Origin of the sequence: Yeosuana marina (genome assembly GCF_011762485.1) — a bacterium.
Taxonomy (GTDB): domain Bacteria; phylum Bacteroidota; class Bacteroidia; order Flavobacteriales; family Flavobacteriaceae; genus Yeosuana; species Yeosuana marina.
Map to the genome: position 1 here is coordinate 9,075 of NZ_JAAKGI010000037.1, position 115,343 is coordinate 124,417.

The 115,343-nt window shown below is 35.4% G+C and carries 121 protein-coding genes and 1 tRNA gene (1 of these 122 only partly in view); 62 read left to right on the top strand and 60 right to left on the bottom strand.

What is annotated here, in order from left to right; translation table 11 throughout:
- The 12 genes from G5V56_RS15690 to G5V56_RS15745 form a co-directional block, all read left to right on the top strand.
- On the top strand, positions 1–1,747 hold a 1,747-nt coding region (locus tag G5V56_RS15690; protein WP_166967282.1), incomplete at its 5' end, for a ParB/RepB/Spo0J family partition protein.
- A gap of 261 nt (positions 1,748–2,008) precedes the next feature.
- Complete coding sequence (locus G5V56_RS15695) at positions 2,009–2,170, top strand: hypothetical protein (protein WP_166966830.1); 162 nt, start codon at positions 2,009–2,011, stop codon at positions 2,168–2,170.
- 17 nt (positions 2,171–2,187) lie between these two features.
- The gene (locus tag G5V56_RS15700) at positions 2,188–3,024 is read left to right on the top strand and encodes a DUF932 domain-containing protein (protein WP_166966832.1); all 837 of its coding nucleotides are present in this window, start codon (positions 2,188–2,190) and stop codon (positions 3,022–3,024) included.
- Between the two features lie 780 nt (positions 3,025–3,804).
- On the top strand, positions 3,805–4,149 hold the full coding sequence (locus G5V56_RS15705; RefSeq protein ID WP_166966834.1) for a single-stranded DNA-binding protein: 345 nt from the start codon (positions 3,805–3,807) through the stop codon (positions 4,147–4,149).
- Positions 4,150–4,269: 120 nt separating this feature from the next.
- Positions 4,270–4,653: a DUF6876 family protein gene (locus G5V56_RS15710; protein WP_166966836.1), complete on the top strand. Its 384-nt coding sequence runs from the start codon at positions 4,270–4,272 to the stop codon at positions 4,651–4,653.
- Between the two features lie 11 nt (positions 4,654–4,664).
- Positions 4,665–4,862 (top strand): hypothetical protein, encoded by a 198-nt coding sequence (locus G5V56_RS15715; RefSeq protein WP_166966838.1) that lies wholly within the window; start codon positions 4,665–4,667, stop codon positions 4,860–4,862.
- 441 nt (positions 4,863–5,303) lie between these two features.
- Positions 5,304–5,684: a BfmA/BtgA family mobilization protein gene (locus G5V56_RS15720; protein WP_206285916.1), complete on the top strand. Its 381-nt coding sequence runs from the start codon at positions 5,304–5,306 to the stop codon at positions 5,682–5,684.
- An 11-nt stretch (positions 5,685–5,695) separates the two neighbouring features.
- On the top strand, positions 5,696–6,727 hold the full coding sequence (gene mobB, locus G5V56_RS15725) for a MobB family relaxase (RefSeq protein WP_166966842.1): 1,032 nt from the start codon (positions 5,696–5,698) through the stop codon (positions 6,725–6,727).
- Positions 6,728–6,732: 5 nt separating this feature from the next.
- Positions 6,733–8,316 (top strand): type IV secretory system conjugative DNA transfer family protein, encoded by a 1,584-nt coding sequence (locus G5V56_RS15730; RefSeq protein ID WP_166966844.1) that lies wholly within the window; start codon positions 6,733–6,735, stop codon positions 8,314–8,316.
- A 115-nt stretch (positions 8,317–8,431) separates the two neighbouring features.
- Complete coding sequence (locus tag G5V56_RS15735) at positions 8,432–9,208, top strand: hypothetical protein (RefSeq protein WP_166966846.1); 777 nt, start codon at positions 8,432–8,434, stop codon at positions 9,206–9,208.
- Positions 9,209–9,226: 18 nt separating this feature from the next.
- Entirely contained in the window at positions 9,227–10,441 is a 1,215-nt protein-coding gene (locus G5V56_RS15740) for a hypothetical protein (RefSeq protein ID WP_166966848.1), read from the top strand.
- Between the two features lie 131 nt (positions 10,442–10,572).
- Positions 10,573–11,940 (top strand): RNA-binding domain-containing protein, encoded by a 1,368-nt coding sequence (locus G5V56_RS15745; RefSeq protein WP_166966850.1) that lies wholly within the window; start codon positions 10,573–10,575, stop codon positions 11,938–11,940.
- Between the two features lie 15 nt (positions 11,941–11,955).
- Here G5V56_RS15745 and G5V56_RS15750 read toward each other — a convergent pair whose 3' ends face one another.
- The 8 genes from G5V56_RS15750 to G5V56_RS15785 form a co-directional block, all read right to left on the bottom strand.
- On the bottom strand, positions 11,956–12,255 hold the full coding sequence (locus G5V56_RS15750) for a basic helix-loop-helix domain-containing protein (RefSeq protein WP_240911350.1): 300 nt from the start codon (positions 12,253–12,255) through the stop codon (positions 11,956–11,958).
- Between the two features lie 70 nt (positions 12,256–12,325).
- The gene (locus tag G5V56_RS15755) at positions 12,326–13,156 is read right to left on the bottom strand and encodes a DUF4138 domain-containing protein (RefSeq protein ID WP_166966854.1); all 831 of its coding nucleotides are present in this window, start codon (positions 13,154–13,156) and stop codon (positions 12,326–12,328) included.
- 31 nt (positions 13,157–13,187) lie between these two features.
- Positions 13,188–14,117 carry a conjugative transposon protein TraM gene (gene traM / locus G5V56_RS15760; RefSeq protein WP_166966856.1) on the bottom strand — a complete coding sequence of 310 codons (930 nt, stop codon included), beginning with the start codon at positions 14,115–14,117 and terminating at the stop codon, positions 13,188–13,190.
- A gap of 30 nt (positions 14,118–14,147) precedes the next feature.
- Positions 14,148–14,762 (bottom strand): conjugal transfer protein TraK, encoded by a 615-nt coding sequence (locus G5V56_RS15765; RefSeq protein ID WP_166966858.1) that lies wholly within the window; start codon positions 14,760–14,762, stop codon positions 14,148–14,150.
- A 19-nt stretch (positions 14,763–14,781) separates the two neighbouring features.
- Entirely contained in the window at positions 14,782–15,624 is an 843-nt protein-coding gene (locus G5V56_RS15770) for a hypothetical protein (RefSeq protein ID WP_166966860.1), read from the bottom strand.
- Positions 15,625–15,626: 2 nt separating this feature from the next.
- A complete protein-coding gene (locus G5V56_RS15775) occupies positions 15,627–16,157 on the bottom strand; it encodes a conjugal transfer protein (RefSeq protein WP_206285919.1) in 531 nt (176 codons plus the stop codon).
- Between the two features lie 106 nt (positions 16,158–16,263).
- A complete protein-coding gene (locus G5V56_RS15780; RefSeq protein ID WP_166966862.1) occupies positions 16,264–18,666 on the bottom strand; it encodes a TraG family conjugative transposon ATPase in 2,403 nt (800 codons plus the stop codon).
- A 307-nt stretch (positions 18,667–18,973) separates the two neighbouring features.
- On the bottom strand, positions 18,974–19,261 hold the full coding sequence (locus tag G5V56_RS15785; protein WP_073243663.1) for a hypothetical protein: 288 nt from the start codon (positions 19,259–19,261) through the stop codon (positions 18,974–18,976).
- A 189-nt stretch (positions 19,262–19,450) separates the two neighbouring features.
- Here G5V56_RS15785 and G5V56_RS15790 point away from each other — a divergent pair, with 189 nt between their 5' ends.
- A complete protein-coding gene (locus G5V56_RS15790; RefSeq protein ID WP_166966864.1) occupies positions 19,451–20,083 on the top strand; it encodes an N-acetylmuramoyl-L-alanine amidase family protein in 633 nt (210 codons plus the stop codon).
- 104 nt (positions 20,084–20,187) lie between these two features.
- Here G5V56_RS15790 and G5V56_RS15795 read toward each other — a convergent pair whose 3' ends face one another.
- The 6 genes from G5V56_RS15795 to G5V56_RS15820 form a co-directional block, all read right to left on the bottom strand.
- Positions 20,188–20,850: an ATPase gene (locus G5V56_RS15795; protein WP_166966866.1), complete on the bottom strand. Its 663-nt coding sequence runs from the start codon at positions 20,848–20,850 to the stop codon at positions 20,188–20,190.
- Entirely contained in the window at positions 20,834–21,586 is a 753-nt protein-coding gene (locus G5V56_RS15800) for a hypothetical protein (RefSeq protein WP_166966868.1), read from the bottom strand. Before G5V56_RS15800 ends, G5V56_RS15795 begins: the two co-directional genes overlap by 17 nt.
- Positions 21,587–21,589: 3 nt before the next feature.
- A complete protein-coding gene (locus G5V56_RS15805) occupies positions 21,590–21,874 on the bottom strand; it encodes a helix-turn-helix domain-containing protein (protein ID WP_166966870.1) in 285 nt (94 codons plus the stop codon).
- A gap of 303 nt (positions 21,875–22,177) precedes the next feature.
- The gene (locus tag G5V56_RS15810) at positions 22,178–23,014 is read right to left on the bottom strand and encodes an RteC domain-containing protein (protein WP_166966872.1); all 837 of its coding nucleotides are present in this window, start codon (positions 23,012–23,014) and stop codon (positions 22,178–22,180) included.
- A gap of 790 nt (positions 23,015–23,804) precedes the next feature.
- A complete protein-coding gene (locus tag G5V56_RS15815) occupies positions 23,805–24,263 on the bottom strand; it encodes a hypothetical protein (RefSeq protein ID WP_166966874.1) in 459 nt (152 codons plus the stop codon).
- A 43-nt stretch (positions 24,264–24,306) separates the two neighbouring features.
- Complete coding sequence (locus G5V56_RS15820; RefSeq protein ID WP_240911354.1) at positions 24,307–24,699, bottom strand: doxx family protein; 393 nt, start codon at positions 24,697–24,699, stop codon at positions 24,307–24,309.
- A 237-nt stretch (positions 24,700–24,936) separates the two neighbouring features.
- Here G5V56_RS15820 and G5V56_RS15825 point away from each other — a divergent pair, with 237 nt between their 5' ends.
- The 5 genes from G5V56_RS15825 to G5V56_RS15845 all read left to right on the top strand — a co-directional run bounded on the left by G5V56_RS15825 (position 24,937) and on the right by G5V56_RS15845 (position 29,864).
- A complete protein-coding gene (locus G5V56_RS15825) occupies positions 24,937–26,217 on the top strand; it encodes a sensor histidine kinase (protein WP_240911356.1) in 1,281 nt (426 codons plus the stop codon).
- Positions 26,198–26,902, top strand: coding sequence for a response regulator transcription factor (locus tag G5V56_RS15830; RefSeq protein ID WP_166966878.1), 705 nt, complete (start codon positions 26,198–26,200; stop codon positions 26,900–26,902). Before G5V56_RS15825 ends, G5V56_RS15830 begins: the two co-directional genes overlap by 20 nt.
- A gap of 220 nt (positions 26,903–27,122) precedes the next feature.
- Positions 27,123–27,365, top strand: coding sequence for a hypothetical protein (locus G5V56_RS15835; protein WP_166966880.1), 243 nt, complete (start codon positions 27,123–27,125; stop codon positions 27,363–27,365).
- A gap of 145 nt (positions 27,366–27,510) precedes the next feature.
- Entirely contained in the window at positions 27,511–29,196 is a 1,686-nt protein-coding gene (locus tag G5V56_RS15840; protein WP_166966882.1) for a tetratricopeptide repeat-containing sensor histidine kinase, read from the top strand.
- A gap of 2 nt (positions 29,197–29,198) precedes the next feature.
- Complete coding sequence (locus G5V56_RS15845; protein ID WP_166966884.1) at positions 29,199–29,864, top strand: response regulator transcription factor; 666 nt, start codon at positions 29,199–29,201, stop codon at positions 29,862–29,864.
- Positions 29,865–30,103: 239 nt separating this feature from the next.
- On the opposite strand, the gene G5V56_RS15850 is transcribed toward G5V56_RS15845, so the two are convergent.
- From G5V56_RS15850 to G5V56_RS15870, 5 genes are all read right to left on the bottom strand, one after another.
- On the bottom strand, positions 30,104–31,183 hold the full coding sequence (locus G5V56_RS15850) for a glycoside hydrolase family 53 protein (protein WP_166966886.1): 1,080 nt from the start codon (positions 31,181–31,183) through the stop codon (positions 30,104–30,106).
- Positions 31,184–31,265: 82 nt separating this feature from the next.
- Complete coding sequence (locus G5V56_RS15855; RefSeq protein WP_166966888.1) at positions 31,266–31,544, bottom strand: hypothetical protein; 279 nt, start codon at positions 31,542–31,544, stop codon at positions 31,266–31,268.
- A gap of 62 nt (positions 31,545–31,606) precedes the next feature.
- Positions 31,607–32,008, bottom strand: a complete 402-nt coding sequence (locus G5V56_RS15860; RefSeq protein WP_166966814.1) for a DUF6090 family protein — start codon at positions 32,006–32,008, stop codon at positions 31,607–31,609.
- A 105-nt stretch (positions 32,009–32,113) separates the two neighbouring features.
- A complete protein-coding gene (locus tag G5V56_RS15865) occupies positions 32,114–32,596 on the bottom strand; it encodes a YybH family protein (protein ID WP_166966890.1) in 483 nt (160 codons plus the stop codon).
- A 171-nt stretch (positions 32,597–32,767) separates the two neighbouring features.
- A complete protein-coding gene (locus G5V56_RS15870; protein WP_166966892.1) occupies positions 32,768–33,235 on the bottom strand; it encodes a DUF423 domain-containing protein in 468 nt (155 codons plus the stop codon).
- A 377-nt stretch (positions 33,236–33,612) separates the two neighbouring features.
- On the opposite strand from G5V56_RS15870, the gene G5V56_RS15875 reads away from it, so the two are divergent.
- The 6 genes from G5V56_RS15875 (at position 33,613) to G5V56_RS15900 (ending at position 42,345) form a co-directional block, all read left to right on the top strand.
- A complete protein-coding gene (locus G5V56_RS15875) occupies positions 33,613–33,756 on the top strand; it encodes a DUF5679 domain-containing protein (protein WP_166966893.1) in 144 nt (47 codons plus the stop codon).
- Between the two features lie 315 nt (positions 33,757–34,071).
- On the top strand, positions 34,072–37,734 hold the full coding sequence (locus G5V56_RS15880; protein WP_166966895.1) for a GEVED domain-containing protein: 3,663 nt from the start codon (positions 34,072–34,074) through the stop codon (positions 37,732–37,734).
- A gap of 287 nt (positions 37,735–38,021) precedes the next feature.
- Positions 38,022–39,029, top strand: a complete 1,008-nt coding sequence (locus tag G5V56_RS15885; protein ID WP_166966897.1) for a LacI family DNA-binding transcriptional regulator — start codon at positions 38,022–38,024, stop codon at positions 39,027–39,029.
- A gap of 318 nt (positions 39,030–39,347) precedes the next feature.
- Complete coding sequence (locus tag G5V56_RS15890; protein ID WP_166966899.1) at positions 39,348–39,500, top strand: hypothetical protein; 153 nt, start codon at positions 39,348–39,350, stop codon at positions 39,498–39,500.
- A gap of 160 nt (positions 39,501–39,660) precedes the next feature.
- Positions 39,661–41,655 (top strand): tetratricopeptide repeat-containing sensor histidine kinase, encoded by a 1,995-nt coding sequence (locus G5V56_RS15895; RefSeq protein WP_166966901.1) that lies wholly within the window; start codon positions 39,661–39,663, stop codon positions 41,653–41,655.
- A 12-nt stretch (positions 41,656–41,667) separates the two neighbouring features.
- The gene (locus G5V56_RS15900) at positions 41,668–42,345 is read left to right on the top strand and encodes a helix-turn-helix domain-containing protein (RefSeq protein WP_166966902.1); all 678 of its coding nucleotides are present in this window, start codon (positions 41,668–41,670) and stop codon (positions 42,343–42,345) included.
- A gap of 203 nt (positions 42,346–42,548) precedes the next feature.
- Here G5V56_RS15900 and G5V56_RS15905 read toward each other — a convergent pair whose 3' ends face one another.
- Positions 42,549–43,052, bottom strand: a complete 504-nt coding sequence (locus G5V56_RS15905) for a DUF456 domain-containing protein (RefSeq protein WP_166966904.1) — start codon at positions 43,050–43,052, stop codon at positions 42,549–42,551.
- A 130-nt stretch (positions 43,053–43,182) separates the two neighbouring features.
- Here G5V56_RS15905 and G5V56_RS15910 point away from each other — a divergent pair, with 130 nt between their 5' ends.
- The 4 genes from G5V56_RS15910 (at position 43,183) to G5V56_RS15925 (ending at position 46,872) form a co-directional block, all read left to right on the top strand.
- Positions 43,183–43,542, top strand: coding sequence for a BlaI/MecI/CopY family transcriptional regulator (locus G5V56_RS15910; protein WP_166966906.1), 360 nt, complete (start codon positions 43,183–43,185; stop codon positions 43,540–43,542).
- Positions 43,543–43,568: 26 nt separating this feature from the next.
- The gene (locus G5V56_RS15915; protein ID WP_240911358.1) at positions 43,569–45,173 is read left to right on the top strand and encodes a M56 family metallopeptidase; all 1,605 of its coding nucleotides are present in this window, start codon (positions 43,569–43,571) and stop codon (positions 45,171–45,173) included.
- Positions 45,170–46,315, top strand: a complete 1,146-nt coding sequence (locus G5V56_RS15920) for a tetratricopeptide repeat protein (RefSeq protein ID WP_166966910.1) — start codon at positions 45,170–45,172, stop codon at positions 46,313–46,315. The genes G5V56_RS15915 and G5V56_RS15920 overlap by 4 nt, the downstream gene beginning before the upstream one ends.
- 80 nt (positions 46,316–46,395) lie before the next feature.
- Positions 46,396–46,872: a hypothetical protein gene (locus G5V56_RS15925; RefSeq protein ID WP_166966912.1), complete on the top strand. Its 477-nt coding sequence runs from the start codon at positions 46,396–46,398 to the stop codon at positions 46,870–46,872.
- Position 46,873: 1 nt separating this feature from the next.
- Here G5V56_RS15925 and G5V56_RS15930 read toward each other — a convergent pair whose 3' ends face one another.
- Positions 46,874–47,998 carry a glycosyltransferase gene (locus tag G5V56_RS15930; RefSeq protein WP_166966914.1) on the bottom strand — a complete coding sequence of 375 codons (1,125 nt, stop codon included), beginning with the start codon at positions 47,996–47,998 and terminating at the stop codon, positions 46,874–46,876.
- Between the two features lie 2 nt (positions 47,999–48,000).
- A complete protein-coding gene (locus tag G5V56_RS15935) occupies positions 48,001–48,969 on the bottom strand; it encodes a lysylphosphatidylglycerol synthase domain-containing protein (protein ID WP_166966916.1) in 969 nt (322 codons plus the stop codon).
- A 27-nt stretch (positions 48,970–48,996) separates the two neighbouring features.
- Between G5V56_RS15935 and G5V56_RS15940 the strand changes: the two genes are divergently transcribed.
- The 10 genes from G5V56_RS15940 (at position 48,997) to G5V56_RS15985 (ending at position 55,231) form a co-directional block, all read left to right on the top strand.
- Positions 48,997–49,638, top strand: coding sequence for a cell envelope biogenesis protein OmpA (locus tag G5V56_RS15940; RefSeq protein ID WP_166966918.1), 642 nt, complete (start codon positions 48,997–48,999; stop codon positions 49,636–49,638).
- Entirely contained in the window at positions 49,638–50,192 is a 555-nt protein-coding gene (gene ruvC / locus G5V56_RS15945; protein ID WP_166966920.1) for a crossover junction endodeoxyribonuclease RuvC, read from the top strand. The genes G5V56_RS15940 and ruvC overlap by 1 nt, the downstream gene beginning before the upstream one ends.
- Entirely contained in the window at positions 50,192–51,337 is a 1,146-nt protein-coding gene (hemW, locus tag G5V56_RS15950) for a radical SAM family heme chaperone HemW (RefSeq protein WP_166966922.1), read from the top strand. The genes ruvC and hemW overlap by 1 nt, the downstream gene beginning before the upstream one ends.
- A 24-nt stretch (positions 51,338–51,361) precedes the next feature.
- A complete protein-coding gene (locus tag G5V56_RS15955; RefSeq protein WP_166966924.1) occupies positions 51,362–51,658 on the top strand; it encodes a GIY-YIG nuclease family protein in 297 nt (98 codons plus the stop codon).
- Positions 51,659–51,684: 26 nt separating this feature from the next.
- Positions 51,685–52,434, top strand: coding sequence for a cyclase family protein (locus G5V56_RS15960; protein WP_166966926.1), 750 nt, complete (start codon positions 51,685–51,687; stop codon positions 52,432–52,434).
- The gene (locus tag G5V56_RS15965; RefSeq protein WP_166966929.1) at positions 52,434–52,787 is read left to right on the top strand and encodes a DUF4260 domain-containing protein; all 354 of its coding nucleotides are present in this window, start codon (positions 52,434–52,436) and stop codon (positions 52,785–52,787) included. Before G5V56_RS15960 ends, G5V56_RS15965 begins: the two co-directional genes overlap by 1 nt.
- The gene (locus tag G5V56_RS15970; protein ID WP_166966930.1) at positions 52,784–53,185 is read left to right on the top strand and encodes a GNAT family N-acetyltransferase; all 402 of its coding nucleotides are present in this window, start codon (positions 52,784–52,786) and stop codon (positions 53,183–53,185) included. The genes G5V56_RS15965 and G5V56_RS15970 overlap by 4 nt, the downstream gene beginning before the upstream one ends.
- Positions 53,182–53,544: an MmcQ/YjbR family DNA-binding protein gene (locus tag G5V56_RS15975; RefSeq protein WP_166966932.1), complete on the top strand. Its 363-nt coding sequence runs from the start codon at positions 53,182–53,184 to the stop codon at positions 53,542–53,544. Before G5V56_RS15970 ends, G5V56_RS15975 begins: the two co-directional genes overlap by 4 nt.
- A 162-nt stretch (positions 53,545–53,706) precedes the next feature.
- Positions 53,707–54,534, top strand: a complete 828-nt coding sequence (locus tag G5V56_RS15980; protein WP_166966934.1) for a hypothetical protein — start codon at positions 53,707–53,709, stop codon at positions 54,532–54,534.
- Between the two features lie 118 nt (positions 54,535–54,652).
- Positions 54,653–55,231: a PhnA domain-containing protein gene (locus G5V56_RS15985; RefSeq protein WP_166966936.1), complete on the top strand. Its 579-nt coding sequence runs from the start codon at positions 54,653–54,655 to the stop codon at positions 55,229–55,231.
- Here G5V56_RS15985 and G5V56_RS15990 read toward each other — a convergent pair whose 3' ends face one another.
- A complete protein-coding gene (locus G5V56_RS15990; protein ID WP_166966938.1) occupies positions 55,232–55,381 on the bottom strand; it encodes a hypothetical protein in 150 nt (49 codons plus the stop codon).
- A 1-nt stretch (position 55,382) separates the two neighbouring features.
- Positions 55,383–56,228: an AraC family transcriptional regulator gene (locus tag G5V56_RS15995; protein WP_166966940.1), complete on the bottom strand. Its 846-nt coding sequence runs from the start codon at positions 56,226–56,228 to the stop codon at positions 55,383–55,385.
- 121 nt (positions 56,229–56,349) lie between these two features.
- Between G5V56_RS15995 and G5V56_RS16000 the strand changes: the two genes are divergently transcribed.
- From G5V56_RS16000 to G5V56_RS16020, 5 genes are read left to right on the top strand one after another with little or no spacing between them, the layout of a single operon-like run.
- Positions 56,350–57,267: a dihydrodipicolinate synthase family protein gene (locus tag G5V56_RS16000; RefSeq protein ID WP_166966942.1), complete on the top strand. Its 918-nt coding sequence runs from the start codon at positions 56,350–56,352 to the stop codon at positions 57,265–57,267.
- Between the two features lies 1 nt (position 57,268).
- Positions 57,269–58,849, top strand: a complete 1,581-nt coding sequence (locus G5V56_RS16005; RefSeq protein WP_166966944.1) for an aldehyde dehydrogenase (NADP(+)) — start codon at positions 57,269–57,271, stop codon at positions 58,847–58,849.
- Between the two features lie 3 nt (positions 58,850–58,852).
- Entirely contained in the window at positions 58,853–59,863 is a 1,011-nt protein-coding gene (locus tag G5V56_RS16010) for a 4-hydroxyproline epimerase (RefSeq protein ID WP_166966945.1), read from the top strand.
- A 1-nt stretch (position 59,864) separates the two neighbouring features.
- Positions 59,865–61,112, top strand: a complete 1,248-nt coding sequence (locus G5V56_RS16015; protein ID WP_166966947.1) for an NAD(P)/FAD-dependent oxidoreductase — start codon at positions 59,865–59,867, stop codon at positions 61,110–61,112.
- 13 nt (positions 61,113–61,125) lie between these two features.
- Positions 61,126–62,346, top strand: a complete 1,221-nt coding sequence (locus G5V56_RS16020; RefSeq protein WP_166966949.1) for a M24 family metallopeptidase — start codon at positions 61,126–61,128, stop codon at positions 62,344–62,346.
- 56 nt (positions 62,347–62,402) lie between these two features.
- Here G5V56_RS16020 and G5V56_RS16025 read toward each other — a convergent pair whose 3' ends face one another.
- Positions 62,403–63,380: a Gfo/Idh/MocA family protein gene (locus G5V56_RS16025; protein WP_166966951.1), complete on the bottom strand. Its 978-nt coding sequence runs from the start codon at positions 63,378–63,380 to the stop codon at positions 62,403–62,405.
- A 7-nt stretch (positions 63,381–63,387) separates the two neighbouring features.
- Positions 63,388–63,822 carry a YybH family protein gene (locus G5V56_RS16030; RefSeq protein WP_166966953.1) on the bottom strand — a complete coding sequence of 145 codons (435 nt, stop codon included), beginning with the start codon at positions 63,820–63,822 and terminating at the stop codon, positions 63,388–63,390.
- Positions 63,823–64,057: 235 nt separating this feature from the next.
- On the opposite strand from G5V56_RS16030, the gene G5V56_RS16035 reads away from it, so the two are divergent.
- Positions 64,058–64,336 carry a hypothetical protein gene (locus G5V56_RS16035; protein WP_166966955.1) on the top strand — a complete coding sequence of 93 codons (279 nt, stop codon included), beginning with the start codon at positions 64,058–64,060 and terminating at the stop codon, positions 64,334–64,336.
- Positions 64,337–64,343: 7 nt separating this feature from the next.
- Here G5V56_RS16035 and G5V56_RS16040 read toward each other — a convergent pair whose 3' ends face one another.
- The 3 genes from G5V56_RS16040 to G5V56_RS16050 all read right to left on the bottom strand — a co-directional run bounded on the left by G5V56_RS16040 (position 64,344) and on the right by G5V56_RS16050 (position 67,940).
- Positions 64,344–65,444 (bottom strand): DUF4407 domain-containing protein, encoded by a 1,101-nt coding sequence (locus G5V56_RS16040; RefSeq protein WP_166966957.1) that lies wholly within the window; start codon positions 65,442–65,444, stop codon positions 64,344–64,346.
- Positions 65,445–65,517: 73 nt separating this feature from the next.
- Entirely contained in the window at positions 65,518–66,378 is an 861-nt protein-coding gene (locus G5V56_RS16045) for a DMT family transporter (protein ID WP_166966959.1), read from the bottom strand.
- Positions 66,379–66,551: 173 nt separating this feature from the next.
- Positions 66,552–67,940, bottom strand: coding sequence for a dipeptidase (locus G5V56_RS16050; protein ID WP_166966961.1), 1,389 nt, complete (start codon positions 67,938–67,940; stop codon positions 66,552–66,554).
- 171 nt (positions 67,941–68,111) lie between these two features.
- Here G5V56_RS16050 and G5V56_RS16055 point away from each other — a divergent pair.
- From G5V56_RS16055 to G5V56_RS16100, 10 genes are all read left to right on the top strand, one after another.
- Positions 68,112–68,193 (top strand) — tRNA-Leu (locus tag G5V56_RS16055).
- 393 nt (positions 68,194–68,586) lie between these two features.
- Positions 68,587–70,374, top strand: coding sequence for a ParB/RepB/Spo0J family partition protein (locus G5V56_RS16060; RefSeq protein WP_166966963.1), 1,788 nt, complete (start codon positions 68,587–68,589; stop codon positions 70,372–70,374).
- 259 nt (positions 70,375–70,633) lie between these two features.
- A complete protein-coding gene (locus G5V56_RS16065; RefSeq protein WP_166966965.1) occupies positions 70,634–70,795 on the top strand; it encodes a hypothetical protein in 162 nt (53 codons plus the stop codon).
- Positions 70,796–70,811: 16 nt separating this feature from the next.
- Entirely contained in the window at positions 70,812–71,648 is an 837-nt protein-coding gene (locus tag G5V56_RS16070; RefSeq protein ID WP_166966967.1) for a DUF932 domain-containing protein, read from the top strand.
- Between the two features lie 998 nt (positions 71,649–72,646).
- Positions 72,647–72,991, top strand: coding sequence for a single-stranded DNA-binding protein (locus G5V56_RS16075; protein ID WP_166966969.1), 345 nt, complete (start codon positions 72,647–72,649; stop codon positions 72,989–72,991).
- Positions 72,992–73,067: 76 nt separating this feature from the next.
- Positions 73,068–73,448 (top strand): DUF6876 family protein, encoded by a 381-nt coding sequence (locus tag G5V56_RS16080; RefSeq protein WP_166966971.1) that lies wholly within the window; start codon positions 73,068–73,070, stop codon positions 73,446–73,448.
- Between the two features lie 11 nt (positions 73,449–73,459).
- Positions 73,460–73,657, top strand: coding sequence for a hypothetical protein (locus G5V56_RS16085; RefSeq protein ID WP_166966973.1), 198 nt, complete (start codon positions 73,460–73,462; stop codon positions 73,655–73,657).
- Between the two features lie 442 nt (positions 73,658–74,099).
- Entirely contained in the window at positions 74,100–74,480 is a 381-nt protein-coding gene (locus G5V56_RS16090; protein ID WP_166966974.1) for a BfmA/BtgA family mobilization protein, read from the top strand.
- Positions 74,481–74,491: 11 nt separating this feature from the next.
- The gene (gene mobB / locus G5V56_RS16095; RefSeq protein WP_166966976.1) at positions 74,492–75,523 is read left to right on the top strand and encodes a MobB family relaxase; all 1,032 of its coding nucleotides are present in this window, start codon (positions 74,492–74,494) and stop codon (positions 75,521–75,523) included.
- Positions 75,524–75,525: 2 nt separating this feature from the next.
- The gene (locus G5V56_RS16100; RefSeq protein WP_166966978.1) at positions 75,526–77,106 is read left to right on the top strand and encodes a type IV secretory system conjugative DNA transfer family protein; all 1,581 of its coding nucleotides are present in this window, start codon (positions 75,526–75,528) and stop codon (positions 77,104–77,106) included.
- Between the two features lie 19 nt (positions 77,107–77,125).
- Here the strand turns inward: G5V56_RS16100 and G5V56_RS16105 are convergent, their stop codons facing one another.
- Positions 77,126–77,647: an ImmA/IrrE family metallo-endopeptidase gene (locus G5V56_RS16105; protein WP_166966980.1), complete on the bottom strand. Its 522-nt coding sequence runs from the start codon at positions 77,645–77,647 to the stop codon at positions 77,126–77,128.
- A gap of 2 nt (positions 77,648–77,649) precedes the next feature.
- Entirely contained in the window at positions 77,650–78,009 is a 360-nt protein-coding gene (locus G5V56_RS16110) for a helix-turn-helix domain-containing protein (protein ID WP_166966982.1), read from the bottom strand.
- A gap of 122 nt (positions 78,010–78,131) precedes the next feature.
- Between G5V56_RS16110 and G5V56_RS16115 the strand changes: the two genes are divergently transcribed.
- The 6 genes from G5V56_RS16115 (at position 78,132) to G5V56_RS16140 (ending at position 83,777) form a co-directional block, all read left to right on the top strand.
- The gene (locus G5V56_RS16115; RefSeq protein ID WP_166966984.1) at positions 78,132–78,305 is read left to right on the top strand and encodes a hypothetical protein; all 174 of its coding nucleotides are present in this window, start codon (positions 78,132–78,134) and stop codon (positions 78,303–78,305) included.
- A 172-nt stretch (positions 78,306–78,477) separates the two neighbouring features.
- Positions 78,478–78,723, top strand: coding sequence for a lecithin retinol acyltransferase family protein (locus tag G5V56_RS18985; protein WP_206285917.1), 246 nt, complete (start codon positions 78,478–78,480; stop codon positions 78,721–78,723).
- Entirely contained in the window at positions 78,716–79,543 is an 828-nt protein-coding gene (locus tag G5V56_RS16125; protein ID WP_166966988.1) for an SMODS-associated NUDIX domain-containing protein, read from the top strand. Before G5V56_RS18985 ends, G5V56_RS16125 begins: the two co-directional genes overlap by 8 nt.
- Entirely contained in the window at positions 79,544–81,178 is a 1,635-nt protein-coding gene (locus tag G5V56_RS16130) for a nucleotidyltransferase domain-containing protein (RefSeq protein WP_166966990.1), read from the top strand.
- A gap of 149 nt (positions 81,179–81,327) precedes the next feature.
- On the top strand, positions 81,328–82,698 hold the full coding sequence (locus tag G5V56_RS16135) for an RNA-binding domain-containing protein (RefSeq protein WP_166966992.1): 1,371 nt from the start codon (positions 81,328–81,330) through the stop codon (positions 82,696–82,698).
- Between the two features lie 8 nt (positions 82,699–82,706).
- Complete coding sequence (locus G5V56_RS16140; protein ID WP_166966994.1) at positions 82,707–83,777, top strand: DUF4238 domain-containing protein; 1,071 nt, start codon at positions 82,707–82,709, stop codon at positions 83,775–83,777.
- A gap of 66 nt (positions 83,778–83,843) precedes the next feature.
- On the opposite strand, the gene G5V56_RS16145 is transcribed toward G5V56_RS16140, so the two are convergent.
- The 8 genes from G5V56_RS16145 to G5V56_RS16180 form a co-directional block, all read right to left on the bottom strand.
- Complete coding sequence (locus G5V56_RS16145; RefSeq protein WP_166966996.1) at positions 83,844–85,040, bottom strand: IS256 family transposase; 1,197 nt, start codon at positions 85,038–85,040, stop codon at positions 83,844–83,846.
- Between the two features lie 85 nt (positions 85,041–85,125).
- A complete protein-coding gene (locus tag G5V56_RS16150) occupies positions 85,126–85,497 on the bottom strand; it encodes a hypothetical protein (protein WP_166966998.1) in 372 nt (123 codons plus the stop codon).
- Between the two features lie 7 nt (positions 85,498–85,504).
- Complete coding sequence (locus G5V56_RS16155; RefSeq protein WP_166966999.1) at positions 85,505–86,341, bottom strand: DUF4138 domain-containing protein; 837 nt, start codon at positions 86,339–86,341, stop codon at positions 85,505–85,507.
- A gap of 30 nt (positions 86,342–86,371) precedes the next feature.
- Positions 86,372–87,301: a conjugative transposon protein TraM gene (gene traM, locus G5V56_RS16160; protein ID WP_166967001.1), complete on the bottom strand. Its 930-nt coding sequence runs from the start codon at positions 87,299–87,301 to the stop codon at positions 86,372–86,374.
- A gap of 33 nt (positions 87,302–87,334) precedes the next feature.
- Positions 87,335–87,949, bottom strand: coding sequence for a conjugal transfer protein TraK (locus G5V56_RS16165; protein WP_166967003.1), 615 nt, complete (start codon positions 87,947–87,949; stop codon positions 87,335–87,337).
- Positions 87,950–87,961: 12 nt separating this feature from the next.
- A complete protein-coding gene (locus tag G5V56_RS16170; protein ID WP_166967005.1) occupies positions 87,962–88,804 on the bottom strand; it encodes a hypothetical protein in 843 nt (280 codons plus the stop codon).
- Between the two features lie 2 nt (positions 88,805–88,806).
- Positions 88,807–89,388 carry a conjugal transfer protein gene (locus G5V56_RS16175; RefSeq protein WP_166967007.1) on the bottom strand — a complete coding sequence of 194 codons (582 nt, stop codon included), beginning with the start codon at positions 89,386–89,388 and terminating at the stop codon, positions 88,807–88,809.
- A gap of 4 nt (positions 89,389–89,392) precedes the next feature.
- Positions 89,393–91,795 carry a TraG family conjugative transposon ATPase gene (locus tag G5V56_RS16180; protein ID WP_166967009.1) on the bottom strand — a complete coding sequence of 801 codons (2,403 nt, stop codon included), beginning with the start codon at positions 91,793–91,795 and terminating at the stop codon, positions 89,393–89,395.
- Positions 91,796–91,797: 2 nt separating this feature from the next.
- On the opposite strand from G5V56_RS16180, the gene G5V56_RS19170 reads away from it, so the two are divergent.
- Positions 91,798–92,049 carry a hypothetical protein gene (locus tag G5V56_RS19170; protein WP_166967011.1) on the top strand — a complete coding sequence of 84 codons (252 nt, stop codon included), beginning with the start codon at positions 91,798–91,800 and terminating at the stop codon, positions 92,047–92,049.
- 19 nt (positions 92,050–92,068) lie between these two features.
- Here G5V56_RS19170 and G5V56_RS16190 read toward each other — a convergent pair whose 3' ends face one another.
- Positions 92,069–92,356, bottom strand: a complete 288-nt coding sequence (locus tag G5V56_RS16190; RefSeq protein ID WP_166967013.1) for a hypothetical protein — start codon at positions 92,354–92,356, stop codon at positions 92,069–92,071.
- A gap of 189 nt (positions 92,357–92,545) precedes the next feature.
- On the opposite strand from G5V56_RS16190, the gene G5V56_RS16195 reads away from it, so the two are divergent.
- Positions 92,546–93,187 carry an N-acetylmuramoyl-L-alanine amidase family protein gene (locus G5V56_RS16195; protein WP_166967015.1) on the top strand — a complete coding sequence of 214 codons (642 nt, stop codon included), beginning with the start codon at positions 92,546–92,548 and terminating at the stop codon, positions 93,185–93,187.
- A 96-nt stretch (positions 93,188–93,283) separates the two neighbouring features.
- Here the strand turns inward: G5V56_RS16195 and G5V56_RS16200 are convergent, their stop codons facing one another.
- From G5V56_RS16200 to G5V56_RS16290, 20 genes are all read right to left on the bottom strand, one after another.
- Positions 93,284–93,946, bottom strand: coding sequence for a P-loop NTPase family protein (locus G5V56_RS16200; RefSeq protein WP_166967017.1), 663 nt, complete (start codon positions 93,944–93,946; stop codon positions 93,284–93,286).
- Positions 93,930–94,682, bottom strand: a complete 753-nt coding sequence (locus G5V56_RS16205; protein ID WP_166967019.1) for a hypothetical protein — start codon at positions 94,680–94,682, stop codon at positions 93,930–93,932. Before G5V56_RS16205 ends, G5V56_RS16200 begins: the two co-directional genes overlap by 17 nt.
- Positions 94,683–94,685: 3 nt before the next feature.
- Positions 94,686–94,970 carry a helix-turn-helix domain-containing protein gene (locus tag G5V56_RS16210; protein ID WP_166967021.1) on the bottom strand — a complete coding sequence of 95 codons (285 nt, stop codon included), beginning with the start codon at positions 94,968–94,970 and terminating at the stop codon, positions 94,686–94,688.
- A gap of 299 nt (positions 94,971–95,269) precedes the next feature.
- Complete coding sequence (locus G5V56_RS16215; protein ID WP_166967023.1) at positions 95,270–96,106, bottom strand: RteC domain-containing protein; 837 nt, start codon at positions 96,104–96,106, stop codon at positions 95,270–95,272.
- Positions 96,107–96,377: 271 nt separating this feature from the next.
- Positions 96,378–97,295 (bottom strand): helix-turn-helix domain-containing protein, encoded by a 918-nt coding sequence (locus tag G5V56_RS16220; protein ID WP_166967025.1) that lies wholly within the window; start codon positions 97,293–97,295, stop codon positions 96,378–96,380.
- A 5-nt stretch (positions 97,296–97,300) separates the two neighbouring features.
- Positions 97,301–97,789: an asparaginase domain-containing protein gene (locus G5V56_RS16225; protein ID WP_166967027.1), complete on the bottom strand. Its 489-nt coding sequence runs from the start codon at positions 97,787–97,789 to the stop codon at positions 97,301–97,303.
- An 80-nt stretch (positions 97,790–97,869) separates the two neighbouring features.
- Positions 97,870–99,840, bottom strand: a complete 1,971-nt coding sequence (locus G5V56_RS16230) for a heavy metal translocating P-type ATPase (protein WP_166967029.1) — start codon at positions 99,838–99,840, stop codon at positions 97,870–97,872.
- Positions 99,841–99,874: 34 nt separating this feature from the next.
- Positions 99,875–100,666 (bottom strand): cation transporter, encoded by a 792-nt coding sequence (locus G5V56_RS16235; protein WP_179367681.1) that lies wholly within the window; start codon positions 100,664–100,666, stop codon positions 99,875–99,877.
- 26 nt (positions 100,667–100,692) lie between these two features.
- Positions 100,693–101,115 carry a Fur family transcriptional regulator gene (locus G5V56_RS16240; protein WP_166967033.1) on the bottom strand — a complete coding sequence of 141 codons (423 nt, stop codon included), beginning with the start codon at positions 101,113–101,115 and terminating at the stop codon, positions 100,693–100,695.
- Positions 101,116–101,135: 20 nt separating this feature from the next.
- Positions 101,136–102,329, bottom strand: coding sequence for an efflux RND transporter periplasmic adaptor subunit (locus G5V56_RS16245; RefSeq protein ID WP_166967035.1), 1,194 nt, complete (start codon positions 102,327–102,329; stop codon positions 101,136–101,138).
- Between the two features lie 4 nt (positions 102,330–102,333).
- Complete coding sequence (locus tag G5V56_RS16250; RefSeq protein ID WP_166967037.1) at positions 102,334–106,677, bottom strand: CusA/CzcA family heavy metal efflux RND transporter; 4,344 nt, start codon at positions 106,675–106,677, stop codon at positions 102,334–102,336.
- Between the two features lie 128 nt (positions 106,678–106,805).
- Entirely contained in the window at positions 106,806–107,114 is a 309-nt protein-coding gene (locus G5V56_RS19175; RefSeq protein ID WP_317166442.1) for a DUF6660 family protein, read from the bottom strand.
- 77 nt (positions 107,115–107,191) lie between these two features.
- Complete coding sequence (locus tag G5V56_RS16255) at positions 107,192–107,440, bottom strand: (2Fe-2S) ferredoxin domain-containing protein (protein WP_166967039.1); 249 nt, start codon at positions 107,438–107,440, stop codon at positions 107,192–107,194.
- 7 nt (positions 107,441–107,447) lie between these two features.
- Entirely contained in the window at positions 107,448–109,178 is a 1,731-nt protein-coding gene (locus tag G5V56_RS16260; RefSeq protein ID WP_166967041.1) for an efflux RND transporter periplasmic adaptor subunit, read from the bottom strand.
- Positions 109,179–109,182: 4 nt separating this feature from the next.
- The gene (locus tag G5V56_RS16265) at positions 109,183–109,674 is read right to left on the bottom strand and encodes a DUF305 domain-containing protein (protein WP_141876706.1); all 492 of its coding nucleotides are present in this window, start codon (positions 109,672–109,674) and stop codon (positions 109,183–109,185) included.
- A 24-nt stretch (positions 109,675–109,698) separates the two neighbouring features.
- Positions 109,699–112,200, bottom strand: coding sequence for a heavy metal translocating P-type ATPase (locus G5V56_RS16270; RefSeq protein ID WP_166967043.1), 2,502 nt, complete (start codon positions 112,198–112,200; stop codon positions 109,699–109,701).
- A gap of 82 nt (positions 112,201–112,282) precedes the next feature.
- On the bottom strand, positions 112,283–112,732 hold the full coding sequence (locus G5V56_RS16275; protein WP_166967045.1) for a heme-binding domain-containing protein: 450 nt from the start codon (positions 112,730–112,732) through the stop codon (positions 112,283–112,285).
- Positions 112,733–113,320, bottom strand: coding sequence for a DUF3347 domain-containing protein (locus tag G5V56_RS16280; RefSeq protein ID WP_166967047.1), 588 nt, complete (start codon positions 113,318–113,320; stop codon positions 112,733–112,735).
- Positions 113,321–113,395: 75 nt separating this feature from the next.
- Positions 113,396–113,716 (bottom strand): four-helix bundle copper-binding protein, encoded by a 321-nt coding sequence (locus tag G5V56_RS16285; RefSeq protein ID WP_166967049.1) that lies wholly within the window; start codon positions 113,714–113,716, stop codon positions 113,396–113,398.
- Positions 113,717–113,751: 35 nt separating this feature from the next.
- Positions 113,752–115,343, bottom strand: partial view of a multicopper oxidase domain-containing protein gene (locus G5V56_RS16290; protein WP_166967051.1) — the 3' portion only. It continues 838 nt past the right edge of the window; only the last 1,592 of its 2,430 coding nucleotides appear in the window; the start codon falls outside the window, past its right edge; it ends in the stop codon at positions 113,752–113,754.

Consider the following 115,343-nt stretch of genomic DNA (forward strand, 5'->3'; position numbering starts at 1 on the left):
AAAAGTAACTGCCAAAAAAGAAGTGAATGGAAAGAAATCATCCGTGCTTCAAATTCAGAACTTACAATTGGGCAACATCAAGGCTGACCCAGAACAACCAAGAAAAACTTTCAACGAAGATGCGTTACAGCAACTTTCTGAGAGTATCGAAGAGCACGGTGTATTGCAGCCAATTACGGTAAGGCAATTAAATGGCCATTACATCATTGTGATGGGCGAACGCCGATATCGTGCAAGCAAGCTGGCAGGAAAAAAGACCATACCCTGTATCGTTAGGCCTTATGAGAACAATGATGTTCTGGAAGTTCAGATTATCGAAAATCTACAACGACAGGATGTTGAGCCTACCGAAGAAGCTGAGGCCATTGCTTACCTAAGCGAGAAATATACGCCCACAGAAATTGCGAAACGATTAGGAAGAACCGACAACTTTGTAAGACAGCGTTTAAAATTAGCAGGTCTAATAGATGGCTTTAAGCACTTCGTCCGCAATGGCGAAATGACCATTTCGTTAGGTGTTGGTGTCGCACTTTTTGCACCAGAAGAACAACAAATGATGTTGGAAACGATGGGCGAAGATTTTAACACACATCAGATAAACAGGATGATTAAAGACCAGACCTACGACTTGGAAAAAGCATCTTTTGATGTAAAGGATAAGAAGTTGGTACCGAAAGCAGGGTCTTGTTTTGAGTGTCCATTCAATGCGGCAAATCAAGGAAATCTGTTTGGCGAGGGTAAAATGGTCTGCACAAAATCAACTTGTTTCGAGACAAAGAAAAGCAAGTCGTTCTTAAACTTGATTGAAAAATCCAAGAAAGAGAATATCCTACTGATTCCTGAAATACGACAGTATTGGGCAGATGACGAAAACAATCAGCTCATTATTTCACAGTTGGGAAAAAGTGGCTTGAAGGTCTATCTGCTGGATGATGTAGAAATAATCGAAGAACCTACCAAGCCGACAATAGAGGCCATCAAAATAGAATATCAACATTACGATTATTCCGAAGATGAACTGAAGGCAGAATTGGAAGAAGCGATACAGAATTACGAAGACGAATTGAAAAATTACAATTCAGCAACTGATAATGGATTTGTAAACGGTACCGTGTTCCATCCGGACACGTACCAACACAAAACTGTCTTCGTCAAGATAATCGAGAAATCAAAAGATGAGTCAACTGAGTATTCAGCGCCATTGGCCAATAGGAAAATGGCAGATTGTACACCTGAGGAACAAATCGTTAAAATCAAAGAAAGGGAAATCCGCAAGAAGCACATTGAGAACAACAAACAGTTCGAGGAAGTGGTTCAAATGATTCGTGAGACTAAATACATTAATACCAAAAAGACACTTTCAACAGACGAAATGGTGGCATTCTCAATATCACTTTTTGAGAACAATGTGGACTATATGAGCCAACAGAAACACTTTTCAAAATTGTTAGGCGATACGTCCAAGATGACCAAAGTTGAAATAGTAGAGAATTTCAAGAAGAAGTTCAAAAAGGAAATATTTCACAAGCTGATACGGTATATACTCACGAAGCAAGTGCATTTCGGCGAAAGCAATCACGTTAATAATTTAACGAACATTTCATTCTACAATGCGATGCAGGGATATTACAAATCCAAGATTGCCAGCATTGAGAAGGAATATGTTGAAAAACGAGACAAGCGTGAGGCACGTTTGAAAGAGCGCATCACAGTTCTTGAAAAGAAAATTCAGGAACTCAGCGATTAGCTTTTGTTGTTTGAAGAAGGGTCGGCATTCGTGCTGGCCCTTTTTCTTTTTTATGATAGTTCCTAAAAAAACGCATTTAACAGGAAGGGGTTATCAATCAATAATTAGCGCAAAGGTAAACTCGTAAAATACACCCATCAAAAGACTACGGCATAAAGCCATCGATGCACCCTACGCTTATTTATTCCGTTTCCTTTTGAGCTGAGATTTTAGCTTCCGTTTGGGTACTGCTCGAATATTGTTTAATCAAAATATATCATTATGAAACGAATATCTGAAAAACCTAAAATTTCGCCACAAGAGGCTGAAATACATTATCAGTCAAGTAAAGAAAATTACACCATTGAAAGTGCAGAAAGCCATTTGGCTTATTACAGAGAAAAGCATCCGATGTACTACTCTCTGCTATTACAAAATGTTTAACCTAAAATTCAAAAGCTATGTATTTACAAAATTTGCAACAGGATGAAATCTTTGTTCCATCAGAAATGAAATCCTTAAAAAGTCTGACACAGATGGAATCCCGAAGAGGGCTTGAAAACATCATAATTTCCAATGGGAAAATTGTCAATGTAGTATCGAACAGCTATGGCCACATTCCAAATCAACTTTTCTTCAAGAAAGCCGAAGAAATGCTGACCGATGCACAACTGAACTTCCACAAGCGCACCATCAACAAAAACGATAGGTCATTTATTACCGACTTTATAATCGACGACAAAAGCCAGTTTACCGTCAAGAACCATAAGGATTTGATATTGCCGATGCTTCGCTTCAAGAACTCGTATGATGGTAGTGAAAAGACCTCTGGCCACTTCGGTTTCTACAGAAAAGTATGTTCCAATGGCTTGCACGTTTCACAAGCGGAAATTGAGTTTTCCATTAAGCACAGCAAGAACAATACACACCTCATAATGCCGAGGTTGAGCAATCTGTTCGATAAATTTCTGGATAATGAGTTCTACACCATTACCAAGAAATTCGATAAGATGAAGGAATTTAAAATTATCGACACACAAGAGTTTGTGAAAGCCATTCTGGACAAAACGAAGTTGTTTAGATACGAGTGTAGCGATAAGAATAGTGACCCTTCAAAAAAGTCTCGTGAGGTCATTGAGATTTTGAACTATGAAGCCTTGTTACTCAATGAAGAACCGAATCTATGGTTAGGCTACAATGCCTTCAATTCAGTATTGCACAATACATTGAAAAAGAGTTTTGGTCAACAAGAACGGTTGGATAAAAAGCTGTTTGATGAAGTCTATGCTATGGCATAAATTAAATAAAGGTTTGTCCAGTACCATAAACTGGATTTTCTACTGTTGCAAATCCCTGCCATCAATACCGCTCAGCACATTCCCCTACATACGACGCCTGCCTGCTGAAAAAAGCAGGCAACCACTTCATTTTGGGAAAAGAGCTTCACTACAAACATCTTGGACACAATCCCCAATTTCAGCTTTCCATTCCGTTAATCCTTCCCGATGCTCTGGGAAGGTAAACTTGTCCTGAGCGCAGTCGAAGGGCTACATTCCAGAGCCAAAATTGTGAATTAAGTCCGCTATCTCAACGGAAAGCATCACTTCGGTTTTATTAACAGGATTTTCGGTGCGGTCTTCTTGAGCCCTCACTCGAAAATCCTTAAAAACCAAACCGCTGTCTTACACATTTTAAGGGGTTTATAATGGATAAAGCCTTTTTTGTTTTTCGGGTCGTCGAAAAACAGGCACGACATAACCAATTCTAAATTAAACCCAGCCACTTATTTCGCTTAACTGTCGGTACGCTCAAATCGTAACCGGTTTTAAAAGAATTGCTAATGCCCTTATGGAACTTGTCAAGACTATACAAGTTTTAGTGAAAAATAAGGTTTCTACTTCCTTGAAAATCCAAGGATTTTACTACGTCGCAAACACACCTGATTTATTTCCTAAAAGTCTTGACAAAACCCACTCTATCCATTGTGCGGTGCACGAAAGAAATCAAACAAACACCCCTTAAAATTTAATTACAGTTGAATTGAAAAGGGAATTATTAATCTTTTAAATTTTTTAGTTATGAGTACTATTAGAAATCACGTACAGTTGATTGGAAACGTTGGTCAAGAGCCAACCATTACGAACCTTGAAAGCGGTAAGAAAGTAGCCCGCTTCTCACTCGCCACGAACGAGTATTACAAAGACAGTAAAGGCGAAAAGCAAACAGATACGAATTGGCATACAATTGTAGCCTGGGGCAAAACTGCTGAAATTGTAGAAAAGTATGTTGCCAAAGGAAAAGAAGTTGGAATATCGGGAAAACTAAAAACTCGAAGCTACACAACTGATGATAATGAACAACGCTATGTTACCGAAGTGGTAGCCGATGAAATCCTATTACTTGGAAGTAAAAACGACAAGTAGGACTTAAAATTAAAGAGGGCGTTCCTCTGGAAAGTTGCGCCCTCTTTTTCATTATCCATTAATAAAATTAAGATAACAATGAAATCGAAGATTTACGATTTCCATTAAAAAATAGAAACGATGAGTAAAGCACAAGTTAATGAAATCAAAGAAGGATTACAACATTTTCACGGAACTGAAATGTTCTACCAAATCCCATTATTAAGAACACGATTTACAGACGGGTTGAAATACCTTTCGGAAGTTGCCGAATGTTTTTGGCTCATAACGGATGCTTCCGTAATTGCAAAAAGTCTGATGAACCGAAGCGAATTTATCACTATCGACTTTAAGAGATTGTCCGAAGAAAAACAAGATTTTACAGGCTACGAAGCCGAAATAATTTACAGCGATGGCAACGACAATATTTTGGAAAAACACGGCTATCGTGTCACCGATTTTCCTCTCGATGAACTGCGTTTGTATTTTGTAAATGATACGCTGATGCTTCCAAGTGAATATTAAATTCTAAAGCTATGGTATATCTAAATTTTACAGACTTGAGCGAAGAAGCTCAAAACCGACTTTTGGAAACTTCCAAAGAAGATGTGAAACGAAAATTTGGGGATAGCATTCGCAAATACGTAAAAGAAAATTATGGCTGTTTTGAAACGATAATTGAGGAAGAGGCAATGCGGAATTTATATTCTTATACCTACGTTTTCAATATATAGTTTTCAGCATATATGAAACAAGCACCTCTGAATGAGAGGTGTTTTTGTGTTTAATTAATCCTATATCAAGAAAAAATTACTATCTTTATTTCGCTGAATTTCAGCATTCAAATTAAAGTAAGGTTATCCACTTTTCGACTTTCGCCGATAGCCTTACACATCGAAAAATAATATATCGGAAAATCATTTTCCCTGAAAATGGCAATCGGCTTTTTAGCCGGATTGTATGGATTTTTGTCACGCTTGCGCGTGACGAAAAGGAATAGCAAGAGGGTAACGGGCTGCGCCGCGTTACATATTCCATTTTCGTTTTAATCCGTTGATTTTTAATTAGTTAAAATCAAAAAGGATTTAAAAATTCCAGCAATTTGCGTCAAATGGTCTTGAAACACCAGTAAATAGGGATGGATTTACGTCAAATCTTTAAAAAAAGCGAAAGAAATGGATTCATTCATCACTATCAGATTCAAACGAAAAACTGCCAAACGATTTCAGGAATTTTCCAAAATGCACTTTAAAACACACACCGAAGCGATGGAAAACATCCTTGATTTTTTCCTCTATAACGAGATTTCCCCAAGGGAAAAGTTAGGACCAACCGGACGTACTATCGAGGCTAAATTGCTCAAAAGAATCAACGCCGTAATCGCCATAATGCGTGATGTAGAAAAGACCCAAACCAAGCCAACGGTCGCAATGTTGCAATCCCTTTTTGTGATGGACGAACCCAACAAAAAACCATTGATAGTTGAAAAGAAATATGCCGAAGAAAAGAAAGAAGTGCGCTTTCGCGAAAGGCGAAACATTAAGAACGAACTATAATTTTTCCAGCTATGTACATCACAATAACATCCCAAAAGATGGGCGGTAATTTTTCCAAAAGTTCGGCAGATTTTGTTGGGTATTTAGAGAAAGAAAATCAAGGTCTGGAACAGCAAGATATGGAACATTTTTTCAATCAATATGGCGATGAGATTTCTGCTGAGGAAGTCATTAAGGAAATCGATGGGAATACTGCAAAATTGGAAAAACACGAACCAAGATTCTACTCAATAACTGTCAGTCCATCAAAATATGAATTGCGAAAACTTCAGAACAGTAGCGAAGATTTAAAGAAATATACTCGTGAGCTGATGAAAGATTATGTGGCTTCATTCAATAGGGAAATCAAAGGGCGACCGGTTAACATCGATGATATAAAGTACTATGCAAAAATAGAGCATCAACGCACCTTCAAGGGAACAGATTTTCAGGTAAAAGAGAACCAACCGTACGCCATCAAAATTCTTCAGCTCAAAACCGAAATCCGAAACGTTCAGGAAGGACGAAATGAAGGAAATATTAAAAGGATGGAAAAGGAAATCGCAAAATTGGAACGCCAAGCACCACATCAGCAAAACGGAAAACGGATTGTCCAGGGAATGCAAAAAGATGGTAACCAAAGCCACATCCATATTATCGTGAGCCGTAAGGATGCGTCCAACAGATTCAGTTTATCGCCCGGAAGCAAATACAAAGCATCTGATGTAAAGTTGAATGGGGAAACCGTAAAACGGGGATTTGACCGTGATACATTTTTCGAGAATGCAGAAAAAACATTTGATAAGACTTTTGGCTATAAACGAAACTTTGCCGAGACCTACAAAGCCCGAAAGGATTTTGTAAAGAATCCCAATCTCTATTTCGCTGCCTTGATGAAACTGCCGGCTAACAAAAAAGCACTGGCTTTCAAAATTATAGCAAAGACCGGATTGCCGATAGTGCCAAATATTCCAGTTAGTCAAACACAGATTGCACTTCGAATTCTTAAACGGTTGAGACGTGGTGCTGAGATTGCGATTAAATCAAGTTCTATAGGAATCTAACAATTATGCGGATAGATGACCTCATAACGACACTTTCAATTATTGGCGTGACCAGTATTGTTTTCTATGCGATGTTTCGGGTAAGTAGGTATGCATTCATCGTTAATTTTCTCGTGCTTGGTGCGATGGTGTTCTGTTTGAATGGGGAAAACCGACTGATTCTGATTTCTCTCTATCTGGTTTGCCCTCTCATATTAATTAACATAGGAATGTACGTGTTCCTGCATAAAACGGACAAGCCAATAAATGGCGATAGCAAATATCAGGTCAGCTTTGCCACCACTAAGGGAAATTTCAAATTGGATAACATCAAACGAGGTGCATCCATCATTGGTTCTGCCGGAAGTGGCAAGACCGAAAGTGTTGTCTATGGATTTTTGAAACACTTCCGGAAAGAAAGCTTTTGCGGAATTATCCACGACTACAAGGATTTTGAACTGACCGAAATGGCGTATCCGCTTTTTAAGGATAGGGATATCCCATTTAAGGTCATTTCCTTTGATAAAATCATCCATAGGGTAAATCCTATCGCGCCACGTTACTTAGAGAACGAGGAAAGCGTAAACGAAGTGTCAAGGGTATTGATAGAAAACCTTTTGGAACAACGAGAAAGCGGAACAACCGGAACGACAAAATTCTTCAACGATGCTGCGGAAGGACTGATTGGTGGATTGATTTGGAAACTGAAAACCACCTATCCACAATTCTGTACACTTCCCCATTTGATTGCCATTTACCAATATCTGGACACGGATAGCTTAATCCAATTCTTAGAAACCAATACTACATCAAGAGCAATGGCAGATGCTTTTATAAGTGGAAAGGATTCCGACAGACAGACAGCAGGCGTAAAAAGCACTCTGGCAAATGCGTTGAAACGAATTAGTACACAACGCATTTTTATGGCATTGTCCGCAGACGAAGTGCCTTTGAATATCAATAACGAAGAAAGTCCTGCTGTAATTTCAATAGTCAATAACCCGAAATTTGAAACTTCATATTCGCCAGTTATTGCGACCATTATTCATACCATTACCAAACAAATGAGTGTGCGAAATTCAAAACCTTCATTTTTGTTGATGGAAGAAGCACCAACAATTCGTTTATTGAATATGCATAGAATTCCTGCAACTTTGAGAAGCTACGATATAGCAACTATTTATGTAATGCAGGATAAAATTCAGAACGATATGATGTATGGTGACAAGGCGAGTAAAGCGATTTTAAGCAATCTTTCTTATCAGTTTTTTGGTAAAGTCAATGACCCAGACACCGCCAAATATTATGAACGTTTTTTTGAAATAATCAAAGACCCAACCAAAAGTATTAGTCGTGGACATAATCTTGATTTCGATACACGTATTACGACTGGAGAGAAAGAAATCCCAAAAATTAGAGCAGATGTGTTCTTTAGATTAAAGCAGGGAGAGTTTATAACCTATGCGGATGGGAAGGATAAGAAGGTACAGTTTAAATTGGCTAATATTCAACGAGAGTTGCCAAAGGAATCGAAGCATTTTTCTCAGGAAGATTTAGAGGCTAATTTTGAACGAGTTTATGATGAGGCGAAGTCGATATTTGAAACATAAATGTAATCAAAAAAATAATTATGCTTTATTCCATAACAGAAAGTGTTTTTAAAATCTTAAAGGCCTTTAAATTTTATGTAAATTGTACCACTTAATTAAAACATCTGAGATTATAATGCGCATAGACATTGCAGGAAAAGTTCGTGAAAAGAAATTAGCCAGTAATAAGGCTTTATTGCCATTGTTTGAAGCCCTTGTTAATTCTATACACGCTATTGAAGAACTCAAGTCAGAAAGCCCAGGTCTCATAGAAATAGAAGCTGAAAGGTTGCCTCAAGAGAATTTAGGAAGTGAAATAAATGATTCTGATTTTGAAAAGAAAAACCCAATTATTGCCTTTAAAATAACAGATAATGGTATCGGCTTTAATCCTGAAAACTGGGATTCTTTCAATTTGGCTCATTCAAGTTATAAATATAATAAAGGTGGAAAAGGCATAGGACGAATAACTTGGTTAAGAGCTTTTACTAGCGTAGAAATAGATAGTGTTTATCGTCAGAACGGTCATTTCAATCGTCGCCAATTTGAATTTAAAATCAGCAAAGATGGAGTAGAAAACCCGCGAAATTTTAAAGTAGAATCTTCAAATCCTCAAAGACGTACTTCCGTTTATCTCAAAAATTTAAACGAACGTTTTCAACAGTGGACTAATAGCGATTTAGAAGATATTGCAATTAAAATAATTGAACATTGCTTTAGTTTTTTTAGGGAATCTAATTGTCCAAGAATAATTCTTAAGGACAACAATGATGAAATCGTTGTAAATGATTATTTCAAGAATTACACTCGCAATTCTCTTGACAAAAAAAGTGCAAAAATAAAAGGTCAGAAATTCGACTTTGAGGTGGTTAAAATGTATACTTCTAAGCCTGATAATAAAATCCATTATTGAGCTCATCGTCGAGAAGTAATGAATGATAAGTTAACAGACTTTATACCTGAATTAAAGCAGCCTTTGACAGATGACGAAGGAGAAAAGTTTTCATTAGCAGTGTATGTTTCTAGTGATTATTTGGATGATAAAGTTAATGAAGAGCGGACAGAAATATCATTTTCTAAGGCGGATGAATTTTTCCCTGATGAAATAGAAAAAATAGAGGTAAGTGAAAAAGCCGTAGCTATTGTTCGAGAAATATATCAAAAATATATAAGTGTTATAGAACAAGACCGACTTGAAAATATTAGAAAATTTGTAAGTAGGCATCCACGCTATAGGTATTCAGAGAAATATAAACTTAAAGAGTTGAAAAAGATTTCTTCAAATCTAGGTGGTAAAAAATTAGAGATAGAACTTTTTAAACTTCAAAATGAGCTTGAGAGAGACGTAAAACGTGAAGCAAACAAAATGTTAGAGTCGATTAAGGAAATTGACCATAAGGCTGCATTTGATAAAACTCATACAGATTTGTACAACAAAATTGTTGAAGTTGGGAACTCTAAACTTGCCGAATATGTTGTGCACAGATCTTATATTCTGAAACATTTAAACAAGCATTTAAAAAAATCTAAAAATGACAAATATTCTAAAGAGGAAATTATACACAATCTTATTTTTCCTGTAAAGAAAACATCTGATGAAATTCAATTAGAAGAACACAATTTATGGGTAATTGATGAAAGACTAGCTTTTCACGATTATTTGGCATCTGACATACCCTTTACTAGTAACAAAAGAACAGAATCTACTTCATTAAAAAGACCCGATCTTGTCGTATTTAATAAAGCACATTTACTTAATGAAAGTGACAACTATTCTTCAATTGTAATTGTTGAATTTAAAAAACCAATGAGAGACGATTATAGTGAAATTGATAATCCAATAACACAAGTACTTAATTATGTTATTGAAATTCAAGAAAACAACGCTTTAGACGCTAATGGTCGCCCCATAAGTGTACGCAAAGGGACACCTTATTATGCCTATATAATTTCAGATCTAACATCAAAATTAAGAACTCTGGCAAAAAAAGCTGGTTTTACTGCTCATCCAGACAATCAAGGTTTTTTCTCTTACAATAGTAATTTTGAGCTTTATACCGAAATAATAAGTTTTGATAAAATGGTTAAGGATTCAAAAAAGAGAAATCAAATTTTGTTTGATAAACTTAACTTGCCAACTCAATAATATTTAGTTTCCATCAATTCTAAACGCTATCTATACCAAACATAAAATATCTGACAAACCATCATTGTCAACTATATCTATTCCAACAATCTTAATATCATTATATTTACTGTTCTATTTTATTTGAATTAATGACCGAAACAAACCGTATAGAATATAAACGAGAGCTTACCGATGGACTTGAAAAAGAGGTCATTGCGTTTCTGAACTACCGGGAGGGTGGTGTTTTATATATTGGTGTTGATAAAGAAGGGAACACTTATGGTTTGGTAGATGCTGATAGCGACCAGTTAAAAATTAAGGACAGACTAAAGAACAATATCCGTCCTTCAGCACTCGGTTTGTTTGATATTGTGAGTGAGGAAAGGGACAGGAAGAACATTCTAAAAATCATTGTAGCCAGCGGTCCAGAAAAACCATATCATCTCAAAAAATATGGGATGAGCGAAAAGGGTTGTTTTATTCGTTTAGGTTCGGCCGCTGAGCCTATGCCACAAAAAATGATAGACGAGCTCTTTGCCAAACGAACTCGAAATTCCATCAGTAAAATTAAAGCAGGTCGGCAAGATTTAAGCTTTAGCCAGTTAAAAATCTACTATGAGGAAGCTGGCTACACTCTTGGTATTGCCTTTGCGAAAAACATGGAACTGCTTACCGAGGATGGTGCATTCAATTATGCCGGCTATCTATTGGCCGACAAGAACAATACCTCTATAAAAGTTGCCAAATATTCAGGAAAGACCCGTACTGACTTAATAGAAAGCAACGAATATGGCCACGAATGTTTAGTAAAGGCTACTAAACAAGTGATAGATAAAATTGCAGTCGAGAACAGAACTGCTACCAAAATCACAGCCAAAGAGCGACAACAAGTCAATCTTTGGCATCCCATCGCTTTGCGTGAGGCAATAATCAATGCCTTTGTGCATAATGACTACACTAATGAGATTACACCAAAGTTTGAAATCTTTACGGATAGAATTGAAATCACATCGGCAGGTGGTTTACCTGAAGGATTAAGCAAACAAGAGTTTTTCGAAGGCTTTTCAGTCCCACGAAATAAGGAACTGATGCGTATTTTCAAGGATTTAGAACTGGTAGAACAATTAGGTTCTGGCATCCCTCGTATTTTGGAACACTATGGGAAAGAGAGCTTTAGTTTTTCAGATAACTTTCTCAGAATGACATTTATGGCCAAAGAAACTGCTCTTGAAGAAGGTGGTCAAATAAGTAGTGTAATGGGTGGTCTAAAAGGTGGTCAAATAGGTGGTCAAATCGAAAAAACCATAGATGCTATTTCCGAATTAACCCTTAGACAAAAGCAAGTACTGAAATTGATTGCCAAAGATAACCGCATAAGTCGTTCAGGAATAGCAGAAGTCCTACATATAAATGAATCTGCAATTCAGAAGCATCTAAACAACTTAAAGGATGCTGGATATATTGAGCGTCAAGGCGGAACAAGAGGGTATTGGGAAATCAACCTTGACAAAAATTAAAACAAAGCTTCTTTTTTAAAAAGGCCCTTTTTCCCTCGGATCTTTGCTCGTTACCTTCCATTGGTTATTTTCTTTGACTAGCTTAAAGACACCTGACTTTCCATCAAAAGAGGTTTTATATTTTACCCAGGCAATTTCACCTTCAATAGCTTCATCCAAAATCTCTACTTTAATTTCCTTATCAGAATCTGGTATCATATTTTGAACTGTGATTAAACTGGCATATCCATCTGATGTTGTATGCTTTTTTAAAGCTGATTCATCTTTTGAGAAGAAACTTTCAGCAACAATTTGAGCTGTTTCGGTGTGGGACATATTATTATTCCCGGCACAGGAAATAAATAGAAGTACAAGTGAGCAAATAAGTAATCTTTTCATAATATTATTAATTTGGGTTATTGATATATCTATGTGATATATTCAGTTTTATATTTCGTTCGCCATCTTTCTCGTTCAATTCTAAAATTGCCCTACGGTCATTGGACAATGAAAATTTGGGCATTACATAAACAAACCGCACCATTTTTCCTTCTGCAATTTTTGAAGGTAGATAGTGTTTGTAAATAGGTTCTTGATATAAACTCTGTAAAGATTTCTTTTTCCCTTTTTGTCGGGTCTCGATTGAGAGGTTCAAAAAATTCAAATCGTAATCCAACGTAGAATTATTCTCAATCTGGATAACAAAGTAGAGTTCTTCTTTATCAAAAACAACATTCTCAACATTCAAGACAATGCCTTGCATTCGCTTCTTAATCCGACCAATACGTTGGTTTCTGTTAAGAAGATAGGAGCAGAATTTTTGATAATAGTAGGTTCTGTTATCTATATTTTTTTCAGAAGTTACAACCTGAATCGAATCGGTTACAATTGGCTTTTCATTCCCAATACTATTTGATAATGGGATAAAATAATTGAGCTTTGACAGATGCTTCTTATATCTTACAATATACGAAAAAATTGCACCATTCCTGTTGACTACCAGTAGATTACTTTCTTTGCCAGGTTTAGCCTGAAGCAGCCCGAAATATTGTTCTTTTTCACGATTATAGCTGAAAACAAAATTATCCGAACCGGTTATGCCCTGTCTAATAGGTTCTGGGAAAAATAACGCAACATTTTTAGTATCGTTTGCATAAATTGTATCTAGTACTGTGTCTGTTTGAGCTTTCACGAAAGCTGAAATAACAAGAGCTAAGATGATGATATATTTTTTCATAAGAGTGGGTTTTAAATGCCCATTATGGGCCTCATAATTTTGGTTTTAGAATTAATTTGTAGTTGTTAAGCACAGTTACCTTAACGTTTCGATTACGACGTCTAAATACCTGTGTGATTCCGCCCACCTGTGGAACAGTCGGAATATTGATATCACCTATAACATCATCCAAAACTTCTGTGGTGGCTTCTGCCCGAAAATTATTTTGCACATATATACCTTCGCTACCATCTAACAAATCAAAAGCTTTAAGTTTGGTCGGATGATGCTTAATGTTCTCAATTTCGATTAAGGCACGATTGGGTTGAAAACTTATAAATCCGAAGACTGGTGTATTCTTTGGCATCAGCTTACCATTTATAGTTGCTGATTTGGTAAGGCGCATTCGCAATCTAGTGTTCGCTTTAACAATCTGGTCGCCATCCACGACTACATAAATCGTTTCATCTGTACTGCCAATAATTGAAACTTCATTGGGTTTTGGTGAGGCAGCAAAGAATAATTGATGTTCTAGCCCTAATTCTTTGGCTTGAATTTTTTGCTCTCGTATAATTTCGGTTGAATCGATTTGTTGTGAGCTCTTTTGAGCAACTTTCTTTTGCTCTAAGTTGCGATACTTCTTTTCAGAGTATTGAATTTTACCTGCATTGTATATACTATCCACAATGCGTTTTTTTTCGAGCTCTGGCAAATCAGGATTGTAAAGACCTGTGGAATCCAAAAGTTTTTCATCGTAGATACTGGGTGCGTTATTCTCGCGCACTTCCTTTAAGTCATTGATGGCATCAAGCTTGGAATCGTATTCTTTTTGATTTTCTTCTAAGTCTGGAACTAAGGTCTGTTCAAGGTTTTCATTTTCACTTTCGTCATCGCCCATAATCATTACAGAATAGGAAATCAGGAAAATGAAAATCACAGCCAGTACAGCTGCAAAGACAATTTTATTCTTTTCTACTTTCATAATAGTGGTTTTTAAATGCCGATTATCGGCTTAACTTTCATCGTTTAATTTTTTTAAGGTGTTTTCGAAATAGTTTGTAATCAACAAACCGTGCGGATTATTTGGAAAGTTCCTATCAACGGGAATTAGGTTTCCACTAGAAACCAGTTCATAAGTGTCTATTATTGAACCTCTATTTATTTCAAAGACGGTAACCGTTCTAAAGGTGTATGTTCCGTTTTGTTCCCCTATTTGTGAATCTATGCTCAGTACTTTCTGAACGAGCGAATATTGCAATAATCGATTGTAGACGCCATCAGCTTTTTTCTGGCGATATAGATTGTCCACAGAACTATTTCCTAGCCAAAGCGCCTTTTCAAGATTCCGTTCATAATTACTGGCGTCGATATTATAGAAGTAGTTGTGGAATAGGTCCAAATGTGCTAATGCCTCTACATTGAAATTTTCTTTTTGAGTAACGAGCTTCAGCGGAATAATACTACCATCGGTATTGATAGCAAAGGCACTATTAAGGGAATCTTTGTTCGTCTTAAATGCCACCCATAGTGAAAAGGTGCTGGATAGCATTGCAAAAATGACAACTGCCAACACGATAAATCTGTTCAACTTTAAGACATTATATATGTTCTTATATGGTGTTTTCATAATTATATTTTTATCTGCCTTAGGAAGTAAATAATCTTAGGGTAAATGACGTGGCGCGCTTATATAATTTGAATTTTAGAAAAACGATAAAACCAACCGACCCAAGCTGAACCACAGGTGCAAAAAAGCCTTGACCTACATCAGTTCCGAATAGGTTGACCCAGAAATTGGTGTTGATTTCAGTATAGATGGCATTGATAAACACGTTGACCAGAAAAAACGCTGGCACGAGCATATAAACGGCGGCGTACAACTTAAAGAAGGTATAGGCGAGCGAACGGAATTTTTCAAAAACCGCAAGGCTAATGACCAATGGAAAGAAAGCCTGCATTATCCCCAAAAGGAAAAAACGCTCTGCCAAGAATAGCGGATAGATGAACAAATCCAATATCCAGAGTATGGTACTTAGGATAAAGGCCAATATTTTGAAACCGTAAAGTGGCGTTACCAACGCCTCATACAAAAGCGTCATTGCGGAACTTGCGGCATCAAATAGGCTTACATCTTCCTCTAATGGAATATCCTGCATTTGCAATGGAAGTAACGCAGGTGCCGTGCCCCTATATTGTCCCTCGATGGCTACCAATATCCCATCAAAGAATCCTAACACCTGCGTTGAAAATATGACCAATAGGACAATGGCAAAATTCTTGGCCAGTTCGCCCGGACTCAATCCCCAAGTGTAGCCGTCCTTGTCTGCAATACCTTCGTTGTATTTTTTAAGGATGTTGACCAAAAAGAATAGGACAGCGAGCGTTTTCATTCCGGCAATAGTGTATTGCGAAAAGTCGCTGGCCTGTATGGTCTGGAAAACCGTATCAATGTATTCCAACCCAATCCCTAAAATGATGGTCGCGGTCATTTTTAATATTCTGTTTCTCGATTATTGACTTTATCCTGCATTTTTCTGAAAGAAATAATATCACGGTAACGTTTCGTTTTTGTAGTGATATTGGAAACCATTTGTTTGGATTCCAGTTCTTTTGCTTTCAGGATTTCGGCACGTTCAGCATCGCTCATTTTTAGGTAATCGCTTGAGAGGACTTCGTCTATAAAGTCCACCGTGTCCAATGAATTTTGGACAATGGTTTCGAACGAGGCCACAACCCTGTCAATTTCCTCAGGTTTGATATAGGGCGAATTCAGAATATCCTGAAGGTCATTCTGCATTACATTGATAAGGCGCTGATTGTTCTGTGCGATTTCCTCAACCGCTCTAAGTTGTTGGACAACGCTCGATACTTTCTCAATAGCTTCTTTGGCATCTTTCAAGAATTTGACGGACTTAATCATTTCTGCCGTCTGCTTACCAGATTCCAATAGCTGTTTTACCAAGCTGATAAAGTTGGTGTTGTCATAAACCGGCATTCCTTGAGCGGAAGCATCTTTCGGCATTAAAAGGGCAACCCCTAAGATTAGCCCGAATGACAATGTTTTAATTTTTGTTTTACTCATCGCTAAAAATTTGTTTTGGTATTCGTGAATCTTCGATTTCATAATTTTATGTTTTAGATGTGAATTGAATGATTGCTTTTTGCATATCCTGAAGCTCGTTGTAGAGCTTCATTATTTCCTCATTTTCTTGTCCATCCGTTAGGTAAGCTGCATACACTTCCTTCGGAACTTCAAGACGGAAGATGTTGCTTTCTTTGCCAATCTTGATGAACATTTCGGTGTATTTGCGTAGTCCTGAAAGGTTGTTTTTAATGGATTTTAATTGGTTAAGGTCGTGACTGGATAGGTTGAGCCTTTTGACCAATTCATCATAGCCCTTTTCATTGTTCAAGCTGTAGATGACCTGTGTGTTTTCAAGTATACTTGCGGAAGTCGAATTATTGGGAAGCTGATTGATGGACTGAAGAATAATCCCAATCGCACCATTCTGTTTACGGATGGCTTGGTAGTAGAATTCCACACTTTCCAGTACGTTATCAAACTTCAGTTGCTTTGCAAACTCGTCAAATAGGATAATGCCTTTTTCGGCACGATTTCGCCAAATGGTACGCTGGATAGCTGACTTTATTAGTTTGAGCATTACGGATAGGATTTCCTTGTTGTCTTTCACTTCGTCCAATTCAAAAACAATCAATCGTTTATCCTCGATTTTATAGGTCTGGTCTTCACTCACTTCAAATAAAAAGCTATATAGACCATCGCCGACGTATTCGGACATTACGTGCAAAAAGCTCGTGACATTGAAGTAGTCGGGATGGATTTTAAGAGTATCGAGAATAGTTTTCCGATTTCTTTCTATAAAACTGTAAAAACCGTCCAAAGAGTGGTTTTCTAAGGTGCTGTCATAATAATGGCGCAATATCTTTTTAACCGAAACCGATTGTGCTTTGGTCACTTTCAAATCCGAAGCGAACAATTCAAACAAGAATACTGATAGGTCTTCCAAACGTTCAGGTGTCAGGTCGTTTACATCGCTTATGTAGAATGGATTGATACCAAGATTTTTTCCGCTTTCGTAGCGTAGTACCGTGTATTTTTCTGGGTAGAGTTTGGCAAACTTGGTGTAGGATCCACCGAGATCAATAATGACCAGGCGGACACCACTCTCAAAATATTGGCGCAGAATGTTATTGGCCAAAAAGGATTTTCCTTCGCCTGTGGGAGCGAAAATGGCAAAGTTACGTGCCTTGATGCGCTTCTTGCACTCGTCCCAGACATCCTTTAGAACAGGAATGTTGTGTTCACGGTCGTTAAAGATGATTCCTGTAGTATCGGATTTATAGTTCGTGTTATTAATGAACAAGCACAGGGCGTGCTTCAAATCGGTAACGTATAAATCGTTATTCGAGAAATTGGATGAAAAACAGCAGTAGCTGTTCAGAATATAATTCTTCCGTTCTTCGCCTCGTGGATAGTATGGGATGATATCCAGTTCCTTAAATTCGGTTTTGATTTTTGAGGTAATCTTATCGAGTTCTTTGGCATCTTTAGACCAATAAACAATGTTTAAATGACCACGAATGATTCTGGCATTATCATCGGCATTGATTTGGTCAAGGATGTGTTGGATTTTCCCAAGCACCACTTTGTTCTGCGAACCAAAATTTGAACTTTTGTTCAGTTCTTCAATTTTCTTATCCAGAAGCTTACGCCATTTCTGTTTGTCGTCGAGATAGAGAATCTGATTGACGATATGATTTTCGTTAAGCGTAAGCCCCAAACCATCAATAAACCCTTGATGAAACACAAAATCGTCAGAAGTGAATTTCTCATTGGTCTTGCTACTCTGTACACTTTCGCCAAAGCACAGTTCGCTATTGATGGCCAGGGCATCAAAATGGTTTTCGCCAATATTGACGCTTTTTTTCTCTAAGATGATGTCCGTGTCAAAACCTTCGTTGAAGCCGTTGAAATAGCCATTTGTAAGCTTTTGAATCTCTTCCGCTTTAAGCGAAATGAATTCCATCTTTCGGCTATTGTTGATGAAGGAAACAGAATCGCTTACCGAGTTGACAAAGCTTTTTACGTTGTCATCCATTTCTTGCACAATTCCTTTAGAAACCTTCCGAAATGGATTGACGTATTTTGAATTGTTAAGTGCCTTGTTCTTGGTCAAAATGAAGAACAGATAGCATTTGTGCTCAATATGTCCACGTCCTTTAAAATGCTCGTGTGTGGCTTTTTCCAGAAAAGTTGTATTCGGAAGTTGTTCTGAAGAATAGGATTTCTTCAAATAGTTATCCTGTTTGTGAACTACAGTCCCAACAGGCAATGATTTCAGAGCCTGAAACCAAGCACCGTGCATATCCTCAAAATCCTTTTCGGACAACGAATAAATTTCGGGTAGATTCCCTTCATAGCACAGAACGACATTGCCATTATTGGCAAACACGATATTGTCTTGGATATCTACAATGGGTTGATATTTAGAAAGGTTAATCTTGTTCATAGTCGAAACCCGAGTTTCTTTTGTTACTTATTATTCTAGGGAAGGCTTTAGCCATCTGAAAGATTTGTGGGTTATGCGTTATTCTAGTCAAGACTACGTACAAGGCAGCATTAAAAACGAGTATGCCAATTATTATCCCAAAGCTGAAAGAGAAGATGATAATGAGTAGCGAAGCTAAAATGGAAACCATCATTAGAGCGAATAGGGAAATAGGCAGCCCAAAAATGACCGCCCTTTTCCTAATATTTTTATAGACCTCGAATTTCTTCATACAGCTTTTCTAATAAAGCCCTCGATGAGGGTTCATTTATACTACGATGCCTATTAAGTATGTGAAGATGCCGACAACTGCACCAGCAATCAAAACAAACACAAGCACTCTCGTAATCCCTTTTTTAAGGTCCGCATTTTCCCCAAAGAAATGCCCTGCATTAAACAGGAAGCCAACTAGGAAAATGACACCCAATAAAATTGGGAAAATGGTTCTGATGGTATCGCCAACATCATTAACTGAATCTTCTATGCCACCAATTTGAGCAAAGAGTGATGTTGAGAGCAACGATAAAAAAGTTGCTAAGTAGATTGATTTTTTCATAATAAAACTGTTTAGATTTTTTATTCATTTTCTCTTTCTGAAATTTACATATATTTGTACATAAATAACTGAAAATCAAATATTTGTGAATAAAATATTATTTGAAATCAATTGAATTTAATTGCTATGATTTGGTATCAAATTCTATGAGATTTTGAAAGAAAGTTGTTGATAACCCGAAAATTGAAAATGAAAAAAGTGCTCAAAAACGTCAGTTTTGTCTTTTTGCTTCTAAAAATGTGTGTCGTTTTTGGACAAGAATTGAGTACTCAAAAACGAATTGTAATTGACGTTGGACACGGTGGAAAAGATTCCGGTGCGATAGGTATAAATAAAATCCAAGAAAAGGATATTGTATTGAATATCGCAAATGCGATTTTGAAGCTGAATGACGAATCGGATACCCCTTTGGATATTTATTTGACCAGGTATTCTGATACACTCATTTCTTTATCGGACAGGACTAAGCTGGCCAAAGCTCTTAAAGCAGATTTGTTTGTGTCTTTACATTGTAATCATTCGGATAATTCTTATGCTAGAGGAATAGAAGTTTATGCTTCAAGAAATCAAACAAATTATTCAAAAGAATCTATTTATATAGGTTATCAAATTGAAAAGATGCTTTGCAAGGTTATAGGATATGAGGGCAGAGGTGTAAAGTTTGCAAATTTTCAAGTGCTGAAAGAAACAACCGGTCATTGTGTTTCTGTTCTCTTGGAACTAGGTTTCTTATCCAATAATGACGAAAGTGGTTATTTGTCAAATTCTGCAAATATAAAATTGATAGCATTTGCTATTTTATTATCCATACAAAAACAATAGTATTATGAAAGATATTTTTTTAGAATTAACCAAAAGTTTAAAAGAGATAGTAGTACAATTTATCTCAGAAGTGATTCTCTTATATAAAACATTTAGAAGCTAGATTACTTACGCTTATCACTAGCAGCTTTATCAAAAGCAATTAAATTAAACAGTTCCCGCATTCTGCTACGAACACGATTTCCGTAGCGTTCTTCAAGTTCTTCAGCATTTAGATTTGTGGTAGCGTGAGTTTTGATTTTGTGTTTGGTATCGAGATAGAGTTCATATCGAGATAAGAGCACTTCGCCCATTACGTTCAAGTCTTTTCCATAAAACCGTCCAGCTGGTTCAACACCCAAATCATCAAAACAATAGAATTTAGTATTGCCGTATTCTTCAATCGTTTTAAAGCCAAGGTGGTTAAAACCAAAAGTTACATTCCGGCAGGGAATCATTTCGTAAGGACGTTGTAATGGAACGATATGTCGTAGCAATTTCATAAGGGTAGTTTTACCACATCCAACAGGTCCAGAAAGTAAAATACCTTTGTCAATGTCAATACCGTAAGTAGCACAGTTCTCTTTATCCTTAATGAAGTATGAACAAAGTTTAAGCAGTATGTTTTTATCCTCTTCATAGATTCTGAATTTCTTGCCAAACAATAGTTTTCCTTTTGCATTCAGGTAAATTAAAATTTTTGGAAAGTCATAGACGACGCTTTTGCCGTCAAATTTTCCTAGCGAATATTCCACGCCACCTTCGATAATTTTAGAGGGGTTGTCCATAATCTTTGTTTTTAGTGGTTCGCAAGTTGTCCTTGATTTGGGACGCTTGTTTTTTGTTTAATTTGTTTTCCTCATCAAATAATTCCGTTCTGTCCATCCAATTCGTAGCCAAAGCCCGCCAATCGCGAATTGCCTTACCATCGCTCGTTTGCCAATTCCTAGTTTCATAATGCTCGTAGAATTTTTTTCCTTCATCAGCATTAAAACCTTTTTCAATAAAAAAATCAATTACGGCCTGCCAGCCCTTTGGTTGTTTTGTATAGTTTTCTTGTTTGATATTGTTTGTAGTAGATACCAATGCTTGTCCACCTATGGGACGGTGTGGGTCTACAACCTGTCCATTTATGGGATGGTGCTGTCCCACAACTGGTTCACGTATGGGATAGTACTGTTCCGCAAGCTGTTCTAGTGTGGGATTGTACCGTCCCATATCACGTTCATCACTTGTCCCAATAATGGACATCTTGATTTTACTGCCCTTGTATGGATTGTTAGATGGGAAATAGGATAGATAAAGCCACGAGTCCAAATCAATAACACAACGATGATAGGTGGATTTTGAGCCTATTTTAGCACAACGCATCAAATCTCTACGGTTTACATAAAATTCATCTGCAAAGCGACTGCTGTTCCATTCTTGGAACAGCGCCATATACAGACTGATATGGGTAGGATTTAGGCGGTCATCAAAATAGAACGTTGAAAAAGCCGCATTGAGTAGCTTTATATAGTTCATTACTTAAGAATTTGAACCGTGCTGTACACGGTTGGTAGTCATTATATTTTGAATTTCCTCGGCATCGTAGTAGATAATACCGCCTACTTTGGTATAGGGCAAGGTGCCATTGATACGAAGATTTTGCAAAGTGCCTGGACTGACTTGTAACAAGTCCATAACTTCTGAAGATTTGAGATACCTTTTGAGTTTTCCAGTAGCTTGTTTGGATAATAGTTTTTTGATGTCATCGAGTAATTCCATCTTGAAATCTCGAAGGTCGTCTGTTGTAATAATACTTGTCGGCATAATAGAACGGTTTTAATGGAAAAGGACTATCAAGTATTTTTATATTTTTAATTGATAGCCCTTAACCTGATTTGACTTTCGTTCTACAAATTTGAACAGCTTTAATGGGTTTTATTCCCCAGTACAACCGTACTACGGTCAAAATTTAACATTTTGAAATTTGATGCTTTTTGATTGATTTTGATGTGTGGAAGTATGCTTTCGCGAAAGCAAAAAGAGTAAAATTTATTAAAAAATTGAATCACCGTAGGTCAACCGTACTACGGTTACTTTTTGTTGTAAAATAAGGGGTTGTAGAAGAAATCACTCTTCGCTTTTATCCATTTCTATGAGCAAAGATGTAGAAAGTTGGTCGAGAAATAGTGTTCTGCTATTTTTTCTGTTTTTTATGTCCTGATAAGTCTTGTAAATATCTTTTGGTTCAACATCGAAGAGCTGTTGTAACTTTTTGGATACTTGCAATATGCCTTGATTATTTTGTTTACCCAAACCTTTAGCACATAGCGCATAGACTAATTCTACATAATCTGTGTTTGAAAATGGCCAATGCATTTTTTCAACCGGTTGAGTAGTTACTAATTTACCATTCAAGTTATTTTTAATATTACGTTTTTTGGCATCCATATAATGCAATAAAGAGTAATAAGCTCTGTACTTACCTAGTAGCATATCTCTAGGCGTGCAAAATTCTGGGTCTTGAAAATAGAATTTAGATGTTGTAATATGAAAAGTATCGAGATAATCCCTTGTATAATATTCCTTGTCAAAATTAGTAGCACCAGAATCTACATAGCGACCAAAATCTAAATTGTAAATAAAAAATCGGTTAACTTTCTGCATTTTCCTTTTAAGAAATTTAAGTTGTGAATCTTTGTCTGTTTTTGGGAATTGAATCTCAAAAGAACGAATTTCAGAAAAATAAATGAGTTGTTTAAGTGGAATTTGTTTTGTGTATTTAAAAAAGAAAATCTCATCTGAAATTGATTTGAAGCCATTTTTTGCAATTTCTTTTTTAAAACTGCCTAGAAGTTTTGTGCATATTAAAATAGAACGATTTGATCTCTGCATTATGTTTTTTGAATTTTCTTTGATTTCTAACAACTGATTTTCTAAATTTTGAGCAAGTAATAGTAGCTTCATATCTAACTTTTTACAGGGTTTTCAACTGTAAATAGATAGAGTTATTTTAGATTTTGAAAATAGTGTTTAGTGGTAACAACCTATAGACAGTTTGATAAAATTTATCAATAATTATGCCTTTTTTTGTATAAATTAACGTTGAAGTAATTTGAAGCCAATATAAATAAGTAATTTGTGATGCACAAAATCATTTATAGAAATACTCAGAAATAAATTAAAAATTATCTAACATTATAGCGATTTTGCATACAGTTTGGACTATGATAAAATCATTTTGACACTTTTATATAATTTTTTTTGAAATAAAATATATTAAGTTCATTGAAATTATTATTTTTGTACCAGACGAGAACAAAATGAACTATTTAACATTGTAAATAGGTCACAAATCGTCAACATTATTGAAGATATTTGGCAGTTATGCTGCTATGGTTGGGCTCATAGAGCAAGGTTCGAGTCCCGTCCAGACCGCCAAGTGGTGAGAAAGCTCTAAGAAATTAGGTTTTTTGCACTTTAAAGATGTTGTGTTGTCTGATAGATGTAGTAGTCTATCAGTGGTTTAAGTAGTTAAACCGATGGAAAGCTTTCCTTTTTTCTTCACAGAAGATTGGGATGCTTTTTTATTTAGATTAATACCTTATCTACTTTTGTTGCTCAATTTATTAATAAATTAAAAGTAGTCTTATTTAAACAAAAAAAATAGCGCTAAACTTTTAAGTTTAACGCTATTAAATGAAAAACAAATCAATTTTTTTGAACTTACTCAAGGCTCAATTTTTATAAAAATCGACTATACTGTTTGGAATAACTTCCTGTTTTTTTTCTTAAATCTGTTAGTAATATTTAAGTTTATTAGATAATCTGCAAATCCAGTATCACTTTGACTAAAAACTTCTGTCTGGGCAGTTTTTTGCTTGTCAAGATAACTCTGTATTATATTTCGTTCTAAAGCAATTGGCGCTTTTAAACTTAGAGTTAAATTTGGAGCGCTATAGTTAATCCCTGGATCCAATGAAATCACATAACTAGGTCGTCTATAACCTGCACTCCCTCCAATTAAACCTGATGCAGAAACACCTTCTAATCTATCTTCTAAATATAAATTGAATTTTTTGACATTAAAAAAATATAAAGTTCCTACTTGAGCCGCATATTGGTTGGGTACTGAAAATTTACTCGTAAAAGTTACGCAATTAATCTGCGTGCTTTTAAGTGAATTTTTCTTCGCAATAAATTGTTTTACCTTCATAAGGGGTGATTTCAAGAATTAAGTCAAGTTCATGGACCAATTATCAAATGGCAGTTGCCTTGTAATTATCTACTGGATAAATAAAAAGTAAAGCGCCAATGATAACAATGTTTTTAATAATATACTGACCGACCAATGTAAGCACAAAAGGAGCCTTAGAGAAGGAAATTTCTGGAAAAAATAATACAGGAATAAATGTAAAGATTAAATGTAAAATTGCTGCAATTATAACTTTTCTTACTTGAAAATTAAGTACAAGAAAAAGACCAATGGTGACTTCCATAACAGCCAACATTAAAATGCTGACTTTTTCCGGCAATAAACCTATTGTTAAAAACGTAATGGTTTGCTTAGCAAGAGAATCTGCTGGACTTAATTCAGGAAAAAATTTAAGTGCCCCAAACCATAAATAAATGATTCCAATACTTATTGCCAATAACCTGTGTTTATTTATACGTGATATAAAACGTGTCATAGTCGAACTATTTAAATTTCATTGTTTATGTTTTGGGAATTCAATTTTAATGTGCAATTATGTGTTAATGCGAAAGTAGAAGTAATAACTATGTGTTAAGAGTAAGAAGAAGTTAAAAAGATTAATAAAAGATTAATTAAATTAATAAAAAGTTAAAAAAAAATTACCCGTTTTTTTTTAGTAATATAGAGGCTCATTTTGAAAAAAAGAAAATTATATATAGCCATTTTTATCACCACTATATGTGCCTTATTTATAGTGCAATATCAGTATCTAAAAATTGGACTTAATTTAGCGAAAGTTCAGTTTAATAAAAATATTGGTATTGTTAGTCAAGATATAAAACAGGATTTAGCAACAAAAAATCAGTTATCTTTTTTGATAGGAAGTGCACTTATTAAGGATGAATCTCATTTTGATTTAAGTATAGCTAGTATCCAAGATGCATCTCAGTATTTTCTGAATGACTTTATTCACTATCGATTATCTGCTAATGGAATTAATACTGATTTTACCTACAGACTGTTTACAAGAGACAGTAGTTTTTACTTAAAGTCTCCCAATGTTTTTAAAACCAATAAACAGTTGGTAACCTACCCTATTGAATTGGTAGGATATTTACCTACTTTGGTAAAACAGAATGTTATTTTAGAATTACAATTTAAAGACCTTAATTCTTACTTTTTATGGCAATTAAATGGATTAACAATTCCGAGCTTATTATGTATTATAGTCATTATATTCATTTTTATTTGGGTGCTGAAATCAGTGTATTGGCAGCACAAAGTTATAACCACTACCAATGCATTTATTAATAATCTGACCCACGAACTTAAAACACCCGTTTTTTCAATAGGTTTGGCGACAAAAATTTTAGAAGACGGTATAGACCCTAAGAAACAACAGTTTTTAAACATTATAAGACAGCAGGTTGAAAGATTAAATACACATATAGATAAAGTTTTGGAATTAGGAAAACTTGAATTTAAAAGAAATATTTTTAATTTAAAGACCGTTGATTTTAAGCCCAGTCTAATTAAAATCTGTGAAGATTTTGAAGCCTTATCTGCACTTCAAAATATACAGTTTACCTATTCTGTTAATGAAGAAACCTTACTAATAAAAGCAGATATAAATCATTTAGAAAATGCTATCAGTAATATTTTAGATAATGCACAGAAATATTCAGAATCTCCTATAATACATTTAAAAACAAGATTAATTAAAAAACAATTAGCCATTATAATTTCTGATAATGGAATTGGAATCAACAAAAAGGAAAAAAATCTTATATTTAAAAAATACTATCGAGTTTCAAATGGTAATTTGCACAAGGTTAAAGGCTATGGACTTGGATTAAGTTATGTAAAGGAAGTTATCAATAAGCATAAAGGTAAGGTTAAAATTGATAGTAATCTAGGACAAGGAACTACGGTTACTATTGTTATTTCATTAGTGTATGACTGCCAAAAGAAATAAAATAATCCTTCTTGAGGATGACGAAACATTGGGGTATCTGCTGACAGAATATCTTAGTATGAATGAGTTTGAAGTATTTTGGGCTAAAAACGGCATTGATTGTTTAAAAATGCTTGAACAAAAAAACTATGATTTAGCTATTTTAGATATTATGCTACCAGATATTGATGGTTTTAATTTGGCTGAAAGAATAACTAGTTTACACCCAACCCTTCCTTTTCTTTTTTTAACGGCAAGATCTCTTAAAGTTGATATTTTAAAGGGATTTTCTTTGGGCGCTATTGATTATTTAAAAAAGCCCATTGATGAAGAAGTGCTTGTAGTAAGAATTAAAACACTCTTATCACGATTAGATGAGCCTACTAAAAGTAAAAAAACAAATATTACTTATCAATTAGGACAATATTTATTTAATTCGGTAAATCAAGAACTTATTTATAAAGATACCAGTATTGATTTAACAAACAAAGAAAGCCAGTTACTACTTTATTTGATTTCTCATGAAAACACATTATGCACACACAAGGAAATTTTAACTCAATTATGGGGTAAGAATGATTACTTCAGCAAAAAAAGCTTGAATGTATTTATAACACATTTACGTAAATATCTAAAAAATGACTTATCTATTAAGATAGAAAATGTTCATAACAGAGGATTTATATTAAAGATTAACAAATCGTAGTTAACCTAAGTATAAGGGCTCCTTTTTTATTTTCAGAAGATAGGGATGCTTTTTGTTTTAGAAGATTTCTTTTTCTTGTTATTTTCCCGTAATTAGTTATTAAAAGGAATTTTACAATAAAATAAATTGAATTGTCAATAGAAAATAAACGACTTGAGGAAATTCTAGATAAAAAACATTTGGAAACAAAATGATTTTTCTAAAGAGATAGCAAAGGACAGTGCGTTTATTAAACGTTTTTTTTATTATAGAAAATCGAAGTAATGAATACTCTGAAATAACTATTGGTTGGTTCAAGGATAAAGAAAAGTCCAAAATTACTGAAGAAAACAGCGAGATTATCTTAAGGGAAAGATTAATAAAAACAGTTAGAGGCACGCCTAAAGGATATACAGGTATAATTGAATTATTGGAAGCAGAAAACTTAAGATTAAAAGAAGGAGTTTGCAATTTAAAATACTGATAATGATAATGATACAAAAGATATTGAGAGTAAATAAATGAAATGATTAAGTTACTTTTTTAATAGGAGGCTATTCAAAATTATACAGTGATAATATGGGTGAGTCTCTAATTGGAGTATTAAAAATAGTTAGTATTTTAGAGGAATGAAATCAAACAAAACTTCATTCCTTTTTTTTTGTTTTATAGTACTTAATTTCATTGATGTTTTCAATAATCGCCTTATTTCTCAGACCACTCAAGATAGTACGTTGATTTATTATAAATCCCTCATAAAAATTAAAGATGTTGACTTAACAAGTAAGGCTTTTGATTTTTTTAAAAATAAATACGACGCTGCATTAAACCAAAACGACACTATTAACGCAGCCTATTATCTTGAATTAATTTCATTTGGGCAGTTTAAAATGGGATTTGTTCATGATAGCGAGTTAACCACAGTAAAAGCATTGAGCTTAATAGATCGTATTAAAGACCAAAGAAAAACCCTAGAACCAAGAAAAAGATTATCAAATCGATTAGGTATGATTTATAGGAAAATTGAGGATTATGATGCTGCTCTTCGATTTTATAATCAAGCTCTTAAACTTAATGATGTTTTGTTGGATAAAATCTCGATTCTTACAAACATCGCAAATACGTACGCTGATAAAGAGAACTATAACAAAGCCGTTGAAGTTTTAATACCATATTATGAAAAAGTTTTAGAATTAGAGAATATAGGCACTAAAGCTGTGTACTTAGACAATCTAGGATATTTTCAGTCTAAAATAGGAAATCCAAATGCGCTAAGCAATATGGAACAAGCCTTGAATATAAGAATGAATTTGGAAGATTTAGTAGGTCTTTTTTCAAGTTACAGGCATTTATCCTTATTCTATTTAGAAAAGAACAACAAAGCCAAAGCCATTAAGTTTTCTAAAAATGTAAAGGAAATTTCAAAACAAATGGATTCTCCTGCATTTGCTTTAGAAGCTTTGGAATTAGAATTAAGATTAGAAAAGAATCAAAATTTTACGCGTTACGTAGAATTAGCCAATACCATACAACGTAAAAAGCAACAAATGGAGAATACCTATGCGGCAATTAAATACAATTTTCAGGAGAAAGAAAAAGAAGCACAACGATTAGAATTGCAGATTAAAGATAGTCAACTAAAAGCCGAAAAGGAAAAATTAAATAAAACCATTTTTCAAAGTATAGCGGCATTAGGGCTTTTAATAACTGTTTTTCTCTATTTATTTATAAAAAATAAACATAAAAAGGAAAAATTACAGCAAGTGTACAATACAGAAACGCGTATTTCTAAAAAAGTGCATGATGAAGTTGCCAATGATATTTACCATATCATGACGAAAATACAAAAGACCAACGTGATTAAAGAAGACGTCTTAGACGATTTGGAAGATGTCTATAATAAAACCAGAGATATATCTAAAGAAACTAGTATTATTGATCTGCATGAGCCTTATGAGGAGTATTTAAGAGATTTATTATTAAGTTATGCCTCAGACGATGTGAATATTATAACTAAAGATTTTACAGATGTTAATTGGAATGGTCTTGACGATACCAAAAAAGCCATATTATATAGAGTGCTTCAAGAACTTATGACCAATATGCGTAAGCATAGTAAAGCAACGCTTGTAGTCTTATCTTTTTCTCAAAATGGTAAAAAAATAATGATTGATTATAAAGATAATGGCGTTGGTTGTAACTTAATGAAAAACAGTGGTTTACATAATACGGAAAACCGTATGGAATCCATTAACGGAACTATTACATTTGAATCACAAGTTGATAATGGTTTTAAAGCCACATTAACAGTCTAGTTATGTTTAATAAAGTTTTGGTTTCAGAAGATATGCAGGACATCAACAAAGGAGTTTATACGACCCTTTGCGAACTGGGTATTAATGAAATTCATCAGGTTCAATATTGTGACGATGCTTATTTAAAAATTAAAAAGGGCGAACTAGATGGAGAACCTTTTCAGTTAATAATTAGTGACTTATCTTTTAAATCGGACCATAGAGAACAAAAATTTTCATCTGGCGAATCGTTGATAAAGGCGTTAAAAATGGAATATCCCTCCTTAAAAATCATTGTGTATTCAATTGAAGACAGACTTCAAAAAGTAAGAGCGTTAATATCAGATTATAATATAGATGGATACGTTTGCAAAAGCAGAAAAGGCCTAATTCATCTAACAAAAGCTATTGAAAGTGTTCAAAAAGACACACTATATTTATCTCCTGAGGTGTCACAAGCTTTAAGTAAAAAAAATAATGTTGAGATAGACGACTTTGACATTTTGTTGCTAAAGCAATTGTCTAAAGGCTTATCACAAGAAGAGATTAGCAGTTTTTTAAAACAAAAACAGATGTCGCCAAGCAGTCTAAGCTCCATTGAAAAGCGTTTAAATAAACTTCGTATAGATTTTAAAGCTAATAATGCCATTCACTTAGTGGCAACCGCAAAAGATTTAGGACTTATTTAAAATTTTTCATTTTACGGGAAACAGTAAAAAACTATAAAAAATTCCTCGTAATCTTGTCATGCTATTAATAAGTAATTCTTAGGGAATTATTTTGAGGAACTCTGTGTCATTGGGATGCAGAGTTTTTTATTTTACTGAATGCCATAAAACCCTTTTTCATGATTTTGCTTAGATGTGATAAAACTGCAATAATCTAAAATCAGCAATTTTTTATATACATTGTTGAAAACTGTTCTTTATTATTCATTCATAAATTCCCTCATTACTGGTAAGACTTTATTATCAAAGTCAAATAATGTTTGATTTTCCCATGGTGAAGCATTTGTAGACTGGGTTCCTTTCCATGCAATTAATTCGGCTCCCCAGTAACAAAAGCCTATGCCATTTTTTGTTTCTTTAGTGATTGTTTTAATATGTTTAATAAATTCCCTCTGACCTTCTGGCGTAGCAGGGTATTCAGGCAAAATTAATTGCGTGTCTAAACCTACAATATTATTAGTCCAATCATTCCATTTCAGTGTAAACGGGTAGGCTGTTTCGGCAATTAGGATTTTCTTATTATAAGTTTCACTTAAATTCTGCATGGTAGTTTTAAGGTTATCTAAAGATTTTCCATGCCATATTGGATAATACGATAATCCTATAATGTCATAATCTAATGAGCTTACTTCATTAAAAAACCAATCTGAACCTTCTATTCCAGCATAATGCAAAATTATTTTGGTGTCGTTTGAATTGGATCTAACAGCCGAAATTCCAGCTTTCATTAGTTCTATAAATTGAGGATAATTATTTGAAATATGCCCATAAGGATGAAGTAATCCGGAGTTGATTTCATTGCCAATTTGAATATAATGTGGATTTATTTCATTTACCACCTTTTGGGTGTAGTTGTAAACACTATCTTTTAGTGCAGCAAAAGGTAATCCTTGCCACTGCATAGGTGTTTCTTGGTTCGATTGATCTGCCCAAGTATCAGAATAATGAAGAGTTAACCAAATTTTGAAACCTTTCGTTTTTAAGGTTTGGGAAAACTGTTTTACTTCATTAAAGCCTGAGTGTTCGTCGCTTGGGTTTACCCAAAGTTTTAATCTAATGGTATTTACTCCATTTTCTTTAATTATGTTTAAAAAATCCTTTTGATTGCCTTCAAAATCATAGAATATTGGATTTGAATTAGATATTTCAGGGTATCTTGAAATGTCAATAGCAGAAATAAATTCTAACTTTTCACTTTCTGAAAAAGATTTATTTATGTCATCTCTATGACAAGAAATGAAAAGTAAAAAAAATATTAATGTTTGGATTATTCTATTCATTCTTTGAATTATAGGGTACGGTATTCAATATTGAAAGTAGCTGATTTAAATCCTGTTTTTTCGAAATATAATTGACCTTTAGTTAATTAGCTAATTCTTTTTCAATATTAGTTTTTAATTGGTTTAAAGTTGTTCTAATTTGCTTTAATTGGAATGTATATTCATCGTATTTTTTCTGTTGAATATCCAAAACCCAGAGAAAATCTTGATTATTTAAAATATCATCTATTTTTAGACTAAAATGAAGATCTTTTCTACCGTCATCAAGTAATACTGGAATTAGTTTTAGGAATTGAGGCTCCAATTTGGAAATTTCAGGTTTGCTTTCATCATTAATCCTATTAGCTAAACGTTGAAACATCGGTAGTTTAACTGTATATGTATTATTAATTGCTGTTCTTAAAGAATCGTTGCTAATAATGTCTAGTCCAGAAGATTTAGGTCTTCAAAAGGGCCATCATCAAATTGCATAAAGACATTCAGACTCATATTGGTGTAAAAGTTAATGAAGATAGAATTCTTGATTTCTCTTTTATCAAAAATATAGGCAATAAGGCTATCAATACCATTTGCTTTTCTTTCAAGCGAGGGTTCAGTATGAATTTTATAGGCTGTTAAGTCGCTATTTATGGAAGTAAGAAGTTCCTTTAGGACTATCGTTTCTTTTTGTTTTATTTTACGTTCTTCGTTCCAATTATTTATCTGAAGCGCAATCAAAATCCCGATTACTACAAGTACAATTTCTCCTATGGCATATTTCAAATAACTTCTAGTTTTTCCTTCTGAAAGTAAATTTTGTCTAATTTTTCTAAAGAATTTTATCATTTGTTAGCGGTTTCTGGTAATGAAGCGCAACAACCAAACGATTAAACTAAAATGAGCAATGTTTTTAGCGGTGTTGTGCGTAGGCTTTTTTTCAAGTAATTTGAGTTATTTCTTTTTGTCAGGAAACCAAGTGTCTCGTAATATTTTCCATTTTCCATCATCTTTTTTCCAAACTAATAAATATCTCCCACTGCCAACGGCTGTTCCATTTGTATGATACCAAGTTCCTGCTCCTTCTTCCACGAGTAATTGTGCATTTCCCCATATTTTTGTGGTTTTAAAACTTGAGCCGATGATACTGTCTCTAATCATATTTCCAAAAGCCTTGGTAATATTATTCCTCCCAATAGTGGATGGAATTATTTCGGCATCTTCCATATACATTTTACCTAAAGCAATAGAGTCTCCTTTTTTTAAATAACTTTCATATTCCCGCAATCGTACTTCAATTTCTTTTTCAAGAGTTGCTAAATCCGTTTGGTTAGTTTCTGGATTCTTTTCAGGGACTTTATGGTTACAGCTTGTAATAAAAATTGATACTACTAATATCGCTAGAAAAATAGATGTTCTGAATTTTATTTTTTTCATTATTGTCTTTTGAATTGATGTTACAGCCTATGCACAACCTATTTGTGTAGAATAGTGCGGTTTTGTATGCAAGGATTTTCCGAAGCTAAAGCATAAGTAAACAAACCACCGACTAACATTGCTTTAGCTAAAAGTAGTAATTTTTTATGCATGGTGTTGGCAAATGGTTTTTTAAATCTCAAATATATCTGTTATTAATGATTTATATTTTTGAATATCCTTTTCAAATTTTCTTTGTACCGCAATACATAAAACGACTCCTAATGCTAATAGTGTTCCTCCTAGAATGTACTCAGTAGAATTAACATTAATTCCTGAAATTATAGCGATAAGAAAACCTAACACTAAAATGATATGTGTAAATATTATCAATTTTATAAAAAAGTGTTGATTAAAAGTAATTTCCACATTGGTTCTGTTTTCTGTATCATTTTTTAATAATTTGCCTTTAACAACTGTCCAATTCTGGAATGCTATATACCATGCATAAAGAATCCTTTTGCGCACTTTAAAAGTCACAGATTTATTTTTTTCAAGATTCATGTGGAAAACAAATCCTCCAATAGACTTAAGTTCAGACTCTAATTTCTCACTAATCTCTTTAGGGCTACTTTTTAATTTGAATTTCCATGCTTTCATGTTATATTGTTTTTAATGTTTACCAACATAATGTTTATGGTTACTAGTAACTGTAAACATATACTTCAAGGCTGTGCTTACGGAATACTTTTTAAATATAGTTTCTACAATTATAAAAACATAATTATTTCATTTTTTTCTCTATTGAAAATCAGGATGCTTTTTTGTTGTAAAGATTTGTGTCTTAAGAGTATTAACTTCTTACTATGTAAATTGATTTGATACATTTAAATCTACTTTTTATGAAAGTGCTTAATGATGAAGATAGTTGCATAAACAGATAATTAAAGTGATTTATTTTATTTTTATTTGCTGACGCTCAAAATATAGTCTATATTTAAAAATAATTTTAACCAAAACAAAAACTCAAAAACATTATGGAAGGATACTGTGTAAAGTGCAAAGACAAAAAAGAAATTAAAGATGCAGCTGAAGTTACTATGAAAAATGGTAGAAAAGCTATGAAAGGCAAATGCCCATCTTGTGGAACAGGAATGTTCAGAATTCTTGGAAAAGCTTAATTTTTATTTAGAAACTTAAGTATTAAAATTTTTAAAAAGCATCCCTTTTTTCAATTGAAAAAAGGGATGCTTTTTGTATTTGTAATGCTGTTTTGCAACTATTCTAAATATTAGTAAAAATCTCTTTATAGCCATTAAGTTTAATAACACTACAAGTAAAAGATTAAAAAACTGACAAAGAGTATCATTTAATCGATGAAAAACATCTTTTTAACCTAAAAAAGTTACGTTTTGTCGATTTTTTTATTTATGTTTGCTGTGCTATTTAAAAAATGTATCGCTTTCTCAAGTAAAGAGCGATAAAAATGTAAATTTATGAAGTCTCTCTCTCCTCAAGGCCTTTTTAAGATAATACTATCGGTGAGTTTTACGCTGATAAGTTTTGTAAGTTACTCGCAATATTGCAACTCATTTGGAACTACTACATACAATGATGGCATAACCTATGTATCTTTTAATACAATAAATAATGCAGACGTAGTTAAGAATAATGGCTATGAAGATTTTACTAGCATTTCTACTGATGTTTACAAAGGCTCTACCTATAACTTAATAATAAATGTCAATACAGATGGTAATTGGAGAAATTATGCAATAGTATGGATTGATTGGAATGGAGACGGTGATTTTGCTGATTCTGGAGAAGAATATGATATGGGATCGGTAAAGAATGTTGTTGATAATCCCACATCAAATTCACCCACGGCTATTTCAGTTCCTCTGACTGCGGTTGTTGGTCCTACACGAATGCGTGTTTCTACTAGATATAACAATTATCCCACCTCAAGTTGTGCTACTAATTTTGATGGAGAAGTAGAAGATTATACAATTGTAATAAAAGAAGGATCACATGTATATTGTACTTCATCTGGAAATACGGATTTTAATGATGGCATTACTTATGTGTCTTTTAATTCAATAAGTAATGCAACAAGCATAATTAAGAATAATGGTTATGAGGATTTTACCAATATTTCGACCAATGTTTATAAAGGTTCAATACATGATTTATTAGTACGTGTAAATACAGATGGCAATTGGAGAAATTATGCAATAGTATGGATTGATTGGAATAGAGATGGAGATTTTACTGATTCTGGTGAGGAGTACGATATGGGTTCTGTTAGAAATGTTACTGATGGTTTAACATCAAATTCACCAACATCTATTTTAGTTCCTCTTACTGCAGTTGTCGGCACTACACGAATGCGTGTTTCTACTAAGTATAATAGTTATCCGTCTTCAAGTTGCGATACTGGTTTTGATGGTGAAGTGGAGGACTATACCATTAATATTATGGATAATTTTATAAATTTTAATGGGTCCAATGATTACATTGATTTTGCAGACAACCACGATTTAACTGGGTTATTTTCATTGGAAGCTTGGGTAAATCAAGAATCATCAGTTGCAACTGGAACAGTTATATCAAAAGGAAATATAGATACTTCAGACAAAACGGGATATCACTTTAGCCTAAAAAATAATTATCCCAACTTAATCTGGTATGGAGGTTCTAATAATGAACTTGTAAATATAACATCACCCTATGCCATTCCTGATAACCAATGGCACCATATGGCTGCCACGTTTGATGGTTCTACCGTAAAACTTTATGTGGATGGTATTGAGGTTAATTCTGCACCAGCAGCATCTCCACCTACCAATACTCCAAATAGTTTTATTATTGGAGCAGATACAGCAAATTATGTAACATCACCATTAAACAATAACTTTTTTAATGGCGCTATTCAGGAAGTAAGAGTTTGGGATGTAGCTTTGAGCGAATCTCAAATAAGGGAGATGATGAATCAGCATGTAGAACAAGATGGTACTAATGTTAAAGGGTCTGAAACAAAATTGAATATTTCTAACGGATTGTTGTGGAGTCATTTATTAGGGTATTATCCGTTGGATGCTAATACAGCATCAGATAGTTCTGGTAACAATATTGATGGCATACCGCAAAATATGTCATCTTCACAAATTGTAACGGCGCCTCTTCCTTATAAAACAATTGTAGATAATACTTGGGACACAGCAGGGACTTGGTTAAATGGCAATGATATATACATACCAAATAGTATTGGTTTTGATGGAATACCTATTGATTGGAATATTGTTGAATTAAGTAACAACATTACGTCTGACAGAAATATTACGTTGAGTGGATTAATTTCAACAGCAGCAGGAACATTAACGATGGATGGAATTACCGACATGACTACAGGTGAAGGTACTGGACATAGTTTAACCATCACGAATTATTTGGAACTTGACGGTATAATAGATTTACAAGGAGAATCTCAACTCATACAAACAGAAGGAAGTATTTTGGATGCAGATAGCGGTGGGTATATAGAGCGAGACCAACAAGGAACAGCCAATGGGTTTAATTACAACTATTGGTCGTCATCTGTTGGGCCAATAGGAAATAATAATACGACAAGAGGTACTGGAACCCCAAAGACGAATGCTAGCTATACAATTTTAGGAGTGATGAAAGATGGTACAACACCATCATATCAAAATATTATATTTGATTCTTCTGCATATGCGGCCGATTCAAGTACACCCACAAACCCAATAACAATAAGTTCCTATTGGTTGTATACGTTTTATGGATTAAGTGATGATTATAATTCTTGGACAAAAATTGATCAAAATGTTTCCTTATTGCCAGGAGAAGGATTTACCATGAAAGGATCATCTGGATCAACATCACTAGCATCCAAACAAAATTATGTATTTAAAGGCTTGCCAAATAATGGTGATATTACACTGCCTCTTGTTAAAATATCGGGAACAGATGATGTTGATAGGCTCGTAGGGAATCCATATCCCTCTGCTATTGATATTAGTCAATTTATTTTAGATAATATAAGCACCACAGAGGGAGGAAATAATATTAATGGAACCATTTTTAATGGAGCAGTATATTTTTGGGATCATTTTGGTGAACAAAACACCCATAATTTGAAAGGTTATGTAGGAGGCTATGCTACTAGAAACATAACAGCTGGTGCTCCAGCTGTTTCAAATGACTCCAGAATAAATAATAATGGAGCTTCTAGCACAAAGGTTCCTGGTCCATACATAGCAGTAAATCAAGGGTTCTTTGTGTCGCTTACACCTGATTTGCCTATTACTGTTGATGGTGGTGATATTGTGTTTAATAATGGACAACGTGTTTTTGTTACAGAAGATGGGTCAACATCTTTAGTACCAGAAGATGCGAACTCATTATTTTTTAAATCGTCAAATAATAAGAAAAGTGATGTAGCAAGCAAAAGCGTAACAGATAAGCATATTATAAGATTGCAATATGACTCACCTTTGGGATATCACAGACAAATTGTTATAGGAGCAATTGATAAAGCCTCTAATAAATTTGATATGGGTTATGATGCCTACATGGCTGATGTTAATGAAGAAGATATGTACTGGATGCTTGATGACGCCAAATTTGTAATACAAGGGGTAAATAATTTTGATGATACTCAAGAATTTCCATTAGGATTAATTGTTAAAAAAACAGGAATGGCTCGTATTAACTTGTTTGGATTAGAAAATGTAGATGGAAATAAACCTATATATATTAAAGACACTAGTTTAGATAAAACCTACCAAATTAATGAGACTCCTTTTGAAATATATTTGGAAGCTGGAACTTATAATGACAGGTTTAAACTTGTGTTTCAACCTATTCAAAGTAAAACTTTAAGTGTCAATGAATCAGATTTAGATCGAGATGTTTCTATGTATTATAGCTCAGAATCATCCAATTTAAACATCAACTTAAAGGTAGATATGAGTGTGTCTAAAGGGATGATATTTAATTTATTAGGTCAAAAAATAACAGACATCAAAGGGTTTTTAAAGAGTGTTTCTGTGCCACTAAAGGTTAGTACAGGAACCTATATTGTTCAATTACAAACTGATAAAGGAACCATAAGTAAAAAGATTATTATTAATTAATCGATTTTTCAAAACAAATACCTCAAAATTCTTCTGTAACAATTGTTACAGAAAATATATTTTAAGCTTGTAAATTTGAGCAATTCTTTATTGTTCAAACTCTCATAAACAATAGATGGTTAATAGTATTAAGGCGTGTGTCATATGATATACGCCTTTTTTTAATAATTAAAGTTTTAGTAAACCATATAATCATCTGATTTTAAATTGATTATAATATTTAAAAAGTAATACATTTAAACCTGTAATTTTGTAAATTGCAATTGCAAATAATAATATTTTTAAGAATGGTCACTTTAAAGCAACTGGCAAAGGAGTTAAATGTTTCAATTTCTACTGTTTCAAAAGCACTTAATAATAGCGAAGAAATAGGTGAGGAAACTATTAGACGAGTGAAAGAATTGGCCGAATTATATAATTATAAGCCAAATAAAGTTGCTTTAAGTTTAAAGCAGAATAAAACCAAAACTATTGGAGTTATCATTCCAGATATTCTCAATTATTTTTTAGCAAAAGTATTATTTGGAATTGAACGAGAAGCGACCCAGCATGGCTATAATATTATAACATGTATTTCTAATGAGTCTTTAGAAAAAGAGATTAGCAGTCTGCAATTATTAGCTAATGGAAGTGTTGATGGGTTTATTTTGGCTGTTTCAAAAGAAACCCAGGTTAAGAATGAAATTAATCATTTTATAAAAACAATTAGTCAGGGACTTCCCATTGTTATGTTTGATAGAGTTGCTAATGATGTTATGTGTGATAAAGTTATTGTTGATGATTTTGATGCTACATATAGAGCTACGAAAAGTTTAATGCTTGAAAACCGAAGAAACATAGTCTTTATTAGTAATATAGATGACTTAAGCGTTGGGAAACTCAGAGAAAAGGGCTACTTAAAAGCACTTTCGGAAGGAGAAAATCTTAATCCTTTAATATTAAAAATTGATAAATTTAAAGATTCTTCTCAACAAATAATGGAACTTTTTAAGTTAAATAGAACTATTGACGCTGTTATTTCTGCGGATAGTACTTCAGGTATAATAGCGATAAATACAGCTATAAATTTAGGTTTTAAAGTGCCTGAAGATGTTTCTGTGATAGGTTATTCTAGTCAAGTAACATCTAATTTTTCTATTCCTAGACTAACAATTATACGTCAACATGCTAAAGAAATTGGTGCTAATGCGGCTGAATTACTTATTAAACGTCTTGAAAATAAGTCAATGGAATCTGAGGATTTTTCTACAAGAATAATAAAAACAAGTTTAGTTAAAAGCGGATCTACTATGTAGTTTACCTTTTAATCGATGAAATATGCGTTTCATCGATTAAATTGACTATTTGTGAATCAATTACAGTACATTAGTAGCCCTTAATGAGCGCACCAAAGATATTCCCTAAGTTTGTTAAGATAGATTAATCCATTTATTGACAGCAATGTCAAATCCCTCAAAATAACATATTTATAAAGTTTAATGTACATGTTGTGCATTCAATTTTAAATTAATTATCCATTTTTTCCCTCAACTAAGATTTTAGATTTAAAGTCTTGGTTTCATTTAAATTATTTAAAAAAGAGAAAAACTGTATAACCTTAAAATTGAATACATATGAAAGCCCTAAAAATTACCTTAATCTTAGCTGTTATTTTTTTAACCTTCACGTCTTGTACAAAACAAGATTTAAACGAAGATGACTTATTAATAACACCAACTGCAGCTGCTCAAACACAATTTACTGGCGGTGGTGCTGATGATGTTTAAAAAACAGTCAAAGAAAATATATTAAATTAAAGGCTCATTACATATGTAATGAGCTTTTTTTATTCATGAAAATTGAAAAATTATAAATACATTTGAGGAAATACTATGTAAACCCTCAAAATTGAAATGTTACGTTATATATATTTTTTTTATTATAAGTTTGAGTTTTTCCTATTCGCAAACGAGTAACAATTCATCCATCAAAGATTCTATTGAAGCGTTTATTTATAAGTCAAAGCAAAGTGATTTATTTTCTAATAATGAACGTTTAGACTTTGCTTTAAAAGCAAAACAGTTAGCTAAGGATTCAGATTTTTTATCGGCTGAAGTCCAATCCAATTTATCGGTATCTAATATATATTGGGAAATGGGATTGGAAAAGGATTTTAAAAAAATTAATAGAGAAAATTTAGATCTTTCCAATAAGATTAATGACACATTATCACTGGCCAATACCCACTATAATTTAGGAGAGTTTTTCAGGTTAAAAGTACGATTAAGTGACAGTGCCTATTACCATTATCATAATGCAGAAAAACTGTTTAAAAAATTAGATGATAATTTTAATACAGCTCAAACCTTATTACGAATAGCTGTTATTCAAAAAAATGAAAAGGATTTTATAGGAAGTGAAGTAACATCTGTCGAGGCTATTTCTCAATTAGATTTATTAAAGGATACCGATAAAATAAATGAAGTAAAATCCTATATCTACAATAATTTAGGTTTGGTATTTGGACAAATGGAACAGTTTGATGAGTCCATAATATATTATAAAAAAGCGTTAGAGTTAAAAAAGAATTTAGCAGGTAATAATACGTTAACTATTTATAGGACAATTAATAATTTAGCACTCTCTTATAACAATTCTGAAAATTTCGAATTAGCTATCAAGAATTATAAATTAATTCTTGATGACAAAGAGACAATGTCTAAAAATCCAAATTTCTACGCATTAGTTCTCGACAATTATGCTAATTCATTGTATTTATCAAAGAAAAATGATAAACGTCTCCCGCATTTATATTTAAAAGCTTTAAATATATGTGATAGTTTGGGAGATAGTGCCTCAAATTATAATTCTATAATTATCAATCAGCATCTTGCTCAGTATTATAATGATAAGAATAAAAAAGATTCTGCAAGATATTATGCTTATAGAGCAAAAGACATTTCAGAAAACTATCATAATGATGATTTATTAAAATCGTTGTTGTTACTTTCTAAAATTGAAGATGATAGCATTGCTGTAAATTATTACGATGAATATATTCAACTTAACGATAGTTTAGTGAAAAATGAACGAAACATACGTAATAAATTTGCTAGAATACGTTTTGAAACCAAAGAGATTGAAAAGAAAAACCTTCAGATTACTAGAGAGAAAATGTGGCTGATCATTATTTCAATTATTTTAATGATTACCGCTTTGTTAATCTATATTATTATCTCTCAACGTTCAAAAAATAGCGAATTAAGATTTGTCCAAAAACAACAAGAAACCAACGAAGAAATTTATAACTTAATGCTATCTCAGCAAGAAAAGATAGATCAGGCAAGAACACTTGAAAAAAAGCATATTTCACAAGAGTTACACGACGGTGTTTTAGGTAGACTATTTGGAACAAGGCTAAGCTTAGATAGTTTAAATATGGCTACAACCATAGAGGCTATACAAACAAGAAGTCGCTATATACAAGATCTTAAAAATATTGAAGAAGATATTAGAAAGGTTTCACATGAATTAAATACAGATTTTATCTCAGGTTCTGGCTTTTTAGATATAATAAAAACACTTTTGGAAACTCAAACTCAAGCTTATGAATTAGATTATACACTTGATTATAATGATTCTATTAATTGGGATGATCTGTCAAATAAAAATAAAATTCATATCTATAGAATCATACAGGAATCTATTCATAATATTTATAAACACGCCAATGCAACATTGTTAAAAATTGGTTTTGAACTTAAAAAAAATGTAATTTGCCTTACCATTTCAGATAATGGTTCTGGATTTGATGTAAATAAAGCTAAGACAGGAATAGGTTTAAAAAATATTAATGCCAGAGTTAAAGAAGTTAATGGTGAGATTATCATAACTTCTGAAAAAGATATAGGAACAACAGTTAAAATAAATGTCCCAATTTAACTATTATATACTATGACAGGAACTATAAGAATATTAATGATTGACGATCACCCTATGATTATTGAAGGGTATCAAAATACGTTATTATTCTCAAAAAAAGAAAGCCAGATTTTAGAAATTGATATTGCAAATAATTGTGATGAAGCCATTTCTTACATGGATAAGTCACTTAAAAATAACAGACCCTATAATGTGTTGTTTGTTGATATAAGTTTGCCGCCATCAAAAGATGGTTTAATGAATTCAGGAGAAGATTTAGCCATTTATGCTCGTGAAGTTTTACCAAAATCTAAGATCATCATTTTAACAATGTTTGATGAATCCTATAGAATTCATAATATCATTAAAAACATAAACCCCGAAGGGTTTCTAATTAAAAGTGATTTGACTTCGAGTGAGTTGGCTAGTGCATTTCAAGCAGTACTTCATAACCCCCCGTTTTATAGTGGAACAGTAAATAGTCATTTACGTAAAACTAATGAAAGCGATATTGTTATTGATGATAAAAATAGAAAGATATTGTATTTGTTATCACAAGGGGCAAAAAACAAAAGTTTAGCCACTCATTTAAATATTTCTGTAAGTGCTATTGAGAAGCGAAAGAAACAATTAAAGGAAATTTTTTTAATAGATGATGGGCAAGATGAAACACTTATTAATGAAGCAAGAAAAAAAGGTTTTATACTTTAATTGAATTTTTTGCTGCTGAAAGCCTATGGTATTACTGCGATAACGTAATTATTTTTTTAGTTACGGTTTTACCACAGCAAAAAGAAAAATAAATAATATAATTTTGTATTGTCAACATACAATTAATTAATCCCTCAATTTTTGTTGATAATAGCAATTTACATTAACCCTGCGGATGTGAGAGACCCGCGGGGTTCTTCTTTTTATAGAGTGAACAATGCATTTTTATACTCCCAAAGTTTACTTATAAAGATTCCTAAATAAATTATAGACACTATAAATTTTATAAAAGTAGAGGCTAAAAACCCTAAAAATGAGCCGATAGCCGCTTTAAAAGCTACTTTAGAATCGTTTTTGTTAAACATTTCACCAATAAAGGCTCCAATAAATGGCCCTATTATAATGCCACCAGGGATAGGACTTATCAGTCCAACAACCAACCCAATCGAGGTGCCGATCATACCAGCTCTACTGCCTCCAAATTTTTTGGTACCAACAGCTGGAATAATATAGTCTAGAAGAAAGATAAGAATGGCTACTATAAAAGTTACAACAATAAGTGAACGATTCATAGGAACAGCATCGGTAAGATAAAGTAGTAAGAGTCCAACCCAGCTAATTGGTGGTCCTGGTAATATGGGTAAAAAACTTCCTAAAACCCCAAGAATTATACAGAGGGAAGCAATAGCGATAAGAAATATATCCATAGCAGTGTATAAGATGATTATTGGTTTGTCTAAAATAATACATATTTGTTACTTTTTTATAACTAAAAAATTAGTTCAAACTAAATATTTAGTTATATTTGTATTGTTGAACTAAAAACTTAGTTAGAAAATGAAGCAACTCACAAAAGCAGAAGAAGACATTATGCGCATCCTATGGGAACTAAAAAAGGGTAATGTAAAAGACATCATAAAACAATTTCCAGAGCCTAAACCAGCATACAATACGGTATCGACTATTGTCAGAATTTTAGAAAGCAAAGAGTTTGTAGATTATGAGAAAAAAGGGAAGGGACATGTGTATTTTCCAATAGTAAATCAACAAGACTATAGTAATCAATCCATAAACAAATTGGTTGATAATTATTTTCAAGGCTCATTTAAAAGTATGGTCTCGTTTTTTGTAAAAAAGAATGATATAAGTTTAAACGAACTGGAATCTGTTTTAAAAGAAATCAACAAAAAAGAATAGTCATGTTGCACTACATTATACAAACTATGGCGTTCCAACTATTTTTTATAATAGTGTATGACCTATTCCTTAAAAATGAAACGTTTTTTAATTGGAATAGAGCATATCTTTTAGGAACCACAGCATTATCTTTTGTGTTGCCTTTTATTCAAATTGAAAGATTTAAAAATGCGGTACCACAAAATTTTATTATTACACTTCCTGAAGTTGTTTTAGGACAAGAAAAAGTAGTTAATAGTAGCGCTACAGAAATACCGAGTGTATTAGTTGAAAGTAGTTTGCCTTTATGGGAACTACTATTCTATTTAGGAGTAATCTTAGCGTTGGGATTATTTTTATTTAAGCTTACTAATATTTTAATCTTAATATATAAAAACCCAAAAACTAAGGTTGGGAAACTAAAACTTGTTCAGTTATTAAAAAGTACAAAAGCTTTTTCATTTTTTAATTATATTTTTTTAGGAGAACATTTAAACGAAAAAGAAAAAGAGTCCATTTTATCTCATGAAATAGTTCATGTAAAGCAAAATCATACGCTTGATTTATTGTTTTTTGAAGTGTTACGTATCGTGTTTTGGTTTAATCCGTTGGTATATATCTATCAAAATAAAATAATGGCACTTCATGAGTTTATTGCTGATTCTAATGCCATAAAACAACAAAATAAATCAGAGTACTATCAAAATTTATTATCTCAAGTTTTCGAAACCAAACATATTTCATTCATCAATCCATTTTTTAAACAATCATTAATCAAAAAACGAATCGTTATGTTACAAAAATCAAAATCAAAGCAAATCAGATTATTAAAGTATGCCCTTTTAATTCCTATGGTAATTGGGATGTTGGTTTATACGTCTTGTTCAGTACAAGACAAAGCTCTAAATCAAAATGGAAATTTAGATTTAAGTCAATACAGTTACAGTATTAAAGATGCAGTTTTAAAATCTGGAGCTAAACTAAATGATGAAACAATTTTGGCGAAAAAAAGGCAAGATAATTTCTTAGATGCAAATCGAACTTATGTCAGATGGATGAATTATGATTCTAAAAATGCAGAGGTTGTTTATAGTGTGCACTCGAGTAATGAAAAACTCCCTGAAGGTTATGAAGAAGTTGTTGGAGGTAGACCAGATGGTACATCATTAAAAATGTATGTAAATTTTAAAAACTTACCTGAAATTAAGCAGCCTAAAATGCAAAAAAAGGATATTGAAAAATTAAAAGAAGAATATAAAAATGCTTTAGAAGTTCCTTTTGCAGTTGTAGACGAGGTCCCAATTTTTCCTGGTTGTGAAACATTAACCTCCAGCGAAGAACGAAAAAAATGCATGTCGGAAAAGATTTCTGACTTTGTAAACAGAAATTTTAATACCAAAATAGGTACAGAAAATGGCTTAACAGGAAGACAACGTATCAATGTTATTTTTAAAATTAATAAAGAAGGGGATATTGTAGGTGTGCGTTCAAGAGCACCACATCCGGCTTTGGAGGCAGAAGCTATAAGAGTCATTAAATCACTTCCACATATGAAACCTGGAGTAAATAATGGAAAGAAAGTTGTTGTGCCCTATTCTTTGCCAATCATTTTTCAAGTACAAGATGATGTCCCTTTAGAAAAAAAGGAATGATTAGAGTATTACTTATATGTTTAATGTTTATAGCATTTAAAACCGAAGCACAAACTTCGGTTTTAAATATTGCAGATAGCTTATTCACTCATGGTAATTATGCAAAAGCGATAGAGCAGTATAACATGTGCAGCCCGAAAGAAGCTGTTTATAATAAACTCGCGAAAGCCTATATTGCCTTAGGAAATTATGATAATGCTTTGTTGAATTTTGAAAAGGCAATTAAAACAGATCCCGAAAACTTACTTTTAAAGTATGATTACACAAAACTGTTATCTTCTACTAAAAATCTAAGTAAGGCTTCAGAAGCGTTTAGTAAACTTGTTGAAATAGATTCTTTAAACCCCAACTATCATTATGAGCTAGGTTTGGTTTTAGAACAACTTAAAGATTCTACAGCACAAACACAATTTATAAAGACGTTTGAATTAGACAACACACATCAAAAAACTATTTTTAAAATAGCTAAGTTTTACTTAATAAAAAGAAAGCACGACTCGGCAGCTTATTACATAGACAGAGGATTAAAATCGTACGAGAATAATAGGGAATTAATAAGTTTAAAAGCTCAGAACTATTATTGGTTGCAAGATTATACAAATGCTGCTAAATGGTTTGAAAAGCTTTTAGATCTTGGAGAATCTTCAGAGTTTATACACGAAAAACTAAGTTTGTGTTATGCACAAATCTATGACTATGAAAAAGCGATAGAACAACGGTTACAGGCATTAAATTACAACCCAAATAATGCTGCTGCCATTTACGTTATTGGGACCTATTATGAAGAGTTACGAGATTTTGAAAATGCCGAAACCTTCATGTCTAAAGCCTTGTTATTAATGGATCAACCCTTAGATGCTGAATATAGAAGGTTGGGAGCTGTGTTAAATCAGCAAAAAAAGTATAAGGAAGCTATTGAGGTTTTTAAAAAGGCCATAAATGAAAATCCTGCAAATGAGTTTTCTAACCTTCATTTAGCGATAACCTTAGAACAGTATTATGCCGATTATGATTCTAAAATCAATGTATACGAGAATTTCAAGAAAAAGTTTCCTAATAGCAAGATGAACAAATTTATTGACAGTCGCATTGCCGAAATAAAAAAGGAAAAGTTTCTTAATGAGGAAGAAAAGGAAGATTAATATGTAAGTTCCTTTGGTTTTATTATTTTTAGGTTATAAAAATATAAAAAAATTGTACTTTTCGGTTTCAGTTTTAATCCATGAAACAAATTTGTGTTTTTATATTACTTTTAATGCTCACGTCTTGCGAGTTTTTTAATGTGAAAAAAACATCTTCCGAAGCTATTTTAAAAGAAGAGTTGCAAACCTTTAATTGGAATGATGTTGATGAATATCCCTCATTTTCGGTATGCGATTCCTCGTCTGCGAAACAAGAAAGAAGACGCTGCTTTGAAAATACCTTAACAGCTCACATAACAAGTTTTTTGCAAAAAGACACTATTGTAGTAACACAAGATATTAATGACACTATTAATTTAAAACTTCAGGTTTCTGACACCGGTGTGTTATCCTTGTTACAGGTGAATGTAGATTCCGTTACCAATCAAGAAATACCTAATATAAAAGAGTTATTAGCTCAAAGTTTAGATTCGTTGCCTAAAATATTTCCAGCCTTAAAACGAGGGCAACAAGTAAAAACCGAATTTAAGTTGCCCATAATAATTCACGTAAATTAATTTACTGTTTAAAAGAGCGTCCTTTCCATTTAAAGGTTTTAAACATAGAAAGAAACGCAACATAGCATGAGAAAAAGGGATAGATTATAAATCCGAATAAAAAACTTCGTAACACTTCTCTTTGCTCATAAAAGGTGGCGGTTTTATAAATTAAAAGCACATCAATATTGAATTTAATAAATACAATATAAAACAGAGTTTTTGGTAATACAATCCCGAATATGGTTAGCAAAATACTCACAATAATTAGAGCGTTCATTAGTAAAACAATAAGCCCTGTAACTTTGCCAAACCAGTTGTTATATGATTTTGTTTTTGAAGCCCAGCGTAATCTTTGATTGATTAATTGCTGCCAAGAATCTTGCGATGAGGTCGTAACTATAGCTTGTTCAGATTTTAAAAATTGAACTTGTTTTGAATTGTGCTTTACCATTTTTTCAAGTAAAAAAATATCATCTCCACTAGAGATGTTGGAGTTGCCTTCAAAGCCGTTTACGGTATTAAAAGTCTCTTTTTTATAAGCGAAATTAGCTCCGTTGCATAAAAAAGGTTTTTGTAAGCCAAAACCACCCATGGTTGCACCTTGTAAACTTAGAATATCAAGTACTTGAAACCTATTTAAGAAATTATTAGTTAATTGATATGTAACTGGTGCCGCAACACAAGTTGCTTCAGTTTGTTGAATAAATTCGTCAAAGCTATCTAACCAGTATTTGGGAAGTGTACAATCTGCATCGGTAGTAATAATCCACCCATGTTTTGCTTGTTTTATAGCTGTTGTTATGGCATCTTTTTTTGGTGAATGAGTTTGTCTTTCGTTTTGAATGACCTTTATGTCAATTTGAGAATCAGCGAGAAATTTCAAAATTAATTTGCTTGAATCATCTTCAGAAGAATCATCTACAAAAATAATTTCAAAAAGGTGTTTGGGATATTCTAATGAATTAATGGATGCTAATAAATCTGGTAAGTTTTCAACTTCATTTCTAAAAGGAATAATAACAGAAAAGTTTGTTTTAGCAGGAAGGTTTATAAGTTTGAACGGTTTTAATTTTTCAAACCCATAAATAAAACATACTATCAATAGCAAGTAAATTAAGGTGATACTAATGATAATTAAAAACATATTTAGTTATTGTTTTTAGGCAAGTTAAAAATAAGGACATAATAACTTCCTATAATGCTGGGCAATACAAAATTAAGAATCCACATTAGGGTTACTACACTTAAACTTATTAATTCTTCAACACCAAGAAAAGAAAACAAGTATACCACAATACTGCCTTTTATAACGACATCAAAAACAAAAATAGACGGAATAATGGATGCTAATAAATACATGCTAGTAATAACCATCATAGCATTAAGATAACTGATGTCAATACCAAAGAGCGTTAATAAATAATAAAACTGAAATGAAAATATAAGATATCTCAATAATGAAAAGAGAGTAGCTAAAACAAGTTTGTTTCTTGGATAATAAATTATGAATTGCTTTATTTTTCCCAAAGGGAAACCCTTAAGGCCAAAATTGTTTTTTCTAAATAAAAAAACAATCAATACAAGTGTAAAAACACTTACAGATGCTATTATAATAAGCGAATTGATAGATAAGTTTATGTTGTAAGATCGATAGAAAAACAATAATCCCATAATTCCTAAAATGGTAGTAATTCCCATTTGAAGAAGATTACTCAATAAGTTAATTAATAGGATACGTTTTCTTAAAGGTCGCCTAAAGTATATGGCTTTAGCGGCATATTCTCCAATTCTATTAGGTGTAAATAATGACGCTGTTAAAGATCCTAAAGATTGTTCAAGAGCTCTTTTAAAACTTATTTTTTGGATAAACGACACTAATTCTTGCCATTTTAAAATTTCAAAAAACCAGTTTAAAATGCTTAAAATAATTAAAAAAGTTATTTTTTTTAGCGAAAAAGAATTGTTTTTACTTAAAAATAGAAGAAAATCATAAAAATTTAAATCACTATTTTTTGTCAATTTTTTGTAAATAAAATAAAAAGCAGCAACTACAAGGCTTATTTTAATAAGCACAAAAAATAATTGTTTAGATTTGTAAGTTAACCTACTGGCCATAGTCGCAAATTAAACGATTATTATCTTATGACCTCAAATTTTAAAATACAAAATGTAAAACTGGTATTGATATTAGCAGTTTTAATGACCACACTAAGTTTTTCCCAAACAGATTCAGAAAAATGGACATTTCAGCTAGCATTGGGTGTTAATAACCCCATTGATTCAGGAGAGAATATTGGCTATTCTAGTAAATATTTAAACTTTCCAACGGTTAATTTAGGACTGCAACATATGTTTTCAGATGCTATTGGTGCCAAATTAGATATTGGCTTTAATAGGTCTTCTAACTCCAATTCTTCTCTAGAATTTAAACTTAATTATACTCGTGTAAATGCGCAAATAGTTTATAACCTTAGATCGATGCTTCACTCTTTGCCAAACCGAATAGCTATTGTTGCTCACGCAGGGCCAGGAATAAGTTTTACACAACCTTTGGGTAATTTTAGCGAAAATAAATATACGTACCTTAATGCATTAGCCGGTTTAGAAATTCATTATGGACTTTCTAGAAATTTATCTGTTTATGGCGATTTGGGCTATGTCTATTCCTTTGCAGGAAAAAACAAGTATGAAGTTGCCGTTGATGGGTTTTCGTTTAATGGTGATTTAATGTATGCTGCATTTGGTATTTCAATATCTCTCAATGGGTGTAAATATTGTAATTAATGAGTAAAGAAAGAATTATACTAGGCATTGATCCAGGAACAACCATTATGGGTTTCGGACTCATAAAAGTAACAGGGAAAACAATGACTTTTGTACAACTTAATGAACTCGATTTAAAAAAGTATGACGACCATTATTTAAAGCTGAAACTTATTTTTGAACGAACTATTGAACTTATTGATACACATCATCCAGATGAAATTGCTATTGAAGCACCGTTTTTCGGGAAGAATGTGCAAAGTATGTTAAAACTTGGAAGAGCGCAAGGAGTTGCTATGGCTGCGGGTTTGAGTAGAGAAATTCCAATTACAGAGTATTCTCCTAAAAAGATTAAAATGGCTATTACAGGTAATGGAAATGCCAGCAAAGAGCAAGTTGCAAAAATGCTTCAGAGTTTGTTGGCTTTAAAAACCTTGCCAAAAAATCTAGATGCAACTGATGGGTTGGCAGCTGCTGTTTGCCATTTCTATAATTCTGGAAAAGTTGTTTCAGGAAAAAGTTATACGGGTTGGAGTGCGTTCGTGAAGCAGAATGAAAGCAGAGTTAAAAAGTAATGTCAGGAATCTACATTCATATCCCATTTTGCAAGCAAGCATGTCATTATTGTGATTTTCATTTTTCAACGTCTTTAAAAAAGAAAGTGGAGCTAGTTGATGCGTTAATTAGAGAATTAGAATTACGAACCGACGAATTTAAAAACGAACTGGTTGAAACCATCTATTTTGGAGGCGGAACCCCATCGTTGTTGACAATTGATGAATTAGCATTGATTATTCAAACCATTTATACAACCTATTCAGTAACCGAAAATCCTGAAATTACCTTAGAAGCCAATCCAGATGATTTAGTATTAGTTCGAACTCAGTCAAGAACCATTTTTGAAGATTATAAATCGATTGGAATCAATAGATTGAGTATAGGAATTCAGTCCTTTTTTGAACAAGATTTAAAACTCATGAATCGTGCTCATAATGCTGAGGAAGCTAAAGTATGTTTGCAAGAAGCAACTAAATACTTTGATAATATTTCTTTAGATTTAATTTATGGCATTCCAGGATTAACCAATGAGCATTGGTTACAAAATATAGAAACTGCCTTGTCTTTTAATATTCCACATATTTCGAGTTATGCCTTAACAGTTGAGCCTAAAACGGCCTTGGATTCATTTATAAAAAAAGGCATTATTAAAAATGTTGATGATGAACAGGCACAGGAGCAATTTCATTTATTAATAGAAAAGTTAGAATCTTCAGGATTTATACATTACGAATTATCAAACTTTGGTAAACCAGACTATTTTAGTAAAAATAATTCTGCTTATTGGCAAGGGAAACCCTATTTAGGTATAGGTCCTTCAGCACATTCATTTAATGGAAATCAGCGTAGTTGGAATGTTAGAAACAATTCAAAATATATTAAATCTTTACAAGAAAATACGTTGCCAACGGAGATAGAAACATTATCATTAACGGATAAGTATAACGAATATATAATGACTGGTTTACGTACTATTTGGGGAGTTTCTTTAGAAAAAGTTGAGCAAGATTTTGGAAAAGACCATAAAAAGTATTTATTAGAACAAGCAAATAATTTTTTAAACAATGATTTATTGTATATTAATAAAGGCACATTACTAGTCACAAAAAAAGGAAAATTTTTAAGTGATGGTATTGCCTCAGACTTATTTATGCTGAACTAGTTTCAGCATCTTATTAATTTTTATTTGAAAGAAGGTTATACATACATATTATCAAACAAGAACAGAACAGTATTGTATGTTGGGGCTACAGGAAATTTAAAAAGCAGAATGGAATTACATATTGAAGGTAAAGCCAGTAAATTTACCAAAAGATATAATGTTAATGAGTTACTGTACTTTGAAAGATTTAATAATTATCAAGAAGCTTTTGTAAGAGAAAAGCAGATTAAAAATTGGAAGAGTGTATGGAAATGGAATTTGGTTAAATCACAAAATCAAGAATTAAAAAACTTATATTTGGAATTAAAGGATCTTATGTAAAAGATACTGAAATAAATTCAGCATAAATGCTAGCAACTATTCAATACAATTCAAAAAAACTTAAAATAGACTTATCAAAACCTATTGATATTTCAATTCCACTAAGAGCATCAAAAAGTAATGTTAACGCTTGGTATATTGAAGAACCTAAAATTGAACCTGTTAAAGATGGTGAGTGGGTAGCTAGCGTGTTAGAAGGCGCGAGTATAAATTTTAATAATATATATTTTAACCCTCACGGTCATGGTACGCATACCGAATGTGCTGGTCATATTACAAAAGAGGTGCACTCTATTAATCAGAATCTAAAACAGTTTTTCTTTTTAGCTGAAGTGATTACCGTAGCTCCAGAGAATCTTAATGGTGATTTTGTCATTTCAAAGAAGCAAATTCAATACGCTATTGGAAATAAAAAAAGAGATGCTGTTGTAATCCGAACTATTCCCAATACAAAAGATAAATTAACAAAACAATATTCACACACTAACCCGCCTTATTTATTAGAAGATGCTGCCGAATATTTAAGAAAAAAAGACATTAAACATTTGCTCATAGATTTGCCTAGTGTTGATAAAGAAAAAGATGACGGAGAATTATTAGCGCATCATATCTTTTGGAATACCAAAGGAAAATTAAGACTAGATGCGACCATTACGGAGTTTATTTTTGTGCCTAATACGGTTATTGATGGCACCTATTTTTTAAATTTACAAATTGCACCTTTTGAAAATGATGCGTCACCAAGTAAACCGGTTTTATATAAAATTATAGAATAATGAAATCGACTTTAAAACTAGAGGAGTTATTGATGTTTGTTTTAGGGGTTCTCGCCTTTAACCAATTAAATTTTGCTTGGTGGTGGTTTTTAGTGCTATTTCTTGTTCCAGATATTAGTATGTTAGGATATTTAATAAATCCGAAATTTGGAGCAATAACATATAACTTGTTTCATCATAAAGGAATTGCAATACTGTTATATGTTCTGGGTGTTCTTTTTAAAATGGAAGTTATAGAGCTCATTGGAGTTATCTTATTTTCTCATGCCAGTTTTGATAGAATATTGGGTTACGGATTAAAATATAGTACATCATTTCATGATACACACTTAGGTAAAATAGGGAATAAGTGATAGAAATTTCAACAGATAAAAGCAGGCTTCAAATAGATGTTGTCCATCAATTTTTAACCACTTCCTATTGGGCAAAAGGAAGAACGCTTGAAGAAGTAAAAAACACAATTAAGCATTGTATGTGTTTTGGGGTTTATTTAGAAGATAAACAAATTGGATTTGCTCGCGTGGTAACAGATTACACGGTTTTTGCTTATCTTATGGATGTGTTTATCTTGCCTAAATATCAAGGGAATGGCTATTCAAAACAATTAATGAAAATCATAAACGAAGAACCAAAACTAAAATCATGCAAAGTTTGGATGCTTAAAACATCAGATGCTCACAAATTGTATAAAAAGTTTGGGTATTCAGAATTGAAACATCCAGAAAAGGTAATGGAACGTCTGTTAAAATGAACATAGAACAACTCCGAGATTACTGTTTAAAAAAGAAAGGTGTTACTGAAGATTTTCCTTTTGATGCAGATACATTAGTGTTTAAAGTATTGGGCAAAATGTTTGCACTGTTTCCACTTGAAAAATGGGAAGCTGGAGAAGGATGGGTTAACTTGAAATGCGACCCAGAATATGCACTAGAATTGAGAGCAGGATATGAATCGATTCGACCCGGTTGGCATATGAGTAAAGCAAACTGGAATTCGGTTTTAATTTATAAAGGAGAATTATCACCAAAGTTTGTACTAGAACTTATAGACCATAGCTATGACATGGTTATTAAAACCATGCCTAAAAAACTCCGCGACCAGTTATTATAATTTGAAAAAAACTGCTCAAATTAAAATAAGTCATATTTTTTTGTATATTTAGAAATCTATTCTCCTGATTTTAATTGAATTAATAGCGTAGCAAAGATTTTCCCAAATCTTAAAAGAGTATTTAATTTTAATCAATTTATAACCTTTAATTTTTAATAAATTATGAAAACAACCAACCGTTTTTTTACTGCTTTGGCAGCAATGCTTTTATTTTTTAGCACGTCAACAATGTTAGCTCAAGAAGAGCAAAAAGGACCTCAGTACATGACTGCAACCACCATGCATTGGAATATGGATTATGAAGATTTTGATATGGATACTTGGAAATCTGTAGAAAAAGAATATCTTGATAAAGTTACAAAAAAGAATGAATATCTTTTGGGTTCATCCTTCTATTTGCATCAAATGACACCCGACAACACAGAATTGGTTTATGTGCGAGTTTATGGATCTTGGGAAGATATTGAAAAAGCAAGTATGAGAGATGGTGAGCTAGAAAAAGAAGCTTGGCCAGATAAAGATGCGCGAGAAGCATTTTTAAAAAAGCAACAAGCATATTATTCTCATGACCATTCAGATGAAATTTACTATACCTTACCTTGGGTAAAACAAGTACCAGCAGATAATAACAAAGATATGATTTGTTATGTTCGTAAAACACATTTTGCTTATCCTGAGGATGGGAGTAATGATGAAATAGGAAAACTAATGAGTGAAAATTTCGATGCCTATGTTAAGAACAATCCCTTAATCAAAGGATATTATCCTAACAGACATGCTTGGGGTAGTGATGGCACCGAAATGATGGAAGGGTTTTTCTTAGATTCTATGGCGGATTTAGAAAAAATGTTTGACGGGCTTGATGATCTTGCTAAAAAAGCATGGCCAGATGAAGCAACAAGAAAAGCTAGAGGAGAGAAGCTGGGCAAATATTTTACAGGCGTTCATGGAGATGCAGTTTACAAGTATATTGCAGCACTTTCTAAATAATTAAATAGAACCTCATAAAAAGGCGCCAATTAGGCGCCTTTTTTATTTACTAGTATATATAAATCTTTCTTGTACAAACTCGTATTAAAGTGTAATATTGCAAAACTAAAATTTAAAAATGAGCATACTTAATACATTACAAGAAAGAAGCAATACCACTTGCGAACTTTGTACTTCAACCGAAGATTTAAAACAATATACCATTCCACCATCATTAAACGAAAGTGTAGATAATAGTCTGCTGGTTTGTTCTAAGTGTTTAAATCAAATTGAAGGTAATGTAGATATGGATGCAAACCATTGGCGTTGTTTAAACGATAGTATGTGGAGTGAGTTTGTGGCTGTGCAGATTATGGCTTGGAGAATGCTTCAACGATTACGTAATGAAGGCTGGCCAAAAGATTTGTTGGATATGATGTATCTTGACGATGAGGCTCTGGCATTAGCAAGAGCAACAGGCGAGCATGAAGACGAATCCAATAAAATTATTCACAGAGATGTTAATGGTGTTATTTTAGAAGTAGGAGATTCGGTCGTTTTGGTAAAAGATTTAAAAGTTAAAGGCTCTAGTATGGTTGCCAAACAAGGCACTGCGGTTAGAAATATTCGTTTAGATCCTGAAAATGCTGAGTATATTGAAGGTAAAGTTGATGGACAACAAATAGTGATTATTACAAAGTATGTAAAGAAGACCTAATTAGTTAGTGTCATCATCTTTGTTCTTTTTAAAAAGTCCAAATCCAAAAGGCAAAATTAAAAACAGAAAGAAAAACTTTCCAGTAATAAGACCAAACAAAGTAATCAAAAGTGCTATTCCTAAAATAAGATAAAGGTATTTTGGTTTCATTTTAAAGATTGTTTTTTCGGTATTGATTAGGCGATATATTTTTTAAAATTTTAAACTGCCTATTAAAGTTAGAAATATTTTTAAACCCCGACTTATAGGCAATATCAGCAATAGCTAAATCTGTTTCGTCTGTTAATAGTTTAGTGGCATGTTCAATACGTAATTCATTTAAAAATCTAAAATACGTTTTGTTGGTGCGTTTTTTAAAATATTTGCAGAACGCATTTTTTGTCATCGTAGCAACGTCCGAAATAGTTTCAAGAGAAATATCTTTATGAAAATGCGTCATGGTATAATCAAAAATATCTTGCATTCGTTTTCCTTCTATTTCAGAATATTTTTTTTCATAAACAAAAGACGATAAACTTTTATAATTACTCTGTGATGCTTTTTTTAGTAGTTCTAATAAAATCAAAAAGCGTGATAATTTAGACGCTTTTTCTAGTTGATAAAAAAGAGCAATCATTTGTTTTTTTGATGAGCTTACTTTAAAACCACGGGATGCTCTTTTAAAAAAGGGAGAGAGTTCTCTAAGTTCTTCTAGCTTAAAAAAATCAGATCCAAAAGAATCCTTGGCAAAAAAAAGCGTTATCATATGAGACTTTTTGGATTTGCTAGGATTACTTTTAAATACATGAGGCAGGTTACTTCCAAAAACAATAATATCTTCACTTTCGTAATGATTAACCTTATCGCCAACAATCAAAGTGCCTTCGCCTTCAACAATTAAGCTAAGTTGAATTTCTTCATGCTGATGTAATTTATCATAAAAAACAGTATCTAAATCTACTTGATAAACAAGCGCATCTCGCAATGGTTTTGGAATCTTAAAAGGAAGTATTTTCATATATTATTCAAATTTATATAAAATAATTAAATAATGGATAATATAGTATTAAAACAGGATAAAAAGTTATAGTGAATAATTGGTCGTTATTAGTAATTTTAACTTGAAAAAAATTAAAAATATGAGCATAATATGGAAAGGCGTCATGCCAGCAGTAACAACACAGTTCACAGCTAGTGATGAATTGGATTTAGAATTATTTAAAGTGAATATACAAGCACAATTAAATGCAGGTGTTCATGGTCTTGTTTTAGGAGGAACGCTTGGTGAAGCAAGTACTTTAAGCGACGATGAACGACGTATTTTAACTAGAGAAACTGTAAAGTTTGTAAATGGCAAGGTGCCTGTGCTTATGAATATTGCTGAGCAAACAACAAAGGCTGCTATAAACTTGGCTAAAACAGCTCAAGAGGATGGTGCAGAAGGTCTTATGATGTTGCCGCCTATGCGTTATAGTGCGAGTGATGCTGAGGTGGTTGAGTATTTTAAGGCAGTAGCAAACAGCACGTCTTTGCCTATCATGATTTATAATAACCCTGTTGATTATAAAATTGAAGTCACTTTAGAGATGTTTGCAGCTTTGTTAGACGATTGTCCAAACGTACAAGCCGTGAAAGAATCAACACGAGATACCACTAATATTACCAGAATTAAAAATAAATTTGGAGATCGGCTTGCTATTATGACAGGTGTTGATACTCTGGCTTTAGAAAGTTTACTCATAGGCGCTGACGGTTGGGTAGCAGGTTTGGTAGATGCATTTCCCGCAGAAACAGTTGCTATTTATGAGCTTCAAAAAGCAGGAAGAATACAAGAGGCTTTAGAAATTTATCGATGGTTTATGCCGTTGCTAGAGTTAGATATAAACCCTAAATTAGTTCAATACATCAAACTCGCTTCGGTGTTTACCGGAATAGGTTCTGAATATGTGAGGGCACCGAGATTAGTATTGGAAGGAGATGAACGAAAAACTATTATCAAAATTATTGAAGATGCTTTAAAGACGAGACCAACGTTGCCAGACTATAAAAACATATAATATGATATTTGGAAAAAACCACATAGGGAATCAACAATCAGCACAAGGAAGTAAAACCTATAAAACATTCAACCCTCAATTAAATATTGAAAATGAAACAGTGTTTACTGAAGCAACATCTCAAGAAATTGACGATGCTGTTCAGTTGGCATCTAAAGCCTTTAAAACATATAGAAGTATTTCAGGAGAAAAAAAAGCAAAGTTTTTAAATGCCATTGCAGACGAAATTTTGGCTTTAGACGATGAACTTATTAAAACCTATTGTTTAGAGTCTGGCTTGCCTGAAGGTAGAGCCAAAGGTGAGCGTGGACGAACGGTTTTTCAATTACGGTCATTTGCAGAATTGGTTCAAGAAGGTTCTTGGGTTGAAGCGTCTATTGATACAGCACAACCAAACAGAGAGCCTTTGCCAAAGCCAGATTTACGAAAACTATTAATTCCAATCGGACCAGTAGTAGTATTTGGGGCAAGTAACTTTCCTTTGGCATATTCAACAGCAGGCGGAGATACAGCCGCAGCATTAGCAGCAGGTTGCCCTGTGATTGTAAAGTCTCATCCTATGCACGCTGGTACTGGAGAACTAGTAGCTTCGGCCATTATTAAAGCAGCTGAAAAAACGGGCATGCCAAACGGAGTGTTTTCAAATTTGAATAGTAGTGGTATTGAGGTAGGAACTCAGTTAGTAAAACATCCAGCAGTTAAAGCCGTAGGTTTTACAGGAAGTATAAATGGTGGTCGCGCTTTATATAATTTGGCGGCACAACGCGAAGAACCTATTCCTGTGTTTGCAGAAATGGGAAGTGTCAATCCGGTAGTAATATTACCAAATGCAATAGAAAATAGAGGAGACACCTTAGCTAAAACTTATGCGGGTTCTATTACCTTAGGAACTGGTCAGTTTTGTACCAATCCAGGCTTATTGTTAGCTATTAAAAGTGAAGGCTTAACTTCTTTTATCTCTACACTAGCCAATGAAATTGTGAAGATTGAACCGTCTTGCATGTTACATCCAAACATTATTGGCGCTTATGAAAAGAAAAAGGCTAATATGGTTTCTCAAGAAGGATTACATGTCGTTGGTGATTATAATAATGATGTTCAAACTAATTATGCCAGACAGATAATCACAACAGTTGAAGGCAAAACATTTTTAGAAAATACTCAGTTACATCAAGAGGTTTTTGGTCCATTTTCTATGGTGATTCAATGCGACGATGTGAAGCAATTAGAAGCTATTATTTCTAAGTTAGAAGGGCAATTAACAGCAACTTTAATTTCGGATGATGAAGCTCAAGATTATTCACGTGTTATTTCAGAATTACAAAATAGAGTAGGGCGACTCATTTTTAATGGCGTTCCAACTGGTGTTGAGGTTTGTCCGTCAATGGTTCATGGAGGCCCTTATCCTGCGTCCACAGATAGCCGTTTTACAGCAGTAGGAGTTAATTCTATAAAACGTTGGGTACGACCTTTTAGTTATCAAGATTGGCCAGATAACTTGTTGCCAGATGAATTGAAAAATGAAAATCCTTTAGGAATTTCACGATTTGTAAATAATAAATCAACTAAAGATAAAATTTAGTGAATGGCTAAAAACACTTTTATCTGTATTGATGCCCATACCTGTGGTAATCCGGTGAGGGTTATTAAAGAGGGTATTCCTAATTTAATTGGGAACAATATCAGCGAGAAGCGGCAACATTTTTTAAAGGAGTTCGACTGGATAAGAAAAGGTTTGATGTTCGAACCCAGGGGGCATGATATGATGAGTGGAAGTATGTTATTTCCTCCCGCAAGTCCTGATAATGATTTTGCTATTTTGTTTATCGAAACTTCGGGGTGCTTACCAATGTGTGGTCATGGAACTATAGGAACTATTACTATTGCTATTGAAGAGGGCTTAATAACCCCAAAGATTCCTGGGAAAATTAGGATGGAAGCACCAGCTGGATTGGTTGAAATAGAATATCAACAAGTAGGAGGTAAAGTTGAATGGGTAAAACTTACCAATGTAAAAAGTTACTTGGCTGCTGAAGGATTAACTATTGATTGCCCTGAATTGGGAGCGATTACTTTTGATGTTGCCTACGGCGGAAATTTTTATGCCATTGTAGATCCTCAAGAAAATTTTTTAGGAGTTCAGGCTTTTTCGGCATCACAAATTATTCAATATTCGCAAGTGGTTCGACAACGTATTAATGAAAAATATCCTGATCTATTCATACATCCAGAAGACAAAACCATTAGAGATGTATCGCATATGCTTTGGACAGGAACTCCCATAGATCCAACATCATCAGGCAGAAATGCCGTGTTTTATGGTGATAAAGCTATTGATAGAAGTCCTTGCGGCACAGGAACATCAGCTCGATTGGCACAATTGTATGCCAAAGGAAAATTGAAAATAGGAGAGGATTTTATACATGAAAGCTTTATTGGTAGTAAATTTATAGGTAGAGTAGAGAAAGAGACCACATTACATGGAGAGTTAGCAATTATTCCAAGCATTAAGGGGTGGGCAAAAATTTATGGACACAATACCATCACTATTGATGATGAAGATGATCCTTATGCGCATGGTTTTCAAGTCATTTAATATGAGTAAAAACGTAATTATTATTGGTGGAGGTATTATAGGATTAAGTTCTGCTTATTACCTTCAAAAAGAGGGGCATCAAGTAACGGTTATAGATCAATCTAATATGGATAGCGGTGCGTCGTACGTTAATGCCGGGTATCTATCACCCAGTCATATAATTCCATTATCGGCTCCTGGTGTTATGAAAAAGGGACTAAAATGGATGTTTAATTCATCAAGTCCGTTGTACATCAAGCCAAGATTAGATTTAGATTTTTTAAAATGGACTTGGGCCTTTAATAAATCGTGTAATGCTAGTCATGTTCAAAAATCAATTCCAATTATAAAGGATATTGCTGTTATGAGTCAAGAGTTGTATGACGATATTCATAAAACAGAAAACTTTACCTCTCATTACGAAAAGAAAGGCTTATTGATGCTTTGTCAGACTGAGCATATGTTAGACGAAGAGATAAAGTTAGCTAACATAGCAAAGGAAAATGGATTGGATGTTGTAGAATTAAATAACGATGAGATTAAGGCATTAGAGCCTAATGTTGAAATGAATGTTTTAGGTGCGACCTATTTTAAATGCGATTGGCATTCTACTCCCAGCGAATTTATGGAAACCATGAAAGCTTATTTAAAAAATAATGGAGTTGTTTTTTATACCAATGAAATTGTTGCCGATTTAGAGATTAAAAACAAAACGATTAAAACTATAAAAACGAATAAGCAAACCTTAAAAGCAGATGAGTTTGTTTTAGCAGCAGGTTCTTGGACCTCCATATTAAGCAAAAAAATTGGATTGAAATTATTACTTCAGGCAGGGAAAGGATATCGTATCAATTCCAGTCAATATACAAACATTACTATACCAGCTATTTTAGCTGAAGCAAAAACAGCTGTAACGCCTATGCATGGCTTTACAAGATTTGCAGGAACAATGGAAATTGCAGGGATTAATAATCACATAAGAAAAGAACGAGTCGAAGCAATTTCTGATGCGGTAACACGATATTATCCAGGTGTTGTATTAAGTTCAGAAGAGAAAAGTGAGGCGAATTATGGATTGCGACCTTTGTCTCCAGATGGATTGCCATATATTGGTAAATCATCTAAATGTGATAATCTTACCATCGCTACAGGCCATGCTATGATGGGTTGGAGTATGGGACCAGCTACTGGTAAGTTGGTTTCTGAAATTATATCAGATAAGAAAACAAGTTTAAATACAGGAGTTTTAAGTCCAGATAGAAGCTTTTAAAAAAAAAAGATTTATGAGTGCATATGGAATTGGAGGATCAACAATTGAAGCAGAGTTAAATGCTATAAAACCTATAGCGCATTTGGTAAAGCCCATAGAAAAGGCAGAATACCAAGACCGTATTGCTAAAGCGTGTAGGTTAATGAAAAGTGAAGGTGCGCAAGTAATGTATTTGCATGCAGGTTCTAATTTGTTCTATTTTACAGGAACAAGATGGCACCCTAGTGAGCGTATGGTTGGTGCGTTGTTATTTGCCAATGGTAACGTACGTTATATAGCTCCAGAATTTGAACGTAGAACGGTTTTAGACTTTATGACTATTAAAGGCGAGGTGCGTTGTTGGGAAGAAAACGAGAATCCATGTGAATTACTCATTAAAATTCTTGACGAAAATGAGATTTATTCAGGAGATCTTTTAATTGATGAGTCAACACCTTTTTTTATAACTGATGGTATTTTGAAAGTTTCTCAGGCCATTAAATTAGTAAATGCCAAATCGATTATAGCGACTTGTAGAATGGTGAAATCTGAAGCAGAAATTGCTATTATTAAGCATGCTATGTACATTACTTTAGAAGTTCAAAAGGCAACTGCTAAAATTTTAAGGAAAGATATTACCGTAAAAGAAGTGGTCGATTTTATTCATGAAGCTCATAAACGCTATGGTATTGCTACAGGATCGTATTTTTGTATTGTGTTATTTGGCGTTGATACCGCGTTTCCTCATGGTGTCAAAACACCAGGAAATTTGAAACTGAACGATATGGTTATTGTTGATACAGGCTGCGTATTACACGATTATATTTCAGATATTACCCGGACCTATGTTTTTGGTGAAGCAAATGATTTGCAACTTAAGATCTGGAATATAGAAAAAGAAGCCCAACAAGCAGCTTTTAAGGCTTCTCAAATAGGAAATACTTGTTCGTCGATTGATGATGCTACCCGAGTTGTTCTTGAAAAACATGGATTGGGGCCTGATTATAAACTGCCAGGATTACCACATCGTACCGGGCATGGTATTGGATTGGATATTCATGAGTATCCATACATTGTTAGAGGTAATAAAACTGTTTTAAAACCAGGTATGTGTTTTAGTATTGAACCTATGATTTGTGTACCCAATAAATTTGGGGTTCGATTGGAAGACCATATTTTCATGACCGAAGAAGGACCTAAATGGTTTACCGAGCCAGCATATTCTATTGAAGATCCTTTTGGTTTTTCAAAATAGATGTAGACTTAATAAATGACAATTAAGGAATAATGCACTTGGTGCGGCTATGAGTTTTAAATTCTACCAAGAATTTTATCCATAATCCAAGCGGTGTGAAGCGCTGTCTTTCCAGTTGACGGATGCTCTTCTATGCCATCTAAATGCTTTTTCATGTTTTGAACATGATATAATTGAATGTTTTCTGGATGGTCGATGTTTAAACTGAGTGTTTCTTTTGGTGTAATAAGTTGAATAGGATTTTCATCAAAAACAGAAAATACTATTGAGCCTTTGCTTCCAATAATTTCAACTCGATCTTCTCGTGTCCAAGCACCAAAATTCCACAAAGCAGACCCTGTAATACCATTTTTATGAATCCATGAAGCCGATAGAGCATCTTTTGCCGAATATAAATCTTGTTGATTAGTACTTTGTCCATTAACAGATTCAACGTCCCCCAAAATGTAATGGAAAAAGTCTAAACCATGAGAGGCTAAATCATCAAAATAACCACCTAAAGCAATCTCTTTATCAGTTCGCCAATTGTAGTTTTCAGACACATCAATTTCATTAGCAGGTTTGGTTAACGACCAATGAATATGCCGTACATCACCAATTTCTTTATTGTCAATCCAGGTCTTTATTTGTTCAAATCTAGGAAGACTTCTACGGTAATAAGCAACAAAAAGCGGTACATTCTTTTCTTTAAAGGCAGAAAGCATGGTTTTACATTCTTCAAAAGTTACTGCCATTGGTTTTTCTACACAGCAAATTTTGCCTGCTTCTGCAACTTTTAAGGCATATTCTAAATGATTATTGGGGGGTGTTGCAATGTAAACAGCATCTATTTCTGGGTCATTAATAATGGCATCGGCATTATTTGTGTACGTTTCTATATGATGCCGTTTAGCAAAGTCTTTCGCTTTATCAAGATCTCTGCGCATCACAGCTTTTAGGTTAAAACCTTCAGTTTTTTGATAGGCGGGCCCACTCTTTTTTTCACAAACATCGCCTACACCAATAATGCCCCAGCTTACTATGTTGTTCTTCATAATTATATTAACTTGAGGTATCGGCAATTATTTTCCATTCGCCATCAATTTTTTTGAAAACAAGCATAAAAATCCCATCGGCATTTCCTGCATTGCGTTTTAAATGATATTCGCCTAAAACATAATAAGCCCCATCAGTAATTTTAGTCACCGCGTTGATTTTAAAACTTAAAGTTCCGGTATGATCTTCGCTAGGATATGCTTTTTTGTATCGTTCTAAAGTGTTTTCCCAACCATAAGTTATTCCATTGCTTCCATAGAATTTTAAAGAATCGCTTTTCCAATAGCCTTCCATAAACTCTTCAATATTATCCTTAGACCAAGCTAATCTTTGTTCTTTTAATACAGCTTTAATAGCCTTTATATCTCGTTCTTCAGTAGATTGAGCCGAACTTATTTGACCGACTATCAAGGTGAAAAAAATTAAAAAATATGTTTTCATGGATTTTAATGATTATTTATTGGTTGAATATAAACTTAACATTTGTAAAAATAGAAAAATCTTGATTTTAAAATGGTTCCTCGTCGATTAATTTGACACCTATTATTTTTTTAACTAAAGATAAATTCCGTTTATCGAAAACACAGGCGATTGTTTAGTCTTTGTTTTATATTTATATGAGAATCAAAAGATTAATAGCCCTAAATGTATTTGTTAACCATTAATTATCTTTGTTATGAACCTTAGAATTACACACAGTCACAATTTTTTTAAATTGAAAGGAATTCTTGATAAAAGAAGTTTAAGTATTTTTCAAAATGAATTCAATAATATTTTTGAACGGGTTAATGCACTAACTATTAGTATTGAAGAAGTTGAATGGATGGACCGTTATGGTGTGAAAGCTATGACTGGTTTACATGATGAAGCACTTTTAAAAAATAAAAAGTTATCTATTATTGGCTTAGGCTGTAAGGAATTATACGAGCACTTTAAATATAAAACAACAGCATAAAATAAATTTAAAGGACGTTTTTTTGATGTTTGTAAAAAGCATCAGCTTGTAACTGCATAAGTTCTCTAGCTTTTTTACGTTTGTAATTGTATAATTCGTCCTCCTTTTCAATATCTGTATAAATGCGGTCATTGATAGCATAGTCTGCTTTTAACATGACTTCTCTGTGATGTTTGTTTTGAAGTACGTTTGTTTTTACTGCTGTTTCTTGATCTTCTAATTTAAAATCATACGAACTTTTTGGCGATAGTAATTTTGCTAAAATAGGCGAGGTTTCTATGGCTAAAAACAAAAGGAAAATAAAAAATGATGGTAACCAAGGAAGTTTACCAAGAGCGTTTACTCTCGCCATTAACCCATCAAAATTATTGATAATAGGTTGCGTATTGACTACTTGAGTTTTGTAATCGCCTTTTAGAGTGGCAATTTGAGTTTCTGCCTCTAAAATTTTTGCCTTATTTTCTTGTTTTAATTGTTGTAATTCGGCTAATAAGGCGTCGTGCTTTTCACGTTTTTCTTTGTAAACAGGTCCTTTTCCTAAAAGTTTTGTTCCTGCAGTGCCTTCGGCTTCGGCAATATACGTGTCGTAAAGGGCATTAACTTCTGCCTCTTTGGTATCAATTTCTTGTTGCAATGAGGTTATCTGATTATTTAACCCTTCAATAGTTGGTGCGAACTGTTCTGCGATTTGATTTTTGTTTGCAAGTGTGAGCTCATTTTTTTGTTCTAGCAGTATTTGATTGATTTCTTTTTCAAAAATCTTTAATTCTAAGGGTTTCGAAATAACTACAGCAATAATAACTGCTAATAGAATTCTGGGAGATGCTTGAATGAGTTCATCTATAATATTGCCAGTTTTTTTTATGGTCGAAACAATATATCGGTCTAAATTAAAAATGAGTAAACCCCAGATAAGTCCGAAGAAAATAGCTGTATATAGATTGTCGAAAACGGTGTAAAGAGCATAGCTTCCGGCGATAAAAGCCATAACTGCTGTAAAGAAAACAGTGGCGCCAATGCCGGCGTATTTGTTTTGTTCACCTTTGGAACAATTATCTAAAATATCGGTATCTGAACCAGAGCAAATAATGAAGAATTGCTTTAACATAATGATTGATTTTGATTGATGATCGACTATTAGAACGTTAAAGCTAGTGATTTGTTACATCATTTTATAAAATTTATCTTTTTCGAGATCGTATACTCTCAATAATAACAGTTACAAGTATTAAAGATCCGCCAAAAAAGGTATTCCAAGTAGGGATTTCATTTAGAAAAAAGAAGGCCATCACAATTCCTAAAACAGGTTGCAAACTATTAATGATACTTGCGGTACTTACCGAAAAATATTTTAAACTATGAATAAACATAGAATGGCCAATCGCAGTCGTAATGAGTGCTAATAAAATAACATAAGGAAATTGTGTTGTAATATTGCTAACATCCATCGTAAACATCACTGGTAGTAATAATACGGCTAGTACAGAAATTTGATACATCATAAGCGTGGTACCACTATATTGTCCAACATGTTGTTTCAAAAATAAATTCCTTAAGGCATAACAAAAGGCAGAAAATATTCCCAGTAAAATTCCCTTTACCTGAGAACTTTCAAAGTTAAAATCTGGTGCTAGTATATAGATGCCTATTAGAACAATGATGCCTAAAACTATATGAATTACATTGAGTTTCGTTTTTATAAATAAGGGTTCTAATAAGGCTGTAATTACAGGAAATGTAAAGAGAGATAACATGCCTAGCGCAACATTTGAAAGTTTTAAGGCATAGAAATACGTAATCCAATGCACTCCTAACAGAACAGAGCTTAATAGAATGGTTGAAATATCTTTAGGCGAATTAATTTTAATGTTGAATTTTCTATATCTGCAAAAGATGTATAGAAATAGTGCCCCCAAAGCACTACGGAACCAGATGATAACGGGCGTAGGTAAATCGATAAATTTCCCTAAGACACCCGAAGTACTTATAAAAAGAGTTCCGATTAAAAGTTCAATAAGGTGGTTGGTATGTTGGTTTTTCATTTAGCATTTCAGAACGTGTTAGTGACTATTCTTTGATTACTATTTTATAATATTGAAATCATCAATACTTCGTATTTATAGTAAAAGATTGTAATCTTTTGTCTGCACTCAAGACAGACTTCAAGCGCGGCCACCTTTTACTTCTCAAAAGAAAAAGGTGGTAACACCCAAAATTATTTAGATAATTCTACAAAATATTTATAGAAATAAGGAATGGTTTCAATACCTTTTAAGTAATTAAAAACGCCAAAATGCTCGTTAGGTGAATGAATAGCGTCGCTATCTAACCCAAATCCCATTAAAATGGTTTTGCTTTTTAATTCTTGTTCAAATAAAGCCACGATAGGAATGCTACCACCACTTCGTTGCGGAATTGGGGTTTTACCAAAGGTTTCTTCGTATGCTTTGGAAGCTGCTTGATAGCCAATATTATCGATAGGTGTTACATAACCTTGACCACCATGATGCGGTTTTACTTTTACTTTCACGCCTTTTGGAGTGATACTTTCAAAATGTTTAGTGAATAATTCTGTGATTTCTTCCCATTCTTGATGCGGTACCAATCGCATAGAAATTTTAGCAAAGGCTTTACTAGCAATAACGGTTTTGGCGCCTTCGCCTGTGTAACCACCCCAAATTCCATTTACATCTAAAGTAGGGCGAATAGAATTTCGCTCGTTAGTGGTGTATCCGTTTTCCCCATAAACAGCATCGATATCTAATGCTTTTTTATAGTTATCTAGATTGAAAGGCGCTTTTGCCATTTCGGCGCGTTCTGCTTCAGAAAGATTTTCGACTTTATCATAAAAACCGGGAATGGTAATGTGATTGTTTTCGTCGTGAAGCGAGGCAATCATTTTCGTTAATACGTTGATTGGGTTTGCCACAGCGCCACCATAAAGTCCGGAGTGCAAATCACGGTTTGGTCCGGTTACTTCAACTTCTACGTAACTTAATCCTCGTAATCCTGTGGTGATTGACGGAATATCATTAGCAATCATGCCAGTATCAGAAATTAAAATAACATCGTTTTTAAGTTTTTCGCGGTTTTCTTTTACAAATGTTGACAGATTCACGCTACCAACTTCTTCTTCACCTTCCACCATAAATTTCACATTACAAGGTAGTTGATTGGTTTTGGTCATAAATTCCAAAGCCTTAACGTGCATATACATTTGTCCTTTATCATCACAGGCACCTCTTGCGTAAATGGCACCGTGTGGATGAGTTTCAGTTTTTTTAATTACAGGTTCAAAAGGAGGTGATGTCCATAATTCTAATGGGTCGGCAGGTTGCACATCATAATGTCCGTAAACCAGCACGGTTGGTAAGGAGTCATCAAATATTTTTTCGCCATAAACAATGGGGTAGCCCTTTGTTGGGCAGATTTCAACCATATCGCAACCAGCCTTCTCAAGACTTGTTTTTACAGCTTCGGCTGTTTTTAAAACATCGTTTTTATAAGCAGAATCAGCACTAATTGATGGAATTTTTAGCAATTCTGTTAATTCATTTAAAAATCGTTCTTTGTGTTCTTGAATGTATGCTTGTATGTTTTTCATATTGACATTTAATTTACTTCAAAAGTAATAAAAATTGAAGGTTTTTATGTTGAAGTGTTTGCAATTTAAAAATCTTGATTATATTTGCAATCCTTTTGCGGGCGTGGTGGAATTGGTAGACACGCTAGACTTAGGATTTAACCTAAGAAAAAGTGTTAAAATATTTAAAATGCGGATGTGGTGGAACTGGTAGACACGTCAGACTTAGGATCTGATGCCGCGAGGTGTGCAGGTTCGATTCCTGTCATCCGCACAAAAGCCGAAGAGAAATCTTCGGCTTTTTCATTTTAAAAAAGTGGGTTTTCTTCACGATTTTTGACCTTGGGTACAACATAGGTACAACATTTTACCTTTTTTCAGAACCGAATTGACTTTAATGCTATATCCTTTCATTTGATACCAAATACTATTTTCTGTATTGAGGATTAATAAATTTTAGGTTATCTCAACCTTCGTTCTTCGTTAGAGGGGTTTATTATCATACAATATACACGCAAGGTAAACTCGTAAAATACTTCCATCAAAAGACTACGGCATAAAGCCAACGCTTATTCCCCTACTCATTTATTCCGTTTCCTTTTGAGCCAAGATTTTATCTTCCGTTTGGTTTCTGCTCAAATATTGTTTAATCAAAAATTTGAGTATTATGACAACAAAAGCGAGTACCACAAAGAAGCGCAGTAGAGCGAAATCTACTGCCAAGAAAGAAGTGAGTGGAAAGAAAACATCCGCACTTCAAATTCAGAACTTACCATTAGGTAAAATCAAGCCTGACCTTGAACAACCGAGAAAAACTTTTAACGTAGATGCGTTAAAGCAGCTTTCTGAGAGTATCGAAAAACACGGTGTGTTGCAACCGATTACCGTAAGGCAACTAAATGGCCATTACGTCATCGTGATGGGCGAACGCCGATATCGTGCAAGTAAATTGGCAGGAAAGAAAACCGTACCCTGTATCGTTAGGACTTATGAGAACAATGATGTTCTGGAAGTTCAAATCATCGAAAACCTACAAAGACAGGATGTTGAACCGACCGAAGAAGCTGAGGCGATTGCTTACCTAAGCGAGAAATATGCACCTACCGAAATTGCGAAGCGATTGGGTAGAACGGATAACTTCATCAGACTGCGACTAAAATTGGCTGGCTTGATTGACGGTTTTAAGCACTTTGTCCGCAATGGCGAAATGACCATTTCTTTAGGTGTAGGTGTAGCGCTCTTTGAACCGGAAGAACAGCAGATGATGTTGGAAACAATGGGCGAAGATTTTAATGCGCATCAGATAAACAGGATGATTAAAGACCAGACTTATGACTTGGAAAATTCATCGTTTGATGTAGCCGATAAAAAATTAGTTCCGAAAGTTGGGTCTTGTGTTGAATGTCCTTTCAATGCAGCTAATCAAGGCAATCTGTTCGGCGAAGGAAAAATGGTCTGTACGAAAGCAGCCTGTTTTGAAACGAAGAAAAGCAAATCGCTCTTGAACCTGATTAAAAAGTCCAAGAAAGAGAATGTCCTTTTAATCCCTGAAATACGACAGTATTGGGCAGATGACGAGAACAATCAGCTCATTATATCGCAATTAGAAAAGAACGGATTGAAAGTCTATCTACTGGATGATGTGGAAATAATCGAAGACCCGATTGAGCCTACAATCGAGGTCATTAAAATAGAGTATCAACACTATGATTATTCTGAAGATGAACTAAAAACAGAATTGGATGAAGCAATGCAGAATTATAAAAAAGCATTGAAAAAATTCAATTCAGCAAAAGAAGATGGATTTAAAAACGGTATTGTGTTCCATCCCGATTCATTCCAGCACAAAGAAATTTTTCTAAAAATTGTTGAAAAATCAAAGAACGATTCTACGGAATATTCGGCACCATTGGCCAATAGGAAAATGGCAGATTGTACGCCTAAAGAACAAATCGTTAAAATCAACGAAAGAGAAATCCGTAAGAAGCAAATAGAGAACAACAAGCAGTTTGAAGAAGTTGTGCAAATGATGCGTGAAACGAAATATATCGATACGAAGAAGACACTTTCAACGGATGAAATGTTGGCATTCTCGATATCGCTCTTCGAAAATAATGTGGACTATATGAGCCAACAAAAGTATTTCTCAAAGTTCTTGGGCGACACTTCCACGATTACCAAAGTTGAAATGGTGGAGAATTTCAAGAAGAAGTTCAAAAAGGAAATCTTCCATAAGCTGATACGGTATATGCTCACAAAGCAAGTGCATTTTGGCGAAAGCAATCACGTCAATAATCTGACGAACATTTCATTTTACAACGCAATGCAAGGATATTACAAATCCAAGATTGCCGGCATCGAAAAGGAATATGCTGAAAAACAAGACAAGCGTGAAGCACGTTTAAAAGAGCGCATCAAAGTTCTTGAAAAGCAAATTCAGGAACTCAAAGATTAGCTTTTGTTGTTTGAAGAAGGGTCGGCATTCGTGCTGGCCCTTTTTCTTTTTATGATAGTGATTTAAAAGTGTGTTTACAAGGAAGGGGTTATCAATCAATAGTTAGCGCAAAGGTAAACTCGTAAAATACACCCATCAAAAGACTACGGCATAAAGCCAACGCAAAATCCTAAGCTTATTTATTCCGTTTCCTTTTGAGCTGAGATTTTATCTTCCGTTTGGGTACTGCTCAAATATTGTTTAATCAAAATATATCATTATGAAACGAGTATCTAAAAAACCTAAAATTTCCCTACAAGAAGCTGAAATGCATTATCAATCGAGTCGTGAAAATTACAAAATTGATAGTGGCGAAAGTCATTTAGCTTATTACAGGGATAAACATCCCAGCCATTACAAAGTATTATCAGAAAATGTTTAATCTAAATTCAAAAGCTATGTATTTAAAAAATTTGCAACAGGATGAAATTTTCGTACCATCCGAAATGAAAGCCTTAAAAAGTCTGACACAGATGGAATCCCGAAGAGGGCTTGAAAATGCCATAATCTCAAATGGCACAATCGTTAACGTGGTCTCGAACAGCTATGGCCACATTCCAAATCAACTGTTCTTCAAGAAAGCTGAAGAAATGCTGACTGATGCACAACTGAACTTCCATAAGCGAACTATCAACAAAAATGATAGGTCGTTCATTACTGACTTTATCATCGACGACAAAAGCCAGTTTACAGTCAAGAACCATAAGGACTTGATATTGCCGATGCTTCGGTTCAAGAATTCGTATGACGGAAGTGAAAAGACCTCTGGACACTTCGGATTTTACAGAGAAGTATGTTCAAACGGACTGCACGTTTCACAAGCAGAAATTGAGTTTTCCATCAAACATAGTAAGAACAATACGCACTTGATTATGCCAAGGCTGAACAATCTATTCGATAAGTTTCTGGATAATGAATTCTACACCATTACCAAGAAGTTCGACAAGATGAAGGAGTTTAAAATCATCGATACTCAGGAATTTGTAAAAGCGATTCTTGACAAAACAAAACTGTTTCGGTATGAATGTAGCGATAAGAACAGCGACCCGTCGAAAAAATCTCGTGAGGTCATCGAAATCTTGAACTATGAAGCATTGTTGCTTAATGAAGAACCAAATCTGTGGTTAGGTTACAATGCGTTTAATTCAGTACTGCATAATGTCTTAAAGAAAAGCTTTGGCCAACAAGAACGGTTGGATAAGAAACTGTTCGATGAAGTTTATGCAATGGTATAAAATAAATAAAGGTTTGTCCAGTACCTCAAACTGGATTTTTTTGTGCATGCTACTTATAGGTTTAAAAGCAATACCGTTCAGCACATTCCCCTGCATTACGCAAAAAAGCTTCATTCCGGGAAAAGCGCTTCCCTACAATGGTCTTGGACACAACTTCAAAGCTTCCGTTTTCCATTCCACTTGCCCGTACATTCCCGAGAAACATCGGGAAACGGTCAAACTGCATTCCAACCTACACCTTCAAAGTCAAGTCCGCTTTAAATCCTGAATAATGAGAATTAATAGTTTTCTTAATCCGTTCAGCACATTCCCCTACATTCCGCGATCGCCTGCTGAAAAAGCAGGCAACCACTTCATTCCGTGAAAAGAGCTTCACTACTTATATCTTGGACACAATCCCCAATTTTAGCTTTCCATTCCGTTAACCCTTCCCGATGCTCTGGAAAGGAACACTTCATTCCTTTGCCAAAATTGTGAATTAAGTCCGCTTTTCATCGGAAAGTCATCACTTCGGTTTTTTTAACAGGATTTTCGGCGCGGTCTTCTTGAGCCCTCACTCAAAAATACTTAAAAACCGAACCGCTGTCTTACACATTTTAAGGGGTTTATAATGGATAAAGCCTCTATTGTTTTTCGGGTCGTCGAAAAACAGTCACGACATAACCAATTCTAATGTAAACACAGCTACTTATTTCGCTTAACTGTCGGTACGCTCAAACGCAACTGCGTTTAAAAGAATTGCTAATGCCCTTATGGAACTTGTCAAGACTATACAAGTTTTAGTGAAAAATAAGGTTTCTACTTCCTTGAAAATCCAAGGATTTTTCTACGTCGCAAACACACCTGATTTTACCCTAAAAGTCTTGACAAAACCCACTCTATCCATTGTGCGATGCACAGAAGAAAAGAACAAACACCCCTTAAAATTTAATTCAGTTTAAAACAAATAGGGGAAATATAAACCAGTCTGTAACAAAGCAGACACAAATCTTTTTATTATGAGTACTATTAGAAATCACGTACAATTGATTGGAAACGTTGGACAAGAGCCAACCATTACGAACCTTGAAAGCGGTAAGAAAGTAGCTCGCTTCTCACTCGCTACAAACGAGTATTACAAAGACAGCAAAGGCGAAAAGCAAACGGACACCAACTGGCATACCGTTGTGGCTTGGGGCAAGACTGCTGAAATCGTTGAGAAATACGTCGAAAAAGGCAAAGAGGTTGGAATTACAGGGAAGCTAAAAACCCGAAGCTACACAACTGATGCAGATGAACAACGCTACGTTACCGAAGTGGTAGCTGATGAAATCCTATTACTTGGAAGCAAAAGCGATAAGTAATCTTTAAAATTAAAGAGGGCGCACCTGTGGAAAGTTTCGCCCTCTTTTCATTATTCACACATTAAATACATAAACAATGAAAGCACAAGTTAACGAAATAAAAGAGCGATTGCAATATTTTACTGGAACAGAAATGTTCTATTCTTTACCGCTCATACGAACAAGATTTACAGACGGATTAAAATATCTCTCTACTGTAGCAGAATGTTTTTGGCTCATTACGGACACGTCCGTAATTGCAAAAAGTCTGATGAACCGAAGCGAATTTGTAACCATCGATTTCAAGAGATTGCCTAAAGAAAAACAGGATTATTCTGGTTATGAAGCCGAGATAATTTACAGCGATGGCAACGACAATATTTTGGAAAAACACGGTTACAGAGCAACCGATTTTCCACTCGATGAACTGCGGTTATTTTTTGTAAATGATACACTGATGTTACCAAGTGAATACTAAATTTTGAAGTTATGATTTACATTAAATTTCAAGATTTGAGCGAGGAAAAACAAGAGGAACTCTTACAGGTTTCGAGAGAACACGTTACACATATTTATGGGGAATCCATCCAAAAATATGTTGACGAAACTGGGGCAGATTATGATAGTTTGATAGATGAAGAAATGATTAAGAATTTATACAGTTACAACTTCGTTTTCAATATCTAATTTCCTAAAGTTAATTTTTAAGCACCTCTAAATTTTAGAGGTGTTTTTCTATGCAATTAATATATAGTCAAGAAAAAAACGTATCTTTATTTCGCTGAAATTTAGCATTCAAATTTAAGTAGGGTTATCCACATTTCGACTTTCGCCGATAACCGTACACATCGAAAAATAACATATCGGAAAATCATTTTCCCTGAAAATGGCAATCGGCTTTTTAGTCGGATTGTATGGATTTTTGTCACGCTTGCGCGTGACGAAAAGGAATAGCAAGAGGGTAACGGGCTGCGCCGCGTTACATATTCCATTTTCATTTTAATCTATTGATTTTTAAGTACTTAAAAATAAAGTAGATATAAAAAATCCATCGATTTGCGTCAAATGGTCTTGAAACACCAGTAAACAGGGATGGATTTACGTCAAATCTTTAAAAAAGCGAAAGGAAATGGATTCATTCATCACTATCAGGTTCAAACGGAAAACTGCCAAAAGGTTTCAGGAATTTTCCAAGAAGCACTTCAAAACGCATACGGAAGCTATGGAAAATATCCTTGATTTTTTCCTTTACAATGAAATATCACCAAAGGAAAAATTGGGGCCAACTGGACGTACCATCGAAACTAAGTTACTCAAAAGAATCAATGCAGTTATCGCCATAATGCGAGACGTGGAAAAGACCCAAACCAAACCTACCGTAGCAATGTTGCAATCCCTTTTTGTAATGGACGAAACCAAAAAGAAACCGCTCATTTTGGAAAAAAAATATGCTGAGGAAAAGAAAGAAGTACGCTTTCGCGAAAAGCGAAACACCAACAATGAACTTTAAAAATTTAGTTTATGTATATCACGATCACACCTCAAAAAATGGGCGGTAACTTTTCCAAAAGTTCAGCTGATTTTGTTGGCTATTTAGAGAAGGAAAACCAAGTATTGGAACAACACGAAATGGAACATTTTTTCAATCAATATGGCGATGAGATTTCCGCTGAAGAAGTAGTCAAAGAAATAGATGGAAATACCGCAAAATTGGAAAAACACGAGCCAAGATTCTATTCAATTACCGTGAGTCCTTCAAAATATGAATTGCGAAAACTTCAGAACAGTAGCGAAGATTTAAAGAGATATACTCGCAAATTGATGAAGGATTATGTGGCTTCATTTAATAGAGAAATTAAAGGGCGACCTGTCAGTATCGACGACATAAAATATTATGCGAAAGTCGAACACCAACGCACATTTAAGGGGACGGATTTTCAGGTAAAAGAGAACCAACCTTTCGCAACAAAAATACTTCAGCTGAAAACTGAAATCCGAAATGTGCAAGAAGGACGAGCTGAAGGGAACATTAAAATAATGAAAAAGGAAATCACCAAACTGGAAAGCCAAGCACCACATCAACAAAATGGAAAACGGATTGTCCAGGGAATGGCGAAAGATGGAAACCAAAGTCATATCCATATCATCGTGAGCCGAAAGGATGCATCAAACAGATTCAGTTTGTCACCGGGAAGCAAATACAAAGCTTCCGATGTGAAGTTGAATGGGGAAACCGTAAAACGTGGTTTTGACCGAGACAAGTTTTTTGAGAGAGCAGAAAAATCCTTTGACAAGACTTTTGGCTATAAACGCAACTTTGCCGAGACTTACAAAGCCCGAAAGGATTTTGTAAAAAGCCCAAATCTATATTTCGCTGCCTTGATGAAATTACCTGCAAATGAAAAGGCATTGGCTTTCAAAATGATAACCAAAACGGGATTGCCGATAGTGCCAAGTATTCCAGTTAGTCAAACACAAATCGCACTTCGGATTTTCAAAAGGTTAAGACGTGGTGCAGAAGTGGCCATCAAATCAAGTTCAATAGGAATCTAAGTATGGAAATAAACAATCTTATAACGATACTTTCAATTATTGTTCTGGCCAGTATGGTTTTCTATGCAATGTTTCGGGTAAGTAAGTATGCGTTCCTATTAAATATCACAATGCTTTCGGTCTTCATTTTCTACATTACTGAAGGAAATGAATTAGTGTCAATATTTCTTTATTTAGTTTGTCCTCTAATGTTAATTAATATAGGACTATATGTTTTTTTGCATAAGGTTGAAAATGCACAAAATGGCGATAGAAAGTATCAAGTCAATTTTGCTACTATCAATGGAAATTTCAAATTGGACAACATCAAAAGGGGTGCATCCATAATCGGTTCTGCGGGAAGTGGAAAGACCGAAAGTGTGGTGTATGGCTTTTTAAAACATTTCCGGAAAGAGCACTTTTGTGGAATCATTCACGATTACAAGGATTTTGAATTGACCGAAATGGCGTATCCACTTTTTAAGGATAGCAATGTTCCGTTTAAGGTCATTTCCTTCGATAATATCATCCATAAGGTAAATCCTATTGCACCTCGCTATTTAGAGAACGAGGAAAGCGTAAACGAGGTGTCAAGGGTATTGATTGAAAACCTTTTGGAACAAAGAGAAAGTGGAACAACAGGAACAACCAAATTTTTTAACGATGCGGCTGAAGGTTTGATTGGTGGGTTGATTTGGAAACTGAAAACCGACTACCCCAAATACTGTACGTTGCCACATTTAATAGCAATATACCAACATCTCGACACCGACAGCCTTATTCAGTTTTTAGAAACCAATACCACATCGCGGGCAATGGCAGATGCTTTTATTAGCGGAAAGGATTCAGATAGACAGACAGCTGGTGTAAAAAGCACTTTGGCAAATGCCCTGAAACGAATTAGTACACAGCGTATTTTTATGGCACTATCCGCAGACGAAGTGCCATTGAATATCAATAGCGAGGAAAATCCTGCAATAATTTCCGTGGTAAACAATCCAAAATATGAAACCTCTTACTCACCAGTTATCGCCACGATTATCCACACCATAACAAAACAAATGAGCGTTCGGAACTCTAAACCGTCATTCTTACTGATGGAAGAAGCACCTACGATCCGTTTGTTAAATATGCACCGCATTCCGGCAACACTTAGAAGTTACGATATTGCCACCATTTATGTAATGCAGGATAAGATTCAGAATGATATGATGTATGGCGATAAGGCAAGCAAAGCGATTTTAAGTAATCTATCTTATCAGTTTTTCGGCAAGGTCAACGACCCAGATACTGCAAAGTATTATGAACGCTTTTTTGAAATTATTAAAGACCCTACTAAGAGTATAAGCCGTGGACATAACCTTGATTTCGATACTCGCATTACTACTGGCGAAAAGGAAATCCCAAAAATTAGAGCAGATGTGTTCTTTAGATTAAAGCAGGGCGAGTTTATTACGTATGCTGATGGTAAGGATAAGAAAGTGCATTTTAGATTGTCCAAAATTCAAAGGCAACTTCCTGAAGAATCCAAGCAATTTTCTCAGGCAGATTTAGCGGCTAATTTTGATAGGATTTATGATGAGGCGAGGTCGATATTTAATTAGCCCTTAAGTAAGTTAGTCTTTAATATAGTCCTACATACCCTAAATTTGCTAACCTAAAATTCATAGCTTGTTCGCTAACTTTAAATTTATCAGCCAAATAACTTACGATATCATTTGTATTCTTCGGAGCAGAATTAATTGCAGAATTAATAAAATCTCTGGGCATAAGTAAAGAGGCGGCAAATGCATTTGCTTCACGTTCTTTCTTAATTTCACCAGTACTCGAATCAAAATTCCTGTACATAATCTTTTCATTCTTATCAACAAAAAGAGGTTTACTATCACGATGAAGAACAAAGTGTCCTAATTCGTGGGCGATAGTAAATCTTTTCCTGTTTTCGGATTCCGTCCTGTTATATCTAATGTACGGTTTGTTATTTTTAATTACAAAAAGACCTGAAATATCAAAATCTAAATCCTCTGCTTTCACATCAACGTTAAGATGCTTTGCGATTTTTTCAATATTAATGCCTCTTGGAGTGGATATACCTAAATCACTAATAATTTTGCTGGTAATACTTTCTATTCTATGGTTCATCATATTTAAAGTTTTTTGAGTACTACATTAAGCTTTTCTTTTTGCTCTTTCTTTAGAGTTGAAGAATTTAAAAATCTTGAGTAGTCTGTTACATTTGAAGTTGCAAAATTAATAACTTCTTCGTAAGAAGGGAGCAGATCGTTGACATCAATCTTTAAGTCCTTCGCAATTTCGTAAAGACTATATAATGGGACTTGGTGGCGACCTACCTCAATATTGGAGATTGAGGAACGGCTTATATCTAAATTCTTAGATAACTGAAGTTGACTAATATTCAACGATTCTCTATGGGATTTAATTCTATCCCCAATTATCTTATACAATGCTTCTTTATAATCTGCCAAGTTGATAGGAATTCTGTGCAAAGATACAAAATGTTTACGAAACTATCAACAAATGAGCACTATTTTAAACAATTAAAATTGTAGGTAAATAAAAAATGTTTATATTTGTAACTTAATAATGACAGTAATATAAACATTTTAAGATGGCGAGAAATAAACCAATTGGGGATAATGCTCGAAAAGGAGCAGTAAAGCAAAGGTCGCAAGTACTTAACCCAAAAACGAACTTGTATGTAAAAAGAGATTCTGAAACGGGTCGTTTTATGGATGTAAAAACGACAGGAGGTAAATTTAAAGGAGTTAGAAAAGAAAAATAATATGTTAAACACAATCCCCAATCTGCCTGTCCTCTTTCCAGGGGACGTAATTGTTGCCAAGAAACGTAAAGGTCTTGGACGAATCCTAAACCACTACATTGTATATGTTGGGAAAAACATTTTCATAGGAAATCTCTCTGATGGTGTAAAAGAATTACCTTATTACGAGCTAATGAAGCTCTTAAGAGAGTACGAGCCAACTGGTGTTAGACGGTTTAATGGCTCATACCTTCAGCGTAATGACGCTGTCAATCGGGCTTATTCAAAATTAGGGCATAGGTACAGCTTAATAAATTTCAACTGTGAGCATTTCGCAAATTGGGTGCAATTTGGAAGATTGGAAAGCAGTCAAGTCACTACTGGATTTGTCATTTTGGCAAGTGCTGTTTTCTTAAAATTGATTGCCACAGATGAGTAAGGAGCTAAAGAGGTTTTACGGGTACGTAATTGTGCTATTTATTGCTGTAGGCTATTTAGTCTATAGATATTTCTATTTAAGTCCAGTAACAGATTTCCATCGAGAAATACTCGTTACTTGTGCTTTCGCTATTTTATCAACCTGCGCGTTGGGAATTTACGAAACCATCAAATGCCAAGGTAAGTATTTTTTGACCGCCGTGAGGTGTTCTGTTTTTATTCCCAACAAGGAAACCTATGTGTCATTAAGTTATCTAATGAGAATAAAACTCTCAGGTGCTGAACGGTATTTTCTGGTAAAAGGGTCAAAGGTTGACCAATACCAGCCTGTGGGAGGAGTTTATAAAATCATAGGGAATAAGGATATATATAAGGAGTGGGAAGCACACCCGAAATCTGACAAGAAAAACCCTGATGATTTACGTTTTTTTGTAAAGGCAAAATACGTTCCAGAAATAATCCGATGGTTCAAGTCTCGAAAAGATAGAGAGACTGGAGTATGGCGAGAGTTTTATGAAGAACTGTTGGAAACTAAAATTGTAAGTCAAGAAAATTTTCAAACAATACGTGCTGAGTATTTGTGTTCGCACGAGAACATTCTTAGCAAGCAAAATAGGTTCAAAAGCGAACAATACCATACTCTCATATACGACATATTTCAGATAGAACTCAGTCCTGAGCAATTTGAAGAATTGAACAAACTACTGGCAAAAAAGACTTTTACTAAGCACTATGCATTTGTCACAAAGGACGAAATTGAAAAGGAATGTTTTAATGAACACAAATTAAAAATAGGACAACACACCAAATTTACAATATAGATGAACTTTCAAGAATACTTATACAATCAAGGCTTCCAAAGAGAAGACCTACTCGCAAGAATGGCAGAATCACTTGAGTTGGATGATTCCCGATCCAACAGAATGGAATCTGCCTACAATGCCATTTACGATGTTTTAAAAGCAGACCCAGTATTTTTCTCAAAGGTCGATTTTGTGGTATATCCGCAAGGTTCAAAGGCAATAGGTACCACTACAAAGCCTTATGGTAAAGATGAATTTGATTTGGACATAGTTGTCCATATTAGAGATTTGTTCTATAACTATACTTCCTCAGAAATTTACAATCATTTAATTCGAGTTTTTAGAGGCAATGATGTTTATCGTCCTAAGTTAATTCCCAAAAACAGATGTGCAAGAATAAATTATTCTGGCGATTTTCATATGGATATCCTTCCGGGATGTATTGTTATTGAGAACGAGGATAAATTAATGGTGCCAGATCGTGAATTGGCATCTTGGACATCTACATTTCCAAAAGGTTACATAGGTTGGTTTTTAGATATAGCTAAAGATGTTCGCCAACCCATTTTATTAAGAAAGGCATACGAAAATTTTGTCACTTTAGCTGAAGCAAAAGCTGAACAAGAAGATTTGCCAGAGGAAGATTTTTATTCAAAAGAACCTCTGAAGAGAGCGGTTCAGCTAACTAAGCGTTATCGCGACATATTTTTTGATGATAATCCAAAACACAGAACTTCAAGTATTGTTTTAACTACAATTTTTGGACAATTTTATGAAGGAGAGCCATCAATATATGAAACCATAGATAATGTTCTGAATCGCATTATAAATAATTACTCAGACTATCAACAACTATTTGAAAATCGCGGAATTTACAAGAGAATTAAAGTATTAAACCCTGTGAATCCAGAGGAAGATTTTACGGATAAGTGGGATAAGGATAAGGAGTTTTATAATCAATTTATTGCTTTTGCTAAAAGTTATAAGGAAAAATGGGAGCGTCTTAAAAAAGGGGATTTTGGAGTAGCTGAAGAACTTTTTGGTAGTACAAGAACTAAAACTATTTTAAAAGCCCAGTTAGAAAATTTATCCAAGGGTAAAGTAGATACACTTGAAAAAGCTGGTCTTACAATTATGTCTGGAAAAAATCACGTAGACCCAAAGGGAAATATTACGAAAAACAATGGATATGAAAGCAAACCACATCGAAACTATGGTGGTATTGAATTGGATATTAAAAAAGCCCCCAACAATTTATCTTCAAAAAATTATATAGCTGCATATATCCAAAAAGAATTTGTCGATAAAAATTTTCCTTGGTTGCAAACAGTTGTCAAAGATGGTAAACTATTGGGTAAGGGTAAGATAAAACCAAAGGGATGCAAAAAAGAATATGAGATTTTAATTAGTTATGATATCAATGACACTTACAGAAAGGAAAGGGTATTTATTCTTAATGATAGCCAAATCCAATTTGGAAAAACCCCACACTTATATCCAGGGAACAGTTTGTGCTTGTACTACCCAAAGGATATGCCACGAGATTTAGACTTGAACTTCGTAGATGTGGTTCCTTGGATATCGGAATGGTTAGTAATGTATGAACTATGGAAAAAATATGGTGTGTGGATGGCAGATGAAATAAAGCACTAAAGCAACACTTAGTTATTGTGTCCTGTCGTTAAGCTTCTATTGCCGTTCTTTTTTCCAGTTTCAAGATTCTTGGAGACTTATGGAAGGCAGACAAACCTATTCCCACAATTTAATATCATTATCTTTACTGTCCGATTTTAATTCAAATGATGCCCGAAACCAACCGCATAGAATACAAACGAGAACTGTCCGATGGACTTGAAAAAGAGGTTATTGCTTTTTTGAACTATCGCGAAGGTGGCATTATCTATATCGGTATTGATAAAAATGGAAACACTTATGGTTTGCCTGATGCGGATGGCGACCAATTAAAAATTAAGGACAGGTTGAAGAACAATATTCGTCCTTCTGCATTAGGTCTTTTTGATATTGTGAGTGAAGAACGAGAGGGCAAGAATATCTTAAAAATCATCGTGGCGAGCGGTCCTGAAAAACCCTATTATCTCAAAAAGTATGGGATGAGCGAAAAGGGTTGTTTCATTCGCTTGGGTTCAGCAGCTGAACCGATGCCACAAAAAATGATTGACGAGCTCTTTGCCAAACGTACCCGAAATTCCATCAGCAAAATTAAAGCGGGTCGGCAGGATTTAAGTTTTAGTCAGTTGAAAATCTACTACGAAGAATCAGGACACACCCTTGGTAAAGCTTTTGCAAAAAACTTGGAACTATTGACTGAAGATGGCGCATTCAATTATGCCGGCTATCTTTTGGCAGATAAGAATAACACTTCTATTAAAGTGGCCAAGTATTCGGGCAAAACCCGAACAGACTTGATAGAGAGCAACGAGTATGGTCACGAATGTTTGGTCAAGGCCACTAAGCAAGTGATAGATAAAATTGCTGTCGAGAACCGAACCAACACAAAAATAACGGCTAAGGAAAGACAACAAGCCAACCTTTGGAATCCCATCGCCTTACGCGAGGCCATTATTAATGCCTTTGTGCATAATGACTACACCAATGAAATAACCCCAAAGTTTGAAATTTTTAGCGACAGAATTGAAATCACTTCGGCCGGTAGTTTACCAGAAGGACTAAGCGAACAGGAATTTTACGAAGGCTTCTCAGTCCCGCGCAATAAGGAACTGATGCGAATTTTCAAGGATTTAGAACTTGTGGAACAATTGGGTTCTGGCATCCCTCGTATTTTGGAACACTATGGGAAAGAGAGTTTTAAATTTTCAGATAACTTCCTTAGAATGACTTTTACAGCTAAAGAAACTGCTGTTGAAGAAGGTGGTCAAATAGGTGGTTTAATGGGTGGTCTAAAAGGTGGTCAAATAGGTGGTCAAAAAGATGCTGAAATTGACGATATCAAAGAATTGACACATAGACAAAAGGAAGTTTTAAAATTAATTACTTCAGATAACCGAATCAGCCGTTCAGGAATAGCAGAAATTCTACATATAAACGAATCTGCAATCCAGAAACATCTAAACAATTTGAAGGATGCTGGCTTTATAGAGCGTGTCGGTGGAACACGAGGTTATTGGAAAGTTAGGATAGAAAATGAAAACTAAAAACAGAAGTGGCTAATAAAAAAAGACAGCATTTCATATCCCAATTCTTATTAAGAAGCTTTTCGGTTACAACCAATTCAAAATCAATTAATATATATCAAAAAGGAACAGTTAAAGTTATTAGAAATGCCCCTATCAAATCTCAGGCTCAACAAAAATACTTTTATGGGGATGATGCCGTTTTCGAGGATTATTTAGCACATAGTGAAAATACTGCTTCCAAAGTTATCAATCGGATTAAAAATTACAATACCCTTCCAAAAGTAGGAACGAAGGATTATTCCTTCTTACTTCATTTTGTGATGATGTATGCTTTTAGAACAAAAGCATCCGTGGCAAATACAGAAGAAAAAATAAATTCTGGTATTCAGAAAATTGCTCAATTTGATAAAACTTTAAGCAAAATACATTTTTCAAAAGGTAGAGTATCACATCCAGAACCAGCAGCATTTAATTTAGCCTACAATATGGATAATTGGGTCATAACCGGCGATTTGAGCTTAGGTCTGATAAAAAATGAGACAACAACAGAATTTATAATTTCGGATAATCCATTTGTACAATTTAATCCTATCCAATTATCTCGGGAAAAATTCCCTAATAATGGTGGTCTATTGAGTACTGGATTGATAATTTTCTTCCCGATTTCGCCAAAGTTATATTTAATTTATTACGATAAATGGGCGTATAGAGTAAATTTTGAAGATGAGAGTTCGTTGTCTCTAACTGATGATTACGATATTCATAACCTAAATCTTTTGCAAGCAATATCGGCAGAAGAGACAATCTATTTTTCATCAGAAAAGAAAACTCAATACATCAAAAACTTAACGGATGAGGCCTCTTGGCACAAGAAAGATATACACATTAATGATGAAGTAGTAGATAAAGCAAATCCAGATAAGAAATTATTACTTTCATATTATATAGAGCATTTACATAATCCTGAATTTACATTTCTTAAACTGACCGATGCTGCTCGAAATAAAAAAGATAGTATAGGTATGAATTCATATCGTAATAATGAAATTGTTGAATGGATGAAAATGGATAAAAGTAAAATGAAAAGTAATATTTAGACTTTTTTTAAAAGACACTATCCCAATAACTGTGTAAGTTAAAAATAACAGGGGTTTGACTTTTATCTAAAGTCGGACCCTTTTTTCATAGATAGTAAGGAACTGGTTTAGGATTATGCCCCAGTTCCTGATGGGCATCGACCATTTCTTGGTGGCCTCCCTGGTCGCCAAATATACGGATTTCATCACCGCATCATCTGTCGGGAACGACAGTTTGTTCTTGGTATACTTCCTGATCTTCCCGTTCAGGTTCTCGATAAGGTTGGTGGTATAGATGATCTTTCGTATCTCCAGTGGGAACTCGAAGAACACGGTAAGCTCGTCCCAGTTGTCCCTCCAGCTCTTTATCGCATAGGAGTACTTTCCTTCCCATTGCTCGGCAAAGTCCTCAAGGGCGGCCCTTGCCGCTTTCTGGTTCGGGGCGTTGTAGATATGCTTCATGTCGGCGGTGAAGGCCTTTTTGTCCTTCCAGACCACATATCTGCACGCATTTCGTATCTGGTGGACCACGCATATCTGGGTCTTCGATTCGGGGAACACGTTCTTGATGGTATCGGTGAACCCGTTCAGGTTGTCGGTGGCGGTGATCAGGATGTCCTCCGTGCCACGGGCCTTGACATCCGTGAGCACTGACATCCAAAAGGCCGACGATTCGTTCTTGCCGAGCCAGAGACCGAGCACCTCCTTTTTCCCGTCCCTGCGCAGCCCTACGGCCACGTAGACGGTCTTGTTGATGACCTTGGAACTCTCCCGCACCTTGAACACGATGCCGTCCATCCATACGATCAGGTAGACCGGTTCCAAAGGACGGTTCTGCCATGCGACAATGTCGCCCGAGACCTTTTCGGTGATCCTTGATATGGTGGATGTGGATACATCGAAGTTATAGAACTCGCGAATCTGTTCCTCAATATCACTGTTGCTCATTCCCTTGGCGTAAAGCGATACGATCACGTTCTCGATGCCGTCGACCATGTTGCCCCGTTTGGGTACGATCATGGGGTTGAAGGAGGCGTCCCGGTCCCTCGGCACCTGTATTTCCGACTCGCCGAAGGAGGTGCGCACCTTCTTTTTGGAATGGCCGTTACGGGAGTTGTCGCCTTTTTTCCTTTGGTGTTTTTCGTAATCCAGGTGGCCGTCAAGCTCGCCTTCGAGCATCTTCTCGATGCCGCGCTTCTGCAGTTGCTTCAGAAAACCGTTGAGCTCGTCCCCGGTCTTGAACTGCTTTAAAAAATCGTCGTTGAACAATTCCTCTTTTTTCATAAGGTGTAAATATTTAAAATTAAACAAAAAAATAGCGGGGGCATGCCCCCGCTATTTTCTATTTACACACTTTATGGGATAGTCCTTAAAAAGGCGATTTATCCTTTGAGCCTCTCGCATCCGCCAACCATTTGCCATTTTGTTTGACCAGTTTAAAAACACCAGGCGTTTTATCATAAGCTGTGGTATATTTTACCCAAGCCACGTCACCCATAATTGTATCCTGCAAAACAGTAAATCTGGAATCATCCTTTACCGTAGCATTAAACATATTTATAGTATTCATATAGTTAGAATATGCTTGTGGTGTTGAGTTAGCTTTTAAAGCTTCCTCATCCTTTTCATAAAAGCTTTCAATAACAATTTGGGCTGTAGCACTTGGTCCCGAAATTTTAGTTTCGGAATTAGCACAAGAAAGGAACAGTACTATGAGCGAGAAAACAACAATTTTTTTCATAACAGTATTAATTTGGGTTATTGATATATCTGTGTGATAGTTTCATTTCTATATTTCTTTCGCCATCCTTTTCATTCAATTCCAAAATTGCCCTACGGTCATTAGATAATGAAAATTTGGGCAACACATAAACGAATCGAGCCATTTCATTTTCCTTAATCTTAGATGGCAGATTATGTTTATATATCGGTTCTTGATAGAGCCGTTGCAACGATTTTCTTTTCCCTTTTTGTCTTGTTTCAATGGAAAGGTTCAAGAAATTCAAATCATAATCCAACGAAGAATTATTCTCAATCTGGATAACGAAGTAGAGTTCTTCCTTATCAAAAACAATATTCTCAACACTTAACACAATACCTTCATTTCGCTTTTTAATCCGACCAATACGCTGTTTTCTATTGAGAAGATACGAGCAGAATTTTTGGTAATAATAGGTTTTATTATCTACAAGTTCTTCAGAAGATTCAACAAGCGTCGAATCAGTTAAAATCGGTTTTTCATTACCGATACTATTGGATAGCGGAATGAAATAATTGAGCTTAGATAGCTGTTTTTTATACCTTACAATATACGAAAAAATTGAACCATTTCTGTTGACTACCAGCAAATTACTTTCCTTCCCAGGCTTTGCCTGAAGAAGCCCAAAATACTGCTCTTTTTCACGATTGTAGGTAAATACAAAATTATCTGAACCAGTAATACCTTGCCGTATAGGCTCTGGAAAGAATAGCGCAACGTTTTTGGTGTCGTTGGCATAGATTGTATCAAGTGGTGTTGGTTTCTGTTGCGCTTTCGCGAAAGTGGAAACAATAATAAGCGCTAAAATAATGATATACTTTTTCATAAGAGTGCGTTTTAAATGCCCATTATGGGCTCATAATTTCGGTTTTAAGATTAATCTGTAATTGTTCAGGACAGTAACCTTTAAGTTGCGGTTACTTCGTCTTAGTACTTTTGTAACGCCACCTACTTGCGGAACGGTAGGTATGTTGATGTCGCCAATAATATCGTCGAGAACTTCGGTGGTGGCTTCTGCTCTAAAATTGTTCTGTACATAGATACCTTCACTACCATCAGATAAATCAAAAGCTTTGAGTTTTGTAGGATGGTGCTTTATGTTTTCAATTTCGATTAGCGCCCGATTGGGCTGAAAGCTGATGAAACCGAAAATGGGTGTGTTCTTAGGCATTTCTTTACCATTGATTGTAGCAGTTTTGGTCAGGCGCATTCGTAATCTGGTATTCGCTTTTACCACTTGGTCGCCATCTACTACCACGTATATAGTTTCATCTGTATTACCGATTATTGAAACTTCATTGGGTTTTGGGGAAGCGGAAAAGAATAATTGATGTTCCAAGCTTAATTCTTTGGCTTCAATTTTTCGTTCTCTTTTTACTTCAGTAGAATCAATTTTTGAGACCGCTTTGCGAACAGTTCTTTTCTGGCCCAAATTCTGGTACCGCTTTTCTGAATATTGAATCTTACCCGCTTCATAGATGCTATCTACGATACGTTCTTTTTCGCGTTCTGGAAGATCTGGGTCGTAAAATCCCAAGGAATCGATTAGTTTTTCATCATAGATGCTTGGCGCATTGTTTTCACGTACTTTCTTCAAGTCGTTAATCGCATCCAATTTGGAATCGTACTCTTTTTGGTCTTCTTCCAAATCTGGCACTAAGGTATGTTTAAGGTTTTCAGTTTCACTTTCATCATCGCCCATTACCATCACGGAATAGGAAATCAGGAATATGAAAATCACGGCCAATACCGCTGCAAATACTATCTTGTTTTTTTCTACTTTCATAAGAGTGAGTTTTTAAGTGCCGATTATCGGCTTTCAATTTTCATCTGATATTTTCTTTAAGGTGTTCTCGAAATAGTTGGTAATCAACAATCCGTGCGGATTGTTCGGGAAATTTCGGTCAACCATAATCAGGTTTCCGCTGGAAACCAATTCATAAGTGTCGATGATTGATCCTCTATTGATTTCAAAAATGGTCGTGGTTGTAAAACTATACGAGCCATTGTTTTCGGTTATCCGCGAATCGATACTCAGTACTTTTTGAACCAAGGAATACTGAAGTAATCTATTGTAAACACCATCGGCCTTTTTCTGGCGATAGAGATTGTCCACGGAACTGTTACCCAACCACAATGCTTTTTCAAGATTACGTTCATAATTACTGGCATCGATGTTATAGAAGTAGTTGTGGAACAAATCCAAATGTGCCAAAGCTTCAACTCTAAAATTCTCTTTTTGAGTTACGAGCTTCAGGGGAATTATACTGCCATCTGTATTGATTGCAAAAGCACTATTGAGCGCTTTTTGATTGGTGTTGAATACCATCCAAACTGAAAATGTACTGGACAGCAATGCACAGACAACGACTGCCAAAACGATAAACCGATTCAGTTTTAGGACGTTGTAAATATTCTTATATGGTGTTTTCATATTTAATCTGATTTAGGCGGTAAATAATCTGAGTGTAAAGGACGTGGCACGTTTATACAGTTTGAATTTCAGGAAAACAATAAATGCAACAGAACCCAATTGAACCACAGGCGCAAAAAAGCCTTGACCTGTATCAGTTCCAAATAAATTGACCCAAAAATTGGTGTTGATTTCCGTATAAATAGCGTTAACAAATACATTGACTAAAAAGAATGCCGGCACTAACATATACACAGCAGCATACAATTTGAAGAATGTATAAGCAAGTGAACGAAACTTTTCAAAAACTGCAAGGCTAATGACCAAAGGAAAGAAGGCTTGCATAATTCCCAAAAGGAAGAATCTTTCTGCAAGGAATAGCGGATAAATGAACAGATCCAATATCCAGAGTATTGTACTTAGGATGAATGCCAATATTTTAAAACCGTATAACGGTGTTACCAAGGCTTCATATAGAAGCGTCATTGCGGAACTTGCGGCATCAAAAAGACTTACGTCTTCCTCTAATGGAATGTCCTGCATTTGCAATGGTAATAACGCAGGTGCTGTGCCCCTATACTGCCCCTCGATGGCTACCAATATCCCATCAAAAAACCCTAACACCTGCGTTGAGAAAATTACTAATATGACAATGGCAAAATTCTTCATCAAGTCCCCTGGACTCAATCCCCAAGTATAGCCATCTTTATCAGCAATACCTTCATTATATTTCTTAAGGATATTGACCAGAAAAAACAGGACAGCAAGCGTTTTCATTCCTGCAATAGTATATTGCGAAAAGTTGCTGCTCTGTATGGTCTGGAAAACGGTATCTATATATTCCAGCCCGATTCCTAAGAGAATGGTCGCGGTCATTTTTAGTATTCAGTTTCTCGGTTATTGCCTTTATCCTGCATTTTTCTAAAGGAAATAATATCACGATAGCGTTTTGTTTTTGTTGTGATGGTGGAAACCATTTGCTTTGATTCCAGCTCTTTTGCTTTTAGAATTTCTGCACGTTCGGCATCGCTCATTTTGAGATAATCGCTGGATAGGACTTCATCAATAAAATCGACCGTATCCAATGAGTTTTGAACTATGGCATCAAATGATTCCATAACTTTCGAAACTTCATCTGGTTTGATGTAGGGCGAATTCAAAATATCCTGCAAATCGTTTTGCATTACGTTGATAAGGCGCTGATTGTTTTGTCCAATTTCTTCAACTGCCCTTAATTGCTGGACAACACTTGACACTTTCTCAATGGCCTCTTTTGCATCTTTTAAGAACTTCACAGACTTAATCATTTGTGCTGTCTGTTTACCTGATTCTATAAGCTGTTTTACCAAGCTGATAAAATTGGTATTGTCATAAGTGGGCATTCCCTGTGCATTGGCATTGCCCGACATAAATAAGGTCAGGGCTACGGTCATTATTAAAATTTTGATTTTTGTCTTCATAATATTATGTTTTAGATGTGAATTGAATTATTGCTTTTTGCATATCGCGATGCTCGTTGTAGAGCTTCATTATGTCCTCATTTTCCTGTCCATCGGTTAGGTAGGCTGCATAGACTTCCTTCGGAACTTCTAAGCGGAAAATGTTACTTTCCCTACCAATTTTGATAAACATTTCGGTGTACTTGCGCGAACCGGAAAGGTTGTTTTTGATGGACTTTAATTGGTTTAAATCGTGGCTGGATAGGTTGAGCCTTTTGACCAATTCGTCATAGCCTTTTTCATTGTTCAAGCTATAAATGACCTGTGTGTTTTCGAGAATACTTGCTGAAGTCGAATTGTTGGGCAGCTGATTTATCGACTGAAGAATAATACCAATCGCACCGTTTTGTTTACGGATAGCTTGATAGTAGAATTCTACACTTTCCAATACGTTTTCAAACTTCAATTGCTTGGCAAATTCATCGAAAAGGATGATTCCCTTTTCAGCTCTGTTTTTCCAAATGGTTCGTTGGATAGCGGACTTGATGAGCTTGAGCATCACGGAAAGGATTTCCTTATTGTCCTTGACTTCATCCAGCTCAAAAACAATCAATCGCTTATCCTCAATTTTATAAGTCTGGTCTTCGCTTACTTCAAAAAGGAAGCTATATAGACCATCGCCGACATATTCGGACATTACGTGCAAAAAGCTGGTAACGTTGAAGTAGTCGGGATGGATTTTTAAGGTGTCCAGAAGATCTTTCTGATTCCTTTCTATAAAGCTGTAAAAACCATCCAAAGAGTGATTTTCTGAAGTGCTATCGTAATAATGCCGAAGTATCTTTTTAACCGAGACTGATTGTGCTTTCGTAACTTTTAAATCTGAGGCAAAAAGTTCAAATAAGAAAACCGACAAGTCTTCCAATCGTTCGGGTGTAAGGTCATTTGTATCACTTATGTAAAATGGGTTGATGCCTAAGTTCTTTCCGCTTTCGTAGCGAAGCACCGTGTATTTTTCAGGATAGAGTTTGGCAAACTTAGTGTATGAGCCACCCAAGTCTATGATGACCAGTCGAACGCCACTTTCAAAATATTGTCGCAAAATGTTATTGGCTAAGAACGATTTGCCTTCGCCAGTTGGCGCAAAAATGGCAAAGTTTCGTGCCTTGATACGTTTCTTCTTTTCATCCCAAACATCCTTCAGGACAGGAATGTTATGTTCACGGTCGTTAAAGATGATTCCGGTGTTATCACTTTTGTAGTTGGTATTATTGATAAACAGGCAGAGCGCGTGTTTTAAATCGGTTACGTATAAATCATTATTCGAGAAATTGGATGAGAAGCAACAGTAACTATTTAGGATGTAATTCTTACGTTCTTCGCCTCTCGGGTAGTATGGAATTATATCCAGTTCCTTAAATTCTGTTTTTATTTTTGAAGTTATTTTATCGAGCTCTTTGGCTTCCTTTGCCCAATACACTATGTTCAAATGACCACGAATGATTCTCGCATTGTCATCAGCATTGATTTGGTCAAGGATGTGTTGAATTTTGCCAAGCACCACTTTATTCTGCGAACCGAAATTGGAACTTTTGTTGAGTTCTTCGATTTTCTTATCGAGCATCTTGCGCCACTTCTGTTTGTCATCCAGATATAGGATTTGATTGACGATATGGTTCTCATTAAGCGTAAGCCCTAAGCCATCAATAAACCCTTGATGAAACACAAAATCGTCAGAAGTGAATTTCTCATTGGTTTTGCTACTCTGTACACTTTCGCCAAAGCACAGTTCGCTGTTGATGGCCAGGGCATCAAAATGGTTTTCGCCAATATTGACCCTTTTTTTGTCCAGTAAAATATCGGTATCGTAACCCTCATTAAAGCCATTGAAGTAGGCACCTGTTAGTTGCCGAATGTCTTCCGCTTTAAGCGAAATAAATTCCATCTTTCGGCTATTGTTGATGAAGGAAACGGAATCACTTACCGAGTTGGCGAAGCTCTTGATATTGTCATCCAGTTCCTGTACGATTCCCTTTGAAACTTTTCTGAATGGGTTGACATACTTGGGATTGTTGAGTGCCTTATTTTTGGTCAAGATGAAGAACAAATAACAGCTATGTTCGATATGTCCACGACCTTTAAAATGCTCGTGGGTAGCCTTTTCCAAAAAGGTTGAATTCGGAAGTTGTTCTGAAGTATATGATTTTTTGAGGTAGATATCCTGTTTATGAACCACGGTTCCAACAGGCAATGACTTCAACGCCTGAAACCAAGCACCGTGCATATCCTCAAAATCCTTATCAGATAAGGAATAGATTTCTGGTAGATTACCTTTATAGCACAGAATAACATTACCATTTTTGGCAAATACGATATTGTCTTGAATATCTACAATGGGTTGATATGCCGAAAGGTTAATCTTATTCATAATTGAAGCCAGAATTTCTTTTGTTACTAATGATTTGCGGAAATGCCTTTGCCATTTGGAACAGTTGCGGATTGTGGGCTATTCTTGTCAGCACAACATATAGGGAAGCATTGAATACCAACACACCTATTATCATCATAAAGCTGAATGAGAAGATGATGATGAGCAACGAAGCCAAAATGGAAACCATCATTAAGGCAAACAGGGAAATGGGCAGCCCAAAAATGACCGCCCTTTTCCTGATGTTTTTATAGACCTCGAAGCGCTTCATCTTTACACTACGATTCCTATTAGGTAAGTAAAGATTCCGACTACTGCACCTGCAATCAATACAAATACTAAAACTCGGGTAATCCCCTTTTTTAAATCTGCATTTTCCCCAAAAAAATGTCCTGCGTTGAACAGGAAACCTACAAGAAAGATTACACCGAGTAGTATTGGAAAAATAGTACGGATAGTGTCGCCAACATCATTAACTGAATCTTCAATGCCACCAATTTGAGCAAAAAGCGAAGTGTATAATAGTGAAAGAATGGATGCTAAATAGTGTGATTTTTTCATAACGGAAAAGTTTAAATTTTTAGTTCATTTTCGTTATTGGAAATTTACATATATTTGAACATAAATAACTGAAAATCAAATATTTGTGAATAAAATATTATTTGATATTGATTGAATTCCGTTGTTATTAATTGACATCAAATTCTATGGAATTTTGAAGGGAAGTTGTTGATAACCCGAAAACTGAAAATGAAAAAAGTGCTCAAAAACGTCAGTTTTGTGATTTTGGTTCTAAAAATGTGTGTCATTTTTGGACAAGAAACGAGTGCTCAAAAACGAATAATAATTGACGTTGGGCACGGTGGAAAAGATGCTGGTGCAATTGGCATAAATGGCATCCAAGAAAAGGATGTTGTTTTGTCCATTGCAAATGAAATTTTGAGGTTAAATAATGAATTGGAAAAGCCTTTGGATATTTATTTAACCAGGTATAGTGATACACTAATTTCTTTATCGCAAAGAACTAAGCTGGCCAAAGCATTAAAAGCGAATTTATTTGTGTCCTTGCATTGCAACCATTCTGAAAATCCAAATGCGAGAGGGATAGAGGTTTATGTTTCAAGAAAACAAAAGGAATTCTCAAAAGCATCGGTTTTTATGGGCTATCAAATTGAAAGCGCACTTTGTAAAGCAATAGGGTATGAAAGTCGAGGTGTAAAGTTTGCGAACTTTCAGGTACTTCGGGAAACTGTTGAGTGTTGCGCCACAATACTATTGGAATTGGGTTTTTTGAGCAATAAAGATGAAGGCAGCTATATTTCAGATAACAACAATATGGAACGCATCGCATTATCAATATTATTATCCATTCAACAATCCATAAAATTATGAAAGATATTTTTTTAGAGTTAACGAAGAGTTTGAAGGACATTATACTGCAATTTATTTCCGAAGTGATTTTGTTATACAAATCCTTCAGAAGCTGAATTACTTCCTCTTATCCCCAGCCTTTGTGTCAAAAGCGACCAAGTTAAACAGTTCGCGCATTCTACTGCGAACACGATTGCCATAGCGGTCTTCCAATTCTTCAGCATTTAGGTTTGTTGTGGCGTGTGTTTTGATTTTATGTTTGGTTTGTAGATACAGCTCGTATCGAGATAAGAGCACTTCGCCCATCACGTTCAAGTCCTTTCCGTAGAACCTACCAGACGGTTCTACACCCAAATCGTCAAAACAATAGAATTTGGTATTTCCATATTCTTCAACAGTTTTAAAGCCTAAGTGGTTAAAACTAAAGGTTACATTCCGGCAAGGAATCATTTCATAAGGACGTTGCAACGGAACTAAATGGCGCAACAATTTCATCAAACTGGTTTTACCACACCCAACGGGTCCAGAAAGTAGAATGCCTTTGTCAATGTCAATGCCATAAGTCTCACAGTTGTCTTTATCCTTGATGAAGTAGGAACAAAGCTTCAGCAAAATATCCTTGTCTTCATCATAGATCCTAAACTTTTCGCCAAACAACAGCTTGCCTTTGGCATTCAGGTAAATCAAGATTTTTGGGAAATCGTAGAGCACACTTTTGCCATCAAATTTTCCGAGCGAATATTCCACGCCACCTTCGGTTATTTTAGAGGGGTTGTCCATAATCTTTGTTTTTAGTGGTTCGCAAGTTGTCCTTGATTTGGGACGCCTGTTTTTTGTTTGGTTTGTTTTCCTCGTCGAATATTTCAGCTCTGTCCATCCAGTTGATGGCTACGGCTCGCCAATCTCGTATTTCTTTTCCATCGCCTGTTTGCCAATTTCGGGTTTGGTAATGCTCATAGAATTTTTTTGCTTCATCAGCATCAAAACCTTTTTCTTCAAAAAAAATAAAAACGGCCTGCCAGCCCTTTGGCTGTTTTATATAGTTTTCTTGTTTGATATTGTTTGTATTAGATACCAATGCTTGTCCATCTATGGGACGGTGTAGGTTCACAACCTGTCCATTTTTGGGATGGTGGTGTCCCTCAAGCGGTACACCTCTGGGATGGTACTGTTCCGCAAGTTGTTCTAATATGGGATTGTACTGTCCCACAACTGGTTCATCACTTGTCCCAATAATGGCCATCTTAATTTTGCTGCCTTTGTATGGATTGTTAGAAGGAAAATAAGAGAGGTATTGCCAAGAATCTAACTCGACTATACATCTATGATATGTGGACTTAGAGCCTATTTTGGCACAACGCATCAAATTCCTGCGATTAACGTAGAATTCATCCATAAAGCGACAGCTATTCCATTCTTGGAACAGCGCCATATACAGGCTGATATGCGTTGGATTAAGGCGGTCATCAAAATAGAACTTCTCAAAAGCCGCATTAAGTAGCTTTATATAGTTCATCGCTTAAGAGTTTAGACCGTGGTGCACACGGTTGGCATCCATAACTTTTTGAATTTCCTCTGTATCATAGTAGATAATACCACCCACTTTAGTGTATGGTAGTGTCCCATTGATGCGAAGGTTTTGAAGTGTTCCCGGACTAACTTGAAGCAAGTCCATAACCTCAGAAGATTTGAGGTATTTTTTGATCTTTCCAGCGGCTTGTTTGGAAAGCAATTTTTTAATGTCATCGAGCAATTCCATTTTGAATTCCCGAAGGTCGTCTGTGGTAATAATACTTGTCGGCATAATAGAACGGTTTTAATGGAAAGGGACCATCTGGTTTATGATTTTAAATGATAGTCCCTGACCTGATTTGACTTTCGTTCTACAAATTTGAATAGGTTTATTTGATTTTATTCCCCAGTACGACCGTACTACGGTCAAAATTTAACATCTTGAAATTTAATGGATTTTGTAGTGTTCTGAGAGTTCTGAATTGAAAATCGTGTGCTAAATCACACCAAATTAGATGAAAGTGGCTTCAAAAACCAAAAGACCGTAGGTCAACCGTAGTACGGTCATTTCTTAAGAGAAAAATTTGACTGTTATTCCTCGCTTTTGTCCATTTCTATGAGTAACGAGGTAGAAAGTTCATCGAGAAAAAGTGTTCTGCTATTCTTACGGTTTTTAATATCCTGAAAGGTTTTGTAGATGTCCTTTGGTTCAATATCAAATAGCTGTTGTAATTTTTTTGAAACTTGCATTATGCTTTGATTATCCTGTTTGCCCAATCCTTTCGCACACAATGCGTAAACCAGTTCCACGTAGTCTGTATTAGAAAAAGGCCAGTCCATCTTTTCTATTTTCTTGACGCCATTTAGTTTGCCGTTTAGTCCTTTCCTAATCCGATGCTTTTTTTCATCCAAGTAAACTACCAATAAATCGTAAGCTATGTATTTACCGAGTAGCATATCTCTCGGTGTACAAAACTCTGGGTCTTGAAAATAAAATTTAGAAGTTGTGATGTGGAATGTTTCGAGGTAATCTCGTGTGTAGTATTCCTTATCGAAATGGGTAGCACCGGAATTCACATAACGCCCAAAATCGATATTGTAGAGGAAGAACCGATTGATTTTACTAATTTTTTTCTTAATCGATTTTAGTTGCGCATCTTTATCGCCCTTTGGAAGTTGTATCTCAAAGGAATGTATTTCTGAAAAATAGATGAGTTTTATGAGTGGAACTTGCTTAGTGTTCTTGAAGAAATTTATTTCATCTTGAATCGTCTTAAATTTCGTCTCAATTATTTCTTTTTTGTAGGCACTCAGTAATTTGCGGCAGGCTTTTATGGAACTATAAGCACTTTCTAAAATGCTTCCATTCTGAATTTTAATTTCATCCAGATCCTGAAGTAGTTTTTTTGATAGTATTTGAGAATTCATAAGCAGGCAATTTTTGTTTGGAAACCATAGAAATGGGATTTAGTTGATACGATTGGTTAGTTGATGTCATAGTCCTGCAAAATGTTATAAATGAAAGTCACGTGTCATAAAATTTGTGGCTCATTGGTGTATTTTAGGGAACTCTTACTAAAGTAACTTTACTTCGTAATTGTACAAGGAAAACGTACCGTATATAATTACGGAATAGTCCGTATTTTTCTACGGATTATTTGTGAAGTATTGCAAATAGTGGGTTAAGACAGAATTAAATTTACTTACTTTTTTTCCTGAATCGTTTTAAAAATTCACGCCTATTCTTTACACCTGTCTTTTTAAAGATATTTGATGCGTGTTTTGACACGGTACTTTCGGCAATAAATAGGTCTTTTGCAATATTTCGGTAGCTTGAATTACCCAATATCGACAAGGCAATTTCTATCTCTCTACGAGTTAAATCTTCATAGATGATTTTTCGTTCAATAGATTCGTCACGTTGTTTTTCCTTTAACGCAAACACTTCATACATTCTATTATTGTTCTCTATAAAGTACAAGTATCTATCTGCCTCAATTGCGGTTATGGCAAAGAAAGCTAAGTTCATAACCGTAAAAGTTATCCATTGATAATCGCCAATGACCGTGCAAATAGGCAAAAAAGCTATACTGGCAACGCTTACCATTGAAAGCTTGTTTCGCCTCAATATGAAAGGATTTGGATTGCTTGGATTTGATATTCGACGGTAGAAAATAAACAGAAAAACAAATGCAATAACGGATATTGGTATGGTAAACAGAAAGCGAGCGGAATTAAGGGAATCTGTCAAAAAGTACGGAATGAGAAACAGTACCACAAAACTCACGCTTGCGAGTATAGCAAGGTTTCTTATGGACGAATTGAATTTCAAAACAACAATATCGTATTCTTTATAGAGGTAGTAAACGATATATACGCACAATGCTATAGCAACACCATACGTGATAATATATTGTAAGATGAAAGGGCCTGGGAAGTTGTCAATTGGTAGGAAACCGCCAGTTGCGTTATAGGCTACAAACAAAATTCCAAGGTAAAGAAAGCGTCTTAGACTACTTCGCGTTTTCTTTCTGGAAAAGTAAATAGTGAGCAATACTATGAACGTATCTATTAATAGATAGAAAAAGGTTGTCCAATGTATCGCTGTACCAAACATTTATTCTACTTCTCATTGTGCTCAAATTTGTTGGTTTCTAAATTCTTGAAAACGTTGTTCCAATTAAAAATTTGTCCGTTCATAGCAATATAAACATCCGGTTTTAGAAGCTGTAGTGAGCTAATTGCATACCCTAAATTAAACGGTGCATCTGTATCTGCAGATGAACCTAAAATGAAAGACCCAACCAAAACGATTGTCTTATTCAAATTGAGTTTTCCTATATATTTTGCGGTATCTTCCATTGTGAAAGTGCCGTGGGTAATCAGTATCTTAGTCGCATTAGTTTCCTTAATCTTGCTCGCCAATAGCTTTCTGTCATCATCCGTTATAGCACGACTGTCTTTTTTGAAGACACTTTCGATATCATATTGAAAATTGATATTTGCCTTATCCAAAAAATCCTTAATACCTACATTGGATGAAGTAATGCCACCGTCATCAATATAGTCCAACCCTTCGATTGTACCACCAGTTGTGAGAATGTGAATCATAGATTTAGACTTCTTATCACTTATAAAGATAACATTAATTTATTTGAAACTATTTTATTTGCTTAGTCAGAGTAAGGCCTCTAAGAATCCTTCCACTTCATTTTCTGCAATCTAATGGCATTAAGAATAGCGAGTAAAGCAACACCTACATCAGCAAAAACAGCTTCCCACATTGTTGCTAATCCACCAGCACCAAGAATTAGAACTATTACTTTTACACCGAAGGCCAAACCAATATTTTGCCATACGATACTTCGAGTTGAACGACCAATTTGAATCGCTCTTGCAATCTTACTCGGTTGGTCTGTCTGTATGATAACATCAGCAGTTTCGATGGAGACATCGCTTCCTAAACCACCCATCGCAATACCTACACCACTTGCGGCCAAAACTGGTGCATCATTGATACCATCACCAATAAATGCTACTTTTGTATCAGGTTGTTTCTTCAGTTCTTCAACTTCGTTTAGCTTGTCTTCAGGTAACAATCCACCTTTTGCCCAATCAATGTTTAACTCTTTTGCAACTTGTTGCGTAATAGAATCCTTGTCGCCTGATAGCATTATAATCTTAGAAATTCCTGCATCCCTAATTTGTTTTATAGCTTGGTGTGCATCATCCTTAAGTTCATCTGCAATGGTTACGTAACCTGCAAATTTCTCATCAATGGACACCATAACTATTGATTCCACAATACCATCCGTTTCCGAAGGAACTTCTATGTTGTTTGAAGTCATCAAAGCTTTGTTGCCTACCAACACCGTCTTCCCATTAACTGTACCCTTCAATCCCTTTCCGGCAACTTCTGAAACATTAGTCGCTTCATAATCCGAACCGTCTGCTTTGTATTCGAGAATCGCTTTTGCAATAGGATGGGTAGATTGTTCTTCCATTGCCATCAGATATTTCATAAACTCAGCTTCCTCAAATATGATGGAATTGATTTCCTTAATTTTGAAAACCCCTTTGGTAACCGTTCCGGTTTTGTCCATTACGACCGTGTTCACTTTGGTCATTGCATCGAGAAAAGATGCACCTTTGAATAGAATACCGTTTCGGGATGCCGCACCCAATCCGCCGAAATAGCCCAAAGGAATAGAAATAACCAGCGCACACGGACACGAAATCACAAGGAATATCAATGCTCTATATAGCCAATCTCTAAACACATAATCATCTACAAAAAAGTAAGGCAAGAATGTCAGGCCGATTGCCAAGAATACAACGATTGGTGTATAAATCCGCGCAAATTTTCTAATGAACAATTCGGTCTTTGATTTTCTGGCAGTTGCATTCTGTACCATATCAAGAATACGTGCAATGGAACTATCCTTAAATTCTTTTGTGGTCTCGACTTCTATTACCCCATCCAGATTAATACTTCCGGCAAATACGCTATCGCCTTTGGCAATAGTGTCAGGTTTGCTTTCGCCTGTCAAGGCTGCGGTATTAAATGAACCTTTATCAGAAAGCAAAATACCATCGAGCGGTACTTTTTCGCCCACACGCACTTGTATCTTTTCGCCAATCTCAACGGTCTCGGGATTTACGGAAACAAAATCGTTATCACGATAAACCAAAGCTTCATTTGGTCTTACATCCAGTAAAGCTTTAATGTTTCTTTTGGCTCGGTTAACCGCTGCATTTTGAAACAGTTCACCCACAGCATAAAATAGCATTACGGCTACACCTTCGGGATATTCGCCAATGGCAAATGCCCCTAAAGTGGCAATTGACATTAAGAAGAATTCAGTAAAGAAATCGCCGTTCTTGATGCTGTTCCATCCTTCCCTAATCACGGGAAATCCAACTGGGATATATGCTACTGTGTACCACAAAATGCGAATCCATCCTTTGAAAAACGGAAAGGCATCAAAGTAATCAATTGTAATTCCCACTATCAGCATCACAAAGCTGAAAATTGCAGGCAGATAGGTTCTGAAGTTTGAAATTTCTTCAGGGCTACTATGGTTATGGCCATCGTCGTGACTGTGCTCGCCTTGGTGTTCTTTTGGTTCTAAGTCACGTAAGTTTACTTTTTTCTTTTTCATCTATATTTCATAAAATTTAATATCGCTTCAAAATTTACTTTGATAATTTGAGTATTCTTAGAGCACCGCGCATTACAATTGCAAATACAATCCCACCGATTACCAAATCGGGCCATTTACTATCTAAAAAATAAACAAGTACACCTGCAAGTATTACCCCACCGTTGACTATGATATCATTGGACGTAAAAATGACACTTGCTTGCATATGTGCTTCCTTGCTGTCGGTCTTGTTGATTAACCATAATGATATAAGATTTCCTATTAAAGCGAAGATTGAAATAACAATCATCCATTGAAACAATGGGGTTTCACTTTCAGTAAAAAATCTTCGTAAAACCTCTACGAAACCCAAGAGGGCAAGCCCCATTTGAAAATATCCGCTTATTCCGGCAACTTTCTTTTTTCGGGTAATGCCACCACCTATTGCAAAAAGACTCAGCCCATACACAATGGAATCTGCTAACATATCCAATGAGTCTGCAATAAGACCCATTGAGCCGGATATCCAACCCGTAGCCATTTCTACAACAAAAAAACCTAAATTGATACCCAAGACCCACCATAAAATCTTACGTTGCTTTTTTTCATCTTTGCCAACAGGTGGCTCGGCATCTACAGTATCTTTGAAACTATCGCCTAATCCCAACTGTCCGATTGCTTTACTTATTTCATCTACATCATCTGTATGATATACTTCTAACTTTCTATTGGGAATGTCAAAATCAAGGTATTTGACTTGTTTAAAACCATCTAACTTCATACGAATCATCTGCTCTTCCGAGGGACAATCCATCTGACTTATTCTAAAAGTACTCTTATTCAAAATCTATTAATTTCGTTAGTATATAATTATAGTAAAATGCTATTGCATTTATCGCATATTCCTGTTAGTACAAGGTTTACTTCCTCTGCCAAAAATCCATCGGGCAAATTTATTTGCGGAATTTTATGCTCGGTCAAACACACCGTTTCGTCACAATTGCTGCAATGAAAGTGCAAGTGCAAATCTTGTTCTATTTCACAATTGCAACCTTCTTCACAAAGGGCATATTTTGCAATACCTGTACCATCGTCTATTTGATGCACCACGTTTTTTTCCTCGAAGGTTTTTAAGGAACGGTACAATGTGGTCCTGTCCGCTTTTGCAAAAGCAGACTCAATATCTTTCATAGCAACCGCACTATCCTTTTGTGCCATAAACTTATAGATAAGGATGCGCATCGCTGTTGGGCGCACGTTCTTTTCTTCCAATAGTTTTTCAATTTCACTCATATCTTCGTTCTAATCTGTTATTAGTCATCGTCACCAAGTTCCCCTTTTTTCATCTCTGCTATTAAATAATAGGCATTGTTGTAGGCGTATTTTGTGTTAGGTTCAATTTTATTCAAAAAATCTATAGCCACCCAATCATTATCTTGAGTGCCTTTAGCTATTTCAGTAGGCGTAAATTTCCAATTGTCGCCTTCTTTTTCTGCTGTAAACACATAATATTTTCCGCCGTCTGCTGCTATGGCACTTTCAGGAATTGCCGTGGTCATAGTATTATCTGTTTGAATGCGCCCTTGGATGTACATTCCCGGTATCAAGTTGCCCTCCTTATTTTCAATTTCGGCGTGAACGTGTATTGCTTTTGGATTCTGCTCAAAAGTCTTTCCTACGGAATAAATTTCCGCCGTAAGTTCTTTTCCAGGAATAGATTGGACGTTAAAGGTAACTTTCTGTCCTTCTTTTACTTTGTAAACATCCTTTTCAAAAACCATTAAATCTGCGTGTACGTGATGGATGTCCACGATTTCCATTAGGTCGGTTTGAGGTTCTACATATTGTCCTGTTTTAACCTCTACTTTTTCCACAAAGCCTTGAATAGGACTTCGTAGCGCAACCCTTTGATAAATAGTGCCATTTCTCACACCTGATGCACTAACATTTAATTGTTGTAATTGTGCTTCCAAACCGTTCACCATACTTCGGGAAGCTTGATATTCCGCTTCTGCTTTTTGGAAATTGGCACCGCTGCCCACACCTCCATCATAAAGAGTTTTTTGGCGTTCGTATTCCTTTTTGAGAAACTGACTGTTACTATATGCATTGAGGTAATCCGTCTGTTTCTGAATAATATTGGGATGTGACAGATAGGCCACCGTCTGACCTTTGTTGACCTTATCGCCCTCGATGACCTCTATAGAAACCACGTTCGCACCCACTACTGTAGTGATGGTCGCTTCATTTTGTGGCGGAACTTCCAATTGACCGTTCGCTTCTACGTATCCGCTCATATTGCGCTGGGCAAGCGTATCGACTTCCATTTGTAGGACATCATACTGTTTAGCAGTAAGTGTTACTATTTCATCTTCTTTAGAGTGATTTTCTTCTGTTTCTGAATGTGTTGCATCATCGTGGTCGCTTTCGGTTTTTGACTCGCCACAACTAATTATTGTCAATGCCATAAGCATTGCGGTAATCGGTATATATTTTAATTTTTTCATCTTTTTAGTTTTGAAAGTATTGTAGTTCAAACAAGGCATCTAAATAATTGTCAAGCGCATCGAGCGCATCCATTTCGGTGTTTATGGCATCCCTTATAATCTGCGTGAATGCAGAATAATCCACCGCACCTTCCTTGTAGGCAAGTAACGCACCCTTACGCTGTTCTTCTGCAAGTGGCAGAGCTTTATCCCTGTAAAACTGCCAAGATGTTTTCCATTTTTGATAGGCTTGTACTGCCTGCTGAAATTCAGATTGTAGTTGGCGTTGGGTATAGTCCGCATTTGTCTTTGCGATTTCGCTATTGATTTTAGCGGCTTTGGCTTGACTGCGCTGTGTGCCCGAAAACAACGGGACGGAAATCCCTGCCTGATAGGTATAAAATCCGTTATCGCCATTGACCTGTTGCAATCCACCTTGAAGGTTTAATTTAGGAAGTAGCTCGGCACGAGCGGCATTATAGTTTGCTTCGGCTTCATCGATGCGCCTTTGTGAAAGTTCCAACTCTGGATGTCTTTCTAAATTCGCACCCAATCCCAATAGAGCCACCTCATTTTCTTCAAGCGAATCTGGTACAGAATAAAAAATGTCTGTTGTCAGCCAGAGATTTAGCTTTTGCAAGGCAATGGCATAATCGCTTTCGGCCTGTTGCAGTTTGTTACTGATTTGCAACGCTTGGTTTTTCGCCGATGAATATTCCAATCTGGAAATGGCTTCTACTTCAAAGTTGAGTTGGATGGCCGTTTCAAACTGTGAATAGAGGGAATCCAGCTCGCGGTACAGTTCAAATTTCTGTCGCTGTTGGTATGCCTGCGACCAAGCCTTTTTCACTTCCTGTTCCACTTGCAATTCAGACAGGTCGAGAGCGGTTTCGGCCAAAGCTATTCGTTGTTTTTGAAGTCGCTTTTTTGCACCGATACCCAAGAGGTCTAAATTTTGTTGCCCTACACCAACTAAAGTATATATACCTTGACCATCTGTTATTTCTTCGCCACCCGTAAAAAATTGGGTGTTCCCAAAATCATAAGCAATACCTTTAAGTGCGTTCTGTCGTTGAATTTCCAACTGTTTCGTTTTCAATAACGGATAGTTTTCCTTGGAAATTTCTACTGCTCTTTCCAATGAAACAATTGGTAAAGAATCTTGAGGTTGGACTTGTTGTGCTTTCGCGAAAGCGGAAGTGAATAAAAGGCAGACCACGGCTGTTGCGGTAACAAATTTTGGATTGAATTTCTTCTTCCGTTCCGACCGTTTTTCGACCCATTGGTAAAAGATGGGAAGGATAAAGAGCGTCAGAAGCGTTGATGTTATCAATCCACCGATTACCACGGTCGCCAAGGGTCGCTGCACTTCAGCACCTGCCGAAGCTGATATCGCCATCGGAAGAAATCCTAAAATATCGGTAAAGGCCGTCAGCATAATGGGACGTATTCTGCGTTTTGTACCTTCAATTATTCGGTCTTTTAAATTGGTCACGCCTTCTTCCTTCAATTCATTTAGACCGCTAATCATTACCAGTCCGTTCAGGACGGCAACACCAAAGAGGACGATAAAGCCGACCCCTGCGGAAATACTGAAAGGCATATCCCGAAGCCATAGTGCGAATACACCGCCAATGGTCGCCATCGGGATGGCCAAGTAAATCATCAAGGTCTGCGGAAAGGATTTTAATGCGAAATAAATCAAGATAAAAATCAACAATAAAGCAATCGGGACCACAGTCTGTAATCGCTCGCTTGCTCTTTCAAGATTTTCAAATGCACCACCATACCGAATAAAATAGCCTGGTGGTAATTCAAGATTTGCGTCCAGTTTATCCTTAATCTCGTTAACTAATGATTCCACATCACGTCCGCGCACATTTACACCCACGTAGGTTCTTCGGTTGGTATTGTCCCGGCTTATCTGCATCGGACCTGGTTCGTATTCGATTGTGGCCAGTTCTTGAAGCGGAATCTGCGAGCCGTTAGGCAAATTGATGTACAGATTTCTGATGTCATTGATGTCAGTACGGTTCTGCTCGTCGAGCCGAACCACTAAGTTAAAACGCTTTTCGCCTTCAAAAATGACCCCTGCATATCCACCCGCAAAAGCGGACTGTACCATTGTATTGAGTTGGTCGATACTCACACCATACTGTGCCAGTTTGTTGCGATTGTATTTAATGGTCATTTGGGGCAATCCAGAAGTTGCTTCTGCCCTCATATCGCCTATACCTTCAGTACCCGCTATGATTTTTGTAATCTCATCGGCCTTTGCAGCAAGTACGTCTATATCCTCACCATAAATTTTAATGGCAACATCTTCTCGAATACCCTCTAACAGTTCATTAAAGCGCATTTCGATTGGTTGGGTAAACTCATAATTTACGCCCGGGATAATGCTTACCGCTTCCTTCATTTTATCAATAAGTTCATCCTTATCATCGGCAGACACCCATTCATCTTGGGGTTTTAGAATAACAAATACATCAGCGAAATCCATTGGCATCGGGTCTGTGGGCACTTCGGCCACACCGATACGGCTTACAATTTTCTCAACTTCCGGAAATTCGGCCTTTATGATACGCTCAACTTTAGTAGTGGTCTCAATCGTTTCGCTTAGTGAGCTTCCGGGTTTAAGTATGGTGTGAAATGCAATATCGCCTTCATCCAGTTGGGGAATGAATTCGCCACCCATTCTTGTAAACATAAAAACGGTTAGGGCAAATATGGCGACGGCAATACCCACAATCCATTTTCCCTTGTTTAAAGTCTTGACCAAAAGTGGTTCATACTTCCGCTGTACCCAATGCACGAAACGGTCGCCCCAAGATTTTTTTTCCGTCTTGCGTGGTTTTAAAAATAGTGCGGACATCATTGGAACGTATGTCAGGCAAAGAAACATAGCACCAATCATTGCAAATATGAATGTGAGCGCCATTGGTTTAAACATTTTGCCCTCGATGCCTTCCAAAGCCAGTATGGGCAAGAACACAATTAGAATTATCAATTGCCCAAAGAAGGCGGCATTCATCATTTTCTTTGATGCATTTGCGGCTATCTCATCACGTTTTTCCTTGTTTAAAGACTTCTTTTTTAGGATGTAGCTTCCCATTAAGAATACGCTGGCTTCCACGATGATGACCGCCCCATCTACGATGATACCAAAATCGATAGCACCTAAACTCATCAAGTTCGCCCATACGTCAAAAACGTTCATTAGTATAAAAGCGAACAATAGCGATAAAGGGATAGTCGAAGCCACAATAAGACCACCACGCCAGTTTCCTAAAAGGAAAACAAGTACGAAAATCACGATAAGCGCACCTTCGAGTAGATTGTTACGCACCGTGCCGGTTGTTTCACTTATAAGCTTACTTCTATCCAATAAGGGCTGAATGACAACCCCTTCAGGAAGGGATTTCTGTATTTCGGCCATCCGGTCTTTCACACGTACAATAACCTCGTTTGAGTTTGCCCCTTTGAGCATCATAACAAGACCGCCAACGACCTCACCTTCGCCGTCCTGCGTCAAAGCCCCATAGCGCACGGCAGAACCAAAGCGCACATCTGCAACATCACTTATGGTAATGGGCACACCATTTTCATTTTTGATGACGATTTTTTTAATATCATCAAGGCTTCGCACCAAACCTTCACCTCGAATGAAGTTCGCCTGATGGTTTTTCTCAATGTACGCACCACCTGTATTTTTATTGTTCGCTTCCAATGCTTCGAACACATCGGTAATAGTAAGGCCGATTGCCTTTAATTCATTAGGGTCGACGGCCACCTCATATTGCTTTATTTTTCCGCCGATGGCATTAATTTCTACAACACCAGGCACCATTGCCATTTGCCGTTGCACAATCCAATCTTGCATTGTACGTAAATCGGATAATGAATATTTATCTTCAAATTCAGGTTCTACCTTTAAGGTATATTGGTACACTTCCCCCAAACCTGTTGAAATTGGCCCCATACTTGGCTGTCCAAAACCCTCTGGGATTTGTTCACGTACTTCGGTCAGTTTTTCAGAAACAAGTTGACGCGGTAAATAGGTACCCATATCATCGTCAAAAACGACGGTTACTACGGAAAGGCCAAAGCGGGACACCGAACGAATTTCCTTAACGTTGGGCAGATTGCTCATAGCCACCTCGACGGGATAGGTTACGAATTGCTCAATATCTTCCGTTCCCAGATTGGGCGATTGCGTGATGACCTGAACCTGATTATTGGTAACATCTGGTACGGCATCAATAGGGACTTGGTTCATACTGTAAATGCCAGCACCGATTAACGCTAATGTGAGCAGTCCAATAATGAATTTGTTATTGATTGAAAAATCAATGATTCTGTTAATCATAGAAAGTAAGGGTGTTAATTCAATTTAAAATGTTGTTGAGCACATTGCAAAAAATGCAATGCGTTAAATTGACGAATCCAATAGATGGACACGTCAAAACAGGATATAGCTATCCTACTAAAACTGAATTATACTTGAGGGGGCTGTAATAGAGAATGGGGAATATCTTTGCCAAGGTTATCGAAGTGGGCAAAGTATTCGTGTGGAATTGCAGGCTGTATCGGTTCAAACGGTACAATACCAAAGTCTATACTATGACAATGACAACAATGACATTCACAAAAGGGCGAGCATAGTTCACAGTCTTGGCTGTGGTCGCCATCAATATCTATTACCGTAACAACTTGGGAATCATCCGCACTACTTACGGTATCACTACAAGGCACCACATTGAGCGCCAAGAAGTAAAATGATAATATGATTGCAATAAATTTCACGGTACAAAGATAACAGAATTTTTGTGCAACTGTGTTGCAAATGGTTAATCGTAATTTTTCTTTTTAAAAGAATACCTTCACTTATTTAAAATATGCTTTTTAACTATAGTTCCTAAATCTTTTTCTGAAAACCATATATCATCTGGATGAAGATGAAGAACAGGTGCCTGTTCGCATTTATTGTTGCAGTCCATTTGCTCAACTTCAATTTTATTTTTGAGCTTGTATTTTTTTATATAATAATCCAAAAGTTTTCCTTTTTTCTTTCGGCAGTTTACACCATCACATCGATAAACGACCGGTCTTTGACTTTTAAATTTTTCCATTTCTACTTTATTTAATTTCCTCAATCACACTACCGCAGGTCAACATCGCATCGCCATAATAAGGGTTCTTTATTTCTTCTTCAGTACTTAACCATACTGCGCCCTTATTGTTGTTTGCCATTGGGCATTTTTGGACATAGTAATTTGTTGAGTTTTCTATGTTCATAGCAATAGGCACGATATTCTCATTAAGTATCACAAAATGTGCTCGCTGGTTTTCCAGATTTTCATTGGTTGCAATGGCATCCAGCATCTCGATACTTTTGGTAAGATGTTGCTTTTCCATTTTGCCTAAATCCGATGTAGAAATTTCCTTTAATTTTTTTGATGTCGCTTTCGCGAAAGCGGAAATCTGACCAGCATCGCTTGCTACAAGAGCATCTTTCATTTTAAGATATGATGGTAATGCTTTATTGAATTCAGTACTAAAGCTATTACTGAAACTCATTTCCATATCGCCCATCATAGCTGATTCATCCTGCATCATTTGCTGATTCATCATTGATTTTTTACCTTGTAATTGAGCAGCAGCATCTACTGTAAACGTTCCATTAGTTACTATTTCATCGCCATTATTCAGTCCAGCCGATACTTGGTAATTTTCGCCAGAGCGATTGCCCAAGGTTACTTCACGCATTTCAAAAACAGGTTCGTTAGGATTGGTTTTTAAATATACCAATGAACGCTCGCCCGTCCACAGTACAGCACTTGCGGGAACAGAAAGGGTGTTTTCCATAGTTTGGGTTGCACCTTTTACCTTACCTGTCACAAACATTCCTGGCTTAAATAGGTCGTCTCGATTTTGTAAGGTTGCACGCACCGTTACTGTACGTGTGGCATTGTTAAGCATAGGGTCGATGAAAGAGATAGTTCCTTCAAATTCCTTATTGGGATAGGCATTGGTCGTAATGTTGATTTTTTGTCCAACCTTAAATTGTGCAATCTGATTTTCGTATGCATCAAATTCTGCCCAAACCGAATTAAGATTGCTCAACTTCACAATAGGCTGTCCTTGATTAACATAATCGCCTTGTGCTGCCATTACTTCTGAAACCGTTCCTGAAACAGTTGCATAAATAGGGAAGTTTTCTCGCACCGTTCCACTTTCTTCTATGGCATTGATTTGTGAGTCCGAAAGTTTCCAGTTTTTGAGTTTATTGCGCACCGCTTTATATAACGCTGGTTGCGATGCTTTCAGCGATGCAGCTGTAATTAATTCCTGCTGCGCCGCGACAAGGTCTGGCGCGTAAATGGTTGCCAGTAACTGACCACGGTTTACTTGCTGACCGTCATAATTAACATTAAGTCGCTCAATCCTTCCCTTAAAATAACTGGCTTGCACGGTATTATTTTCTTCGTTTGCAGCTATTTTTCCCGAAAGGGATATCATACCATCATCATCGCTGGATTGTGTATTACCTACGATAGTGGTCTGGATATTTGCCAGCGCCATTGCGTTTTCGGTCATTTTAATCTCGTTTATTGCGAGTCCTTCAGCACTTGATTCGGCAGGAATTAAGTCCATTCCACATATAGTGCAATCGCCAGCTTCGGGTTGCATTATCTGTGGGTGCATTGAACACGTCCACATTTGGTCTTCGGTTTCGCCAGAGTGGACGTGGTCTGACATTTCAGACATATCCTTATTTGAATCACTTGACCCATTTCCAAAAATGAGCCAGCCTGCGCCCAAACCTACGATTACGGCTATTGCTATATATAAAATGTTCTTATTCATAATCTTATTTTTCGTTTTCTAAACGTTCAATCATCGCCTTCATCTCGGCAATTTCCTTACGTTGAGCTTTGATGATATCTTCAGCCAATTTTTTGACTTCTGGGTCTTTAATGTCGGCACGTTCACTTGTTAATATTGCTATAGAATGGTGTGGTATCATTGCTTTCATCCAGAGTACATCGCCCACGGTTGACTTTTGGTCGCGTACCAGCCCTAATGCACCTACAAATAGAACGATGCTGCCCAAGACTATAGCTATGTTTTTCTTTTTATTTTGATACATACCACGCATTGCAACAAACATTATGATGGCCATAGCTGCGATACCAAGGCAGACCATATAGAAACGCGTAAGGCTGAACCAAACGTGGTCCCATTCATAGGTATTTAAATACATCGTGATATACATTGCTATAAAAGAGCAAGCCAGCATCGCTACAAAGCGCGTATAATGATTTTTTGATTTTCCTGAATTTGTGTGTTCGTTTGCATTCATAATTTTTGGTTTTATAATTAGTTATTAAATTGACTTTGTTCGCAGTCTAAGTGCATTGGCAATTACTGATACTGAGCTGAAGCTCATTGCCAAAGCCGCAATCATTGGCGATAAGAGTATTCCGAAAAAGGGGTACAGCAGTCCTGCCGCAATCGGTATTCCTAATGTGTTATAAATAAGTGCAAAAAAGAGGTTTTGCTTAATATTGCGCATTACTACGTGACTAAGATTACGTGCCTTTACAATACCGTGCAAATCCCCCTTAACTAAGGTAATGGCAGCACTCTCGATAGCAACATCCGTTCCCGTGCCCATTGCGATACCTACATCGCTTTTAGCCAATGCAGGTGCGTCATTAATACCATCACCTGCCATTGCAACCACTTTACCTTGCTCTTGTAATTTCTCGACTTCCTTAAGCTTGTCTTCGGGTAGCATACTTGCTTGAAAATCTGCAAGGTTCAGTTCATCTGCAACAGCTTTTGCGGTGTCGTGATTATCACCCGTAAGCATAATGACTGCAATTCCCTTATCCTGCAAATCCTTGATAGCTTTTGCGCTCGTTTCCTTGATTTTATCGCCTATGACCACGTAACCAGAAACTTTACCATCAATGGCTAGATAGGAAACTGTCTTACCTTGCTTTTGATAGGATTGCGCTTCGTTTTCCATCACTTCGGTAAGCGTGGCATTCGCCTGTTCCATCATTTTGGCATTTCCTAAAGCCACTTCTTTTCCGTTCACTTTCCCTTCAACACCTTTTCCAGTAACCGCACTAAAACTATCAGCTTTTAAAAATTCTGCGCTTTGTTCTTTTCCATATTTTACCGTTGCTTCCGCCAAAGGATGTTCACTTTGGCTATTAAGGGATACAATGTATTGTAGCACTTCGCTTTCGCGAAAGCTTTCATCAAAAGAACCCACTTTTTCAACTGTAGGTTTTCCTTCGGTAATAGTTCCAGTTTTATCAACGATTAAGGTATCAACCTTATCCATTTTTTCAAGTGCTTCGGCATTTTTGATGAGCACACCATTTTGTGCGCCTTTACCGACACCCACCATTACAGACATTGGTGTAGCAAGTCCCAAAGCACACGGACAGGCGATAATCAATACGGCGATTGCATTGACCAAGGCATAAACATAGGCTGGTTCTGGTCCCCAAATTGCCCAAACACCGAATGTTACGGCAGCGATTATGACAACGACAGGCACGAAATATCCCGAAACGGTATCTGCTAATTTCTGTATTGGCGCACGGCTACGACTGGCATCATTGACCATCTGTATAATCTGTGAAAGCAGCGTATCAGAGCCTACCTTTTCAGCCTTCATCAAAAAGGATTGGTTACCATTGATTGTTCCGCTACTTACTTTATCATCTACTGATTTGTTCACGGGAATAGGTTCGCCCGTAATCATCGATTCGTCGATGGAAGTTTCGCCTTCAGTAATTACACCATCCACAGGAATCTTATCGCCCGGCTTCACACGCAGAATATCATTTAATTCAATTTTGTCGATGGCTACTTCCTGTTCTTCGCCATTTACAACCTTAACAGCCTTATTAGGTGCTAATTTTAAAAGTTCCTTGACCGCTGAATTAGTCTTGCTATGCGCACGAGCTTCAAGCATTTGACCAAGTAGTACCAAAGTTAGAATGACGGTTGCTGCTTCAAAATAAACGTGAACCGTTCCCGCTTCGGTCTTAAATTGGTCAGGAAAAAAGTCGGGAACGAGCATCCCGAATACACTAAAAAGCCAAGCTACACCTGCACCAATGCCGATGAGCGTAAACATATTAAGGTTCCACGTTATTATACTGCGATAGGCACGTTCAAAGAACATCCAAGTGGCATAGAAAACCACAGGAATGGAAAGTGCAAACTGAATCCAGTTCCAGTATTTTAGCTCTAAAACATCGTACAAAGGATTTTTAGGAATCATCTCACTCATTGCAATTATAAAAATTGGCAATGTAAAGGCTACGGCAAACCAGAATTTTTTCAGTAGTTTTTTATAGCTGTTTTCTTCGGCGGACAAATCAGGTTCCATAGGCACCAAATCCATACCGCATATAGGGCAACTACCAGACTCGTCCTTTATGACTTCTGGGTGCATAGGACACGTCCATTGTTCTGATGTGGTTGCAGAAAGATTAACTTCTTCAACCAAATCCATTCCGCAAACAGGACAATCGCCAGGCTTATTGTAAGTCTTGTCGCCTTCACAATGCATCGGGCAATAGAATGTTCCTGTACCTTTTCCTTTGGGTTTCTCAACTTTCTTCTTATTGTTGGTGTGATGATGTTCCCCATTTTTATGGATGCTGTACCGTACACCATCAGCTTTCAGCGCTTCTTGAAATTTATTGATAGGAATATGGGATTCCATTTCTATGGTCGCTTCGGCCTTTTCGAGATTGACAACCGCATTAGTTACACCTTCTACTTTAGATAGTGTCTGTTCAACGTGGGTTCTGCAACCGTTACACGTCATTCCCTGTATGTGATATGTATGTTTCATTTTTTATTCAATAATATGCCTGATACGAGAAAGGTTCTAACTAACCAACCATCAATGAAAAATCACTTTCCCGTATCAGGACTTAATTTTTTTGTAGGCTTTCCATATAACCTATAATTTCTTTTACAGCTGTACTGTCCAATCGTGCGCCACCGTGTATGAGTGTGTAACTTTCCAACGGCATTTCGCCACTTTCTATCTGCTTTATAATGGAACGCAGCTTGCTGTTCTTCCTACGACTGGAATAGGTGTCCCATTCATTAAAATTTAGTTCATCCTTTCCTTCCTTGATGTGGTCTTCCAGAAACCAAGCGGCAGGCTGTATCTTACTGTACCACGGATAATCTGTATTGTTGCTATGACAATTATAGCAGGAAACCTGCAACTGATTTTTAATCGTCGCAGGTACTTGATTTACTATCATAAAATCACTTTGTGGTATGGTATCGCTCTTATTCAAGGTTACTGGAAAGAACTGAATCACTACCAACGCCACAAGGGCAATCCACGCTATGATTTTTAGGATTCTCAATTAATTGATTTCTCGTTGAACCTTTCCGCATCTCAACATTTGGCTTCCGTAATAAGGATTCAACACGTTTTCTTCTTTGCTCAACCACGCAGTTCCACCATCATACATAGGGCAAAATTGCTCGTATAGTTTCGCTTGTGTACCTGTGATGGCAACCATATCGGTTACATCCTTACTTAATATCTTAAAATGCTCACGCTGGTGCTTGATGTCACTTTCTGAAATATGCTCTGCGTGTTCTGTGGCATCTTCGATAATGTCATTTAATTCTGATTTTTCATTATCAGAATAGTTTGAAGCATCAAAGGATTTAAGAGATTTAGCCAATGTATTTCCCAATTCTTTCGCCTTGCCATTATCATCGCCTACAAGCGCATCTTTTAAGTTGAAATAGTCATTTAGGATTGCTTCTGCTTTTGCATCTTGGTTGTCACTCATCGTCATATCATCTTTGTCATCCATAGACTCTTGGTGCATCTCATTGCTCATAGATGCTGGTTCATTCTTATTTCCATCCTTACAGGAAACCGTTAGTACCATTGTGGCAGCAAGTGCTATCGTACCTATTGTTCTTTTTAATGTTTTCATATATTTAGGTTTTAAGGGTTATTTTTTAGAATAACAGATTCCCATTTCGTTAAAAATGGGAATCTGTTGTTTTGATTATGCCAAATAGGCCTCACACGCCTCAGCACATTTTTTACAGGCTTCTGCACAATCTTTACAATGTTGGTGGTCGTGTTTGCCACAAACTTCTGCACATTTCTTACATATCTCGTGGCATTTTTCAACCATCGCTTTCGCGAAAGCGGAATCCATAGCCAACAATTTTACCGTCGTGCTACATACTTCGGCACAGGCTCTATCCGTGCGAATGCAGTCAACCATCATCTTGATGTTGTCTTCATTTAGACAAGCATCTGAGCAGTAGTTGCAATGTGCGATACAGTTGTTTAAAGCTTCAATCAATTTTGAATTTTTCATAGTTTATAGTTTTAATTAATATTCAGTTTTAATTTTTAAAATCTTAATGAAAGTCCGCCACCGGCGCCAAAGCGGTTGTCGTAACTTCCCATTAATGAGAAGTTTCTGCTAAGTACATATTCCAGTCCAACTTGCCACGTGGTTTCTTCTTCAAAGTCCTGACCTTCGGGTAACTTGCCGTCCCATCCAAAATCCATCTGGTACTCATACTCGCCATAAACGCCCAATCGTGGGAAAATCATAAAGCCTGTACTAAAACTTACCTGCGGACGCAGTTTGCTATCAATTCTAAAATCTGAATTAATGAGCAATGGCATTAACCATCGTACACCAGCAATGGCGGTCGTGTTTATTTCTTCAAGACTATCTTCGCCTTCATTCTCTACGTTTACACCACCAAATACACGGAAGTAATCATTGAGATAGCGTTCATATGTGAACTCTGCTTCCAGATTTTTGTTCCAGCCATATTCGCCCCTCAAGGCAAATTGATTTCTAATATTTGTCGCGGTAGCGTATAACTCGGTCATATGACTTGCAGCCGTGATTTCGCCCCAAGTAAATATGTGGTCTGCTTCATTAGTAAGGTTGGTAAGTGGATAATCTTTTAGACGCTGGTCACGAGGTGTATCATAACTAAAAACTCTTGCCATACCGCTCATCATATGATAAAGGATGTGACAATGGAAAAACCAATCACCGGTTTCGTCAGCAGCAAACTCAAATACAACTTTCTGCATTGGCGCAACGTTTACTGTATGCTTTAGTGGCGAATACTCGCCGTTCTCATTCAATACTCTAAAGAAGTGACCGTGTAAGTGCATTGGGTGGTGCATCATCGTGAGATTATTGAGCGTTACACGCACAACTTCACCTTGTTTAATTTTAATTTTATCGGTTTCTGAAAGTGGAACACCGTTGATAGACCAGACGTAACGGTTCATATTTCCAGTAAGATTGAATAGCATTTCCTTTACAGGCTTATCGTTTTCAAATACGGTCTTTTCAGGCGACCGTAAATAGTTGTAATTGAACTCGGGATTACCGCCCGTTTTCATATTATCACCTACTACTTTATCCTTTGGTACCATATAGCCCATCTTCATTCCGTCCATTTCCATATCGCCATCCATATCCATATTTGCCTTTCCTTTCTTCATCTTCATTTCGGTCTTAGACATCTTCATTTTGTCGTCCTTCATATTCATTTTAGAATGGTCCATTTTAGTGTGAGCCATTTTGGTAGAATCCATCGCCATTCCATCCATTTCTATCTTTTCATCTTTCATAGACATACCATCCATTTGCATACCGCCCATATCCATCTTATACTTTTCCATTACTTGAATGGAATCGTTTTTTGATGGGTTGAATTTTGAAGCAGGTGCGCCCATTTTCATTCCCATAGACATCATTTGCTTCATATTCTTAATAAGATTGGGCTCTGGAACTACAGGTGCTTCCAATACATTTCCAGTACCTATAAATGCCGAAGCTTCGCCAGAACCATCCTGTGCCGTGGCGCGCACTCGAAGTTTTCCGTTTTCTGGAATCGTCACTATAAAATCATAGGTTTCAGCAACGCCTATCAAGGTTTTGTTATGCGGAACGGGAACGACATCCAGCC

Coding starts and splice junctions, on each gene's coding strand:
- G5V56_RS15695 (WP_166966830.1), top strand. CDS start 2,009: ATGAAACGAATATCTGAAAAACCTAAAATTTCGCCACAAGAGGCTGAA.
- G5V56_RS15700 (WP_166966832.1), top strand. CDS start 2,188: ATGTATTTACAAAATTTGCAACAGGATGAAATCTTTGTTCCATCAGAA.
- G5V56_RS15705 (WP_166966834.1), top strand. CDS start 3,805: ATGAGTACTATTAGAAATCACGTACAGTTGATTGGAAACGTTGGTCAA.
- G5V56_RS15710 (WP_166966836.1), top strand. CDS start 4,270: ATGAGTAAAGCACAAGTTAATGAAATCAAAGAAGGATTACAACATTTT.
- G5V56_RS15715 (WP_166966838.1), top strand. CDS start 4,665: ATGGTATATCTAAATTTTACAGACTTGAGCGAAGAAGCTCAAAACCGA.
- G5V56_RS15720 (WP_206285916.1), top strand. CDS start 5,304: ATGGATTCATTCATCACTATCAGATTCAAACGAAAAACTGCCAAACGA.
- mobB (WP_166966842.1), top strand. CDS start 5,696: ATGTACATCACAATAACATCCCAAAAGATGGGCGGTAATTTTTCCAAA.
- G5V56_RS15730 (WP_166966844.1), top strand. CDS start 6,733: ATGCGGATAGATGACCTCATAACGACACTTTCAATTATTGGCGTGACC.
- G5V56_RS15735 (WP_166966846.1), top strand. CDS start 8,432: ATGCGCATAGACATTGCAGGAAAAGTTCGTGAAAAGAAATTAGCCAGT.
- G5V56_RS15740 (WP_166966848.1), top strand. CDS start 9,227: ATGAATGATAAGTTAACAGACTTTATACCTGAATTAAAGCAGCCTTTG.
- G5V56_RS15745 (WP_166966850.1), top strand. CDS start 10,573: ATGACCGAAACAAACCGTATAGAATATAAACGAGAGCTTACCGATGGA.
- G5V56_RS15750 (WP_240911350.1), bottom strand. CDS start 12,255: ATGTCCCACACCGAAACAGCTCAAATTGTTGCTGAAAGTTTCTTCTCA.
- G5V56_RS15755 (WP_166966854.1), bottom strand. CDS start 13,156: ATGAAAAAATATATCATCATCTTAGCTCTTGTTATTTCAGCTTTCGTG.
- traM (WP_166966856.1), bottom strand. CDS start 14,117: ATGAAAGTAGAAAAGAATAAAATTGTCTTTGCAGCTGTACTGGCTGTG.
- G5V56_RS15765 (WP_166966858.1), bottom strand. CDS start 14,762: ATGAAAACACCATATAAGAACATATATAATGTCTTAAAGTTGAACAGA.
- G5V56_RS15770 (WP_166966860.1), bottom strand. CDS start 15,624: ATGACCGCGACCATCATTTTAGGGATTGGGTTGGAATACATTGATACG.
- G5V56_RS15775 (WP_206285919.1), bottom strand. CDS start 16,157: ATGCCGAAAGATGCTTCCGCTCAAGGAATGCCGGTTTATGACAACACC.
- G5V56_RS15780 (WP_166966862.1), bottom strand. CDS start 18,666: ATGAACAAGATTAACCTTTCTAAATATCAACCCATTGTAGATATCCAA.
- G5V56_RS15785 (WP_073243663.1), bottom strand. CDS start 19,261: ATGAAAAAATCAATCTACTTAGCAACTTTTTTATCGTTGCTCTCAACA.
- G5V56_RS15790 (WP_166966864.1), top strand. CDS start 19,451: ATGAAAAAAGTGCTCAAAAACGTCAGTTTTGTCTTTTTGCTTCTAAAA.
- G5V56_RS15795 (WP_166966866.1), bottom strand. CDS start 20,850: ATGGACAACCCCTCTAAAATTATCGAAGGTGGCGTGGAATATTCGCTA.
- G5V56_RS15800 (WP_166966868.1), bottom strand. CDS start 21,586: ATGAACTATATAAAGCTACTCAATGCGGCTTTTTCAACGTTCTATTTT.
- G5V56_RS15805 (WP_166966870.1), bottom strand. CDS start 21,874: ATGCCGACAAGTATTATTACAACAGACGACCTTCGAGATTTCAAGATG.
- G5V56_RS15810 (WP_166966872.1), bottom strand. CDS start 23,014: ATGAAGCTACTATTACTTGCTCAAAATTTAGAAAATCAGTTGTTAGAA.
- G5V56_RS15815 (WP_166966874.1), bottom strand. CDS start 24,263: ATGAAGGTAAAACAATTTATTGCGAAGAAAAATTCACTTAAAAGCACG.
- G5V56_RS15830 (WP_166966878.1), top strand. CDS start 26,198: ATGACTGCCAAAAGAAATAAAATAATCCTTCTTGAGGATGACGAAACA.
- G5V56_RS15840 (WP_166966882.1), top strand. CDS start 27,511: ATGAAATCAAACAAAACTTCATTCCTTTTTTTTTGTTTTATAGTACTT.
- G5V56_RS15845 (WP_166966884.1), top strand. CDS start 29,199: ATGTTTAATAAAGTTTTGGTTTCAGAAGATATGCAGGACATCAACAAA.
- G5V56_RS15850 (WP_166966886.1), bottom strand. CDS start 31,183: ATGAATAGAATAATCCAAACATTAATATTTTTTTTACTTTTCATTTCT.
- G5V56_RS15855 (WP_166966888.1), bottom strand. CDS start 31,544: ATGTTTCAACGTTTAGCTAATAGGATTAATGATGAAAGCAAACCTGAA.
- G5V56_RS15860 (WP_166966814.1), bottom strand. CDS start 32,008: ATGATAAAATTCTTTAGAAAAATTAGACAAAATTTACTTTCAGAAGGA.
- G5V56_RS15865 (WP_166966890.1), bottom strand. CDS start 32,596: ATGAAAAAAATAAAATTCAGAACATCTATTTTTCTAGCGATATTAGTA.
- G5V56_RS15870 (WP_166966892.1), bottom strand. CDS start 33,235: ATGAAAGCATGGAAATTCAAATTAAAAAGTAGCCCTAAAGAGATTAGT.
- G5V56_RS15875 (WP_166966893.1), top strand. CDS start 33,613: ATGGAAGGATACTGTGTAAAGTGCAAAGACAAAAAAGAAATTAAAGAT.
- G5V56_RS15880 (WP_166966895.1), top strand. CDS start 34,072: ATGAAGTCTCTCTCTCCTCAAGGCCTTTTTAAGATAATACTATCGGTG.
- G5V56_RS15885 (WP_166966897.1), top strand. CDS start 38,022: ATGGTCACTTTAAAGCAACTGGCAAAGGAGTTAAATGTTTCAATTTCT.
- G5V56_RS15890 (WP_166966899.1), top strand. CDS start 39,348: ATGAAAGCCCTAAAAATTACCTTAATCTTAGCTGTTATTTTTTTAACC.
- G5V56_RS15900 (WP_166966902.1), top strand. CDS start 41,668: ATGACAGGAACTATAAGAATATTAATGATTGACGATCACCCTATGATT.
- G5V56_RS15905 (WP_166966904.1), bottom strand. CDS start 43,052: ATGGATATATTTCTTATCGCTATTGCTTCCCTCTGTATAATTCTTGGG.
- G5V56_RS15910 (WP_166966906.1), top strand. CDS start 43,183: ATGAAGCAACTCACAAAAGCAGAAGAAGACATTATGCGCATCCTATGG.
- G5V56_RS15915 (WP_240911358.1), top strand. CDS start 43,569: ATGGCGTTCCAACTATTTTTTATAATAGTGTATGACCTATTCCTTAAA.
- G5V56_RS15920 (WP_166966910.1), top strand. CDS start 45,170: ATGATTAGAGTATTACTTATATGTTTAATGTTTATAGCATTTAAAACC.
- G5V56_RS15925 (WP_166966912.1), top strand. CDS start 46,396: ATGAAACAAATTTGTGTTTTTATATTACTTTTAATGCTCACGTCTTGC.
- G5V56_RS15930 (WP_166966914.1), bottom strand. CDS start 47,998: ATGTTTTTAATTATCATTAGTATCACCTTAATTTACTTGCTATTGATA.
- G5V56_RS15935 (WP_166966916.1), bottom strand. CDS start 48,969: ATGGCCAGTAGGTTAACTTACAAATCTAAACAATTATTTTTTGTGCTT.
- G5V56_RS15940 (WP_166966918.1), top strand. CDS start 48,997: ATGACCTCAAATTTTAAAATACAAAATGTAAAACTGGTATTGATATTA.
- ruvC (WP_166966920.1), top strand. CDS start 49,638: ATGAGTAAAGAAAGAATTATACTAGGCATTGATCCAGGAACAACCATT.
- hemW (WP_166966922.1), top strand. CDS start 50,192: ATGTCAGGAATCTACATTCATATCCCATTTTGCAAGCAAGCATGTCAT.
- G5V56_RS15960 (WP_166966926.1), top strand. CDS start 51,685: ATGCTAGCAACTATTCAATACAATTCAAAAAAACTTAAAATAGACTTA.
- G5V56_RS15965 (WP_166966929.1), top strand. CDS start 52,434: ATGAAATCGACTTTAAAACTAGAGGAGTTATTGATGTTTGTTTTAGGG.
- G5V56_RS15975 (WP_166966932.1), top strand. CDS start 53,182: ATGAACATAGAACAACTCCGAGATTACTGTTTAAAAAAGAAAGGTGTT.
- G5V56_RS15980 (WP_166966934.1), top strand. CDS start 53,707: ATGAAAACAACCAACCGTTTTTTTACTGCTTTGGCAGCAATGCTTTTA.
- G5V56_RS15985 (WP_166966936.1), top strand. CDS start 54,653: ATGAGCATACTTAATACATTACAAGAAAGAAGCAATACCACTTGCGAA.
- G5V56_RS15990 (WP_166966938.1), bottom strand. CDS start 55,381: ATGAAACCAAAATACCTTTATCTTATTTTAGGAATAGCACTTTTGATT.
- G5V56_RS15995 (WP_166966940.1), bottom strand. CDS start 56,228: ATGAAAATACTTCCTTTTAAGATTCCAAAACCATTGCGAGATGCGCTT.
- G5V56_RS16000 (WP_166966942.1), top strand. CDS start 56,350: ATGAGCATAATATGGAAAGGCGTCATGCCAGCAGTAACAACACAGTTC.
- G5V56_RS16005 (WP_166966944.1), top strand. CDS start 57,269: ATGATATTTGGAAAAAACCACATAGGGAATCAACAATCAGCACAAGGA.
- G5V56_RS16010 (WP_166966945.1), top strand. CDS start 58,853: ATGGCTAAAAACACTTTTATCTGTATTGATGCCCATACCTGTGGTAAT.
- G5V56_RS16015 (WP_166966947.1), top strand. CDS start 59,865: ATGAGTAAAAACGTAATTATTATTGGTGGAGGTATTATAGGATTAAGT.
- G5V56_RS16020 (WP_166966949.1), top strand. CDS start 61,126: ATGAGTGCATATGGAATTGGAGGATCAACAATTGAAGCAGAGTTAAAT.
- G5V56_RS16025 (WP_166966951.1), bottom strand. CDS start 63,380: ATGAAGAACAACATAGTAAGCTGGGGCATTATTGGTGTAGGCGATGTT.
- G5V56_RS16030 (WP_166966953.1), bottom strand. CDS start 63,822: ATGAAAACATATTTTTTAATTTTTTTCACCTTGATAGTCGGTCAAATA.
- G5V56_RS16035 (WP_166966955.1), top strand. CDS start 64,058: ATGAACCTTAGAATTACACACAGTCACAATTTTTTTAAATTGAAAGGA.
- G5V56_RS16040 (WP_166966957.1), bottom strand. CDS start 65,444: ATGTTAAAGCAATTCTTCATTATTTGCTCTGGTTCAGATACCGATATT.
- G5V56_RS16045 (WP_166966959.1), bottom strand. CDS start 66,378: ATGAAAAACCAACATACCAACCACCTTATTGAACTTTTAATCGGAACT.
- G5V56_RS16050 (WP_166966961.1), bottom strand. CDS start 67,940: ATGAAAAACATACAAGCATACATTCAAGAACACAAAGAACGATTTTTA.
- G5V56_RS16060 (WP_166966963.1), top strand. CDS start 68,587: ATGACAACAAAAGCGAGTACCACAAAGAAGCGCAGTAGAGCGAAATCT.
- G5V56_RS16065 (WP_166966965.1), top strand. CDS start 70,634: ATGAAACGAGTATCTAAAAAACCTAAAATTTCCCTACAAGAAGCTGAA.
- G5V56_RS16070 (WP_166966967.1), top strand. CDS start 70,812: ATGTATTTAAAAAATTTGCAACAGGATGAAATTTTCGTACCATCCGAA.
- G5V56_RS16075 (WP_166966969.1), top strand. CDS start 72,647: ATGAGTACTATTAGAAATCACGTACAATTGATTGGAAACGTTGGACAA.
- G5V56_RS16080 (WP_166966971.1), top strand. CDS start 73,068: ATGAAAGCACAAGTTAACGAAATAAAAGAGCGATTGCAATATTTTACT.
- G5V56_RS16085 (WP_166966973.1), top strand. CDS start 73,460: ATGATTTACATTAAATTTCAAGATTTGAGCGAGGAAAAACAAGAGGAA.
- G5V56_RS16090 (WP_166966974.1), top strand. CDS start 74,100: ATGGATTCATTCATCACTATCAGGTTCAAACGGAAAACTGCCAAAAGG.
- mobB (WP_166966976.1), top strand. CDS start 74,492: ATGTATATCACGATCACACCTCAAAAAATGGGCGGTAACTTTTCCAAA.
- G5V56_RS16100 (WP_166966978.1), top strand. CDS start 75,526: ATGGAAATAAACAATCTTATAACGATACTTTCAATTATTGTTCTGGCC.
- G5V56_RS16105 (WP_166966980.1), bottom strand. CDS start 77,647: ATGATGAACCATAGAATAGAAAGTATTACCAGCAAAATTATTAGTGAT.
- G5V56_RS16115 (WP_166966984.1), top strand. CDS start 78,132: ATGGCGAGAAATAAACCAATTGGGGATAATGCTCGAAAAGGAGCAGTA.
- G5V56_RS18985 (WP_206285917.1), top strand. CDS start 78,478: ATGAAGCTCTTAAGAGAGTACGAGCCAACTGGTGTTAGACGGTTTAAT.
- G5V56_RS16125 (WP_166966988.1), top strand. CDS start 78,716: ATGAGTAAGGAGCTAAAGAGGTTTTACGGGTACGTAATTGTGCTATTT.
- G5V56_RS16130 (WP_166966990.1), top strand. CDS start 79,544: ATGAACTTTCAAGAATACTTATACAATCAAGGCTTCCAAAGAGAAGAC.
- G5V56_RS16135 (WP_166966992.1), top strand. CDS start 81,328: ATGCCCGAAACCAACCGCATAGAATACAAACGAGAACTGTCCGATGGA.
- G5V56_RS16145 (WP_166966996.1), bottom strand. CDS start 85,040: ATGAAAAAAGAGGAATTGTTCAACGACGATTTTTTAAAGCAGTTCAAG.
- G5V56_RS16150 (WP_166966998.1), bottom strand. CDS start 85,497: ATGAAAAAAATTGTTGTTTTCTCGCTCATAGTACTGTTCCTTTCTTGT.
- G5V56_RS16155 (WP_166966999.1), bottom strand. CDS start 86,341: ATGAAAAAGTATATCATTATTTTAGCGCTTATTATTGTTTCCACTTTC.
- traM (WP_166967001.1), bottom strand. CDS start 87,301: ATGAAAGTAGAAAAAAACAAGATAGTATTTGCAGCGGTATTGGCCGTG.
- G5V56_RS16165 (WP_166967003.1), bottom strand. CDS start 87,949: ATGAAAACACCATATAAGAATATTTACAACGTCCTAAAACTGAATCGG.
- G5V56_RS16170 (WP_166967005.1), bottom strand. CDS start 88,804: ATGACCGCGACCATTCTCTTAGGAATCGGGCTGGAATATATAGATACC.
- G5V56_RS16175 (WP_166967007.1), bottom strand. CDS start 89,388: ATGAAGACAAAAATCAAAATTTTAATAATGACCGTAGCCCTGACCTTA.
- G5V56_RS16180 (WP_166967009.1), bottom strand. CDS start 91,795: ATGAATAAGATTAACCTTTCGGCATATCAACCCATTGTAGATATTCAA.
- G5V56_RS16190 (WP_166967013.1), bottom strand. CDS start 92,356: ATGAAAAAATCACACTATTTAGCATCCATTCTTTCACTATTATACACT.
- G5V56_RS16195 (WP_166967015.1), top strand. CDS start 92,546: ATGAAAAAAGTGCTCAAAAACGTCAGTTTTGTGATTTTGGTTCTAAAA.
- G5V56_RS16200 (WP_166967017.1), bottom strand. CDS start 93,946: ATGGACAACCCCTCTAAAATAACCGAAGGTGGCGTGGAATATTCGCTC.
- G5V56_RS16205 (WP_166967019.1), bottom strand. CDS start 94,682: ATGAACTATATAAAGCTACTTAATGCGGCTTTTGAGAAGTTCTATTTT.
- G5V56_RS16210 (WP_166967021.1), bottom strand. CDS start 94,970: ATGCCGACAAGTATTATTACCACAGACGACCTTCGGGAATTCAAAATG.
- G5V56_RS16215 (WP_166967023.1), bottom strand. CDS start 96,106: ATGAATTCTCAAATACTATCAAAAAAACTACTTCAGGATCTGGATGAA.
- G5V56_RS16220 (WP_166967025.1), bottom strand. CDS start 97,295: ATGTTTGGTACAGCGATACATTGGACAACCTTTTTCTATCTATTAATA.
- G5V56_RS16225 (WP_166967027.1), bottom strand. CDS start 97,789: ATGATTCACATTCTCACAACTGGTGGTACAATCGAAGGGTTGGACTAT.
- G5V56_RS16230 (WP_166967029.1), bottom strand. CDS start 99,840: ATGAAAAAGAAAAAAGTAAACTTACGTGACTTAGAACCAAAAGAACAC.
- G5V56_RS16240 (WP_166967033.1), bottom strand. CDS start 101,115: ATGAGTGAAATTGAAAAACTATTGGAAGAAAAGAACGTGCGCCCAACA.
- G5V56_RS16245 (WP_166967035.1), bottom strand. CDS start 102,329: ATGAAAAAATTAAAATATATACCGATTACCGCAATGCTTATGGCATTG.
- G5V56_RS16250 (WP_166967037.1), bottom strand. CDS start 106,677: ATGATTAACAGAATCATTGATTTTTCAATCAATAACAAATTCATTATT.
- G5V56_RS16255 (WP_166967039.1), bottom strand. CDS start 107,440: ATGGAAAAATTTAAAAGTCAAAGACCGGTCGTTTATCGATGTGATGGT.
- G5V56_RS16260 (WP_166967041.1), bottom strand. CDS start 109,178: ATGAATAAGAACATTTTATATATAGCAATAGCCGTAATCGTAGGTTTG.
- G5V56_RS16265 (WP_141876706.1), bottom strand. CDS start 109,674: ATGAATGCAAACGAACACACAAATTCAGGAAAATCAAAAAATCATTAT.
- G5V56_RS16270 (WP_166967043.1), bottom strand. CDS start 112,200: ATGAAACATACATATCACATACAGGGAATGACGTGTAACGGTTGCAGA.
- G5V56_RS16280 (WP_166967047.1), bottom strand. CDS start 113,320: ATGAAAACATTAAAAAGAACAATAGGTACGATAGCACTTGCTGCCACA.
- G5V56_RS16285 (WP_166967049.1), bottom strand. CDS start 113,716: ATGAAAAATTCAAAATTGATTGAAGCTTTAAACAACTGTATCGCACAT.